The 111,614-nt window shown below is 63.6% G+C and carries 112 protein-coding genes and 3 pseudogenes (1 of these 115 cut by a window edge); 60 read left to right on the top strand and 55 right to left on the bottom strand.

Features of this window, described 5'->3' with window-relative positions; translation table 11 throughout:
• The first annotated feature begins 148 nt into the window (after nt 1–148).
• The 4 genes from HNP00_RS23085 to HNP00_RS00825 all read left to right on the top strand — a co-directional run bounded on the left by HNP00_RS23085 (nt 149) and on the right by HNP00_RS00825 (nt 2,864).
• Nucleotides 149–421 carry a PfkB family carbohydrate kinase gene (locus tag HNP00_RS23085; protein WP_260404703.1) on the top strand — a complete coding sequence of 91 codons (273 nt, stop codon included), beginning with the start codon at nt 149–151 and terminating at the stop codon, nt 419–421.
• Between the two features lie 102 nt (nt 422–523).
• Nucleotides 524–1,102 carry a carbohydrate kinase family protein gene (locus HNP00_RS23080; RefSeq protein WP_260404702.1) on the top strand — a complete coding sequence of 193 codons (579 nt, stop codon included), beginning with the start codon at nt 524–526 and terminating at the stop codon, nt 1,100–1,102.
• 424 nt (nt 1,103–1,526) lie between these two features.
• Nucleotides 1,527–1,721: a hypothetical protein gene (locus HNP00_RS00830; RefSeq protein WP_184734920.1), complete on the top strand. Its 195-nt coding sequence runs from the start codon at nt 1,527–1,529 to the stop codon at nt 1,719–1,721.
• A gap of 9 nt (nt 1,722–1,730) precedes the next feature.
• Entirely contained in the window at nt 1,731–2,864 is a 1,134-nt protein-coding gene (locus HNP00_RS00825; RefSeq protein ID WP_184734918.1) for a glutamate--cysteine ligase, read from the top strand.
• 891 nt (nt 2,865–3,755) lie between these two features.
• Here HNP00_RS00825 and HNP00_RS00820 read toward each other — a convergent pair.
• The 5 genes from HNP00_RS00820 to HNP00_RS00800 form a co-directional block, all read right to left on the bottom strand.
• The gene (locus tag HNP00_RS00820) at nt 3,756–4,142 is read right to left on the bottom strand and encodes a low affinity iron permease family protein (protein ID WP_184734916.1); all 387 of its coding nucleotides are present in this window, start codon (nt 4,140–4,142) and stop codon (nt 3,756–3,758) included.
• 288 nt (nt 4,143–4,430) lie between these two features.
• Entirely contained in the window at nt 4,431–4,697 is a 267-nt protein-coding gene (locus HNP00_RS00815) for a Rho termination factor N-terminal domain-containing protein (protein WP_184734914.1), read from the bottom strand.
• 51 nt (nt 4,698–4,748) lie between these two features.
• A complete protein-coding gene (locus HNP00_RS00810) occupies nt 4,749–4,997 on the bottom strand; it encodes a hypothetical protein (protein WP_184734912.1) in 249 nt (82 codons plus the stop codon).
• A gap of 289 nt (nt 4,998–5,286) precedes the next feature.
• Nucleotides 5,287–5,559, bottom strand: coding sequence for a hypothetical protein (locus tag HNP00_RS00805; protein ID WP_184734910.1), 273 nt, complete (start codon nt 5,557–5,559; stop codon nt 5,287–5,289).
• A gap of 424 nt (nt 5,560–5,983) precedes the next feature.
• Entirely contained in the window at nt 5,984–6,679 is a 696-nt protein-coding gene (locus HNP00_RS00800; RefSeq protein WP_184735610.1) for a TetR/AcrR family transcriptional regulator C-terminal domain-containing protein, read from the bottom strand.
• Nucleotides 6,680–7,001: 322 nt separating this feature from the next.
• Here HNP00_RS00800 and HNP00_RS00795 point away from each other — a divergent pair, with 322 nt between their 5' ends.
• The 4 genes from HNP00_RS00795 (at nt 7,002) to HNP00_RS00780 (ending at nt 10,437) form a co-directional block, all read left to right on the top strand.
• Nucleotides 7,002–7,259, top strand: a complete 258-nt coding sequence (locus HNP00_RS00795; RefSeq protein WP_184734908.1) for a hypothetical protein — start codon at nt 7,002–7,004, stop codon at nt 7,257–7,259.
• Nucleotides 7,260–7,579: 320 nt separating this feature from the next.
• The gene (locus tag HNP00_RS00790; RefSeq protein ID WP_184734906.1) at nt 7,580–8,017 is read left to right on the top strand and encodes a hypothetical protein; all 438 of its coding nucleotides are present in this window, start codon (nt 7,580–7,582) and stop codon (nt 8,015–8,017) included.
• A 161-nt stretch (nt 8,018–8,178) separates the two neighbouring features.
• On the top strand, nt 8,179–8,514 hold the full coding sequence (locus tag HNP00_RS00785; RefSeq protein ID WP_184734904.1) for a hypothetical protein: 336 nt from the start codon (nt 8,179–8,181) through the stop codon (nt 8,512–8,514).
• Nucleotides 8,515–9,831: 1,317 nt separating this feature from the next.
• Nucleotides 9,832–10,437 (top strand): dihydrofolate reductase family protein, encoded by a 606-nt coding sequence (locus tag HNP00_RS00780; protein WP_184734901.1) that lies wholly within the window; start codon nt 9,832–9,834, stop codon nt 10,435–10,437.
• A gap of 498 nt (nt 10,438–10,935) precedes the next feature.
• Here HNP00_RS00780 and HNP00_RS23070 read toward each other — a convergent pair whose 3' ends face one another.
• Entirely contained in the window at nt 10,936–11,442 is a 507-nt protein-coding gene (locus HNP00_RS23070; protein WP_260404700.1) for a hypothetical protein, read from the bottom strand.
• On the opposite strand from HNP00_RS23070, the gene HNP00_RS00770 reads away from it, so the two are divergent.
• Nucleotides 11,426–12,115, top strand: coding sequence for a TetR/AcrR family transcriptional regulator (locus tag HNP00_RS00770; RefSeq protein WP_184734899.1), 690 nt, complete (start codon nt 11,426–11,428; stop codon nt 12,113–12,115). The genes HNP00_RS23070 and HNP00_RS00770 overlap by 17 nt on opposite strands.
• A 115-nt stretch (nt 12,116–12,230) precedes the next feature.
• Here HNP00_RS00770 and HNP00_RS00765 read toward each other — a convergent pair whose 3' ends face one another.
• Both HNP00_RS00765 and HNP00_RS00760 read right to left on the bottom strand, forming a co-directional pair.
• Entirely contained in the window at nt 12,231–12,407 is a 177-nt protein-coding gene (locus HNP00_RS00765) for a hypothetical protein (protein ID WP_184734897.1), read from the bottom strand.
• Nucleotides 12,408–12,416: 9 nt separating this feature from the next.
• A complete protein-coding gene (locus tag HNP00_RS00760) occupies nt 12,417–12,575 on the bottom strand; it encodes a hypothetical protein (RefSeq protein ID WP_184734895.1) in 159 nt (52 codons plus the stop codon).
• A 202-nt stretch (nt 12,576–12,777) separates the two neighbouring features.
• On the opposite strand from HNP00_RS00760, the pseudogene HNP00_RS00755 reads away from it, so the two are divergent.
• The 3 genes and pseudogenes from HNP00_RS00755 to HNP00_RS00745 all read left to right on the top strand — a co-directional run.
• Nucleotides 12,778–13,152, top strand: a pseudogene (locus HNP00_RS00755) (recombinase family protein); the annotation flags it as partial.
• 28 nt (nt 13,153–13,180) lie between these two features.
• Complete coding sequence (locus HNP00_RS00750; RefSeq protein WP_311770459.1) at nt 13,181–13,645, top strand: DUF4862 family protein; 465 nt, start codon at nt 13,181–13,183, stop codon at nt 13,643–13,645.
• Between the two features lie 163 nt (nt 13,646–13,808).
• Nucleotides 13,809–15,107, top strand: a complete 1,299-nt coding sequence (locus HNP00_RS00745; RefSeq protein WP_311770458.1) for a serine/threonine-protein kinase — start codon at nt 13,809–13,811, stop codon at nt 15,105–15,107.
• Between the two features lie 25 nt (nt 15,108–15,132).
• On the opposite strand, the gene HNP00_RS00740 is transcribed toward HNP00_RS00745, so the two are convergent.
• Together HNP00_RS00740 and HNP00_RS00735 are read right to left on the bottom strand one after the other, a co-directional pair.
• Entirely contained in the window at nt 15,133–15,471 is a 339-nt protein-coding gene (locus HNP00_RS00740) for a YciI family protein (protein ID WP_184734891.1), read from the bottom strand.
• A 9-nt stretch (nt 15,472–15,480) separates the two neighbouring features.
• Nucleotides 15,481–15,738 carry a DUF6458 family protein gene (locus tag HNP00_RS00735; RefSeq protein WP_184734890.1) on the bottom strand — a complete coding sequence of 86 codons (258 nt, stop codon included), beginning with the start codon at nt 15,736–15,738 and terminating at the stop codon, nt 15,481–15,483.
• 219 nt (nt 15,739–15,957) lie between these two features.
• Here HNP00_RS00735 and HNP00_RS23605 point away from each other — a divergent pair, with 219 nt between their 5' ends.
• Complete coding sequence (locus tag HNP00_RS23605) at nt 15,958–16,269, top strand: YegP family protein (protein ID WP_184734888.1); 312 nt, start codon at nt 15,958–15,960, stop codon at nt 16,267–16,269.
• Nucleotides 16,270–16,357: 88 nt separating this feature from the next.
• Here HNP00_RS23605 and HNP00_RS00725 read toward each other — a convergent pair whose 3' ends face one another.
• Together HNP00_RS00725 and HNP00_RS00720 are read right to left on the bottom strand one after the other, a co-directional pair.
• Nucleotides 16,358–16,819 carry a hypothetical protein gene (locus tag HNP00_RS00725; RefSeq protein WP_221451037.1) on the bottom strand — a complete coding sequence of 154 codons (462 nt, stop codon included), beginning with the start codon at nt 16,817–16,819 and terminating at the stop codon, nt 16,358–16,360.
• Nucleotides 16,820–16,870: 51 nt separating this feature from the next.
• On the bottom strand, nt 16,871–17,395 hold the full coding sequence (locus HNP00_RS00720; protein WP_260404738.1) for a hypothetical protein: 525 nt from the start codon (nt 17,393–17,395) through the stop codon (nt 16,871–16,873).
• A 35-nt stretch (nt 17,396–17,430) separates the two neighbouring features.
• Here HNP00_RS00720 and fdxA point away from each other — a divergent pair.
• A pseudogene (gene fdxA, locus HNP00_RS00715) lies at nt 17,431–17,733 on the top strand (ferredoxin); the annotation flags it as partial.
• On the opposite strand, the gene HNP00_RS00710 reads toward fdxA, so the two are convergent.
• The 5 genes from HNP00_RS00710 to HNP00_RS00690 all read right to left on the bottom strand — a co-directional run bounded on the left by HNP00_RS00710 (nt 17,719) and on the right by HNP00_RS00690 (nt 22,652).
• Nucleotides 17,719–18,372 (bottom strand): bifunctional 4-hydroxy-2-oxoglutarate aldolase/2-dehydro-3-deoxy-phosphogluconate aldolase, encoded by a 654-nt coding sequence (locus HNP00_RS00710; RefSeq protein WP_184734884.1) that lies wholly within the window; start codon nt 18,370–18,372, stop codon nt 17,719–17,721. The pseudogene fdxA and the gene HNP00_RS00710 overlap by 15 nt on opposite strands.
• A 49-nt stretch (nt 18,373–18,421) precedes the next feature.
• Nucleotides 18,422–19,384 (bottom strand): sugar kinase, encoded by a 963-nt coding sequence (locus HNP00_RS00705; RefSeq protein WP_184734882.1) that lies wholly within the window; start codon nt 19,382–19,384, stop codon nt 18,422–18,424.
• Nucleotides 19,381–20,283, bottom strand: coding sequence for a carbohydrate ABC transporter permease (locus HNP00_RS00700; RefSeq protein WP_184734880.1), 903 nt, complete (start codon nt 20,281–20,283; stop codon nt 19,381–19,383). The genes HNP00_RS00705 and HNP00_RS00700 overlap by 4 nt, the downstream gene beginning before the upstream one ends.
• 2 nt (nt 20,284–20,285) lie before the next feature.
• A complete protein-coding gene (locus HNP00_RS00695; RefSeq protein ID WP_184734878.1) occupies nt 20,286–21,284 on the bottom strand; it encodes a carbohydrate ABC transporter permease in 999 nt (332 codons plus the stop codon).
• A gap of 75 nt (nt 21,285–21,359) precedes the next feature.
• Nucleotides 21,360–22,652, bottom strand: coding sequence for an ABC transporter substrate-binding protein (locus HNP00_RS00690; RefSeq protein ID WP_184734876.1), 1,293 nt, complete (start codon nt 22,650–22,652; stop codon nt 21,360–21,362).
• Between the two features lie 271 nt (nt 22,653–22,923).
• Here HNP00_RS00690 and HNP00_RS00685 point away from each other — a divergent pair, with 271 nt between their 5' ends.
• The 12 genes from HNP00_RS00685 (at nt 22,924) to HNP00_RS00630 (ending at nt 38,077) form a co-directional block, all read left to right on the top strand.
• On the top strand, nt 22,924–23,943 hold the full coding sequence (locus tag HNP00_RS00685; protein WP_184734874.1) for a LacI family DNA-binding transcriptional regulator: 1,020 nt from the start codon (nt 22,924–22,926) through the stop codon (nt 23,941–23,943).
• Between the two features lie 9 nt (nt 23,944–23,952).
• On the top strand, nt 23,953–24,963 hold the full coding sequence (locus tag HNP00_RS00680; RefSeq protein WP_184734872.1) for a Gfo/Idh/MocA family protein: 1,011 nt from the start codon (nt 23,953–23,955) through the stop codon (nt 24,961–24,963).
• A gap of 17 nt (nt 24,964–24,980) precedes the next feature.
• Nucleotides 24,981–26,615, top strand: a complete 1,635-nt coding sequence (locus HNP00_RS00675; RefSeq protein ID WP_184734870.1) for an acyl CoA:acetate/3-ketoacid CoA transferase — start codon at nt 24,981–24,983, stop codon at nt 26,613–26,615.
• A 32-nt stretch (nt 26,616–26,647) separates the two neighbouring features.
• Complete coding sequence (locus HNP00_RS00670) at nt 26,648–28,915, top strand: GMC family oxidoreductase (RefSeq protein WP_184734868.1); 2,268 nt, start codon at nt 26,648–26,650, stop codon at nt 28,913–28,915.
• Complete coding sequence (locus HNP00_RS00665; protein ID WP_184734866.1) at nt 28,912–29,724, top strand: enoyl-CoA hydratase/isomerase family protein; 813 nt, start codon at nt 28,912–28,914, stop codon at nt 29,722–29,724. The genes HNP00_RS00670 and HNP00_RS00665 overlap by 4 nt, the downstream gene beginning before the upstream one ends.
• Before the next feature lie 46 nt (nt 29,725–29,770).
• Nucleotides 29,771–31,288: an aldehyde dehydrogenase family protein gene (locus HNP00_RS00660; RefSeq protein WP_184734864.1), complete on the top strand. Its 1,518-nt coding sequence runs from the start codon at nt 29,771–29,773 to the stop codon at nt 31,286–31,288.
• Between the two features lie 27 nt (nt 31,289–31,315).
• The gene (locus tag HNP00_RS00655; RefSeq protein ID WP_184734862.1) at nt 31,316–32,521 is read left to right on the top strand and encodes a glycoside hydrolase family 88 protein; all 1,206 of its coding nucleotides are present in this window, start codon (nt 31,316–31,318) and stop codon (nt 32,519–32,521) included.
• Between the two features lie 5 nt (nt 32,522–32,526).
• Complete coding sequence (locus tag HNP00_RS00650) at nt 32,527–34,185, top strand: GMC oxidoreductase (protein WP_184734860.1); 1,659 nt, start codon at nt 32,527–32,529, stop codon at nt 34,183–34,185.
• Between the two features lie 61 nt (nt 34,186–34,246).
• Nucleotides 34,247–35,269: a LacI family DNA-binding transcriptional regulator gene (locus HNP00_RS00645; RefSeq protein ID WP_184734858.1), complete on the top strand. Its 1,023-nt coding sequence runs from the start codon at nt 34,247–34,249 to the stop codon at nt 35,267–35,269.
• Nucleotides 35,270–35,341: 72 nt separating this feature from the next.
• The gene (locus tag HNP00_RS00640) at nt 35,342–35,890 is read left to right on the top strand and encodes a heme-degrading domain-containing protein (protein WP_184734856.1); all 549 of its coding nucleotides are present in this window, start codon (nt 35,342–35,344) and stop codon (nt 35,888–35,890) included.
• 100 nt (nt 35,891–35,990) lie between these two features.
• Nucleotides 35,991–37,061 carry a LacI family DNA-binding transcriptional regulator gene (locus tag HNP00_RS00635; RefSeq protein ID WP_184734854.1) on the top strand — a complete coding sequence of 357 codons (1,071 nt, stop codon included), beginning with the start codon at nt 35,991–35,993 and terminating at the stop codon, nt 37,059–37,061.
• A 17-nt stretch (nt 37,062–37,078) separates the two neighbouring features.
• Entirely contained in the window at nt 37,079–38,077 is a 999-nt protein-coding gene (locus HNP00_RS00630; protein ID WP_184734852.1) for an aldo/keto reductase family protein, read from the top strand.
• A gap of 56 nt (nt 38,078–38,133) precedes the next feature.
• Here HNP00_RS00630 and HNP00_RS00625 read toward each other — a convergent pair whose 3' ends face one another.
• From HNP00_RS00625 to HNP00_RS00605, 5 genes are all read right to left on the bottom strand, one after another.
• Complete coding sequence (locus tag HNP00_RS00625) at nt 38,134–38,445, bottom strand: hypothetical protein (protein WP_184734850.1); 312 nt, start codon at nt 38,443–38,445, stop codon at nt 38,134–38,136.
• Between the two features lie 42 nt (nt 38,446–38,487).
• Nucleotides 38,488–39,501, bottom strand: coding sequence for an isopenicillin N synthase family oxygenase (locus HNP00_RS00620; RefSeq protein ID WP_184734848.1), 1,014 nt, complete (start codon nt 39,499–39,501; stop codon nt 38,488–38,490).
• A gap of 45 nt (nt 39,502–39,546) precedes the next feature.
• Entirely contained in the window at nt 39,547–39,894 is a 348-nt protein-coding gene (locus tag HNP00_RS00615; protein WP_184734846.1) for a VOC family protein, read from the bottom strand.
• Between the two features lie 75 nt (nt 39,895–39,969).
• Nucleotides 39,970–40,266 carry a hypothetical protein gene (locus HNP00_RS00610; RefSeq protein ID WP_184734844.1) on the bottom strand — a complete coding sequence of 99 codons (297 nt, stop codon included), beginning with the start codon at nt 40,264–40,266 and terminating at the stop codon, nt 39,970–39,972.
• 101 nt (nt 40,267–40,367) lie between these two features.
• Nucleotides 40,368–40,760, bottom strand: a complete 393-nt coding sequence (locus HNP00_RS00605; RefSeq protein WP_184734842.1) for a nuclear transport factor 2 family protein — start codon at nt 40,758–40,760, stop codon at nt 40,368–40,370.
• A gap of 167 nt (nt 40,761–40,927) precedes the next feature.
• Between HNP00_RS00605 and HNP00_RS00600 the strand changes: the two genes are divergently transcribed.
• Together HNP00_RS00600 and HNP00_RS00595 are read left to right on the top strand one after the other, a co-directional pair.
• The gene (locus HNP00_RS00600; protein ID WP_260404698.1) at nt 40,928–41,779 is read left to right on the top strand and encodes an alpha/beta hydrolase; all 852 of its coding nucleotides are present in this window, start codon (nt 40,928–40,930) and stop codon (nt 41,777–41,779) included.
• Between the two features lie 190 nt (nt 41,780–41,969).
• Complete coding sequence (locus tag HNP00_RS00595) at nt 41,970–42,653, top strand: hypothetical protein (RefSeq protein ID WP_184734838.1); 684 nt, start codon at nt 41,970–41,972, stop codon at nt 42,651–42,653.
• Nucleotides 42,654–42,667: 14 nt separating this feature from the next.
• Here HNP00_RS00595 and HNP00_RS00590 read toward each other — a convergent pair whose 3' ends face one another.
• On the bottom strand, nt 42,668–43,420 hold the full coding sequence (locus HNP00_RS00590; RefSeq protein WP_311770457.1) for a hypothetical protein: 753 nt from the start codon (nt 43,418–43,420) through the stop codon (nt 42,668–42,670).
• A gap of 571 nt (nt 43,421–43,991) precedes the next feature.
• Between HNP00_RS00590 and HNP00_RS00585 the strand changes: the two genes are divergently transcribed.
• Entirely contained in the window at nt 43,992–44,468 is a 477-nt protein-coding gene (locus HNP00_RS00585; protein ID WP_184734833.1) for an Hsp20/alpha crystallin family protein, read from the top strand.
• A 10-nt stretch (nt 44,469–44,478) separates the two neighbouring features.
• Here the strand turns inward: HNP00_RS00585 and HNP00_RS00580 are convergent, their stop codons facing one another.
• Complete coding sequence (locus tag HNP00_RS00580; RefSeq protein WP_184734831.1) at nt 44,479–45,963, bottom strand: MFS transporter; 1,485 nt, start codon at nt 45,961–45,963, stop codon at nt 44,479–44,481.
• 300 nt (nt 45,964–46,263) lie between these two features.
• Between HNP00_RS00580 and HNP00_RS00575 the strand changes: the two genes are divergently transcribed.
• On the top strand, nt 46,264–46,491 hold the full coding sequence (locus HNP00_RS00575; protein WP_260404697.1) for a hypothetical protein: 228 nt from the start codon (nt 46,264–46,266) through the stop codon (nt 46,489–46,491).
• A gap of 8 nt (nt 46,492–46,499) precedes the next feature.
• On the opposite strand, the gene HNP00_RS00570 is transcribed toward HNP00_RS00575, so the two are convergent.
• From HNP00_RS00570 to HNP00_RS00550, 5 genes are all read right to left on the bottom strand, one after another.
• A complete protein-coding gene (locus HNP00_RS00570) occupies nt 46,500–46,913 on the bottom strand; it encodes a hypothetical protein (RefSeq protein ID WP_184734829.1) in 414 nt (137 codons plus the stop codon).
• A gap of 108 nt (nt 46,914–47,021) precedes the next feature.
• Nucleotides 47,022–49,508 (bottom strand): glycoside hydrolase family 3 C-terminal domain-containing protein, encoded by a 2,487-nt coding sequence (locus tag HNP00_RS00565; RefSeq protein WP_184734827.1) that lies wholly within the window; start codon nt 49,506–49,508, stop codon nt 47,022–47,024.
• A gap of 44 nt (nt 49,509–49,552) precedes the next feature.
• Nucleotides 49,553–50,899, bottom strand: a complete 1,347-nt coding sequence (locus tag HNP00_RS00560) for an MFS transporter (RefSeq protein WP_184734825.1) — start codon at nt 50,897–50,899, stop codon at nt 49,553–49,555.
• A gap of 36 nt (nt 50,900–50,935) precedes the next feature.
• The gene (locus HNP00_RS00555; protein ID WP_184734823.1) at nt 50,936–52,708 is read right to left on the bottom strand and encodes a sulfatase; all 1,773 of its coding nucleotides are present in this window, start codon (nt 52,706–52,708) and stop codon (nt 50,936–50,938) included.
• A 41-nt stretch (nt 52,709–52,749) separates the two neighbouring features.
• Nucleotides 52,750–53,367, bottom strand: a complete 618-nt coding sequence (locus HNP00_RS00550) for a PadR family transcriptional regulator (protein ID WP_184734821.1) — start codon at nt 53,365–53,367, stop codon at nt 52,750–52,752.
• A 225-nt stretch (nt 53,368–53,592) separates the two neighbouring features.
• Here HNP00_RS00550 and HNP00_RS00545 point away from each other — a divergent pair, with 225 nt between their 5' ends.
• Nucleotides 53,593–54,552 (top strand): formylglycine-generating enzyme family protein, encoded by a 960-nt coding sequence (locus HNP00_RS00545; protein WP_184734819.1) that lies wholly within the window; start codon nt 53,593–53,595, stop codon nt 54,550–54,552.
• 18 nt (nt 54,553–54,570) lie between these two features.
• Here HNP00_RS00545 and HNP00_RS00540 read toward each other — a convergent pair whose 3' ends face one another.
• Nucleotides 54,571–55,233, bottom strand: coding sequence for a TetR/AcrR family transcriptional regulator (locus HNP00_RS00540; RefSeq protein WP_184734817.1), 663 nt, complete (start codon nt 55,231–55,233; stop codon nt 54,571–54,573).
• 101 nt (nt 55,234–55,334) lie between these two features.
• Here HNP00_RS00540 and HNP00_RS00535 point away from each other — a divergent pair, with 101 nt between their 5' ends.
• The 4 genes from HNP00_RS00535 (at nt 55,335) to HNP00_RS00520 (ending at nt 60,924) form a co-directional block, all read left to right on the top strand.
• Nucleotides 55,335–57,278, top strand: a complete 1,944-nt coding sequence (locus tag HNP00_RS00535) for a primary-amine oxidase (RefSeq protein ID WP_184734815.1) — start codon at nt 55,335–55,337, stop codon at nt 57,276–57,278.
• Nucleotides 57,275–58,789 (top strand): APC family permease, encoded by a 1,515-nt coding sequence (locus HNP00_RS00530; RefSeq protein ID WP_184734813.1) that lies wholly within the window; start codon nt 57,275–57,277, stop codon nt 58,787–58,789. The genes HNP00_RS00535 and HNP00_RS00530 overlap by 4 nt, the downstream gene beginning before the upstream one ends.
• Before the next feature lie 26 nt (nt 58,790–58,815).
• On the top strand, nt 58,816–59,346 hold the full coding sequence (locus HNP00_RS00525) for a hypothetical protein (protein WP_184734811.1): 531 nt from the start codon (nt 58,816–58,818) through the stop codon (nt 59,344–59,346).
• A 168-nt stretch (nt 59,347–59,514) separates the two neighbouring features.
• A complete protein-coding gene (locus HNP00_RS00520; RefSeq protein ID WP_184734809.1) occupies nt 59,515–60,924 on the top strand; it encodes an aldehyde dehydrogenase family protein in 1,410 nt (469 codons plus the stop codon).
• On the opposite strand, the gene HNP00_RS00515 is transcribed toward HNP00_RS00520, so the two are convergent.
• A complete protein-coding gene (locus HNP00_RS00515; RefSeq protein WP_184734807.1) occupies nt 60,914–62,125 on the bottom strand; it encodes a low temperature requirement protein A in 1,212 nt (403 codons plus the stop codon). The genes HNP00_RS00520 and HNP00_RS00515 overlap by 11 nt on opposite strands.
• 212 nt (nt 62,126–62,337) lie before the next feature.
• On the opposite strand from HNP00_RS00515, the gene HNP00_RS00510 reads away from it, so the two are divergent.
• The 3 genes from HNP00_RS00510 to HNP00_RS00500 all read left to right on the top strand — a co-directional run bounded on the left by HNP00_RS00510 (nt 62,338) and on the right by HNP00_RS00500 (nt 64,875).
• A complete protein-coding gene (locus HNP00_RS00510; protein WP_184734805.1) occupies nt 62,338–62,556 on the top strand; it encodes a hypothetical protein in 219 nt (72 codons plus the stop codon).
• A 150-nt stretch (nt 62,557–62,706) separates the two neighbouring features.
• Nucleotides 62,707–63,762: a zinc-dependent alcohol dehydrogenase family protein gene (locus HNP00_RS00505; protein WP_184734803.1), complete on the top strand. Its 1,056-nt coding sequence runs from the start codon at nt 62,707–62,709 to the stop codon at nt 63,760–63,762.
• A 114-nt stretch (nt 63,763–63,876) separates the two neighbouring features.
• Nucleotides 63,877–64,875 carry a zinc-dependent alcohol dehydrogenase family protein gene (locus HNP00_RS00500; RefSeq protein ID WP_184734801.1) on the top strand — a complete coding sequence of 333 codons (999 nt, stop codon included), beginning with the start codon at nt 63,877–63,879 and terminating at the stop codon, nt 64,873–64,875.
• A gap of 123 nt (nt 64,876–64,998) precedes the next feature.
• On the opposite strand, the gene HNP00_RS00495 is transcribed toward HNP00_RS00500, so the two are convergent.
• Complete coding sequence (locus HNP00_RS00495; RefSeq protein WP_184734800.1) at nt 64,999–65,361, bottom strand: SPW repeat protein; 363 nt, start codon at nt 65,359–65,361, stop codon at nt 64,999–65,001.
• Nucleotides 65,362–65,377: 16 nt separating this feature from the next.
• Between HNP00_RS00495 and HNP00_RS00490 the strand changes: the two genes are divergently transcribed.
• From HNP00_RS00490 to HNP00_RS00470, 5 genes are all read left to right on the top strand, one after another.
• The gene (locus HNP00_RS00490; RefSeq protein ID WP_184734798.1) at nt 65,378–65,536 is read left to right on the top strand and encodes a hypothetical protein; all 159 of its coding nucleotides are present in this window, start codon (nt 65,378–65,380) and stop codon (nt 65,534–65,536) included.
• Nucleotides 65,537–65,941: 405 nt separating this feature from the next.
• Nucleotides 65,942–67,162 (top strand): sugar ABC transporter substrate-binding protein, encoded by a 1,221-nt coding sequence (locus HNP00_RS00485; protein ID WP_184734796.1) that lies wholly within the window; start codon nt 65,942–65,944, stop codon nt 67,160–67,162.
• Nucleotides 67,163–67,170: 8 nt separating this feature from the next.
• Complete coding sequence (locus HNP00_RS00480) at nt 67,171–69,288, top strand: ABC transporter permease subunit (RefSeq protein ID WP_184734794.1); 2,118 nt, start codon at nt 67,171–67,173, stop codon at nt 69,286–69,288.
• Between the two features lie 159 nt (nt 69,289–69,447).
• The gene (locus HNP00_RS00475; protein WP_184734791.1) at nt 69,448–69,900 is read left to right on the top strand and encodes an SRPBCC family protein; all 453 of its coding nucleotides are present in this window, start codon (nt 69,448–69,450) and stop codon (nt 69,898–69,900) included.
• Nucleotides 69,901–70,764, top strand: coding sequence for an SDR family oxidoreductase (locus HNP00_RS00470; RefSeq protein ID WP_184734789.1), 864 nt, complete (start codon nt 69,901–69,903; stop codon nt 70,762–70,764).
• A gap of 37 nt (nt 70,765–70,801) precedes the next feature.
• Here HNP00_RS00470 and HNP00_RS00465 read toward each other — a convergent pair whose 3' ends face one another.
• Nucleotides 70,802–73,309, bottom strand: a complete 2,508-nt coding sequence (locus HNP00_RS00465) for an ATP-dependent Clp protease ATP-binding subunit (protein ID WP_184734787.1) — start codon at nt 73,307–73,309, stop codon at nt 70,802–70,804.
• A gap of 134 nt (nt 73,310–73,443) precedes the next feature.
• Between HNP00_RS00465 and HNP00_RS00460 the strand changes: the two genes are divergently transcribed.
• The 3 genes from HNP00_RS00460 (at nt 73,444) to HNP00_RS00450 (ending at nt 75,381) form a co-directional block, all read left to right on the top strand.
• Entirely contained in the window at nt 73,444–73,908 is a 465-nt protein-coding gene (locus HNP00_RS00460) for a GatB/YqeY domain-containing protein (protein WP_184734785.1), read from the top strand.
• A 40-nt stretch (nt 73,909–73,948) separates the two neighbouring features.
• The gene (locus tag HNP00_RS00455; protein ID WP_184734783.1) at nt 73,949–74,812 is read left to right on the top strand and encodes an HNH endonuclease; all 864 of its coding nucleotides are present in this window, start codon (nt 73,949–73,951) and stop codon (nt 74,810–74,812) included.
• A gap of 197 nt (nt 74,813–75,009) precedes the next feature.
• Entirely contained in the window at nt 75,010–75,381 is a 372-nt protein-coding gene (locus HNP00_RS00450; RefSeq protein ID WP_184734781.1) for a DUF1508 domain-containing protein, read from the top strand.
• A gap of 30 nt (nt 75,382–75,411) precedes the next feature.
• Here the strand turns inward: HNP00_RS00450 and moaA are convergent, their stop codons facing one another.
• The 5 genes from moaA to HNP00_RS00425 form a co-directional block, all read right to left on the bottom strand.
• Nucleotides 75,412–76,452 (bottom strand): GTP 3',8-cyclase MoaA, encoded by a 1,041-nt coding sequence (gene moaA, locus HNP00_RS00445; protein WP_184734779.1) that lies wholly within the window; start codon nt 76,450–76,452, stop codon nt 75,412–75,414.
• 663 nt (nt 76,453–77,115) lie between these two features.
• Nucleotides 77,116–79,272 (bottom strand): glycosyltransferase, encoded by a 2,157-nt coding sequence (locus tag HNP00_RS00440; RefSeq protein WP_311770456.1) that lies wholly within the window; start codon nt 79,270–79,272, stop codon nt 77,116–77,118.
• Nucleotides 79,269–79,775 carry a hypothetical protein gene (locus tag HNP00_RS00435; RefSeq protein WP_184734777.1) on the bottom strand — a complete coding sequence of 169 codons (507 nt, stop codon included), beginning with the start codon at nt 79,773–79,775 and terminating at the stop codon, nt 79,269–79,271. Before HNP00_RS00435 ends, HNP00_RS00440 begins: the two co-directional genes overlap by 4 nt.
• A gap of 66 nt (nt 79,776–79,841) precedes the next feature.
• The gene (locus HNP00_RS00430; RefSeq protein WP_184734775.1) at nt 79,842–80,033 is read right to left on the bottom strand and encodes a hypothetical protein; all 192 of its coding nucleotides are present in this window, start codon (nt 80,031–80,033) and stop codon (nt 79,842–79,844) included.
• Nucleotides 80,034–80,369: 336 nt separating this feature from the next.
• Complete coding sequence (locus HNP00_RS00425) at nt 80,370–82,028, bottom strand: phosphodiester glycosidase family protein (protein WP_184734773.1); 1,659 nt, start codon at nt 82,026–82,028, stop codon at nt 80,370–80,372.
• 143 nt (nt 82,029–82,171) lie between these two features.
• Between HNP00_RS00425 and HNP00_RS00420 the strand changes: the two genes are divergently transcribed.
• The gene (locus tag HNP00_RS00420) at nt 82,172–82,756 is read left to right on the top strand and encodes a histidine phosphatase family protein (protein WP_184734771.1); all 585 of its coding nucleotides are present in this window, start codon (nt 82,172–82,174) and stop codon (nt 82,754–82,756) included.
• A 66-nt stretch (nt 82,757–82,822) separates the two neighbouring features.
• Here HNP00_RS00420 and HNP00_RS00415 read toward each other — a convergent pair whose 3' ends face one another.
• The gene (locus HNP00_RS00415; RefSeq protein ID WP_184734769.1) at nt 82,823–85,513 is read right to left on the bottom strand and encodes a PEP/pyruvate-binding domain-containing protein; all 2,691 of its coding nucleotides are present in this window, start codon (nt 85,511–85,513) and stop codon (nt 82,823–82,825) included.
• Between the two features lie 273 nt (nt 85,514–85,786).
• Between HNP00_RS00415 and HNP00_RS00410 the strand changes: the two genes are divergently transcribed.
• Entirely contained in the window at nt 85,787–87,376 is a 1,590-nt protein-coding gene (locus HNP00_RS00410; protein ID WP_184734767.1) for an AMP-binding protein, read from the top strand.
• Nucleotides 87,377–87,385: 9 nt separating this feature from the next.
• On the opposite strand, the gene HNP00_RS00405 is transcribed toward HNP00_RS00410, so the two are convergent.
• On the bottom strand, nt 87,386–88,324 hold the full coding sequence (locus HNP00_RS00405; protein ID WP_311770455.1) for a glycosyltransferase: 939 nt from the start codon (nt 88,322–88,324) through the stop codon (nt 87,386–87,388).
• Nucleotides 88,325–88,606: 282 nt separating this feature from the next.
• On the opposite strand from HNP00_RS00405, the gene HNP00_RS00400 reads away from it, so the two are divergent.
• The 5 genes from HNP00_RS00400 (at nt 88,607) to HNP00_RS00380 (ending at nt 91,552) form a co-directional block, all read left to right on the top strand.
• Nucleotides 88,607–88,936 carry a PadR family transcriptional regulator gene (locus tag HNP00_RS00400; RefSeq protein ID WP_184734763.1) on the top strand — a complete coding sequence of 110 codons (330 nt, stop codon included), beginning with the start codon at nt 88,607–88,609 and terminating at the stop codon, nt 88,934–88,936.
• 1 nt (nt 88,937) lies between these two features.
• A complete protein-coding gene (locus tag HNP00_RS00395) occupies nt 88,938–89,318 on the top strand; it encodes a DUF1048 domain-containing protein (RefSeq protein WP_184734761.1) in 381 nt (126 codons plus the stop codon).
• Nucleotides 89,315–90,115: an ABC transporter ATP-binding protein gene (locus HNP00_RS00390; protein WP_184734759.1), complete on the top strand. Its 801-nt coding sequence runs from the start codon at nt 89,315–89,317 to the stop codon at nt 90,113–90,115. Before HNP00_RS00395 ends, HNP00_RS00390 begins: the two co-directional genes overlap by 4 nt.
• The gene (locus HNP00_RS00385; protein WP_184734757.1) at nt 90,112–90,873 is read left to right on the top strand and encodes an ABC transporter permease; all 762 of its coding nucleotides are present in this window, start codon (nt 90,112–90,114) and stop codon (nt 90,871–90,873) included. The genes HNP00_RS00390 and HNP00_RS00385 overlap by 4 nt, the downstream gene beginning before the upstream one ends.
• Before the next feature lie 94 nt (nt 90,874–90,967).
• On the top strand, nt 90,968–91,552 hold the full coding sequence (locus HNP00_RS00380; protein WP_184734755.1) for an HhH-GPD-type base excision DNA repair protein: 585 nt from the start codon (nt 90,968–90,970) through the stop codon (nt 91,550–91,552).
• Nucleotides 91,553–91,605: 53 nt separating this feature from the next.
• On the opposite strand, the gene HNP00_RS00375 is transcribed toward HNP00_RS00380, so the two are convergent.
• The 4 genes from HNP00_RS00375 to HNP00_RS00360 form a co-directional block, all read right to left on the bottom strand.
• The gene (locus HNP00_RS00375; protein ID WP_184734753.1) at nt 91,606–92,406 is read right to left on the bottom strand and encodes an SDR family oxidoreductase; all 801 of its coding nucleotides are present in this window, start codon (nt 92,404–92,406) and stop codon (nt 91,606–91,608) included.
• Between the two features lie 51 nt (nt 92,407–92,457).
• Nucleotides 92,458–92,829: a hypothetical protein gene (locus HNP00_RS00370; protein ID WP_184734751.1), complete on the bottom strand. Its 372-nt coding sequence runs from the start codon at nt 92,827–92,829 to the stop codon at nt 92,458–92,460.
• 12 nt (nt 92,830–92,841) lie between these two features.
• Entirely contained in the window at nt 92,842–93,231 is a 390-nt protein-coding gene (locus HNP00_RS00365; RefSeq protein WP_184735602.1) for a heavy metal-responsive transcriptional regulator, read from the bottom strand.
• A 72-nt stretch (nt 93,232–93,303) separates the two neighbouring features.
• On the bottom strand, nt 93,304–93,627 hold the full coding sequence (locus HNP00_RS00360; RefSeq protein WP_184734750.1) for a co-chaperone YbbN: 324 nt from the start codon (nt 93,625–93,627) through the stop codon (nt 93,304–93,306).
• A gap of 510 nt (nt 93,628–94,137) precedes the next feature.
• On the opposite strand from HNP00_RS00360, the gene HNP00_RS00355 reads away from it, so the two are divergent.
• Nucleotides 94,138–94,533 (top strand): hypothetical protein, encoded by a 396-nt coding sequence (locus HNP00_RS00355; RefSeq protein ID WP_184734748.1) that lies wholly within the window; start codon nt 94,138–94,140, stop codon nt 94,531–94,533.
• Nucleotides 94,534–94,586: 53 nt separating this feature from the next.
• Nucleotides 94,587–95,009: an alternative ribosome rescue aminoacyl-tRNA hydrolase ArfB gene (arfB, locus tag HNP00_RS00350; protein ID WP_184734746.1), complete on the top strand. Its 423-nt coding sequence runs from the start codon at nt 94,587–94,589 to the stop codon at nt 95,007–95,009.
• Between the two features lie 93 nt (nt 95,010–95,102).
• Here arfB and HNP00_RS00345 read toward each other — a convergent pair whose 3' ends face one another.
• Together HNP00_RS00345 and HNP00_RS00340 are read right to left on the bottom strand one after the other, a co-directional pair.
• Nucleotides 95,103–96,134 (bottom strand): aldo/keto reductase, encoded by a 1,032-nt coding sequence (locus tag HNP00_RS00345; protein ID WP_184734744.1) that lies wholly within the window; start codon nt 96,132–96,134, stop codon nt 95,103–95,105.
• Between the two features lie 8 nt (nt 96,135–96,142).
• A complete protein-coding gene (locus HNP00_RS00340; protein WP_184734742.1) occupies nt 96,143–97,015 on the bottom strand; it encodes an NAD(P)-dependent oxidoreductase in 873 nt (290 codons plus the stop codon).
• A 348-nt stretch (nt 97,016–97,363) separates the two neighbouring features.
• On the opposite strand from HNP00_RS00340, the gene HNP00_RS00335 reads away from it, so the two are divergent.
• Nucleotides 97,364–97,780 carry a hypothetical protein gene (locus HNP00_RS00335; protein WP_184734741.1) on the top strand — a complete coding sequence of 139 codons (417 nt, stop codon included), beginning with the start codon at nt 97,364–97,366 and terminating at the stop codon, nt 97,778–97,780.
• A 113-nt stretch (nt 97,781–97,893) separates the two neighbouring features.
• On the opposite strand, the gene HNP00_RS00330 is transcribed toward HNP00_RS00335, so the two are convergent.
• Complete coding sequence (locus HNP00_RS00330) at nt 97,894–98,529, bottom strand: dihydrofolate reductase family protein (RefSeq protein ID WP_184734739.1); 636 nt, start codon at nt 98,527–98,529, stop codon at nt 97,894–97,896.
• A 220-nt stretch (nt 98,530–98,749) separates the two neighbouring features.
• Between HNP00_RS00330 and HNP00_RS00325 the strand changes: the two genes are divergently transcribed.
• Nucleotides 98,750–100,378, top strand: coding sequence for a metallophosphoesterase (locus tag HNP00_RS00325; RefSeq protein WP_184734736.1), 1,629 nt, complete (start codon nt 98,750–98,752; stop codon nt 100,376–100,378).
• Between the two features lie 33 nt (nt 100,379–100,411).
• Here the strand turns inward: HNP00_RS00325 and HNP00_RS00320 are convergent, their stop codons facing one another.
• From HNP00_RS00320 to HNP00_RS00290, 7 genes are all read right to left on the bottom strand, one after another.
• Nucleotides 100,412–101,500 carry a carbohydrate kinase gene (locus tag HNP00_RS00320; RefSeq protein WP_184734734.1) on the bottom strand — a complete coding sequence of 363 codons (1,089 nt, stop codon included), beginning with the start codon at nt 101,498–101,500 and terminating at the stop codon, nt 100,412–100,414.
• A gap of 27 nt (nt 101,501–101,527) precedes the next feature.
• Nucleotides 101,528–103,036, bottom strand: a complete 1,509-nt coding sequence (locus HNP00_RS00315) for a glycoside hydrolase family 32 protein (protein WP_184734732.1) — start codon at nt 103,034–103,036, stop codon at nt 101,528–101,530.
• Between the two features lie 199 nt (nt 103,037–103,235).
• The gene (locus tag HNP00_RS00310; protein ID WP_184734730.1) at nt 103,236–104,165 is read right to left on the bottom strand and encodes a carbohydrate ABC transporter permease; all 930 of its coding nucleotides are present in this window, start codon (nt 104,163–104,165) and stop codon (nt 103,236–103,238) included.
• Nucleotide 104,166: 1 nt separating this feature from the next.
• Nucleotides 104,167–105,132 carry a carbohydrate ABC transporter permease gene (locus HNP00_RS00305; RefSeq protein ID WP_184734728.1) on the bottom strand — a complete coding sequence of 322 codons (966 nt, stop codon included), beginning with the start codon at nt 105,130–105,132 and terminating at the stop codon, nt 104,167–104,169.
• A 72-nt stretch (nt 105,133–105,204) separates the two neighbouring features.
• A complete protein-coding gene (locus tag HNP00_RS00300) occupies nt 105,205–106,497 on the bottom strand; it encodes a sugar ABC transporter substrate-binding protein (protein WP_184734726.1) in 1,293 nt (430 codons plus the stop codon).
• A gap of 124 nt (nt 106,498–106,621) precedes the next feature.
• Entirely contained in the window at nt 106,622–107,638 is a 1,017-nt protein-coding gene (locus HNP00_RS00295; protein WP_311770480.1) for a LacI family DNA-binding transcriptional regulator, read from the bottom strand.
• Between the two features lie 387 nt (nt 107,639–108,025).
• Nucleotides 108,026–108,907 carry a helix-turn-helix transcriptional regulator gene (locus tag HNP00_RS00290; RefSeq protein WP_184734722.1) on the bottom strand — a complete coding sequence of 294 codons (882 nt, stop codon included), beginning with the start codon at nt 108,905–108,907 and terminating at the stop codon, nt 108,026–108,028.
• 225 nt (nt 108,908–109,132) lie between these two features.
• On the opposite strand from HNP00_RS00290, the gene HNP00_RS00285 reads away from it, so the two are divergent.
• Both HNP00_RS00285 and HNP00_RS00280 read left to right on the top strand, forming a co-directional pair.
• Nucleotides 109,133–110,017: an aldo/keto reductase gene (locus HNP00_RS00285; RefSeq protein ID WP_184734720.1), complete on the top strand. Its 885-nt coding sequence runs from the start codon at nt 109,133–109,135 to the stop codon at nt 110,015–110,017.
• Nucleotides 110,018–110,051: 34 nt separating this feature from the next.
• Nucleotides 110,052–110,675: pseudogene (locus HNP00_RS00280) on the top strand (aldo/keto reductase); the annotation flags it as partial.
• A gap of 171 nt (nt 110,676–110,846) precedes the next feature.
• Here the strand turns inward: HNP00_RS00280 and HNP00_RS00275 are convergent.
• Complete coding sequence (locus tag HNP00_RS00275; protein WP_184734718.1) at nt 110,847–111,212, bottom strand: MerR family transcriptional regulator; 366 nt, start codon at nt 111,210–111,212, stop codon at nt 110,847–110,849.
• Between the two features lie 135 nt (nt 111,213–111,347).
• On the opposite strand from HNP00_RS00275, the gene HNP00_RS00270 reads away from it, so the two are divergent.
• Nucleotides 111,348–111,614: the 5' portion of an Hsp20/alpha crystallin family protein gene (locus tag HNP00_RS00270; protein WP_184734716.1), read on the top strand. Its footprint extends 159 nt past the window's final position; only the first 267 of its 426 coding nucleotides appear in the window; the start codon lies at nt 111,348–111,350; its stop codon lies beyond the right edge, outside the window.

Below are 111,614 nucleotides of genomic sequence, written 5' to 3'. Positions count from 1 at the left end.
CCACGACGGCGGCCTGTGCCGCCGTCGGGAGGCCCCGTCAGCCTCGGAGGACCGCTCCTCGACGACGCGTTCAAAGGCGGGAGCAAGACCGAACTGACCGCACGGGCTCGGCAGGTCCGTGCCCTCGTCGACCAGGCACTGACGAGCGATGACCACCAAGCCTTACGTCGTTACCCTCGGCGAAACCATGGCGCTCATGGCTGCGGACAAAGCTGGCCCGCTGGCCCATGCGTTCGTCATGAGCCTCGGCATCGGAGGGTCTGAGTCCAACGTCGCCATCGGCCTCCAACGCCTCGGCGTCCAGACAGCCTGGTGCGGCCGCATCGGAGCGGACTCCCTCGGCCAACTCGTGGAATGGGAGATCCGCGCTGAGGGCGTCGATGTCCGGGTCACCGTGACGACAATGCGCCGACTGGGCTGATGATCAAGGAACGCCGCACCCCAACCTCTCAGAAGGTGGCCTACTACCGGTCCGGCAGTGCCGGCTCACGGATGACGTCCGACGACGTCGACGCACGGCTGATTGAGCGGGCCGCGCTGCTGCACGTCAGCGGCATCACTCCGGCGCTCTCCCCACAAGCCGCTGCCACCCTTCATTTTCGCCGTCGCCACGGCCCGCGCGGCGGGCGTTCCCGTTTACTTCGACCTGAACTACCGCAGCAAGCTCTGGGACGCTGAGACCGCCGGACGTGCCTACAGGGAGATCATCCCTCGCGTGGACATCGTCTTCGCCGGCCTTGAGGAGGCCGAACTCGCCGTCGGAACAGTGCGCGACGCCGAAGAGGCCGCCAGAAGCATCGCTGCCATGGGCCCCAGCCAAGTGGTCATCAAGTTGGGCGCTGTCGGCGCCTTGGCATTCGTCGACGGCCAGGTTTTCAGGCAAGAAGCATTGGCCATCGAAGCCCTCGATACCGTAGGCGCCGGAGACGCGTTCGTCGCCGGCTACCTGGCCGAATTCGTGGAGGGCCCGGGGCCCCGGGAGCGTCTTCAAACAGCGGTCAGCACGGGCGCGTTTGTGTGCCTCGTACCCGGCGACTGGGAGGGGCTCCCCCGGCGCGATGAACTGCGACTCCTTGGCAACCATGAACCGGTCAGCCGATGAGCAAATTCTTTGTAGGGGCCTATGCGGCTGCACCAAGCTTGAACGGATGGGATCCGTTGACTGAAGGCAGGTTTCTCAAATCTGTCCTGGAACTGGACGGCGTGCCGGCCTCGAAGTCCCCATCACGGGGAAACTGCCCAAAGAGGGGTGGCTTGTAAAAAGTGAAATATCCGACTAACGTTCCGCCGTGCATGGCCCCCGCCAAAGCATCGTGTCGCGACCTCGCCTCGTGGTTCGGCCTCACTGGCATCTCCGCTGACGGTGGGCCCGTAACACGGAAGCTGATCACCGCGCGCTGGGACTGGCTCCTTTCTGGGCAAGGACCCCCGGCGGGACGATGGCTTAATGCTGCCTGTGGCCCGGTTTGTTCACCAGCACGCGGTTATGCCTTCTGTCCGGGAGGGTGCGGTGGGATGATGCAGGCATGAGCGAAAACAAGGAGCCGCAGGTCCCGGCGCAGCCCAGCCATCGGGTGACACGGCCGCCGGTCACGCTGATGGAGGATGCCGGTAGCCCGGCCACACATCAAATGCGCATCATCGCACGCCGCCGCAACGACGCGGAGGCCAAACTCGAACAACAGCTCCACCGGTCCCCGGAGGGAGAAGGGACCACGTAGGAGACGCAGGTGCGCACGATCGGGGTTGAGGAAGAGTTCCTCATTGTCGCGGAGGGAAACGGACTGCCCTTGCCGCTGGCCGGAAACATTCTGGATGCCGTCGGGCCAATGGGTTCCGGGCCCGTCTTGACAACGGAATTCAAGCAGGAGCAGATCGAAGTCAACACCAGGCCATGCCGGACCGTGGAGGGGCTTCTGGCCGAAATCCTCGCCGGGCGGGCCTTGGCGGATGGGGCGGCCCGCGGGCTGGGGGCCCGAATTGCCGCGACCGCCACTCCGCCCGTGTTCTCCTCGACCTTTACCCTGGGGAACCGGCGGTATGCGGTCATGGCCGAGCGCTTCGGAGTGGTTGCGCGGGAGCAGATCACGTGCGGGTTCCACGTCCACGTTTCCATTGACTCCCGCGAGGAAGGTATCGGAGTGCTGGACAGGATCAGGCCCTGGCTCCCGGTGCTCCTGGCGCTGAGTGCCAACTCGCCGTTCTGGAAGGCCGAGAACACCGGTTTCGCCAGCTACCGGACGCAAATGTGGAGTAAATGGCCCACCGCCGGCCCGACCGAGGTCTTCGGTTCCGCCGCCCGCTACGATCGCGCGATAGCGGGGCTTATTGAGACGGGGGTGCTCCTTGACGAGGGCATGGTCTACTTCGACGCCAGGCTCTCGAAAAACAACCCCACTGTGGAGATCAGAGTCGCCGACATCTGCCTGTACGCCGAGGACGCCGCCGTCCTCGCCGCGGTGATCAGGGCCTTGGTGGAAACCTCCGCCCGGGAATGGCTGCTCGGGACCGCTCCCCCCGCCGTGGACACCGGCACGCTCAGGCTCGCCAACTGGCAGGCGAGCCGCTATGGAGTCAACGAATCCTTGATCGGACCCCTCGACGGACGGCCCTGCCCAGCGGCCCGGGCCGTCGACGCGTTGAGCAGCCATGTCCGCCACGCCCTGGAGCAATCCGGAGACCTCATGCTGGCCCGTGCCGGTCTGGCCGACATTCTCTCGCGTGGAACCGGCGAGCGGCTGCAGCGCCAGGCCTTCGGGCGAGGGAACACCGCCGATGTTGTCGCGGCCATTGTCTCCGCCACCCACGGAGGCGGGCGCCCGGACGGCAAGACAGAAGCAGTCCCGGAAAGAGAATCGATATGAGAGCCGTCATCGACCACCGTTCACGACGGATGCGGACGTTCCGGCCGCGGCGTTCCGCCGCTTCCTGCCCACGCAACCGATGTGGCCGCCGAGACTGAGCCCGGGGCCCGCACATGAGGTTTCTCCGTCGCCGGTTCCCCGTGAAGCGCCCCCCGCGTCAACATAGCGCTCCCCCGCTGCTACCGGTCATACCAGCGGTAGCTTGGCGACCGGATCCGCACCAAACACCACCGGATCAAGGCTGGCACGCTCCAACACCATTGCGGATGGACGGACGATCATAGCAGAGCGAAGCTGCCGGCGGAACGTGTCGCCCGCGTCCCTGTCTCCCCGACACGGCGGCGCAGGCTTTCCAGTTCGCGGAGATGCCCAGAGAGGGGGCCGGCGACGTCTGGGGGTCGAGAGCTCAGGCGCCGGGCTCTGGAAGCTCTCTTCGTCACCGGCCCGTCCATTAACCGGCCCGCACGGCTAGCCGGTTGGCTCGCAGACACATTTGACTCTGATTCAAGTCCACACCCTGCCCGGTGACATTGCACGAGTACGGTGTGCTTGATTTCTACCCGTACCCGCGAGGGTCCGGTCTAGGAACCCGGTATGGAGAACTGGATTCGTTTCCGCGTCACATTGCCGATCCAGGCCTGCGGCACCTTTCGATTCCGCTGCTCAAACAAATGGAAACCGGGGCTCATTCCCGGAGCCGGGGGAGGCGATCCCGGAGACCCCGAACGCCGGTATTTCCGGGGAGGTGCCGAACGGCGCGGCACCCAGAGTACGACCGACGACGGTGGCGCCCCCCGGGAGACTCTGCATTTCGGTGCCATGGACAGAGCCGGGTCTGCTGCCAGGATTGGCGGTGATTTCAGTAGAGTCCATCGGTGCTGATTCACCGGATCAGTCGGCCCCGGCCTCGGCCTGTTCCTCCATGTGCCGACGCTGCTCGTCGAGTTCCTTCTCGCCTTCCTCTTCTGCTTCATAGAGTTTGGCGTTGGTGATCCGAAGCTCACGCATGACAGCATCAAGCTTCAGGTGCAGGGCCGCGCTGTCCCGGTTCTGGGTGTTCTGGATGATGAAGACCATCAGAAACGTCACTATCGTGGTGCCCGTGTTGATGACCAGCTGCCAGGTATCGGAGAAGCCCAGCAACGGGCCGGTGAATGCCCAGACGATCAGCACAACGACGGCTGCAGTGAACACCCAGGCGTGGCCGAGAACTTTGGCGACCTTGGTGGTGAACCTGGTGAAAAAATCCTGATGGGTTTCTCGCCCGTTGCTGGTCATGCAGCCATCATCTCCGATTTCCTCGGGCCTCGAAAGCGATCAAATGCCGGGTTGCCTGAGTAGCTGGGCGGAGGCAGAGCAGCGTGAAAGGAGGTGCCAAGGCACCGGAGAGCCTGTCACCCTGTGGAGGCCGGAAAGTTGCGGCGCTGGCCCTCGTCCTGAGCGTCATATCGCGTCTGTTGCGGCCAGGTCCGGTCTGCGCTGCTGGTAAGGCCAAGTCGTCCTGCAGGCTGGCCTTGGAACTAAGACAGTCCACCGGCGAATCGCGGGTTCGGCTGACCGAGGGTCTCAGTGGTTGCGAAGGGCTTCAATGAGTTCGGTTTTGTTCTTTCTGGAATAACCGTGCAGGCCAAGTTCCTTGGCCCGGGCCTTGAGTTCCGAGACGGTGCGTTCGTCGTAGTCTTCCGCGTTGGCTCCGCGGCTGCCGACAATCCCACGTCCTTCATTGGCTGCCGCGTTCGAAATGCGGGCAGCCTTCTCTTTGGATGCACCGTCTTTCCTGAGTTCTTCGTACAGCTCCGGGTCTTTCAGGCTCGGGTTCTTCTTGTTCGGCACGCTTTCTCACTCCTTCGGGAAGACGTCCGTCAACGGCTGGTCGCGCCCGGTTCACCCCACCCGGGCCAAGGGCGGCAGCTCAGGATCGGCATCCGGATCCGGGACGGGCGGGGTGGGAACCGGTACAGGATCCGGTGATGGAAATGGACCCGGGAGTCCGGGACCCGGGACAGGAGGCAACGGCCCTGGGAGCGGTGCCGGTTCGGGCTCCTGGGCGGGGTCCAGAGTTGGGTCCTGGGTTGGGTCCTGGGTTGGGTCCTGGGTTGGGTCCTGGGTTGGGTTCTGAGGAAACTCGTTCATGTGTGCTCCTTGGAATCAAGTGAGTCAGGTGCCCCGTTGGGGGCCGCATCGGTTCCGCCGTTCAAGTCTAGGTCCGGGTCGGCGGCGTCGAAAGCCCCAGACTTACGAGGCCGAAGGAACGACGGGCAAGATCAGGGAAATGGCCGGGAACGCCACCCAAAACGTGCGACTGGAAGCCGAGGGCAAAGCCCCACAGCTGCAGCACACGTCGAATCGACCGGCAACCCAGGCTGGCGGGCCCCGGCGTACCTCGCAGCTCAACTTCCCGCTGCTCAGTGGCCAGGGCCGGTCAGCGTCCTGACGCCTTCCTGGCACCGTCGTCCACGCCGTGCCGCGGGGACGCGGTGCGGCGTCTCCCGTAAGTGGTCAGTTCGTCGTGCCCGTGCCTGCGGTCCCTGACTATGGCTGTCCCTGCGATTTCCCTGATGTTGGCAATGCCCTTCGCTGCGGCACTCCCGTCGGGGAAGGTCACCGACATTGCCACCAGGTAATCCTCGGAATCCACCAACGCCACCCTGTACCCGCCCTCGGGGGCATCCATCAGATCAAAATAGCCGGCCATGACATTTGCCTCCCACCCGGCACAGACGCGTGTGAAAAAGGACAAACTAAGTCTACTGAGCATCACCGCTCCAGGCGCCCCCACGGACGGGAGGACCCCTGGGACGCGCCGACCCGACACAACCGGCCTGGAGACAGGTCCTTCCGGCTCGGTCGTACCATTCCCGGGGGCGCTTCGGAAAACGGAAGAATTACCACGTTAAGGGCTGCGTCACCGAAACCGTAGTCGCGGAGGTTCTGTAGCACCGTCTGGTAGGTTGACGGTGTTCCAGAGCACGACGGCTGCGGTGAGGAGATTGAGGGCTACTGGGGCCGCGACGTTGCCGTCAGGTCTAATCTTCGGCTGCTGCCCGCGGATTCACCATGTGCAAGGCAACCCTGACCGGGGCACCGGCGGCCACCGGCGCCCCGGCCAGGCCCAGGTTTTAGGGTGCTGCGCGGCGGGTATGGTGTTGGGCGAGTCCGGCGAGGAGGATGGTGATTCCTTGGTCCAGTTCTTTGGCGCCGTCGTAGTCGAGGAGTTCGGGGGCGAGGCTGCGCAGGTGCGGGAAGTCGCGCAGGGGCAGGCGCTGGAGTCCGAGGCGGAGCAGGGCTTCGTTTTCTTCGGGGTCTGCGATGAGTTCCTGCAGTTCGCCCAGGATGTGTCCGTAGAGGAAGCCGTAGAAGGCCCGGGAGACGTGCAGGGCGTCGGCGGGGACGAATCCGGCGCGGATCAGGATCGCCAAGATCTTCTCCAGCGGCCGCAGGGTTCCGGGCGGTCGCAGTCCCAGCGGGGTCGAGAGGGGGCCGGTGACCAGCAGCGGCACGGCGTTGGGGTGGCGCAGGCACACGCGCCGCAGTTCATGGGCCATCCGGCGCAGCTGCCCCTGCCAGTCCGGGTCCTCGGGGATGGCGTCGACCTCGTCCAGGACCAGTTCGGCGACACCGGCGAGCATTTCCCTCCGGTTCTCCGCGTGCCGGTACACGGCCATCGGGTCACGGCCCAGGACGTGCGCGAGCCGCCGCATGCTGAACGCCTCCAGCCCGTGCTTATCGACTAGGTCCAGGGCAGCCCGCAGCACGATGGCGCGGTTCAGCCGCCCGGGACCGGGTGCCGGTGCGGTGTCGGTGTGTTCCATCATCATCTCCGAAGTCCGGGACCACGAGGGGTACCGGGAACCGGCGCCCGGCGCATGCTCTTGTGTTTCCGCAAGACTACGCCTAATGTCTACACTATAGACATTAGGCGTAGAGCGCCATCCCCCCACTTTTCACGGGGCCCGCGAGGGTTCCTGCACCATATGGCCCGTGCCACCAGTCGCCCGGCACGAAAAACAGCGCCGTCCCCTTTGCACATTTCCGCACGTGCGCTCGGTCCGTTGCGGCTGTCTCGGGCCGACCGGCCGGGAGCCTGCTGTATCAGAACACAGCCTGCTGTACCAGAACACAAGGGAAAGACCGATCATGGCCCTTTCACACTTTGAACGTTTCCTCGCCGAAGCCACCACCCCGGACCCGGACGCCACGCACATCCTCGGGCAAGACCAGCTCTACGGCCTCTACCTGAGCTGGTGCCTCCTGGGCAACAGCGCCCCGGCCTCTGAGTCCGAGTTCCGGGCCGCCTTGAAAGAGCACCGCATCCGTGTTCCGGCCCCTGGGCTGCGCGGGACCGGGCCGGCGGCCACGGACTACATCCTCGCAACCTACCCGGCCCTGCCCTGACCCGGAGAAGACCTCATGACCAGGCCGGCCGAGGTCTCCCGGTCCTACGGTCCGAACGGTACCGCTTACATCGTCCAGTGCGGAGATCCGGCACAGGGCCGGCGCTTCCGCGACCTTAAGCCCGCCCTGCGCTACGCCCAAAAACACAACAACAAGCACCACCACGGCGCCACCCCCGCGTCCATGAATGGAACAAAGACCGGACCTTTCTGCCTCCTGGCAAAAGCCAGCGCAAAAGCCCTTGACCCCGGAAACCCGGCACGCTCCGGCTGGCCGGCGTCTCTTTCTAGATTCCCCAGGCCCCTTCGAAGGAGCGGATCATGTACGGAAGTTCCGATCCGAGACGTCCCGAAAGGGCAGCCGCGGCACCGGCCGGCCTGCCCCTGTGGTGCGCCACCTGCCGGTCAGGTGAGCACCTGATGCTGCATTCCATCGATTCCCTGCCAGCCCATACGGGCGAGTTGCTGGTGCACGTCCTCTACGCCTGCACCGCGTGCGGGTCGTTCCAGGGGCACGCCGCACCCTTCCGGCAGGTCGCGGCACTGCTGAATGAAAGCGCCACCGTGCCCGGGGTGCTGTGCTTCGGGGACATGTACCTGCACTGCGGAAAACCCATGACCGTCGCCGGCACCGCCGACCGCAGCATCCAGGCACCCCTGCACACGCAGGAAACCCCGGACCCCGGACTGCCCGACGTCGTCCTCACCACCAAGACCCTGCAATGCACCTGCGGCTTCAGGATCGAACTCCCCGACTGACACGACACCCGGCCTTCGCGCCCAACCCGAAGGAGCCGCCGCCGAGAGTCCCCATGGGTCCCGCGTACCCGGGCGGCATAAGGCCCCATTTATCCGCTTGACGCCCGGGGCCATCCGGACGGAAATCCACTATCAGGAAAGGCCAGACAAGAAGGGCGGTATTGGCAAGCATGAGACTCAAGGATGACTGGGACCGGCTCGATTCCGGCACCCGGACATGGCTGTTGGAAAATCCGGCATGCCCGGTCCTGCCCCCCGCCATGTCGGCCAAGTTCAGCAAGGCCGCACACGGGGACCTGGCGTGCGACCCGCACGGGCAGGTCATACTCTCGCGGGAGGACCGCGATTTCATCCGGGACAAAGCAGAAGCCGCCGGAACAATAACCCGCCTTCCCACAAGGGAATACCGCTTCTTCGACACACCACCCTTGCCTGTTATCAGCAAAGCCCCACCGCCCGGAAGCCGAGCCGCGGCATCACCGGGTGAGGCGCAGTAGGACCGGCTTACCGAAGGCGCCGCGTCGGGCCGACGAATGGTTCGAACTGAGTGACGCCGACGTCGCAGGGGTCAAGCGACGCGGGTGCTCGCGTATACGTCGAGATTCAACATTAAGCTTGCGCCACGTCCGTTAACGATCGTTCGCAAGACATTTGAAATAGTGTTCCGCAAACTGCGGAATCGCAGGCCGAATTTTGTAATACTTCGCGTGTATGCGCCATGTAACGACTACAAGGGTTAGTGATACATTCGGTCAAGCGAGTCGGTTATGCCCCATAGTTCGGCATGAGACGTGTCCAGCGGATGTGTGTCTCACTGTGAACCGCCGCGCTATGTGGCCCTGTTCTAGCAGAGGTATGTGGCACGCCGCCCCCTAGAGGATCGGCTTACGGACGCTCCACTCAAGGCGGCGCTTGGACACAAGCACAAGGCAGTACCGAGGGGTGCTCCCGGGACTTCCAGCTGCCGGTCAGTCTCGTTCTCACCAATAGATCGCGGCGATCGTCCGTCTGTACGCGAGCATGACCAGATAGCCCAGTCCGCATGTAAAGGCGTAGGGCCACTTGGTTCTTTCCTGCTCGGCCAACGGGTTGGCGCGTTTCCCGCCTGCATGCGATTCTGACGCGAAGGCCGAGCGGCTTCAACCGATACAGGAACAGTGAGGTGACGATAAGTGCCGCAGCAAGGTAGGAGAAGATAGGCGCCCCGACGAAGGGCGTGAGTTCAGGCAGTACCAAGGCAATAGCGACAGCCGCTCCGTGGAAAGCCACATTGATGCGTCGGACGACTGATGCTAGCTGCGGACCAGAGTTTGCACATGCCCTTGCGGCACCAGACTTCCACGCCCTGTGACCAGGACTTGGAGGGATGGTCAGGACGATGCCCCTGGAGCCGTAGTGGTTGTACAGGTTGGGCAGCTTGCGCCCGCGGCAGACGTTGGCCGCGTCGTCCAGGACGCCGATCATCGCCATTGCGGCCGCCGGCCAAATGCCGACGGACTCAACCGTGGCGACAGTGCCGTCACCAGCCCAAGCCTCCGTTATTCCGCATGGCTCATTCCGTTGGTTGGAGCAGGCCACAGTGCCATGGCAGTGTCCCGATGGAAGGATCGGCTAACGGACGTCTACATCGCCCTCCTTGCGCCCGATGAAGGCTGCACAGACGCGCCCATGTGGCCCGTCATCGATATGCCCCTTGTTAGGGCAGAACCAGTGTGCTCTTCTGTAGAAAGTGACGCGGATCCATGACGGATGGATCCGCGGCCGTCGTTCGACGCCGCCCAAGCGTGGCGTCCCAAGGAATGGGAACCGCGATCATGAAATTGACGACCAACACGCAAGTCTCTGTCGACGGCGTGATGCAGGGAAACGGGGGTCGGCACCCAGATCTCGACCCCGGATTCGAGCGTGGCGGATGGGCCAGGCCGCTGTTCGACGACGAGGCCATGACATTCGTCAACGAGTTTTACCAGCGCGCAGACGCGTTCCTGTTCGGCCGACGGACCTACGAGCTCTTCGCCGGATACTGGGGCGTGAGGGAAGATCTGGAGAACCCCATCGTCGGGGCCTTGAACACAAGGCCCAAGTACGTCGCATCGAACACGCTCACCGACCCGAAGTGGGCGAACACGACCGTCCTCTCCGGAGACGTCGCGGCCGCCATCCGCGAGCTGAAAGCCAAGCCGGGAGGCGAACTGCAGGTGCACGGCAGCGGCAACCTGGTCCGTTGGCTCCTCGAGAACCAGCTCGTCGACGAGATCACCCTGCTCGTCTGTCCTGTGGTCGTCGGCCAGGGCACGCGCCTATTTCCCGACAGTGGCCCGGACACAGCGCTTGACCTGATCGAATCACGATCCTTCCCGAAGGGCATAACGCTCCAGGTCTACCGGCCGGCTGGACCCCCGCAGTACGCAACCGACTGAAGCAGCCCGCAGCGGTCATAGCACCTCGAACGTCGCCGCCACGCCGTCATCGCCTGGACCCGCCATTTGAGAGACACGCTACGCCCTTCTCACACCTAGCACGCACGTATCGGGATCCTCAACCGGACGATCGTGAGAAGCTGATCGAATGATTCTGGAGCATGCGATCCTCCCCGTCCCGGCAGCGAGTGCGATTTCGAAGAGGTGTTCCAGACCTTCGGCAGGCAACCGGGGATCTGCAATCTTTCGATTTCACACTCGATCGGGTCCTCGAACCTCTACCTTCTCCTCGTTGAGTGATTCAGTCAAAGCTCATACCGAGGGCTAGCTAGCACAACCATGGTTGTCATGAGGGATGCCGGTTGCGGTGGTCGCGGCCGGACGGACACAGCGCGACGGTTCCTGCGAGGGCCGCGCCGCTGGAAGGCGCCCGGGATCCTGCGCAGAGCCTGCAACATGTGGACGTGTGGAAGGAAGCAGGGCGCTGCCCTCAACGGATCACTCTGTTGTCCCGGGCTCTGTGTCCTCGAGATACGGTTTTCCTTCTTCATCCGTGCGCCTTGTGAAGGTCTCCATTGCCTCGTCCTCATCCGAAGAGGCAATGGTGCGAGGGTCTCCGGGCGGTTCATCGATTGCGGACCTGTCGGCATCTCCGAGAACGGCGCCCAGCCCTTTGGCGTCCTCGGTGATTTCTCCTGGCGGGATGTCTTCCCCGAAGCCCCGGGCGACCTCGGGACTTCCTGTAACAGAGGTCCCGGCTGTTGGGAGATCCGTGGCGTCGGCGTTGGCGGCAGCTTGGCCTGCGCCGGGATCCCAGCTGACGGAGACAGCCACGGAGCCATTCGTGCCCCGGTCGATGTGCGTGACAATGTCTTCTGGCGCCGCACCCATGGCCCTGATCTTTTCCCGGTAGGAGGCGGTCAGAGCCGCCAGGCTCGCTTCAGTCCATTCCCCTGGGCGGAAACGGGTCGATATCTCCACCGGTTCCATGTTCTCTGCAGCCATCTGCCCTCTCTCCTTTTACGGCGGCGGGTCCTTACCCCTGAGAGGGTTCTCCGTTTTTCATGGCTGGCAAGGTTGCCGGCACGCCTGCAGCCCGCGTGAACGGATCCTCGACGCCGCCGCGACCGTGATGCGCGAGAAGGGCCTGGCGAAGACCACGACCAAATTGATCGCAGCCGCCGCCGGCTACTCCGAGGCCATGCTCTACAAGCACTTCGCCGACAAACAAGAGCTATTCCTTCTGGTCTTGAAGGAGCGGACCCCCGCTGTACAGCTTCAGCTCCAGACCCCCGGGAGCGGAGACCTTGCCGAGAACCTCACCCGAATTGTCCAGCAGCTCATGGAATTCTTCGTGCAGACCTTTCCCATGGCAGCATCCATCTTCGGATCCCCGGAACTTCTCGCCCAACACCGCACGGGAGTAACGAACCGCGGATACGGGCCAGCCGGACCGGTTCGCAGCCTCAAGGCTTACCTGAACGCAGAACGAGACGCCGGACGCGTCGCCGCGGCGAGCAACACCGCCTCAGTGTCCCAGCTCCTCATCGGAGTTGCTTTCCATCAAGGATTCCTCGCCGCGTTCGAAGGTCGCGACGACGTGCCCAATGCCCGGACCAAAGCCGAAGAAGCCGTCGCCGCCATCCTCCCCGCTCTCACGCAGGAGCCCTTGCGATAAGGACGAACGTCATCGCTTCCGTGTGACTGTCTGTAGAGATTGGTGACTTTTTCACAGCCCGGTTTGGCGGGTTTTGACATCCGTTCGAGGATCGGCTGCCGCACAGTTGGCGGGCCTATTCCCCGGAGTCGTCGTCCTGATGATCTTCCGAGCGTCGGTGGAAGAGAAGATCGCCCGCGGCCTCCAGGACGGCCTGAACAACGGCGCCCTGTTCATCGACAACGGCAAGCAACCCCGTCACGGGCCCCGTATGGGCATCCTGGCGCTTCGCGAGTTCGCGCGGCCAGCGCACGCGCGCGTGCTAGTACCAGTATCGGCGCCCGCCCATGACGGGGCGGTTGAGCGCGCCGAGAATAAGCAGGATGACGCCGATGGCCAGCAAAATCCAGCCGATGGTGCTGAGGATGCCGATGTTGAGTAGCCAGCCGGCGATCAGCAGAACGACTCCGAGGATGATCATTTCATTCCTTTCGCGTTGTCGCGGAAAAGCGTCCCCACCTGACTCTGCCGTCATGGGTGATCAAAGCCTATCGCCGCCGACCCTTCTGCGCCCGAGTAGCGAATACTCGATTCCTGCTGCGGACGGAATGTAGACCACTTGGTCAGCCCGGGTCTCGACAAACGACCAGGACCTTACCGCTCAACGCAATGCCCTCCTTGCTCTGGGTGTAGAGGAGGCCCAGATCTTCGTTGATCACGGACTTACCGGAGCGAATCGGGTGCGCCCTGGGCTCCGTGAAGCGATGGCGGCGTGCCGAAGCGGTGATACGCTCGTGGTGACCAAGCTCGACCGGCTGACGCGCTCCCTCTCTGATGCTAGGGACATTGCCGACGAGCTGACGGGCAAAGGGGTAGTGCTTAGTCTCGGGGGCAAGACCGACGACCCCACCGACCCGGTAGGCCGGCTGCTGTTCAACGTCCTGGGAATGGTGGCCGAGTTCGAGGCGGACCTGATCCGGATGCGCACCCGTGAGGGCATGGCGGTCGCAAAAGCGAAGGGGCGGCTGAAAGGCAAGCAGCCCGGGATTTCTCCCGCTCCAGGTTGAAGCGGAGACAATGCATCAGGTGAACGAGTCAAGTGGCCGGTCCATCGGCATTGCCGTCAATTGGGGCCGTTCAGTCGTTGAGCAACGCAGACCGGACGCCGCTCTGGAGCACATCAACTTCCTGCGCGGGGGTGACCTCCTCGGAGGGTTTGTGCTGTCAGGCTGCGCAAGGGTTGACACCCGTTACGGTGCGGCCTGGGCCGATGTATGTTCCTCCCGCACCCGTACGGGGAGGCACGCCGGTCCGTACGTCGAATCCGTCGCGGGCCTGGATGCCCTTGAGACTTCGTCCCTCCTGACGGTGGACCGCATGGAGGAATGCTTGCGCGCCGCAGGTCTGGCGAGCGGCAAGAATTTTCGGGGAATCAAGGTTGCTGCCCCTCCGCACGCAATGGTGGAGCAGCGCGTGGCCGTCATTTCGAAAACCCTTGAGCTGGCCCGCCGTGGGGAGAGGCAGGACGCGCGGAGCGGGACAAGCAACTAGCGGGAGGGCCCTGCACGCGGCCGACGCTTCTGCGGTGGTGCAGGACGAAACGTAACCTTTCGACCGGGCCGGACGATTACTTCAGCGGGGATGTATGTCAACGGCTAGCACGTATGCCTAGACTGTACGGGCTCCGTCAGTTCGAGGAAAGCGAGGTGTGGGCGTGCTGGATGGTCCTATCACGGGACAACCAGGGACCTTGGTCGCCGAGCGATACAGGCTGGGGACCCTCATCGGCCGCGGCGCGACGGCGTCGGTGTACCGGGCGCAGGATGAGAGGCTGGGCCGCGACGTGGCGCTGAAGCTCTTTGCTCCCGTGCTGGGAAGGCCGGACGAGCTTGCCCGGCATGAAAACGAGATGCGCCTCCTGGCGACATTCAACCATCCGTCACTCGTCACTCTCTTCGACGCCGGTACCGACCATCGAGACCCTGAGCAACCCCGGACATTCCTCGCCATGGAACTGATTCACGGTCCAGACCTGTATGCCAGATTGCGGGAGCGACCGCTGGCAGCCCAGGACGTAGCCCACATCGGAGCAGATCTGGCTTCGGCGCTGGAATACGTCCATGGGCGTGGGATCATCCACCGCGACATCAAACCTGCCAATGTCCTCATGGCCGATGCCCCCGTAGGATCCCCCATCCGGTCCAAGCTCACCGACTTCGGAATCGCCCGCATCATCGAGGGAACGCGCCTGACAGCGACGGGCACCACTGTGGGAACCGCCGCATACCTGAGTCCGGAACAGGCAACCGGCTCTGCACTCGGCCCGGCAAGCGACATCTATTCCCTCGGACTTCTCCTCCTCGAATGCCTGACCGGAAAGCTCGAGTACCCGGGGACGAGTGTCGAGTCGGCCGTTGCGAGGCTCCACCGCCCGCCCCGTGTCCCGGAGGCCCTTGGGACACAGTGGGTTGACCTCCTCACCGCCATGACATCGACCCCGCCTTCTGAACGGCCAGGCGCACTAGAGGTTGAGCAAGCACTCCGGAGCGCCTTCGGTTCCGGCGTCCCCGCAGCGACGCCCGCTGGCGCCAACGGAGCCACGCAGACCCTTCCCCGTATGCCCGACCGCCCGCCCCGCACGGCCAAAGCAGACGTCCAGACGCGCGTTCAGCCTGTGGCAACGGCGGGCGAAAGCGGGGGCGACAGTACCGTCGTCGTGCCGCCCGTACGAAGCAGGCGCCAATGGCGGGGGAAACCCCTAAGCCGCGCGCGCAGATCGGCGTGGGCCGTCGGCGCTGCACTTCTTACCAGCGCCCTGGTGATCGTTGGTGTGAGCGCCTTCCAGCCACCCCCTCCCTCCGCCCCGGAGCCGTCCGTCACGGCAACACCCGCCCCGAGCACTTCAACGCCGACGCCCTCACCGAGCGTTGAGACATCGACGCCGGTTGCGCCGGTTCCTGTGGCACCGGCCCCAGGGCGCCACAAGGGCAACGGCAAGGGTAACGGCGGCTAAGAACCAGCGCCGGAGCTGACGAAAGCTAGCTTTGCGGGTCGTACATGAACTCTCGGAGCTCCTGCGAGCAACGGCAGGCCACCGCGATCTTCCTCGCCCACTCGACCGCGTCCGCGCGCGTCGGCAGCTCCAGAACGGTGAACCCACCCTTGAGTTCGGAGCCCGGATAGATCCCGGTGCTCACCGAGCCGTCGGCGGAAACCAGCACGGGATCGACTTCTTCATCGATCCCGCCGCCGAATACGTAGACGCCGGCAGCCTTCGCCTCCTCGATCACAGCGTGGGCTTCGGCAGAGACGATCGGAAACTCATCGTCGGTGAGCACCAGGGCTTCGCTCGGGAAGGAGATGAGGTATTTGGTCATGCCTCGATGCTATAGCCCGCCGTCGCGGGTGTCCCTGGTGACGATTCGTTCTCCTGTGGCCGGGTCTACTGTGGCGCGGCTTTCGCTGATTCGACGGGTCCGGCGTGGGCCGAACACGAAGAGGGAAACGATCAAGCCGATGACCCCGACGACCATGAGGATGTAGCCAACCATATGGAGGTCGATGAATGACACGACATCTCCTGGGATCGCGAAAGCCAGAATGGCACCTATGGCGATAAGGAAGATGGATGATCCGATACCCACTGCTGTACCTCCTACTGAACCGCGAACCCGGCGGTGGCGGGTAATACTAAGCCTACTTGGCATCGCCAAAGTTACACGCCAGCAGGCCATCCGGCAACCGCAAGCCCAGGACCGAGCCGTGTGGCGCATCAGGGCGACGCTAAGGGTGCTTTGCTTTTTCGCGACTCCCCGGTACGGTCCCATAGAGGACTATCGTCCTCGACTTGGGGGAGGTCAGCGATGGCAGGCAAGTTTGAATTGTTTGTCGATGCTCACGAACTGTACAGGTTCCGATTGAAGGCCGCCGACGGGACCGTGATGGCCGTCTCGCGGGAGTTTGAAACCAAGCCTGCGGCGGTGGCGGGTATCCGCGAGGTGCGGGCCTGCGCAGGGATGGGACTGATCACGGATCTATGTCCTCGCCAGCCGGACGCACCCGGATCAGCCGGCGAAAGCTCATCGCCGTCCACCGCGGATACAGGTCCGCCTTCGGTCCGGAAATCGTTGCGACGCACTTTGCTCACTCGCAATCGCAGCTTCAAAGCCGATTAGTCCACGTGATGGCTGGGTTCAGTCGACCGTCCTGAAGGCTGGACGTTTTTTGCCGAATTCCAGCAACCTTAGTGCGTTTTCACCGCGGCTAACGGGCCGGGTCGCGAGTCCCGATCCCTGGCGAACGGGTGGTCCATTCGGTTTCCGTGGCCCGCATCCAGGGATAAGGCAGAAGATCCTCAAGGCTGACAGTTCCGCCGTCTCCCCCGGCATCAACCAGGACACGTGCCTCGGGCCCGTAGTTTCGAAGCAGCTCCCGGCAAACGCCGCAAGGCTTGGTAACCTGGGGCTCTCCGCGTTCGTCCATACTGACGGCGACCACCGAGTGGATCGATGGTTCCTGCGCCATCCGGGCATTGGCCAGGGCGCTGGATTCGGCGCATACGTTGATTCGCTTTGAACCTAGGTGAAGGCCCAGGTAAATGGCCCCTGAGGCCCCCCGCATGGCAGCGGCCACACGATGGTTCTCACTGTGATGAGCCGAGAGGAGCAGCTGACGGGCCGCGCTGTAGAGCTCCACATCGAATTCGCCGAGTTCAAAAGAGATCACAAGCACCCCCAGAACCATAACGGCCTAGGTGAAGAGCATTCACGCGCGCTCCTAGCTTCCAATGAAGATGCCGCTCTTCCGCCGCGCGAGCACGTAGAACACTATGCTCAACACGGACAGGACGGCGACGTAAACCGGGAAGATCCACGATGCATTCAGTGACTGGAGCCAGACCAGAAGGTAAGACGCCGTGCCGCCGAAGAGGGCCACGCCAATTCCGTACCCGAGGGCAGTTCCGGCGCCACGGCAGGATTTCGGCATCAGGGAACTGGTGACGACGTTGTACAGGGTCATGTTCAGGACCAGGACAACCGAGCCGCCCAGGAGGACCGCGGCGAACCCTTCGCGCCCCACGGGAACCAGTTCCACGGCGTGCGCGGTGGAAAGGGGCGCTTCAACGGCGGTGGAGATGCCCTGCACGATGCGGCAGGCCAGGAGGATGACGCCGGCGGCACCGCCGATCTGCTGGTACGTGGGACACAAAGCGACGATCAACCACGTACCGTTCGGCGGCGTGAAAGACTCCTCCACCAACACCTTCCGCGAGCAGGGCAGGTCCGCACCGGACTTCTTCACCTGGGGCAAGACCGTTTACACCTGTGTGGCGCGCCATGACCTACGTGATCGCCCAGCCCTGGGTGGACGTCAAGGACAAAGCCTGCATCGACGAATGCCCGGTGGACTGCATCTACGAAGGCGAACGCTCGCTGTACATCCACCCGTCTGAATGCGTGGACTGCGGAGCCTGCGATCCAGTGTGCCCGGTCGAGGCGATTTACTACTCGGACGACGTTCCGGATGAGTGGGCCGACTATGTCAGGGCCAACGTGGACTTCTTCGAGGAACTCGGATCACCGCAAGGAGCATCCGGCCTGGGGAACCTCGGTCAGGACCACCCCTTAGTGGCTGGACTTGGTAGCTTGAAAGCCGCTGGTAGTGAACCTCGCCAAAAGGTCGCGAACCGCATCGGCTCCGTCATCGGAAGAGAAGTCGGAGCTTAGTCCGACGACGCTGAGTCCGGCGGACAGGTAGTCACGGGCCGTAACCGCTTTCATGCCTCCGGTGCCTACAAACTGGACGTTGGGGAAGGGCCCTTTCATGGCTTTGATCCATTCGGGTCCGAGCAGGGAAGCGGGGAAGGCCTTGAGCCAGGTCAATCCAAGGGCTTTGGCCCGGAGTATTTCGCTTGGGGTGGCCACACCGGGGAGGTGCGGGATGCCGCGGAGGATACTTCCCCGGAGGACGCCTTCATCCAGGCCGGGCGAGACGGTGAACGATGCGTTTGCAGATGCTGCCACGTCCAGTTGTTCGATATGGATGATGGTTCCGGCACCGACGGCGGCACCTCTCTCGGCTGCTGCGCTGGCCACGACGGCAAGGGTCGGCACGGCTTCGGGTGTTTCGATAGTGACTTCGACGTGCTCGACGCCGGCGTCCCAGGCCCGTGTGGCGGACTTGACGGCTTCGGCGGGGGTGAGTCCGCGGAGCACTGCGATGACCGGGACCTTGAAGAAGTCATCGGCGAACCAGTTGTCGGGGTGATTGTTAACCAAGGTGTTTTCTCTCGGGGTGGTGGCGGGGGTGAGCTTCCGGTGGGGAGTGTCAGGTGGCAGCCGCGTGAATGTGCTTGGACCCGAAAGTGCGGGGCTTGGTTCCGTGGCCGGGCCTGAAGTCTGCGAGCGAGCCCAGGGTCCACGCTGCAAAGGAATGGCCCAAGGCCAGCCTGTCCACCGGAGGGTCCCCGCGCAGCATCCCGGCGAGGTAACCGGCGGCAAACGCGTCACCGGCACCGACAGGTTCGACCACGTCGACCCTGTGTGCGGGGAACCGGAAGACCTGCACTTCCTTGCCTGGTTCCCGGACGAATTCCACCGCTTCCGTGGCCGAGTCCTTGACGACGACGTGCCGTGGCCCGGGAAGAAGCGACGAGACGTCATCCGCGGTAGCGCAGCCCCACAAGGTTTCGGCTTCGTCAAGGCCGACGAACACCACGGCAGCCCTGGAAGCCAGCTCGAGGAGTCGTGGACCTGCGACGTCAACGCTCCACAATGCAGGCCGGTAGTTGACGTCAAAGGACGCCTTGTACCCCACAGTGGGGGCCTGGGTGAGCAGTTGCTCGGTGAGTTCCGAGCAACTGCGCGAAAGGGCGGCATTGATTCCGCTGGTATGGATCCAGCCTGTCTGCTCCAGGGACCATGTGCGGGAATCCTCCGGCGACATGCGGGACGCCGCAGAACCTGCGCGGTAGTAGAGGGTGCGCGCTCCGCGACCCAGGTCCGGGTCTTTGAAGTACACGCCGGTACTGGACGTCTGATCCCTCATCACCCTGCTGAGATCCACTCCGCGGGCGGCCAGGCCCCCGGCGATGCGATCCCCGAAGGGGTCCATTCCGAGGCGGCTGGCCCAACCGGCGCGGTATCCGAATTCAGCCAAGTGTGCGGCAACATTGGATTCCGCTCCCCCGAAGCCCAGCAGGCATTCTTCAGCCTTGCTGAGTGGTTCGGCATTCGCGGGGGTGATGACAGCCATGGTCTCGCCAACACACAGGACATCAAGCACTGTCATTTCACGGCTCCAGCGGTGAGACCACTGACGAAGAACCTGCCCAGGACGAGGTAAAGCAGGACGGTGGGGGCGGCAACCAGCACGGCGCCCGCCATCAGCTCGGAGTAGTTGACGGTTGTGGTGCCGATGAGGTTGTTCAGGGTCACGGTGGCGGGCCACGATGCCGGAGAGGCAAGAATGAAGCCGAAGAGGAAGTCGTTCCAGATGTTGGTGCATTGGAAGATTCCGGCCACGACGAACCCAGGAACCGAGAGGGGCAGCATGACGCGCGTGTACGTCCTCCAGATCCCGGCACCGTCGATGGCCGCCGCCTCGATGATGGCGCTGGGGATACCTTCGTAGTAGTTCCGGAAGATCAGCGTGGTGATCGGGATGCCGTAGATGATGTGGACGACGATCAGGCCAAGAATGCTGCCTTGGAGGTGCAGCATGTTCAGGAACTGGAAAACCGGGATGATCACGGCCTGGAACGGGATGAACATGCCCACCAACAGGACCGTGAAAAGGGCGCTGGACCCCTTGAAAGGAAACTTGGATAGCAAGTACCCGTTGATCGAGCCCAGCAGGCACGAAATCACAGCAGCGGGAATGGTGATCTGGAGTGAATTGGCCAGCGAACCATGAAGTTTCGTCCAGGCGCCCTTGAACGCTTCGAGGCTTGGCGCGTCAGGGAAGGCGAGGAAGAAGTTCGGCGCTCCATGGCCTCCGGAGAGTGCGGTTGCGACGATGACGTAGACGGGCACCAGCATGCCAAGGGTGGCGATCGTGCAGATGGCAAGAACCACCCATCCGCCCGGAGTTTTGGGCAGTTTCCAGGACTTGGGCTTGCGGTTTTTGGTCCCAGGCCGCCGGCGCTGCTGGTTGGTGGTGGGGGTCGGTTGTAGGGTTTCGACGGCCATTTCTATGCCTTTCGCTCTCGACGGTATCCGCGAATCAGGTAGGGGACGATCACCGCGAGCGTCAGCAGGAGCAAGATGATCGCCATTGCCGAGGCCTTGTCGTAGCGGCTGGAGAGGTAGTTATAGATGTAGATGCCGGGCACGTCGGTGACGAAGCCGGGTCCGCTGCCGGACATGGCGACCACGAGATCGAAGATCTTGAGGGCCACGTGAAGGAGCAAGACAAAACACGTAATAGTGGAGGGCCACAGTTGCGGCAGGACGATGTGACGCAGGCGCTGCCACGTGTTGGCGCCATCGACGCTCGCCGCTTCGAGGTGCTCTTCCGGAATGGAGGCAAGGCCTGCCAGGTACATCGCCATCGCGAAACCCACCAATTGCCAGCCTGCCGCAAAGATGATCGGCAGCAATGCCACCGGGATACCGAACTGGACCTTCAGGAAGTCCGTGCCTGTCGGGTCGTTCAAGGCGCCCAGGACGGTGGTATCGGTGGTCCAGCCTGGCGGGTTTTCGATCCCGAGGTTTCGCAGGATTTGATTCACCCCGGTGGACGGAGAGAAGATCCAACGCCAAGCCACGCCAGTGACGATGAAGGACAAGGCATAAGGCAGGAGGAAGACTGTCCGGAACAGCCCTTTGCCGACGGCCACGTGGTGTATGAAAAGGGCCGCCACCAGTCCGCCGAGGATGGCCAGAACCAGGAAGATGACCGTGAAGATCACGACGTTGCGGATATCAGCCTGGAAGCGTTGTTCCTGGATGATCTCGCCGTAGGTGCCGCCGAACGGCTCCCTGAGGGAAAGGTTTGGGCTCGTCCCGATCTTCCAATTCGACAAGGAGATGTAGACGGTGACGCCAATGAAGACGTAGACGAAGACGAAACTGACCAGGAGGCTCGGGGCAAAAATCCAGGCGGCGCGTCGGGAGGTCTTGACGTTGTGGGGTACTTGTTTCTTAGGGCGGAGGCCGGCTGATGCGGGCGGCCTGAAAGAGGTTCTCATGAGGGGTGATCCTGTCCGTGTGGGTGGCTGCAGGCCTGCAGCCACCCACCTCTGGCGGCGTGGTTGGCTTGCCGGCTACTTCAGCTGGGTCTTTTGGGCCTGCGTCATGCTGGCCACGAATGCGCTGACGTTTCCGCTGCCGTTGAGGGTGGAAACCGCGTCGGCATAGGTCTGCGCGAATTCCGCGGTGGAGGCCTGCGCGTGGGCCAGGGATGAAACCACCGAGGCTTTCGCAAAGCTCTTCGCAGCTTCTTGCTGGTATGGGGAGAGCTTGGAAATGTCAGCGGTTGTCAAGGCCGGAATGGAGCCCTTCTTTGCCGCGAATTCGGTCTGGATCTTTGGGTCCATGAGGGTCTTCAACCACGCATTGGCCGCATCGGCGTGTGGAATGTTCTTTGCGGGAATGGAGAACCCGTCGCCCACGTAGTCGAAGACGTCTTCCTTGCCGGGGAAGGTCACCCAGGAGAAGTCCGTTCCCGGCTTCTTACCGGCGTTGAGAAGTTCGCCGTAGGCCCAGTCGCCCATGAGGTTCACGGCGCATGAGCCGTTTGCCATCTTCTTTGCGGCCTCGTCCCACGTGATGGCCGAGTGGTCCTTGTTGGAGAGGGACAGGATGGTCTTGTAGTCCTCCAGGGCCTGCTTCACCTCGGGTGAGTCAAAGGAATATCCGCCGGTGAAGAGCTTCTTCCAGTTATCGGCGCCCGTCCGGGACATGATGATCGATTCCAGCAGCTCCGCAGAGGCGAAGATGTCCTTGTCGCCCAAGCACACCGGCGTTACGTCCGCTGCCTGGACCTGCTTGAGGCTACCGATCAAGCCGTCGACGCCGGTGGCCGAGTCAATCGTGACGTTCGCCTTGGAGAGCACGGCCGGATTGGTCCACAGCACGTTTCCGCGGTGGACACCGATCGGAACGGTGTAGTACTTCCCGCCGACCTGCTGGGCTTCGGCCACGTCCTTGGGCATCTGAGCGGCCCAGTTGTTCTGTGTCCACAGATCCGTCAGGTCGGCAACCTGGCCGCCGTCGACGTAGCTCTTAAGCTGGCCCGCCGGATGCAGCTGCCATGAATCCGGAGGGCTTCCGGCCTGGAGACGCGCAGCGAGGGCCTGCCGCGCGTTGGCGCCGCCGCCGCCGGAGACGGCGGCATTGTCCACCGACAGCCCTGATGACGACTTCTTCACCCCGTCAATCAGCACGTTGAGCGCATCCGCCTCCGAACCGGAGGTCCACCAGGACGTGATTTCCAGTTTGTCAGTGCCACCACCGGCACTCCCGGCGGGCTGGTTGGCGGCACATCCGGTCACGGCAATGAGGCTTGCCACCGCTGTCGCGGCGAGCGAAACCTTGAGTTTGTTGGAAGAACGCATGACTACTCTCCTTTGGGTTGTCAGACGCCGGACAAAGCCGGCTTCAGCCTGCGTTGTGGTTCAGGTTACATATGTAAGTAGATCGATGCAATAGATTTCTCTAGAACCACTACCGACGAGACGTTGATGATGCACAGGATCGGCCATTCATCTCTAAAACGCGCAACTATTGGCCAATATCGCACTGGAAGATCTTTGTAGATCGCTCTACCAACTCCCGTGGAAACGTGGTAGAAATATTCAACCGATATCAAATGGGAGGTGAGATTCGATGGGAAGGGCGACCCTTGAGGACGTAAGCAAGGCCGCTGGAGTGTCTCGATCTACAGCGTCACTCGTCTTACGCGGAAGTGCCCGGATTACCGAGGCGACGTCAGACAGGGTAAGGCTCGCCATGACCGAGCTCGGGTACGTCTACAACCGGCACGCCGCCAGCATGCGCCGCAGCCGCTCCATGACCCTCGGCTTGATCGTGACGGACATCCGCAATCCGTATTTCGCGGGTCTGACGATGACCATCGAGGAGGCCGCCCACCAAGCCGGCTACACGCTCCTGGTCGGCTACAGCCGGGACGATGCGGAGCGGCAATACCTTCAGCTCGAGACCATGGTCCAGCAGCAAGTAGACGGCATCTTCCTCTTGCCAGCCATAGGCTCGGAGTTGAAATCCATCTGCGGAGTCATTGACCGCTCCTCCGTCCCAGTCCTGCAGTTGGCCCGCTATTTCTCCGAAAAGTTGGACTATGTCGGCCCGGACAACATCGCAGCCGGACAACAACTGGCCCGGCACCTGTCTTCCCTCGGAGCATCCTCAGCCGTGCTGATTGGTGGCCCGGAGCAATCCTCGGCCCGTGCCGAGCGGGTCAAGGGCCTCGAAACAGGATTCGCCGGAAGCGGCGTCACCTTCGATCCCTCCTTGACCGCAGCAACCACGAACAACGCCATGGGCGGCGCAGAAGGCGTTGCATCGGTGCTGGACCGGGGAAGCTGGCCCGACTGCATCATCGCCTACAGCGACGCCGTGGCATTGGGAATCTATGCCGAACTGCGGCGCAGAAACCTTGAGCCCGGCCGGGATGTCTCCGTGGCCAGCTTCGATGACATCGCCATGGCCGAACTGCTGCTGCCGCCCCTGACTTCGGTTTCCACGTACCCGGAACTCATCGCCCGCAAGGCAGCGGAGATGCTGTTGAACCGCATACGAGACTCCTCGCTGGATCCCCAGCGATCCGTCATCGAACCGGCGCTGAAGATCCGCGCTTCCTCCGCCCAATGGCGACCCAGAACCTAGGAGAATCCAATGCCAGCACTGAAATGGGGCCTCATCGGCGCCAGCGACATCGCTTCGACGCGCGTGATCGGCGCCATCCGCGCGAGCGGGGGCGACGTCGTCGGCGTTTGCAGCGGATCTGGGGCCCGCGCCCGTGAGCTCGCCACCAGCCACGGGCTGCCCCACGCCACCACCGACCTTGACGAACTGCTCGGCTGGGACATCGACGCGGTCTATGTCTCCTCAACGAATGCCTTGCACTTCGAGCAAGCATGCCGGGCCCTGAAAGCCGGCAAGCACGTCCTATGCGAGAAGCCGCTGGCCTTGAGCGTCGACGACGCGACGGCCATGGTGGATCTCGCAGGGCAACAGGGCCTGGTCCTGGCCGCCAACCACCACCTGCCTGGCAGCCCGCTGCACGCGAAAGTCCGCGAACTCGTCAACGCTGGAACCATCGGCACAGTCCTTTCCGCCAAGATCGCACACGCCGTGCTCTTGCCGGAACGGCTGCGCGGCTGGCGGCTCGGGCAAAGCACCCCCGGAAGCGGGGTGATCTTGGACATCACGTGCCACGACGCCTCGGTCCTCAACCCGCTGCTCGGCACGCCGAGGGCCGTCAGCGCCGTCGCTGTCCAGCAAGCCGACTGGAACGCCGGCGGGCAGGAAGACTCCGCGATGACCGTCATCGAGTACCAGCGGCCCGGTCAGCGGCCCGTCCTGGCGCAGACCCACGATTCCTTCACGGTCGGTTACGCCAAGACGTCCCTGGAAGTCCACGGCACCGAAGGCACCATCCAAGTCGTCGATGCGATGACGCAGGAGACCGAAGGCCAACTCGTCCTGACAACCGCGTCAGGAAGCCAAACGATCGACGTCGACTGCTCCGAGGATCTCTACGTCATCGGACTGCGCGCGTTCGTGTCCGCCGTCGAGGGCACTGGGGTCCCGGCAGCGAGCGGCCGTGACGGTCTGATGGCGCTCAAAGTCGCCCTTGCAGCGCAAGAATCCGCACACTCCGGACGCACCGTCCACATCAACTAACAGCCAGAAAGAACGCCATGCAGAAGGTACAGATCCTCACGGCCCGCGAGGCAGCAGAGCTCATCAACGACGACGACGTCATCACGGTCAGTTCCTCAAGCGCCCTCGGGTGCCCGGACAGCGTCCTCGCCGGAATCGGTCAGCGCTTCGAGGAAACCTCCCACCCGGCCAACCTGACGTCGGTACACCCGATCGCCGCTGGCGACATGTACGGAGTCAAGGGCATTGACCACATCGCCCGGCCGGGGCTGCTGCGCAAGGTGATTGCGGGTTCCTACCCCTCGGGACCATCCAGCGCGGAGCCGCCGCGGATATGGCAGATGATCGAGCGGGAGGAAGTGGAGGCATACAACTTCCCCTCGGGCGTCATCTACCAGATGCACCGCACCGCGGCGGCGAAGCAACCGGGCGTCTTCACCCAGGTCGGGCTGGACACCTTCATCGACCCGCGCCTCCAGGGCGGCCGGATGAACAAGTCCACACCCTCAATCCACGTGGAAACCGCAACACTGGCCGGCCAGGAATGGCTGTTCTTTCCCTCGGTCGTTCCCAACGTGGCCATCATTCGTGCCACCACGGCTGATGAGTACGGAAACCTGACGTTCGAGGACGAAGGATCGCCCCTTGGGGCACTCGACTTGGCCTACGCAGCCCACAACAACGGAGGCATCGTCATCGCGCAGGTCAAGCGCCTTGCGGAAGCCGGCAGCTTGCACCCGCAGCAGGTCAAGGTCCCGGGAATCCTCGTCAACGCGGTGGTGATCGCAGAGGATCAGTTGCAAACCACCCTGACCGCGAACGACCCCGCCATCTCCGGGCAACTGCGCAGGCCCTTGAGCTCCCTCCCCCACGTCGCCTTCTCCATCGAGAAGATCACGGCACGCCGCGCCGCCCAAGAGCTCAAAGCAGGCGAGATCGTCAACCTCGGCTTCGGCGTCTCGGCGCTGGTTCCCCACGTCCTCGTCGAAGAAGACCAGGGACGGGAAGTCAGCTGGGTCATCGAACAAGGCGCAGTCGGCGGCATCCCCCTGCTCGACTTCGCGTTCGGATGCGCCCAGAACCCTGACGCGATCATGCCCAGCATCGACCAGTTCACGCTGCTGCAAGGTGGGGGCTTCCACCGCTCCCTGCTCTCCTTCCTCGAAATCGACCGGCACGGCAACGTCAACGTCCACCACTTGCCCACAAAGCGCCACGTCACCGCCGGCGTGGGTGGATTCGCGGACATCACCTCCTCCGCGCCCGAAATCGTGTTCATGGGTGCCTTCACCGCCGGCCGCCGCGACATAGTGGCCGGCGAGAACGGCTTGGACATCCGCGCCGACGGTCCGTTCACCAAGCTGGTCAACGACGTTTCAGCGGTCACGTTCTCGGGGCCCCGGGCCTTGGCGCGCGGTCAGAAGGTCAAATACATCACTGAACGCGCGGTTCTGGAGCTCACCAGCAAGGGACTCGTCGTCACGGAAATCGCGCCCGGAGTCAACCTCCAGAAGGACGTCCTTGACCGCAGCGAGTTCCCGCTGATCGTCTCGGAGGAACTGCGGACCATGGACCTCGCGCTGTTCGCCGACGCCCCGGTCGGACTCCACCTTCCCGCGTTGCCGCTGCACGAGCGGATCGAACAGCGCGCACAGTCCCTGGCCGTTCGCTGACGCCGGCCGATACGCCCGAAAGGAACTCCGCCATGAGTAGCCACCGCATTCTTACCCCGTACGAAACCGAACTCGCCGACGCATTGTTCGAGACGATGTTCCCGTCCGACGGCGACAGCCCCGGCGTCCGCGAAGCGGGTGTCACCGACTACCTCGACCTGACGCTTGAAGGCTACGGGCGGAAGGACCTGCCGCGGTACCAGTGGCTCTTCGGTGCCTTGGACCGCCATTCCGAAGTCAAGTACGGCCGCAACTTCGCGTCCTTGACTATAGAGGAGCGCTCCGACGTGCTGGTCTTGCTTGAGCAGGGCGAATTGAGTGACCGGCTTCCTGCGAAGGAACAACAGGATCTCTTCGGCTTGGTCGTCGCGCACTTGCAGGAAGGTCTCTTCGCCGATCCTGTCCATGGCGGCAACAAGGACGCCGTCGGATGGAAGTTCCTCAAGCACCCCGGCGTCTGGCTGGAAAACTCCGCCGAGGAAAACCTCAGCACCGAGCACGTCACCAAGGGCGGAGTCATCAAGACCCTCGCGGACGCGATGCAGGAAATCCCCCGCGACACTGAAGGACACCGGCTCAAGCAGCTTGGCTACGAGAATGCCGTCAACCCGCAGATGACCGAGGAAGTGGACGTCCTCCTCATCGGCGTCGGCGCCATGGGCGGCCTGAGCGCCCAGGTCTTCGCGGAGGCCGGCTTGAGCGTGGTAGGCCTCGAGGCGGGCCCATTCCGTCCCCTCGACGAATTCCTCCCCGACGAGCTGGAGCACGCGTACTACACACGCGGCGGTCTGGGCCCCAAGTTCCAGCAGGAAACCCCCCGGTGGCGCGAAACCGCGGATGAAGAGGACAGCCGCCAGGCCACCTTCTCCCTGGGCCGGATGGTCAACGGCGTCGGCGGCTCCGCTGGACATTACGGCTCCTGGCTGCGCCGCTTCCACCCGTGGCAGTTCGCCCCCAAGAGTCACTACGACGGCCTCTACGGACCGGACTCGCTGCCCGAGGACTGCACCCTGGCCGATTGGCCGGTCAGTTACGACGACCTGGAGCCCTTCTACACTAAGCTCGAACACCTGATCGGCATCGCCGGCGACGAATCCAATCCGTTCGTCAAGCGCAGCAAACCCCTGCCGTTGCCGCCGACCCGCCCCTTCATCCTGGGCAACAAGTTCAGCAAGACCACCAAGGCGGCCGGGCTGCACCCGCACCCTGTTCCGGCCGGGTTCACTACCGAGTCATACGGCGGCCGGGCTGCCACCGGTTACAGCGCCTGGAACAATGGCCTCGGTTCCTTCCGCGGCGACCGCTGGCACCCGGGCCTGGGTCCCGTGCCTGCTGCCATCGCCACTGGCAACTTCGAACTGCGTACCCACGCCCGCGTCACCCGCATCATCATGGACGAGTCCGGTGCTGCCCGCGGCGTCGAGTGGGTTGATCCGCTCGGCCGGGTCCGGCGCCAGTACGCGCGTGCCGTCATCCTCTCGGCCTACACCTACGAAAACCTGCGCCTTATGTACCTTTCGGCAGATTCCCGGCACGAAAACGGCCTGGGCAACAACACTGGCCAACTGGGCCTGCACTACATGACCAAGATGTTCGGCCACGTGGACGCGCTCTTCCCCGGGACCGAATTCAACCGGCACACCGGCCCGGCCGCGCAGGGTGTCGTCCTGGACGACTACCTCGCCGCCGATTTCAGGTCCCTGGACCACGGCTTCATCGGCGGCGCCACGCTCGGCGCCGAACAGCAGGCCCTGCCCCTGCAGATCGCCCGCGAGACCCTTCCCGAGGACGTCCGCCGCTGGGGCGCCTCGTATCGTGACCATCTGAAACTGTGGTCCCAGCAGGGGGTCATCCGGATTCAACCCGACGCCCTGCCCTACGCATCCCACAGACTGGAAATCGACCCGCGGCACCGGGACTCCTCCGGACTGGGCATGCCGCTGGTCCGGGTGACCTACAGGCTGCGCGAAAACGAACGCCGGCTGGCCTCCTGGATGGCAGACCGTGCCACCGGGCTGCTGAAAGACATGGGTGCCACCAAGACGTGGCAGGGCCCGTACTTCACCGGGGTCGGCTCAAGCCACGACCTCGGAGGTGCCCGCTTCGGCCACGACCCAAAGGCAACCGTCCTCGACCAGCACCTTGCGGTCCACGACACCCCCAACCTGTACATGTACTCGGGTGCTGCGTTCCCCAGCTGCCCGGGCATCAACCCCACCCTGACCATCTGGGCCATCGTCTTGCGGGCCGCAGAACACTTGGCCGGCGAATTTGGCGGCCAGCGAAAGGAGCAGCCATGAGCACGCAGACCGCCCCGGTCACCAAGGAAGTCACAGAACAGGTCACCGTGGAGTACTCCGCCGACGGGCACACCGCGACGATCCTGATCGACCGCTCCGCGAAGCTCAACGCACTCACCCTGGGACTGCTGGAAGATCTCGCCGCGGCAGCGCGCGAAGTCGCCGCCTCCTCAGCGCGGCTCGCCATCGTGCGCACCGGCGGCCAGAAGGTCTTCTGCGTCGGCGCGGACATCAACCACTTCGCCGATCTCTCCGCCGCCGGCATGTGGAGGGACTGGATCGCCACCGGTCACCGGGCCTTCGATGCCCTCGCAGGACTCCGCCAGCCCAGCATCGCCGTCGTCGACGGACTGGCCTTCGGCGGCGGGCTGGAGCTTGCCCTGGCTTGCGACTTCCGCGTCATCGCCGCAGAGGCGCGCGTTGCCCTGCCTGAGACCGGCCTCGGCACCGTCCCCGGCTGGGGTGGCACTGAACGCGCCACGGAGCTGGTGGGCCGGGCACGGGCCAAGGAGCTCGTCCTCACCCGCAGGCAACTCTCGGGTGACGAAGCTGTCGGCTGGGGCCTGGCCACTGCCGTCGCGCCCCAATCGGAGCTCGAAGAGGCCGTTGCAAAACTCAGCAATGACCTGCTGGCCGGAGCTCCCCTGGCCGTGCAGCTGGGCAAGCAACTCATCGACGCCGCTGCCGACGGTGCTCCGTCCCGCGTGCTCGAGGCTCTGGCCGGCGGCCTCGCGGCCGCCACCGACGACCTCGCCGAGGGCGTTGCAGCCTTCCGGGAAAAGCGCGCGGCGCACTTCACGGACAACTGACACACCGCCAGCTGGACCCACACAACATTTTCTAAGGACACCCGAAATGGAAACCAGGAATTACACGCTCGACGACGTCGAGCCCACCTACCGGCCGATGATCATCGACGGTGAAGACGTCCAGGCCCGCAGCGGCGAGACCTTCACGCGGCTGAGCCCGGCACACGAAGTCGAGGTGACTTCCTTCCCCCAAGGCGGGAAGGACGACGTCGACCGGGCCGTTGCCGCTGCACGCAGGGCCTTGGAGGGCGGCTGGCGGAAGTCCAGCGGATCCCAGCGCTCCAAGTTGCTGCTGAAGGTCGCCGAGATTGTCCGCCGCGATGCGGAAGAACTGGCCTTGGCTGAAACGCTCGAAACGGGCAAGCCCATCACGCAGTCCCGCAACGAAGTCGCGGGCACCGCAGAGTTGTGGGAGTACGCGGCCAGCCTGGCCCGGAACACCCAAGGCGATGCCCACAACGCCCTGGGGCCCGACACCCTGGCGCTCGTGGTCCACGAACCGATCGGCGTCGTCGGCATGATCACGCCGTGGAACTTCCCGCTGCTGATCATCAGCCAGAAGCTCCCGTTCGCCCTCGCCGCCGGAAACACCGCCGTGATCAAGCCGAGCGAAAGCACCTCCGCCACCACGGTGATGCTGGGACGGCTCATCCGTGAGGCCGGGTTCCCCGCAGGCGTCGTGAACATCGTCACCGGCGACCGCGTAGTCGGCTCCGCCATCGCGGAGCACCCTGGCATCGACATGGTCAGCTTCACCGGATCAACGGGTGTCGGCAAGAGCATCGCCGCGACCGCCGGCCGGGACTTGAAGAAGGTCGAACTCGAACTCGGCGGCAAGAACCCGCAGCTCATCACGCCCAACGCCGATTTCACCGCCGCGGTGGACGCCGGCGTGTTCGGCGGCTACTTCAACGTGGGACAGTGCTGCAACTCCGGCAGCCGCCTGATAGTGCACCGTTCCATCGCCGACGAATTCGCCGCCGCCGTCGTCGAACGCGCACAACACATGCGTGTGGGCGATCCGCTCAAGTCCGACACTTTGGTGGGTTCCCTCGTCAACGACGCACAGCTCGCCGTCGTCGAACGCTACGTGGCCGAAGGCCGCGACGCCGGCGCCCACCTGCTCACGGGCGGCGGCCGCCTGGATACCGGCCTGGACGGCCGCTTCTACCAGCCCACCGTTTTCACGGACGTCACCGCGCAGATGTCCATCGCGACCGATGAGATCTTCGGGCCCGTCCTCTCCGTGCTGCCGTACGACACGCTCGAGGAAGCGATCAGCATCGCGAACTCCACCTCGTTCGGGCTGTCCGCCGGGATCTGGAGCAACGACATCAACGAGGCCCTCACTGCCGCCCGCGACCTGCGGGCCGGCACCGTCTGGGTCAACCGCTGGATGGACGGCTACCCCGAAGTACCGTTCGGCGGCTACGGCCAGAGCGGAATCGGGCGCGAACTCGGCCGCCAGGCCCTGGCCGAATTCAGCGAACTGAAGACGATCCAGCTGCAGGTCGGCCCCCGCGAAAGCCGGTGGGTGGACGCCCCCGACGCCCCGCGCCGCTGACCCAAGTACCACCCAAAGGAAACCACCATGACTGCCACAGCAACTACTACCACCGCCGCTACGGTCCTGCCCGCCATCCTGCCCCTCACACTTCCCACCGGTTACGAGGTTCCCTCGGCGTTCCGGGAAGCGGCTTCGAAGGCCTGGAGGACCGCTTCCGCAAAGCTCTCGCGGCTCACCACCCAGCACCCGGATCGATTCCCGCTCTACACCGAAGAAGGCAAATGGGTGGTGGACGGCGAAGCGTGGACCAACTGGTGCGAAGGCTTCCTTGGCGGCCAGCTCTGGATGCTCTCCCGCCGCGCCGGCTCGGCCGAGCAGGCACGCTTCCTCAGCGCTGCCGAGCACTACTCGGAACTCATTGAGCACCGCAAGACGGACGACACGGTCCACGACCTGGGCTTCCTCTTCTGGTCCACGTACCGTCGCTGGTTCGAAGCAACCGGCGACACCACCAAACGCGACGTCGTCGTTGAGGCTGGCCGCACCACCGCGAGCCGCTACCGCGAAGCCGGAAAGTACATGCCCAGCTTTCGCCGGCCGGACAGCCTGTTCATCGACATCATGATGAACATCCACATGGCCCTCTACGCCGCGCAGCAGACCGGCGACCAGGACATGGCGCGCAAGGCCGTGGACCACTGCCTCACCACCCGGCGCTTCCTCATGCGCGGAGACGGTTCCGCCTCCCACGAAGGAATGTTCGACGTCGAGACCGGCGCCTTCCTGAAGCAGACTACTCAGCAGGGCTATTCCGACGACGGCTCCTGGGCACGCGGGCAGGCGTGGGCCCTCTACGGCTTCGGAACGGTCTACCGCTTCACCGGAGACCGCCGCTTCCTGGAAACCGCCATCGCCGCTGCCGACTTCTATATCGAAAAGACCGGCGAGCGTCTGGTGCCGCCGAACGATTGGGAAGAACCAGCGCCAGTCCGCCGCTATGAAACGTCGGCAGCGGCGGCTGCAGCAGGCGGTTTCTGGCAGCTCGCCGGCCTGGTGCAGGACCGCACGAAGGCCCGGATCTACGCCGACTACGCGGTGAACATCCTCACCCGCCTGACCGGGGACGATTTCCTGGCCACCCGGGACGAAGACTGGGAAGGCGTGTTGAAGCACGGCAGCTACCACGAAGGCAAAGACCTCGGCGTTGACGAATCCGTCATGTGGGGCGACTACTGGTTCCTGGACACAGTGGACCAAGTGCAGCAGTTCGACGAAGCCCAAGGAGGCTAACCGACATGCCGTACAAGAACATCGATGATGTGCCGCTGCCGCCGAATCCGGCAGCGGCGCCCCCGCCGGATGAGGTGATCCAGACCGACGTCGCCATCATCGGATCCGGCATGGGCGGCGGCGCCATGGCCTACGCCCTGAAGGACTCCGGTGCCAAGGTCTTGGTGATCGAACGCGGCCACCGATTGCCCGCTGAGCCGCAGAACTCGGACCTGGACGAGGTCTATCTCAAGGGCCGCTACAAGAACGCGGACACCTGGTTCAATGGGCGCACCGGTGAATCCTTCAAACCTGGCGTCTACTACTGGGTAGGGGGCAACACGAAGGTCTACGGCGCCTGCCTGCCAAGGTTCCGGGCCAGCGACTTCGAGGAAACCCGGCATGCAGAGGGGATATCCCCGGCGTGGCCTTTCAGCTACGCGGACCTTGAACCGTATTACACGCGCGCCGAAAAGCTCTTCAAGGTCCGGGGCCAGATCGGCGAAGATCCCACCGAACCCTCACACTCCGAGGCATACCCCTATCCTGCGCTCGACCACGAACCTGCGATCCAAGCCCTGGCGGATTCGCTGAGGAGCCAGGGGCTCCACCCCTTCAGGATGGCCAACGGGCTCGACGCCGACACCCCGGAGAAGCGGGCGTTGTGCGCCACGAGCGACGGCGCACCGAATGAAGCGGGACTGAAGTCCGACGCCGAGAAGGTCGCCATCGATCCGGCGCTGGAGGCCGGCGTCGCACTCATGACCGGTGCGAAGGTCACGCGGCTGGTTCTGGGGGCCGACGGACGTACCGTTGTTGCCGCTTTGGCTGAGCGCGGCGGCAAACTCATCAGGATCGAGGCTGCCACGTTCATCCTCGCCGCCGGAGCGGTCAACTCCGCCGCCCTGCTGCTGCGCTCCGCCACCGGGGAGCATCCCCGTGGCCTTGCCAACTCCTCCGGGCTTGTGGGCAGGAACTACATGGTCCACAACAGCACCTTCTTCATCGGGATCAACCCGTTCAAGCTCAACCGGACGCTATGGCAGAAAACCCTGGGTCTCAACGATTGGTATGAAGCGGGTCCCAGCAATCCGTATCCGCTCGGAAACCTGCAGATGCTCGGGAAGCTGCGGGCAAGCATGCTCAAGATGGCCCGAGCCTGGGTGCCCAACCCGATCCTGAAAGCGATGTCGGATCGCAGCATCGACATCTACCTCACCACCGAAGACCTGCCGCGACGCAGCAACGGCGTCAGCGTCGTCGACGGCAAGATCCACATCTGGTGGGAGCCGAACAACCTCGAGCCACATGCAGAATTGGTGCGGCGTGTCAGACGGGCCGTCCGCAAAGCCGGATACCCGGTGATCTTCACCGAGCGCATGGGCATCGAGACAAACTCCCATCAGTGCGGCACGGCTGTGGCTGGACGCGATCCCCGCACGAGCGTCCTCAACCCGGACTGCCGGGCGCACGATCTGGACAACCTCTGGGTAGTGGACAGTTCCTACTTTCCTTCCTCGGCAGCCCTCAACCCCGCGTTGACCATCGCAGCCAACGCCCTGCGCGTCGCGGACACCATCCTCGCTGCCGGTAAGGACGCCGTCGAGGTTTCCACTCACGGGAAGCAATCCGCGAAAAGCTCGCCTGACCGCGAGAATCTCCCGGATCCGCGGCATGCGGATTGATAAGGTCGATAGGCGGGAAGCGCCGCTTCTTCGCCTATCGACCGACCGGCAGGAACACAGCATGGCCCCGCGCATCACCCTCGAAGAAGTGAGCAAGGCCGCCGGCGTCTCACGCTCCACCGCTTCGCTCGTCGTTCGCGGCAGCTCCCGGATCCCCGAGTCGACGGCGCAACGAGTGCGGGAAGCCATGGCACAACTCGGATACGTCTATAACCGGCAAGCTGCCAACCTCCGGGAAAGCCGATCCATGACAATCGGCCTCATCGTCACGGAAATCGTCAATCCCTACTTTGCCGAAGTGGCCATGGCCGTCGACGAGATCACGCACGAAGCGGGCTACACCATTTTCATCGGGTACAGCCGCGATCTTGCCGACCGCCAGCATGAAATCATCGCGTCCATGATTGAACGCCAAGTGGACGGGCTGCTCCTGCTCCCGGCGCCGGACACCGACCCCGTAAGGCTCGCTAAGCAAGTCGATGCAGCCAACGTGCCGGTGGTGCTGCTCGCACGCCGCTTCGCAGGCTTCGACTATGTCGGCAGCGAGAACGTCAAGGGCGCGGGAATGCTCGGAGACCACCTCGCCGCCCTGGGCTGCAAGAGCGTCGCGTTGCTCGGCGGCCGTCCGGCACCGTCGCTCATCGAAAGGGAGGAAGGCCTCAGCGTTTCCTTGGAGAAGGCCGGATGTGAACTGTGGAGCGCCGACGAGTTCCGCAGTGCCATCACCCCCGAAGGCGGCGCATCCGCCGTCGGGCACCTTTTCGACCTGGGCCGGCTTCCCGATGCGGTGGTGGCGTACAACGACATCGTTGCGCAAGGTGTGTACGACGAAATGCGCCGCCGGGGCCTCGAACCGGGCCGCGACATCGCAGTTGCTTCCTTTGACGACACACGGATCGCCGCGAGCCAGGTTCCTCCCATGACGTCGGTGGCTGGATTCCCGCAGGAGATCGGCATTAAAGGCACCGAAATGCTGATGAAGCGACTCGCCGCCGGGAATGAGGACATCACGACCCAATTGAGCCTCGTCCAGCCGCAGCTCAGAATCCGATCATCGACGGCGATTTGGCGCCCCCGGACCTGACGTCGGGCACAGCCGCCCAGGTGCTTGGACACACCGGCAGGCAGACACGAGCAACGAAGGGAACCACGCAGAATGCAAGAGCAAGCCAACCCAAGCCACACGCCGGACATGGAATTCGATCCCGATTTCACAGGAGAGCAGCCGGAATCGGCGCTCCAAGCCCTGATCGAGCGCATCGAAACGGAAGTCCGGACGCTGCAATTCGACAGTTTCAGCCAGGCGGACGCCCTCTCCCTCGGCCTTCTGCTTGTTGAGCTCGGCAAGGAGCGCAATCTTCCCATCGCCATCGACATCCGCAGAAGCGGGCACGTGTTGTTCCACGTCTCCCTGCCCGGAGCCACGCCTGACAACGAAATTTGGGTGGAGAGGAAGAGCCGGACTGCGGCACGCTACGCCGAACCTTCGCTTCTGGTAGGCCTGCGTGGCCGGCTCGGTGGAGGCAGGCTGGAGGACAACGCTTGGTTCGACCAGAACCGCTTTGCCACACACGGAGGTTCCTTCCCCATCTACGCCAGGGGAACGGGGCCGGTGGCAACCGTCACGGTGTCCGGACTGCCACAGAAAGCCGACCATGAGCTGGTGGTCGAGGCCTTGGCCAGGTTCCGACGCAACAAGGTCTAGGTGTTATGCGGGCAGCCGCGCAGTCACCAACTCCGAGTGATGGAATAGGGGTTTCGCAAGCGCTTGCGATAGGAACCGTTACTGGGATATCTTGATGGGCATGACATCTTCGGTGGACACGGTTGCCGAACTTGCAGGGGTCTCAGTTTCAACGGTTTCCCGAGCTCTTCGAAACGTTCCTGGCATATCCGAGGAAACCCGCAAGCGCGTGCAAAGAATAGCGCGGGAACTCGGGTACGTACCCTCCATTGCCGGGTCCCGACTTGCCACGGGGAAGACACGCACGGTTGCGATCGTCACCCCCAGCCTGTCCAAGTGGTTTTTCGGCCAGGTCCTGGCGGCGGCCGGCAGCGTCATGCGTGAAGCCGGCTACGACGTGCTGCTGTACGAACTTGCGGATGAGGCCACACGCGGCAGGTTTTTCGACGGGCCTGCATTGCCGGGCCGAGCCGACGGCGTCCTCATCCTGGCCCTGCAACCAACACCTGCAGAGCTGGAGGCCCTCACGGAGCAGGGCCTTCCCCTGGCCGTCCTGGGCTCCGAACAACCAGGCGTACCGTGTGTACGGGTGGAGGACAGGGATGCGGGTCGCTCCGCCGTGCGCCACCTGCTGAACCTGGGGCATGAGCGGATCGCCTTCATCGGCATCGAGCAAGCAGCCGGAAACACCCTGGGAGGCGTCCCCCCTGCGCAGCGATTACTTGGCTACCGCGACGCTCTCAGCGAAGCGGCGCTCGACCATCGCCCTGAGTATGAGGTCTTCGAAGAAAACACGACGGCAGGCGGATCATCAGCGATGGCCCGGTTATTGTGCGCCGAGATCCCGCCGACAGCTGTTTTCGTCGCCTCCGATGAGATGGCATTCGGCGTGCTCGGGACCCTCCGCGGTGCCGGGATCAGCGTCCCCGGAGACATGTCCGTCGTCGGCTTCGACAACCATGAGCTTTCCGGGCTCCTCGACCTGACAACCATGGACCACTCGGTGACCCGACAAGGGGCGGAAGCGGCACGTCTCCTGGTCTCCGCCTTACAAGCATCTGAAACGAGCGAAACCACGTTGATGGTTCCGGCAACGTTGGTGGTCAGGGGCAGTACCGCACCCCCACGCCCACTGCGCACGAGAACTTACTCCCCCACGAAAACGCATAACCACCTGACAGAGACCGCCTGACAAGGAAGAAGCACGCCATGGAATACCGCAAGCTCGGCTCATCCGGCATGTACATCAGTGAACTGGCCTACGGGAACTGGGTCACCCACGGTGAGCAGATCGATCAGGACACCGCAAACGCATGCGTCCGCCAGGCCCTCGACCTGGGTATCACCACTTTTGACACCGCCGACGCCTATGCCGGCACCCGCGCCGAGACGGCCCTCGGCGAAGCACTCAAAGGCGTGCGGCGCGAAGGCCTGGAGATCTTCACCAAGGTCTACTTCCCCACCGGTGAAGGTAAGAACGACCGAGGCCTGTCTCGCAAACACGTGATGGAGTCCGTCAACGGTTCCCTGCGTCGCCTCGGCACGGACTACGTCGACCTCTACCAGGCCCATCGCTTCGACTACGAAACCCCGCTCGAAGAGACCATGCAGGCATTCGCGGACATCGTCCGGGCAGGCAAAGCGCTTTACGTCGGCGTCTCCGAGTGGACTGTCGATGAAATCCGGGCGGGCGCCGCACTCGCCAAAGAACTGGGAATACAGCTCATTTCGAATCAGCCGCAATACTCCATGCTGTGGCGCGTCATCGAGGAGGAAGTCGTCCCCGCCAGCCAGGAACTCGGCTTGGGCCAGATCTGCTGGTCACCCCTTGCCCAAGGGGTTCTCACCGGCAAATACATCCCAGGCCAGAACGCGCCCTCGGCCTACCGTTTCGCGACGGAAGAAGGCGAACTGAAGGCCGAGCACAAGTTCATGCGTCCCGAGGTACTCGAACGGGTCCAGGCGTTGAAACCCATCGCGGAAGAAGCCGGCCTGTCCATGGCCGCCCTCGCCCTAGCCTGGGTCCTGCAGAACAGCAACGTCTCGGCTGCCATCGTGGGGGCATCGGGACCCGAACAGCTCGTGGACAACGCCACCGCCGTCGGAATCACCCTGGATCCGGAGCTGCTGGCTCGGATCGACACGGTCCTCGACCCTGTCATTGAACGCGACCCCAGTAAGGTCGAATCCTTCACCACGCGCCCCTGACGGGCCTGACGGTGAGAGGTCCTGCCCGGGAAACCGGGCCGGACCTCTCACCCACGCTACGCCGCCAGCCGCGACTGGATGGCTTGCCGAAGAGCTTCCAAGCTGGGCAAGCCCGAGAGGCCCCCGCCGGTGCGGTAGACACGGCATGCCATAGCAGGCTCGGCCTCCGAGTCGAAGAGGTCAGTTCCGTCGATGGTGAATGTCGGGGATCCATGGAATCCGGACGCCGCGGCTTCCTCGTCCGACATGATCTCCGTGACCGAAATCAAGGCCGAATCGTTTCCTTCCAATTCCAAAGCCCGGGAAAACAGCTCACGGGCCGCAGACCCGTGGGGACAGTCTTGGATGGTGAGCAATTCGAAGTCCATGCGCTCATTATCCTCCCGGCGCCGTCAGTCCCTCCGGCGCCGTCAGCCTGTCAGCAGGTCCTCGTGATGCTCCGCGACGACGTTCGGGTGCGCCCGAAGCCGATAGCGGAGGGCGTTGTCACCGTAGGTTTCAAGAATCGGACTGTTCGTCGGGTCAACCGACAAGCCGCGGGCCTTCGCTTGAAACTCCGGGCTCACCGCCAACTGCGGCATCCTCGCGTCCAGCGCAGGATTGTAGAAAAAGGGCAGGGATATCCGGTCAGTGCCTCGAAGAGGCGAGATCACGCGGTGCAGGGTTGCCTTGAGGTAGCCGTTCGTGGCCAGTTCCAGCATTTCGCCGATGTTGACCACAAAGGTTCCCGGCACTTGGGGCGCGTCGATCCACTTCCCTTGGTACTCGACCTGGAGGCCGCCCTTCCCGGGCTCCACGAGGAGCAGCGTCAGCACGCCTCCATCGCGGTGGGACCCGACGCCCTGTTTGGGTTCCGGGTTGGACTCCCCCGGATATCGGACAATCTTGAGCACCGGGAAAGCCCGTGCGGCGAATGCAGCATCAAAAGTGTCCTCGGGCGCGCCGAGCGAAACTGCCAGGGCCCTCAGCAGGGTAAGGGAAATGGCACTCAACCATTCGGTCCATTCTGAGACGATCCCCTGCATTTCCGGGAGCGCCGCTGGCCACAGATTAGGCCCTTCCAGGCGCCAATAGTCCGCAACGCCCGGACCCGGCTCCACGGCGTCACGTTCGACGCCGATGTCGATCTGCTCGCGCCAATCAACCCCACCGTCAGTTAGCTCACCGCCGACCCGGGTGTAGCCGCGAAACTGGGGACTATGGATATTCTCGATCGCAAGCTTTTCCTCTTCGGGCAGATCGAAGAAGCGGCGCGACACGTCGAGAATGGCATCCGTCAGCTCCTGGGGGATGCCGTGGCCGGCCAGGTAGAGAAAACCAACTTCATGCATGGCATCGCGCAGTTCGTCACGGAACCGGGCAGCCTCTTCCGGTCCGGCATTCAAACGTGAGAAATCGAGTACGGGCAATGTATCGAGTGTCACTGCGCTTCGTCCTTTTCATCGATGCTGGAAGGTGTCTGTTCCCCGTCACCCAGGTTGTTTTGGACGCCACACACCGAAACGGTTGCCGTGTGGGTCCAGGAGGTGCGCGAACTCGATGGCGCCGTTGTCGACGAACGGGAGGGCCACTCTCGCACCGAGCGACTCGGCCCGGGCGATCGCGGCCTTCACGTCGTCGACTTGCACATAGAAGATCGCCCAGGATGTCCCGTCCAGCGAGGAGGTGTTCCATAGCCCACCCTTGTCGCCATTCACCATCTGGTAGCCGACGGGCGAAGACTCACCAAAAGTCCAGTTGAAAAGTGGGCCGTAGAAGCTCCGCGCGGCATCCGGGTCCGGCGAACCGACTTCAAAGTAGTTCACTGTGGCGGCCATGACTCTTTCCTTTCCACTTCCGCCGGGATTAGACGGAGACCGCCCGCCAGACCTGGGGGCGGCCTCCTGGATAGGTCAGGGCATGACCTTGTAGAGATCGACGACGGTCTCTTCCGGGGGCGACTCGAATCCGCCCTCGATGCCCGCCTGCATGCGGGGCATGAGAATGCCGTCGCGGAATCTTTCCCAACTTTCCTTCGACTCATGGACGGCCATGATCGTCCAACCACCAGCTGACGGGCCTGCGGCATGGAAAGTCTGACCGTCGGGCAGGCGGCCTTCTCCTGGGTGAACAACGGCGATTGAGGCCTCGTATTGGTCCTTGGTGCCTCCTGGGAAGAAGTGCACGACTCCGTATGGTGCGGCTTCCATATCTGCTCCTTGAATGGTCTGGACGGGTGGACATGCCAAGCAATAGACCTCACCACCCGGGATGTCAAGGAGTTTTCATAGGCGAGATCCACATTCGATATTCAGGTCCAGAACTCGTCTGCCTGGGCCGTGTCCTCGAAGAACTCCCGGCCCTCGACGACCTTTCCATCGCGGAGCACGAAGGAGATGACGGTTGCGATGTCCAGGGTCTTCCCGTTGTTTTCGGCGCGGGTTTGCTGAATCGCTAATGTATGGTTTTCTCCGCCGACAATGTCCTGGACTGCCGCTTGGAAGGAACCTTGCGATCGCGCCCCCAGCTCGCCGAAGTAGGCGAGGATGGCGTCGCGTCCTTGCTTCGTTCCGGACAGCACGCCGCTTCCAGCTGCGTACCAGACTGCGTCCTCCGCGAACAGTTCGCTGAGTGTCGCCAGATCTCCTGCGTTAAATGCCTCGTAGCCCTGCCGGACTAATTCAGCGTTTTCTGTGGCTCCCATATCGGATACCCCTCCGTCATCCTCGTCGGTCAAATGGGACGGCTTAAGGCTATTCCTGGCCCGGGCGACTGTCGATGGAGTTCGGCAAGCCCAGGCCTCGTCCGACGCCTGCAAGCGATGGTTCAGTGGCAAACTTAATCACCATGAACCCACAAGGAGGGCAAGCCGTGATTGACTCTGCTGGGGCCGTTCTTCACGACGGCACGACGATCCCCATAACCATCCAGGGGAACGGGCGTGCGCTGATGGTCCCAGTGCGCCTCACTCCCTATCTGCCCGAGGAAGCCGACACAATGCGCCGGTGGGGCGCTGATCCAGACCTGGGACCCAACTTGGTCAAAGGACTCGCACGATCACACCGGGTCATCGTTGCCGATTACGAGGGCCATCGGATGGCGCACCCCGCACCGGACACCCTTTCCCCCTTGAATGTCACGGCTGATCTGCTTGCCATCGCCGATGCCGCTGATGCTGAGGCCTTCGCCTACTACGGCTACTCCTGGCTGGCGCTCTGCGGGTTGCAACTGGCAATCCGCACCGACCGCCTCTGGGCATTGGCCATGGGCGGATACCCGCCCCTCGATGGACCCTACGAGAGCATGCTGGCGGTCACCCGGGCAGCACACTCGATGGCCGCACAATCTGCCAATCAGGTTCCTTCACCGGCCTCTGACGTTGAGCCTGGAGACTGGGATTCGATTCCCGTTCAAACGAACGAGGCACAAACGCGCCAATTCGTCACTCTCTACGAGGCTCTCCAGGACTTCGACGATTCCTCTGCATTGGTCCCTCGCGATTTGCCGAGGCTAGCCTTCGCCGGCGCGGAGGACCGAATCGAATACGGACCAGAATGGGGCAGTGTCCACGTCAAGATCGGTGAGCCCCTGGCGTTACACAAGCAATCCCTCATTGAGGCTGGATGGGATGTCCAAGTACTTCCCGGCCACGACCACATCAGCGCGATGCACAGCTCCGTCGTCCTGCCTCTCCTGACGGACTGGCTCCAGGGGATCCGCTAGTTTTCTGAGTCCGTCCCTTCGATGAGCGGCTTCGCAGACCGTCTCCATACCACGACGACGGCACGCCGCAACCCCAAATTCTACGGGCGAGAGCGCCTGTTCACCCCGGAAACTCCACCCACCGCCAAGCGCGCCGCCTTCCTGGCTTTGGCCCCTTGAGACAGGTCCGGGCCGGTGGGACGATGAAGCGGTGAACCCCTTCTTCGATTTCCTCAGCCACTACTGGTGGCTAGTCTTTCCCCTGAGCGGCTTGGCTGGCGGATGGGCGCGGTCCTGGTCCAGGGCCAGCGAACAGCGGCATCGCCGTCGGGTGGAACTCTACCGGCTCCAGACCGAGGCGACGCAGGCCGAGCAGGCCAGCCAAACGGAAGTCCTCCGGCTGCAAGAGGCTCATGACGCGGTGAACCGGCGATGGCTGGACTACGAGCTTGACGTCGGGAAACTCATTGATTTTCCTGCTATGTCAGATGTGCGCGAACCGCTCACCGTGGCCTTCCTTCGGGCCAAACGGGAGGCAGACGGTTTGCGCCCTGCGGCACCGGGAGATATGACGACGGCGGCCCGGCTGGCGGAATACCGCGCCGCCGTGCGCAGCTTTGAATTGGCGTTTGATGTAGCCGAGCGGGAAGCCAAACGCGTCAAGGACAGCAATTTTTCCGGGCCCGAGCGTCAGCGGCTCGCCACCGCCAGGAAGCTGCTCAGAATCGCTTCGGACAGCGCGGCGACGCCGGCAGAGCGGCAGACAGCCTACAAGCGTGCCCGGCGCGAATTGGATGGCCTGATTGTCCTTCCCGAAGCGACCATCGCAGCTCTGGAAGAGAAAGTCGCCGGAATGCTCGACGCTCCGAAGGCCGCGGACTTCCATCAGAGCTGACACGCGTTGGTGGGTCAGACGCAGGAAGTGTCGTAGTCGAAACCGCCCGAGACGTATTGGGTGAGGGTGACCTTGCCACCGCCGGTCAGGGGTGCGTTGGAACATTTGCGTTTCGCCAAGGCCAGCGAACTCGCCCCCGGCAGCCAGCTGCCCAAGGTGTAGAGGCTGCTCGATGACGGAACCGTCCCGACGATCTGGTTCCACTGGGCTGCGGTGGAGTAGAGACCCGCGGAGGTCCCAATGCTCGCGAAGTAGGCCACCATGCCCTCCAGGTCCGCCCTGTTCGCCGTCTGGTCCGTAGACCAGCTATTGCCCGTCTCGACATCTAGCCACCAAGTGTAAGAGCCGGGGTTGCTCACTCCACGGCTGTTCGCGTCGTCATACGCCTTGGCGTACCCGTACATGTAGGAGCAGGCGGCATCAACGCTTCCGCTCGTGCATTGTCCGTACGGATTGCTCACTGCGGTCCCGCCATAGGTGTTACTCGTGGGCCACCACGACCCGGCCGCGCCGGGATTGGCGGTATTCGCATAAAGGGCAACCAGCGGCTGAGCCGTCCCGCCCTTCGATGTACGTGCCCAGGTCAGCTCTGCAGCCAGGCACGGGTTCGTGGTGTTGGCCAAGCCATTGTTCACGCCCACGATGGCGAACGTCTGGCCTTTTGGCAGGGTCTTGCCGCATTGGGGCCAGGACACGTCGTTGCCGCTTCCTGGGGTGGCTGCCTCCGCCGGTACCGCAACCAGCAACAGGACGGCAGCTATCACCACCGAGCAAACCAGCCGAATGCGTAAAGTTAGGGATGCAGAGCCGGGAGAGAACATCGTCGGCCTTCCTGAAAGAGCAAAGCGAACAGGCACCAGCATGCTCGCGTTGGGTCCATCCGGTCAAGGCATCTCGAGTTCCATCAGACAGGCCGGACCTCCGGCACCAAAGCGCTGAGAAGGTCCTTGGAGCCCTTCTCAGTGTTTGACGCGATGAATGATCACGTACTTGTGATGCTTCCTGTGCCGAGTCTTCGAACGAACTGGAGTCAGTCCTAGTGGGGGCAACCCAAGAGCTCTCCGCCTGGCCGCCAACCGAATATTTGCGTAAATCAGGAAGAGGATGAAGCCTAGTGATGGGATAATTAGCACGAGTATCCACGGTAAATTGCCCACGGCGCGCCTCCTATGCTCAGTTTCCGACTGAGCACACCGGACGTCAAGATTGGGCAGTTGATCCATGGGCGCCGACTCCGAAAGAGCCCGGGGCTATCCACGCGAGCACGCTAGGCGTAGCTTTTTTCTCATCCCAGCAAGCCCGTATTGGCTGGCAATGGGCACCTATCAGGAGGTCATCATGGACAACTTTCTCCGACGCAGCGGACTCGAAGTCCCGGAGCCCGTCCGACGCTTCCTCCAAGGCGAAGCTGACCCTTCGCTTCGCATCGAGCAATACCAAGAGGGGGACACACTTGTTGTCAGAATCGATCTGCCGGGAATCGACCCCGAGACGGACGTCGACATCAGCGTCGACGACGACACCCTGCACATTCAGGCGCGGCGCGAGGAGAACGCCGAACATGTAGTCAAGAAGGGTTACCGCAGCGAGCTCCGCTACGGTGAACGCTCCCGTAGCATCACTCTCCCCCGTGGGGTGAGCGGGGACGGCATTCTTGCCACTTATGAGGACGGCGTCCTCGAAATCCGCGTTCAGCTCCCCGAACAGTCAGAGTCCCGCACCACGAAAATCCGTGTGGTCCGTACGGGTGGCCACGAAGCAGGTGGCCACGAAGAAAATCAGTCTCCAGAGGAGCCGGAGAACTACGTCACCTGAGGAGGCAAAGCTAAGGGCCGCCTTCTTGCACGTTTGGTGGCCGCACTTTTTGGAGCTGCGACCCTGTGGCCTTGCCCTGAGGAGCTGTAGCATCAAGGACCGTGGAGGGCATTGCGAGGACAGCGACGATGGTGAGCGCGGCGCTTACCAACACGGCGAGGAATACTGCCGCAGAGGCCGATACGATCGCCTGCGAATTCTTCCCGCCGCCGGGACTGCCTGCGTAGATTGCATTTGCCACGGCCCCGTAGACGGCGACACCGAGAGAACTGCCGATGGACCTGGCGAAGAGATTGGTGCCAGTCACCACTCCGCGCTCGTTCCAATCGACACTTGACTGGGCAGCGATCAGGCTCGGAGTCGCGAGGAGCCCAAGTCCGAGCCCGGCGACAAAACAGCTGGCGGCAACCAGCACAACGTTCGGCGTGTAGGCCGTGACGGCGAGGACCAACGAGCCGATGAGCGTGACCGTGATACCGATCAAGGCTGTTGCCCTGAATCCGATTCGAAGGTAGAAACGTCCCGACTGTGATGCGCTGATCGGCCAACCGATTGTCAGGGCCGCCAAGGAAAGGCCCGCAAGAACCGGCGAGACTGAAAGCGCTCCTTGGAGGAAAGTGGGAACGTACGAGGTAAGGCCAAGCACTATGGCTCCGGCGCCGAAAGAGATCAATGCCGTGGTGATGAGAAGGCGCCTCGAGACGACCCATCGCGGCAGGACAGGTTCGGCTGCTCGCCTTTCGACCAGGACGAAAGCAATGAACAAAATTGAACCAACTGCGAACACTGCGATGCTGATCGGGGAGCCCCACGCCCACGCCTGGCCGCCCTCCAAAGCTCCGAGGATTACGAGGGTCAAACTGACCGTGAGAAGAGCTGCCCCCAGATAGTCGACCCGGTGCTTGATCCGGTTGATGTTCTCGTGGAACCTTTGAACCAACATCCACGCAGCCACGAGGCACAGAGGGATGTTGACGAGGAAGATTCCACGCCAAAGCCCAAGCGAAGAGAACACCCCGCCGAGGGTCGGGCCCACCACAGACGAGGCAGCCCACACGCTGGCGAGGTAGCCTTGCACCTTCGCGCGCTCTGCTAACGAATAGATATCTCCGGCGATGGTGATGGCAACGGGCAGGACCGCGCCGGCACCCAAGCCCTGCACGACGCGGAACGCGATGAGCGTAGGCATGCTCCACGCCAAACCACAGAGGATCGAGCCGAGCAGGAAGAGCCCAATGCCAGTCAGAATGATCGGCTTCCGACCTGCCATGTCGGAGAGTTTCGCGTAAACCGGAACCGACACCGCCTGCGCAAGGAGGTATGCCGAGAAGAGCCAAGGGAACGAAGCGAACCCGCCGATTTCGCGCACAATCGAAGGCACCGCGGTCGCCACGATGGTGGCGTCGATTGCGACGAGGCCGCTCGACAGCATCAGGGCTATGAGTACCGGGCCCCGTTTGGAACGGAAGCCGACGCCTTCGCTTGGAGTTGTCATCTCATCGTCCGTTTAGAGCGCTAACTATTTTGCTTGGAAATTCAACACTTCAGGCCACGGGGCTAACCGTCCACGACTCTCCTTGTCTGATCACGCTAGGCGCATCCGCAGTTGGACGCAATTACTGGCTTGCGGATTCGCCCATAACCCGCAAGCCGCCGCGGACTTGCCCTCACGGGCACAAATGCGCGGCTTCGGAAAGGCCTGTCATTCCCCTCTACCCCGGCGTATCCTAATTACGCTTCCGGCACCGGCCTCGGCCGGCATCTTTCTCTGTACCCACTCAGTTAGGCGTCATCCATGGAGATGAACATCAGGGACCACTGGGACAGGCTCACCCCCGAAACGCAGCGGTGGCTCACCGACAACCCCGGATGCGTGGTCCTGCCGCGCACCATTGCGGAAATAATCCACCAGGAAACCGGCATCACTCCGGACTCCGACCAGCACAGCCAGGTCAGCCTCTCCTCCGAGGATCTCAGCTTCATCCGCGCCAAGGCTGAAGTCGCCCCGGCCGGCCCTGCGTAACTCGCCCGTCAGGCGTCGCCTTCTTCGGGTGGCGCTGGTTCATCGGGTGGCGCTGGTCGATCGGCTGATTTGCGTACTGGACCCACCGTTCCGTCCGCGCCGTAATCCCCCTCGGCGTACTGGCCGATTTCCGACGCCGCAGTGCGCCCCGGAACGGTTCCCGCGTCGCCAAGGTCTGCCTTTGCATAGCGCCCAGACTCTCTGGCTTTCCTACCGAGAGGCTCGGGCAGACCCCCTTGGCTTCCGGCGGTGCCGTAGTCGCCTTCGCTATATTGGCCTTCTTCGTCTTCCGAGTGCCGCCCGGGCTGCGTTCCCGTCTTCCCGTAGTTGCCCTCGACGTACCGGCCCCGGAGCTCCGACTCCTCGGAAACTCCGCGTTCCTCGTCTTCAGTGGGGTCTTCGACGCCGCTGCTGTCGGTCATGATCTTGCCTTTCCCGCAACCAACTTTGCGTCCCTTGGCGCCTCTTAAGTCTATCGACGGCGTTTGCGGCAGAACAGGGCGGACAGGGTGGGGCGGCAAGAACGGTTGCTAGGCGTTGAGCCTCAAGTCCACGGCAAGCGGAAGCTCGCTGACTGAGGTGCCGATGTGGAGGCGGTAGTCCCCGGGTTCGTATTGCCAGCCGTTGTCCCAGTAGGCGAGCATCCGGGTGGGCACGTTCAGGGTGGCGGTGACGGTTTCGCCGGATTCGGCCCACACTGGTGCGGAGGCGACGAGCCAGCGAACGGGACGATCGACAGCAGAGCCGGGCCGTTCGGCGTAGACCTGGACAACTTGCTTGCCGGGCCGGGTGCCGGTGTTGGACAGGGTCATGTGGAGGGCTACGACGGCACCGGGCGCCGCAGTAACGGGAGCGCCAACGGAGTCAAGGGTCCAGTTGGTGTAACCGAGTCCGTGCCCGAACTCGTAGGCCGGCTTCACTCCTGCCTTCAGCCAAGCCCGGTAGCCGATGTGGACACCTTCCTCGTACACCAACTTTCCCTCGACGTCGGGTGTGGTGTTGAGGACAGGCACGTCTTCCTGCGTGGCGGGCCAGGTGGTGGGGAGCCGCCCGCCGGGTTCGGCGGCGCCGGTGAGGATGTCGGCGAGGGCAGTGCCGAATTCCTGGCCACCGAAGTACCCGATGAGGATCGCGCCCACTTCGTCCCGCCAAGGCAGCAGCACCGGGGCCCCGGAGTTCACCACCACCACGGTGCGCGGGTTGGCCGCGGCGACGGCACGGACCAGCCGGTCCTGGAGGCCCGGAAGCCCCAGGGTGGTTCGGTCGTAGCCTTCGGATTCCACCCTCGAGTTCGTGCCGACCACGACGACGGCGACCTCGGCCGCCCGGGCCGCCGCAACGGCGTCCTTGATCAGGGCCTCGGGGTCTGTATCGTCCGCTTCGAGCCCGATGGTCACGGCCAGGGCGTTGGACAGGGACCCGGTGCGGCCGGCGAGGTCCAGTTCCACCGTCACTTCCAAAGGCACACCAGCAGAAGCACGGATCGGGACGGAGGCCGAGGGCGGGGCGAGGAACGCCGCGCCCAGGTCCGTGCCCGTGGCCTCGATGGTTGCCTCGCGGGCCAGGACCCCGTCCACGAAAATCCGGCCATGCCCCACCGTGGAGAACCCCAGGTGGATCATGCCGGTCTCCTCGGGGGTGTACAGGGTGTGGAACTGGACCATGGAGGACTCCGCGATCGGAGCGTCCCCGCCGAACCAGACCAACGCGGTAGAGCGGCGGTCCTCGGCGAGGAGTTCGGTTCCGGTGGATGCAAAGAAGCGCACCCGCAGCCCCGGCCCGCCAGTCACCGGATTCCTCAATTGCTCCAGGGGTAGTTCGGCAATGCCTTCCTGGACTACCGCACCCACGCTGTAGCTGACCTTATCCGGGCCGAACGCAGCACGGACCCCGTTCAACGGCGTGACGATCTTCTCCGGAACCACGGTCGCGGAACCGCCACCCTGAGTCCGGGCATGGCGGGCATTGTGTCCGATCACCGCAACCCTGGCAACCGACGCCGGAGCCAGCGGCAGCACGCCGTCGTTCTTCACCATCACTGTCCCGGCCACGGACGCCTCCCGGGCGAACACGACCGGGTCCTCCTGGTCCACCGGTTCAGCGGCCACGGGCTCAAAACCTTCCAAGGCACCCACCCGTCCGGCGAGCTGCAGGATCCGCAGCACCTTCCGGTCGATCGCGGCCTCGGGAACCGTCCCGCATTTCACCGCCAGCACGAGCTCCGAACCCCACGGCCCCTCCGGGCCGGGCATGGCCAGATCTTGGGAGTGCTTGGCGCTTTCCACGCTGCGCACGGCGGTCCAGTCGCTGATCACCACGCCGTCGAAGTCCCATTCGCTGTTCAGCGGGGACTCCAGCAACTCGTTCTCCGTGGCCGTGGCGCCGTTGATCGAGTTATAGGCGCTCATCACCAGCCACGCCTTCGATTCGACAATGGCCTTCTCAAACGCCAGCAAATACAGCTCACGCAGGGCGCGGTCCCCCACCCTGACATCCACGGTGAACCGGTCCGTCTCCGAATCATTGGCAACATAATGCTTGGGGGTGGCACCCACCCCGTTGCGCTGCACGCCGGCCACATACGCCGCCGCGAGTTCCGCGGTCAGGACCGGATCCTCGCTGAACGACTCGAAATGCCGGCCGCCCAACGGGGAACGGTGCAGGTTGATGGTCGGGCCGAGCACGACGTCGACGCCCTTGCGGCGCGCTTCCACCGCCGACGCCGCCCCCAGACGGTCCGCGATCGCCGGATCCCAGGACGAACTGATGGCGGTCGCTGACGGGAAGTTCATGGAGGGCCGCCGCTCATCCCACACCTCGCCACGCACCCCCGACGGCCCGTCCGAGAACAGCATCCGCCGCAGCCCGATCTTCTCTACCGGCCACGTCGTCCAAAAATCCCGGCCCGTCAGCAACCTGACCTTCTCCTCAAGGCTCAACTGGTCCAGGAGTGATTCGAGGCGCTGGTCGGCAATCTGATCTACTGAACGGCGTTCCGGGGAGAGCATTTCCATCATGGGTTCCTATCTAGAAGGTAATTTTGCTGTTGGCCGGCGGCGCGTCAGCCTTCGCGCAGGGCTTCCTGGCGCCGTTTCTCGAGGGTGTCCCGGACCCGGGCGACATCCTGCGGATAGCAAAAGTAAAGGCCGGTCAGGACAGCGGCGTTGACGAGCATGAGGATGACCAGGGTCCAGAGGAACACCGCCTGGATCCCGAGGGTCGAGGCCAGGGCCCCGGCACCGAGGGAGAAGACGGCCCAGCCCATGGTCTCGAACACGGTGAGGAAGATCGCGAAGGCTTGGTTACGTAGTTCGGGCAAAATGACGGCGGCGACGATGGGCCGGTTTGCGGGCGGGTTCGCGCCTTGGGCGAAGCCCAGGATGGCCCAGAAGATGCCGTAGATGAAGATGCCCTCATAGTGGAACTGGGTAGCGAAGAAGGCAACCACAGCGAAGAGCACCTGCGCGCCCTGGAGGTAGGCGATCCGGCCTTTGTCAGGCAGGAGACGGTCCAAGAGTGCCACGAACCAGCCGCCGCCCGCGGTGCCGGCAAAGTACCCGATGCCGAACGGGACAAGGACGACTGCGGCGACGGCATTCGTGAACCCGCGTTCGGCAACCAGGAATTGGATACCGAAGATGGCGATCAGCAGGTGCCCGGACAACAGCCGCGAGAGCATCATCAGGGAGAAAGAGGGGATCTTGAAGAGTGAAATCACTGACCGCACGGTGACCTTGGGAATCACGCGGTCGCGGCTGGAGAGGTCCGCTAGCTGCTTTTCGGACGCTCCCACACCGGGGTCGCGGAGCAGTACGGCGACGGCGAGGCCAGCGACAACGCAGATGCCGCCGATGGTCCACATGCCGTAACGCCAGCCGTCCGACAGGCCCGTGAACAGGGCGATAACCGGGGCGATGAAAGAGCTGATCAGGCTCATGAAGCCGTAGAAGTAGCCGGCCGCTTTCCCCCGTTGGGAGTCGTCGAATGAGTCGGCGATGATGGCATTGGCGATGGGGCTGCCTCCGATAATGGACGCCGACATCAGGGTATTGAAGATCAGCAGCTGGGCGAAGTCATGGGAGAAACCGGCAGCGATGCCGAACCCTCCCCCGGTCAGGGTTGTCGCAATGAGCGCATTGCGACGGCCGATCCGGCCAGCGAGCCATGCCCAGGCCGGCCCGGCCGGGACGGCGATGAGCTTTCCAAGGGCAGCGAGAAGGCCGAGGTGGCTGCTTTGCAGCTTCATTGCCGCGGCGATCGTGGGGAACAGGGTGGCGCTGAGTCCTGCTTCGGTGTTGTCGACGACGGTGACGCCCGTGAGGGTGGCCAGGTTCCGCCAGCGGTGCGGAACGTGATGGGCCTGAGTCGAGCCTTCGGATGCAGTTGATTTAGCGGTTTGGGTTGCCATGAGGTGTCCTGTCTACATTGGCAGGCGGAAGGGGGGTCATGCTGTGGGGACTGTGGCGAGTTCCTCGGCCAGTTGGACCAGCAGGGTGACCGGGATAGGGCTGACCTTTGCCAGTTGGTGGAGCGTGAGCTGAGCGGGGATGTTGATCAGTTCGGTGGAAACAAGCTGCGGGAGGTGCCGTTCAAGGCTGTCTCGATAGCGCGGATCCTGCATGAGCTCAAGGATCGGGGTATTCAAGGCTGCACCGTCGTCGGGGAACTCCCCTAGCGGCGGGAGGGGCTCCAGGGCGGCCGTGGAACGCGCCGCTTGCCGACGGACTTGAAGATGTTCCTTCCCGGGGACGCTGTGGAACGGAATGCCGAGCCGTTCGAATTGGCTGCGGGGGGCGTCGCTTGCGTGCATGAGTTCGGCGAGCAGCTGCAACATTCGCAGTTCGGTGTCGTCGTCGGTGAGGGGGGTGTTCTGTTCCGGATCGGTCTTGAGATCGAACAGCAAGGTTCCGTGCGCCCAAGAGTTCATGAACGAGGTGGCCGGCATTTTCATGGTGCGCAGGCCCTTCGTGAAAGAGAAAGGGTCCGCGGGCTGCCAATCGGAGAGATCCGGGACAGCAAACCGGGAGCGCATGTGGGTAGGCATGAGGGTGTAGTCCTCGAGCGGAGCGTTCGAAGCGTCAGCTGCCGCTCTCATGTAGACGTAGCGGCCATCGGTGGCATTGACGTGACCGCCGTGGATTCCGAAGAGCGCGGCTTCACGCACTTGGGTGTCGTCTTCGAGGACGACGGCGAGATCCCGGCCCTGCATGTCCGCCGTCGGCTCGAGCCCGAAGTAGCGGAGCATCGTGGGGGCGATGTCGATCGTCTGGGCGAGGGCGCCGCGGCGGGTGTCGCGACCAGCGGTTCGCGGGTCCCACAGGAACATCGGCAGGTGAACCAGCTCGTTGAACCACGGTTGGACCGATTTCGCCCACCATCCGTGCTCACCGAGCAGGAAGCCGTGGTCGGTGTTGACCAGCAGCAGGGTGTCCTTCCACATGTCGTACTGGTCCATCGCATCCAGGACCCTGCCCAGGGATTTGTCGCACATGGAGACGAGGGCTGCGTATTCGTAGCGGGCGTGGTCCACTTGGGACTGAGGTTCGGTGACTTTCTGGTAGCCGGGCCAGTCGAACCCTGGGCCGTCGTAGTTGTGCGGATACATTGCTTTGAACGCCGGGTGGGTGAAGAAGGGCTCGTGCGGGTCGAAGAGCTCGATCTGGAGCATCCACTGGTCGGCGGCCTGGTTGGTGTCGATGAAGTGCAGACCGGCGTCGACCGTGCGGGTCTGGGAGTGCTCCGCCTCGGTGGGCATGTAGCTGCGGTTGATGACGTCCTGGCGCTTCATGCCCGAGCGCCAGTCGCTGGCACCGCCGTCGTCCGCTGACTGGGCGACAACGCCCTTCCAGGGGTCACCCTCCTGGCCGCGGAAGAACTCCCACGTCGTGTAACGGGGGTGGTACGTGGCACCGCCGTCCTCCCAGTAGTGGGGGTGATCGGATGCTAGGTGTGTGTGCACACCGGCTTTGCCGAGCATCTCGGGCATGGAGTCGTCGAACGGCTCCAACGGGCCCCAGCTACGGTGCAGGAAGTTGTAGCGGCCAGTGTGCATCTCGCGGCGCGCGGGCATGCACGGCATCGATCCGGCGTAGAAATTCTCGAAGGTGACCGACTTCGCGGCGAGACGGACGAAGTTCGGCGCTTCGACGATGGTGTCGGCATACGGGGAAAGCATGTGCCTGTTCAGGCTGTCGAACATGAGGATGATGGCCCTCATCATGGTCCTTTCAGGAGCTGGGACGACGTCGTCCCGCTCGGTCAGCGGGCGACGTCGGCGGGGGTGGCATCGCCGGGAAGTGCGGTGAGGGAACGCGACGATAATTTCCCATCGAGGAGGTCTTTGCGGAGCTCGATCATGGCAGCGACGTGCGCGTCGATCGCCGCGGCGCCGAGGCGGTGGAGCCTCTCGCCGAGCGAATCGGCGAATTCGGAATCGAACGGGATGGTCGGCGCCCAGTCCTCACGGCGGTCCCGGTAGCGGTACCTGGCGATTTCCTCCTGCCGGGTATGGATCTCAATATCCAGGAGGCGCAACAACTGTTCTGCGCTCATGAACCCGGCAAAGCTCAGGCGCGCGCCGAACTCTGGGTCTTGGAATCGAGATGGCGGCTGGTAGGGGCCGGTCAGCCAGTCGAGGAAGACGGTGGCCCCCTCCCCGGTCACGCGGTAGGTCTTGGCATCCTGGGCCCCGGGACGGGGCTCCACCGTGTGCGTCACCCAGCCCTGCTTCTCCATCCCGGCGAGCGATCGGTAGACCTGGCTCATCTGCGTGTTCGAGCGGAGAAACCGGCCGTGCACGTCGAGGTATTTTTTCAGGTCATAACCCGTGCCAGGGTGTTCCAGCAGCACCCCTAAAAGGATGTTTTCAAGCTTCATTGGTTCTCTCCGATGACGATCCAACTATCGTGACGTGGCTCACGTCCTAAAAGAAGAATGACACAAGTGGAATGCTTCGTCAATGACACAAGTGGAATGCGTGGTCAATGGAACAAGTGGAGTGCTTTTGCTAGGCTAAATACACGCGCGCGGCGGGCTTCGGCCGGCCCGGCCTCCGGGCCCATCCCTCAGGCGATCAGCCGTAGTTCCTCGTAAAGGAAACGCATGGAATCAACGGATTCACCCCTTGGTGCGGGCTGCTGCTCCCCGTCGCGGGCCTCGGCTCCGCTAGCCGCCGTCAACCGCGGCACTCCCCAGGAAGCCTCGCCCGCCCAACACGCGGACGTGCTGATTCCGGGCGGTGCGTTTGCCATGGGAGACGCCTTTGGCGAGGGATACCCCGCCGACGGCGAGGGCCCAGTGCACGACGTGCACCTCGACGCCTTCCGTATTGATGCGACCGCGGTCACCAACCGGATGTTCGCCACCTTCGCCCAGGACACCGGCTACCGGACAGAAGCGGAGGAGTACGGGACCTCGGCGGTGTTCCATCTGCTCGTCAAGGCACCCGAGAGCGAGATCCTCGGCGCCGCTGCCGGGGCGCCGTGGTGGTTGAACGTCCGAGGCGCCGATTGGGCACACCCCGCAGGACCCGATTCGCACTGGAGCACGACGCCGGAGCACCCGGTAGTGCATGTCTCCCACCACGACGCTTTGGCCTACTGCGCTTGGGCCGGGCGCCGCCTGCCCACTGAAGCCGAATGGGAGTACTCCGCCCGGGGCGGGCTCGCCGGAAAACGCTACGCCTGGGGCGATGACCTCACGCCGGAGGGCGAACACCGCTGCAACATCTGGCAAGGCACCTTCCCCACCCTGAACACGGAAGAGGACGGCCATTTGGGCGCCGCCGCCGTGAAATCATTCCCGCCCAACGGCTACGGACTCTACGAAGTGGCCGGGAACGTGTGGGAATGGTGCGCGGACTGGTTCCTGCCCAAGTACTACCGCAACTCCCGCGCCCACAACCCCCAAGGCCCCACGATCGGCGCTGGCCGGGTCATGCGCGGCGGGTCCTACCTCTGCCACGATTCCTACTGCAACCGCTATCGCGTCGCCGCCAGGACTTCCAATACCCCCGATTCCTCAAGCGGTAACTGCGGGTTCCGCACGGTGGCGTCCGCGTAACGTCCGTTCTGCGCCCACTTAACAGCCGCTGAGGAACCGTCCGCCCTCATGGGAGCTCGCCGATCCGGCAGTCGGGACGAGTGCGCTCCTTTCGGCTGAAATGAGCGAAAGATAGGCCTCCAGTTGGGACCGCAACTGATCCGGCGAGTGGTGCTCGGGGGTGAGGGTTGCTGTGATCTGCGCACCGAGCGCGAACGTCATGATCCCGCCGACGATGTCGTCGTCGTTCAGCCCCTCCTTCAGCTCGCCCAGGTCCCTGGCTTCACGGAGCCTGGCGAAGAGCGACTCACGCCATTGCTCCATCGAGGAATCATGCAACGCCGCCTTCGCGGGGTCCGTGAGTGCGCGCTGCCAGAACGCGATGGCTATTCGCGCCTCGTTGAGCCTCTCGGCATCGAGCGGCAGGATTTCGTGGCAGTAGCTGCGCAGCGCCGACAGTCCGTGCTGGTGCGCAGTTGAGTTGCCCATGCGGGCGTTCGTCTGGTTGAAAACGTGCGCGAAGGCAAAAGTCAGCAGGTCATCTTTCGTCGGAAAATAAGGCTTGAGTGCACCATTGGCAAAGCCCGCTTCCATCGCAATTTCACGCATGGTTGCACCCTCGATCCCCCTCTTCGCGATGATCCGCCAGGTGGCTTCGACGAGCTCCACCCGGCGCTTGTCGTGGTCTACGATCTTCGGCACGCGTTCCCCAAATCTTTTTTCTACAACCGTTGTGACTCAGATTACACGATGCTATTCTCTACACACATAGAAAATAAATCCGACGACCCCGAAGGCCTTCCATGAGCACAACTTCCTCTCCAGAAATCGCCGAAATGGCTGCGTACGCGTTGACTACCGCCGATGACATCACGGCAGTCAAGGGCATTCTCGCCGCCGCCGGACTCTTCGACGAAACCACCCGGGTGGCCTACCTTGGACTGCTCGATCCCCCGCGCGACTCGGGGCGCAATTCGGGAATCGTGGACCGCAGGTTCAGGGCGTTCTTGCATGACGTTTCATCCGGAGCGGCACAGGACGTCGTTGTCTCTGTGACGCAGCAGGAAGTCGTCTCGAAGGTGGCACTCGACACCTCGGTGGCGGGCGAGCTTCCGGTCATCGAAGAAGAATTCGAGGTAGTGGAGGAGGTCCTCTCCCAGGACGAACGCTGGCTGAAGGCCTTGGCTGACCGGAATCTCGACGTCAGCAAAGTGAGGGTCGCTCCCCTGTCGGCCGGCGTTTTCGAATACCCGGAAGAGAAGGGCCGCCGGATCCTGCGTGGCTTGGCTTTCGTTCAGGAATTTCCGGAAGACAGCGCTTGGGCCCACCCTGTGGACGGACTGGTTGCCTACGTCGACGTCGTCAGCAAGACCGTGGACAAGGTTCTGGATTTCGGAGCGGTCCCGGTCCCGGAGGAGCGCGGCAACTTCACGGACCCGGAGCTGACCGGCCCGATGCGCACTACTCAAAAGCCGATCCACATCACCCAGCCGGAAGGCCCGAGCTTCACGGTTCAGGGCGGAAACCACGTCGAGTGGGAAAAGTGGAGCCTCGACATCGGTTTCGATGTCCGCGAAGGCGTGGTCCTGCACAATGTCGCGTTCGACGACGGCGATCGCCGCCGCAGTATCCTCAAGCGGGCTTCGATCGCCGAAATGGTAGTGCCTTACGGCGACCCCTCCCCCGTGCGCTCCTGGCAGAACTACTTCGACACCGGTGAATACCTGGTGGGCCAGTACGCAAACTCCCTGGAACTTGGCTGTGACTGCCTCGGCGAAATCACCTACCTCAGCCCGGTAGTCAGCGATGCGTTCGGCCAGCCGCGCGAAATCCGCAACGGCATCTGCATGCACGAAGAGGACTGGAGCATCCTCGCCAAGCACAGTGATCTGTGGAGCGGAGTGAACTACACGCGTCGGAACCGACGGCTGGTCATCAGCTTCTTTACCACCATTGGCAACTACGACTACGGCTTCTACTGGTACCTCTACCTCGACGGCACCATCGAGTTCGAGGCCAAGGCCACCGGCGTCGTCTTCACCAGCGCCCACCCCGGGAAAGGCTACCCCTATGCCTCCGAACTCGCCCCCGGTCTCGGCGCCCCCTTCCACCAGCACCTCTTCAGCGCCCGCCTGGACTTTGCCGTCGACGGACTCACCAACCGCGTCGAGGAAGAGGACGCTGTCCGGGTGCCAATGGGCGCAGGCAACGAACGCGGCAACGCCTTCACCCGCCGTCGTACTGTCCTTAAGCGCGAATCGGAAGGTGTGCGGGAGTCCGACATGGCGGCGGGACGGGCCTGGGTGATCTCGAATCCCGAATCCCTCAACCGCCTCGGCGAACCCGTGGCGTACAAACTCCATGGCCAAGGGCATCCCATGCTCCTGGCCGACCCCCAATCATCAATCGCCCAGCGTGCCGCATTCGCCACCAAGGACCTGTGGGTGACCCGCCACGACGAGGCCGAGCACTACCCCAGCGGCGATTTCGTCAACCAACACTCCGGAGGAGCCGGGCTGCCGGCCTACGTTGCCCGTGACAGGGACATCGACGGACAGGACATCGTGGTGTGGCACACCTTCGGACTGACCCATTTCCCCCGACCGGAGGACTGGCCCATCATGCCGGTAGACACGGTGGGCTTCAAACTCCGCCCCGAAGGCTTCTTCGACCGAAGCCCCGTGCTCGATGTCCCGGCGTCGAAGCCCGCTGAAGGCGGCCACTGCCATATGGAGGCACAAAAATGAGCGTGACAACAGGAAAAGAGCCCACCGAAGTGGCCCACCCGCATCATCAACGACGCCGCCTTGGCGTCCCTGCGGTGACCTTCATGATCATCGCAGCCTCGGCACCGCTTACCGTCCTCGCCGGCGGCGTGACGACGACGTTCGCCGTCACCGGGGTCACCGGCGTACCGCTGTCCTTCTTGCTGCTTGGCGGAACTCTCGCTGTTTTCGCGGTCGGTTACGCGGCGATGAGCAGGTACGTCGTCAACGCCGGCGCCTTCTATTCCTACGTCGCGCAGGGCATCTCCCGGCCCGTTGGCGTCGGGGTTTCCATGGTGGCGCTGATGGCCTACAACCTGATGCAAGTCGGCATCTACGGCCTCTTCGGATTCACCGTTTCAAGCCTGATCAACGAACGCTTCGGCGCCACAGTCCCCTGGTGGATCCCGGTGCTGGTCTGCATCGCCGTCGTCGCGTTTCTTGGTGTGAACCGGGTGGATCTGTCGGCGAAAGTCCTTGGGGTGCTCGTCGGCCTGGAGTTCCTTGTGGTGATCGTTTACGACGTCGTCTCCTTTGCTGTGGCACCGGAAGGCGTCAGCGGAGCGCCCCTTAGCCCGGAAAGCCTCTTCGTGCCAGGCGTCGGAGCGGTCCTCTCCTTCGGCATCGCCGCGTTCATGGGATTTGAGTCGGCTGCGATCTACGGCGAGGAAAGCAAGGACCCCAAGCACACGGTCGCCCGGGCAACGTACACCGCGGTAGCCATCATCGCCCTGTTCTACGCTGTTTCTTCCTGGGCCATGGCGATCGGAACAGGACCGTCCGCGGTGGTCGATGCGTCCGCAAAACAAGGACCGGACCTGATGTTCGGCTTCCTGGGCGACCACACGGGCGTCCTTCTCGCAGACCTGGCCCGACTGCTCTTCGTCACCAGCCTCTTCGCAGCCCTCGTCAGCTTCCACAACGCGGCCGCCCGCTACTTCTTCTCCCTTGGCCGCGAACAGGTCCTTCCCCGAAAGCTTGGGGCCGTGCGTCGGCACAGCGGCGCCCCGTACGCCGGGTCGATCGCCCAGACGGTCATCGCCGTCGTAGTCACGGTAGCCTTCGCCATCGCGGGAACCGGATCGACGCTCGGCGATCTCTACCCAGTCCTGACCATGTTCACGTGGCTGACCAATGACGGCGCCATGGGACTTGTCCTCCTGATGACCGTTGTTTCGCTGGCAGTCATTGGATTCTTCCGCAAAAACAGGCATGACGCTGGAATCTGGACCCGTGTGATCGCACCTGCCCTGGGGTTCGTGCTCCTCGCCGTGATCTTCGTTCTGATCGTGGTCAACTTCAACGTATTGCTAGGCCAGAACGACACCAATGCTTTGACGTTCATCCTGCCGGCCACCATCATCGTGCCCGGATTGGTGGGGATCGCCTGGGCGTTCCGCCTCCGCCGTAGCCGGCCGGCCGTCTATCGGCGGATCGGGCACGGCGAAGAAGGCCCAGCCGCCGTCCACCTCGGTGACGAAGAAGACTTGTAGCACCGGGACTGACGATCGGCAAACCAATGCACACCATCCTTTCGATAGTCATGCTGGCCTGCTGTGCCCTCGGAATCTGGAGCCCGCTGCGCGAAGGTCTGGTCAGAAACCTCAGCCAATGGGGCCCGATGGCACTCATGCTCGTGGCGATGGCGGACACAACCGTTGGGCCAGGCATCTTTCCGGGCGTTGTTTGGGGCCTGATTTTGCTCCTCACCTCTCCACTTCCGCTGGTGCTCCTCCCCAAGGATCGCCGTGGTGGCATGGAAGTACACCGCTCAATGTCAATCCTGACCATGTTCGCAATCCTCGTCACAACCCTCTCCCCAGGCTCGTCGGGTGCAATCCACCAAGCCCACGCGCACTCGGGACTTGGAGGAGTGAACCCCGTCCTGGCGGTAGCCCTCGCGATTGCAGTGATCGCCTACTCAATCATGGTGGCGGCCCGGTCGGTCCGGCCGAGCGGCCGGACAGGACACCGTCGTCACGCGTTTGAACCTGTCGAGGCCCTTTCTTCGGCAGGTGCGTTGGGAGCGATGATCCTGATGGCCCTGTGATGGCCTCGCCGCCCTCCTGAAACAGCATTCCCTCATCGAAGCCGTTCACCCAACGTCAACGGCCCTTCCCAGATACACAAGACGCCTTCCCGTCGGGCAGGCAGAGTCAACACCAGCCTCACGGCCACGCCGGCCGGTGAGCAGTACCAACTCAGAGTGGAGTAACCCTTGGAAACCTACGACGCACTTCTGGCTTCAATCACCCCGTCCTCCGGCGAATCCCGCACGATTTTCAACCCCGCAACCGGCACCGCCGTCGGGCAAGCCCCGGTGCACACCGTCGAAGACCTTGAACGCGCTGTCGCCGCCGCGCAAGCTGCCCAGCCCGCGTGGGCTGCGCTGGGCCACGACGCCCGCTCAGCTGCGCTGCTCAAGGCCGCCGACGCCGTCGAACGCTCCGCCGAAGAACTCGCCCACCTGCTCTCCCGGGAGCAGGGCAAACCGCTCAACGGCCCCAACGCCCGCTTCGAAGTCGGCGCCTGCGCCGCCTGGTTGCGTGCCGCTGCCGGAACGCCGCTGGAACCGGAAACCGTCGTGGACGACGGCGAGACCCGCGCCGAATTGCACTACCGGCCCATCGGCGTCGTCGGCGCGATCGGCCCCTGGAACTGGCCCATGATGATCACCATCTGGCAGATCGCCCCCGCCCTGCGCATGGGCAACGCCGTGGTGGTCAAGCCCTCCGAATACACCCCGCTCAGTGTGCTGGCCCTGGCCAAGGTCCTCAACGAGGAACTCCCCGACGGCCTCCTCACCGTGGTCTCCGGAGGCCGCGACGTCGGCGCCCGCCTCGCCGAACACCCCGCGATCGGCAAGGTCATGTTCACCGGCTCCACCGCCACCGGCAAAGCGATCATCAAATCCTCCGCGGACACCGTCAAACGCCTCACCCTGGAGCTCGGCGGCAACGACGCCGGAATCGTCCTACCCGACGCCGATCCCGCAGCGATCGCCGAAGGCCTCTTCTGGGGTGCCTTCATCAACACCGGCCAGACCTGCGCCGCGCTCAAGCGCCTCTACGTCCACGAGGACATCTACGAGGCCGTCTGCTCCGAGCTTGCCGCTGTCGCAGCAGCGATGCCGATGGGCAACGGCCTGGACGAGAACAACGTCCTGGGTCCGCTGCAGAACCGCGCGCAGTACGACATCGTCGCCGAGCTCGTGGACGCAGCCCGCGACTCCGGCGCCCGCATCCTGCTCGGCGGCAACCCGAACCCCGAGCAGCCCGGCAACTTCTACCCCACCACCCTCGTGGCCGACATCGACAACGGCAATCCGCTGGTCGCCGAGGAACAGTTCGGCCCTGCCTTGCCGATCATCCGCTACAGCACGGTTGATGAGGCGGTCGCTCAGGCGAACGCGCTCGACGTCGGACTCGGCGCCTCGGTGTGGTCATCGAACCTGGACGAGGCAAGGAAGGTAGCCGCGCGCATTCAGGCCGGAACGGTCTGGATCAACAAGCACGGCGCCGTGGATCCCCGCATCCCCTTCGGCGGAGCAAAGCAGTCCGGCTACGGCCTCGAATTCGGCGTCGAAGGCCTCAAAGCCCTCGGCGTGCCACAGATCATCAACGGCTAAGCGGTGACGGAGGCGCGGCTGCAGGGGCGGGTCTCCTGCGCCGCCGCCTGTGGATCTCCACGTAGGCCGTGACAAGGAGCAAGACAATCACGGCAAGGCCCAAAATAACGGCGCCGGGAACCAGAGTGCTCACCGGTATGAGCAGGACTGCGATCACCACCGTGGGCACGGCCCATGGCAGCACTACCCGCGGTGGCTGACCATAGCGAAGGGTCACGATCGCATTGCACGCATAGAAAAGAGCCAGACCGCCGCCGAGCGAGATCCCTGAACCGATCGGCAGGTGCTCGTATGGTGCTGGAATGGCAGTCGCGATCGCCCCGGCGATTGCTGTCACTCCCAGCACGAGGAGAAACGGCAGGAACAACGTGGTCTGGAGTATCCCCGCGAAGTCCGAGCGGGCCTGCAGGCGCTCTAGCCCCGCAGTGATGGTCCCGGTGCCGTACTGGAAGAACGCCCATCCAAGGAAGGAAACAATGAGGAGTCCGAGCGCGCCGACCAGCCCGGCGCCCGGACCCCAATCATCGGATACCTCAGTGACGATCGTGAAGATGGATTCGCCGAGGACAATGATGACGAACAATCCAAGCCGCTCGGAAGCGTGTTCGATATTGATACCGCCGATGCCACGATCAGGCCAAAGGCGCGCACTGATCGCCACCATGCCAACCTCGACGACGATAGCCGTCGCCCACAGGGCAACCGCAACAGCGAGCGGCAAGAAGGCCGCGGCAAACCAGAGGGCAGCCGTTCCGCCGTTGTAGATCCAAATGCGCCACGGGGTCCCGGCTGACTTCTCGCGGTGTTGATACAACCATAAGACCAGCAGGACCACGCGTATGGCGGCATTCGCCAGCGAAAAGGCCCAAGCCCGTTCGCCAAAAGCGCCCGGCGCAGCCGCGGCCATGACGCTCGCCGCTGCCATGGCCGCGAGCATGGCGATACCCAGGGCCCGGGACGACAGTCCGGGCAAGAGGTTGACCACGGACACGATGTTCACCCATGCCCACCAAGCCGGGAAGAAGAGCAGGACGAAGGTACCGAACTCTGCCCACCCAGGATTGCCGTGAATACCACGGGCAAGCTGCCCGACGAAAGCCACGAAGACGAGGTCGAAGAACAGTTCCATCCAATGCACACGGCGGGGATCCCGGGCCACCTCGTGGGTCAACGCGCCATCAGCCGACGACTTATGCATCATTGACCAATGCTATTGGTTGGGGAGCCCAGTCTGTCCTGGGGGTCCTTTCGAACGGCGTGACGGGGTGCGGCACTCAAAGATCGGGCAGCACGAAGGAACTGCAGCAGTGCAACCCACGGGGGCAAGATAGTAGCGTATGAAATGCAACAATAACCTTGAAGGCTAGGGCATTTTTGGGCATTGAACCGGCGGGACGAGTAAAGGCCTTGGAGATGGAATCGCTACCGCCGGAGGTTAATCCGCGGTTCAGCAACACCAGGAAACAGAATAGGGAGCTTGCCATCCAACAGCTCCAGGACGGCGGGTTCACAACCGTTCAGCTGGATGAATTCCTGGAGACGCTGCGCCGCATGGAGGCCGACGATTCGATACTTGCACCCCTGACAAATGCCCTGCTTGCCATGAACGTCACTGTCCAGTGGCTGATGTAGGGACGATTCCGCGCCAGGATTCTGACCACCTACGTTGCCGTTTCACACGAACGCTGCTCCGGTGACCTCGGACTCAACCTCCCCCGCCGAGACCAAAAGCCTCGGCGATAGACTCGATCCAAGCCCATCAACCACCATTTGAGGAGCACCATGCGCGCCACCATCATCCACGGCCCCGGCGACATCCGTGTTGAAGACCGTAACTACCCTACGGTCCAGCTGCCCACCGACGTCATCGTGAAGGTCATCGCTTCCTGCGTCTGCGGATCGGACCTTTGGCCTTACCGTGGTGTCAAGCCCACCCGCAAGCCATCCGCGATCGGGCATGAATTCATCGGCACCGTGGAGAGCGTTGGCGACGATGTCGGCACCCTGACGGTCGGCGATTTCGTGATCGCCCCGTTCGTCGTCAGCTGCGGCGCGTGCCCGCAATGCTTGGAAGGCGTCACGGTGGCCTGCGACCATTTGGCTGGCTGGGGAGGCAAGGACGATAGCGGGTACGCGATCGACGGCGGCCAGGGCCAGGCGGTCCGGGTACCGCTCGCAGACTCCACCCTCGTCAAGGTTCCCGGCGTCACGGTGCCGGACGACGCGCTACGCGCCAGCCTGCTGACGCTGTCCGATGTCATGGCTACCGGCCACCACGCCGCCCTGGCAGCTAAGGTCCGGCCCGGTAGGACCGTCGTCGTTGTCGGCGACGGCGCGGTGGGTCTCTGTGGCGTGCTCGCGGCGAAGCGGCTCGGAGCCGAGCGAATCATCGCTATGTCCCGGCACGCCGACCGCCAGGCCATTGCCCGCGAGTTCGGAGCCACGGACATCGTGGCTGAACGTGGCGAAGAGGGCGTCGCCAAGGTCCGCGAGTTGTTGGGAGGCGTACTGGCGGACTCTGTGCTGGAGTGCGTCGGGACCAAGGAATCCATGGAACAGGCACTGCACAGCGTCCGCCCGGGCGGCGCGCTCGGCTTTGTGGGTGTCCCGACAGGCGGGGCCGAGGCTCCACTACGCTACCTGTTCGACACCAACATCTCGATTGCGGGCGGAATGGCCCCGGCCCGGACGTACATCCCGGAACTGCTCGCGGACGTACTCGACGGCACGATCAATCCGGGCCGGGTCTTCGACGCCGTGATGCCGCTCGAGGAAGCCCCTGAGGCGTACCGCGCCATGGACGAACGGCGCGCCATCAAGGTCCTTCTGACTCCCTGACCGGTATGGGGTGAACCGCAGGCTCCTGGGGAATGACGGAGCTGTGGCGTATGCCACGGAACAGCGGGAGAATCCATAGAGAAGGCGCCAGATCAAGCTTCGAGGCAAGGAACGATGCGTGCGTGGTGGGTGCATGAACCCGGTCCGATAACGTCAGCGCCACTTGTTTGGGGCGAGAGGCCCGATCCGCAACCGGGGTACAAAGAGCTGCTGGTCCGTATCCGGACCTGTGGTGTCTGCCGGACGGATCTGCATCTGGCCGAGGGCGACCTTGCGCCGCGGGTGCCGGATGTAGTGCCCGGTCATGAAGTGGTGGGGGTGGTCAGCGGCATGGGCGATGGTTGTGTGAGATTCCAACGTGGCGACAGGGTCGGGGTGGCCTGGCTTGGAGGAACCTGTGGGACGTGCCGGTATTGCCGGCGCGCCGAAGAGAATCTTTGCCTCTCCCCTGTCTTCACCGGATGGGACAGGGACGGCGGCTACGCCGAACAGCTGACAGTCTCCGAGGATTTCGCCTATGCCATTCCGGATCAATTTTCAGACGAGCACGCAGCACCCCTACTGTGCTCGGGCATCATCGGCTACCGCGCACTCAAACGCGCCGCCGTTCCGCGCGGTGGCCGGCTGGGCCTCTACGGATTCGGGGGTTCAGCCCATCTCACGGCGCAAATGGCACGCTATCAAGGGGCCGAGGTCTACGTGATGACCCGTTCGGAGCAGGCCCGGTCACTGGCACGTGATCTGGGCGCCGTCTTTGTCGGCGACGCCTTCGACTCCCCGCCAGACATGCTCGACTCAGCAATACTTTTTGCCCCTGTCGGGGACCTCGTCCCTGTGGCGCTCAGGGCATTGGACCGGGGCGGGACGCTCGCCATTGCAGGCATCCACCTGAGCGGCATACCACCCTTGAACTATTCCACCGAGCTCTTCCATGAGCGGCAACTCCGCAGTGTTACCGCCAACACCCGGGCAGACGGCGAGGAGTTCTGGTCCCTGGCAGCAGAAATTCCCCTGGCCCCGACCACCACGGCATATCCGTTGGCTGAAGCCGATCAGGCGCTACGGGACCTGGCCGCCGGCCGAGTAACCGGGGCTGCGGTCCTGCAAGCGTGACCTGAGGGTCTACCCGGGATTCTGCGTGCGGATACAAGAGCAAGCGACCGGCGGTTCCGATTAAGCCCCGCCGGTCGCTGTTCACTGTTTGGGGTCAACTCTGTTTTTCAGGGTCAACTCTGTTCAGTGCGAAGGGCTGACCATGTGATGCCGGTGTTCCTCGGTGCTGGGCTTGATCGCGGTCGCTGTGACCACGAGCGCCACCAGCCCGGTAATCCAAGATGTCCAGGCGACGCCGGTTTGCATGGCGTAGGAACCCATCCACGGAGAGAGGAAGAGCAAGGCGCCCAAGCCTGCCTGGACCCACTCCATGACCGGCGTTCCGGGCATGGCCAGATTGATGACGCCGCTGATGATCAGCAAAGCGCCGAACACGACCATCAAGGCAGCCGACCCACCGGCCGCCGTGGTCCAGATGACCGATAGGGCAGCATAGAGTCCGGCAACAACCGTGACCCAATCCTGCCATCGCGTCCATTTCTTCATTGAAACCACCCCTGTGATGTGGACTGCACCCCGGGACGCCTTGGAGGGCACCCCAGGGCTTCTCTTGTTGACGGTGACTTCTTACGAAGTACCGCCATCGGGCGCCGCGGTGACAGTCCTGGCGCCCAACGGGCCGCACGGTTCCGCTGCCATCGCCGCTCCGGTATTGATGTAACAAAATCCGTACGCAGCTGCTTCCCGACCGGTGCCCGCGCGGATTGGCCCCTAGGCCCTCGACGACGGCGACGCTCGGCTCCTGTGCCCCGGGAACCCCGGCATCGCCGTCGTCGAATCCTGCCGCGCACGAAGCCTTGCTAAGAGCCGACTTCCGGTCTAGAACGTAGTCATAGAGCAACATTGACGAACATGCCCGCCATCGCCGGCATGTTCGTCCAGAGAGGACCCCGTGATATCGAGTCGCTGGTCATAAAAGTCGCCAGTCAGCTCTGTGCTGACTTTTCGACGTCCGTTGGTGAAAACCGCCGTGGCCTCCGGCGTGGACCTACGTCCGGCGACAACGCCCAGGTTCCGGCCCGACCCCGCCAGGTCGCTTGAAGTCGCAACCAATGGAAGGAAAGAAATGTTAAACATGAAGGTCCCGGCACGAGGCGCCGGAACCGCCTTCATTGCAACCCTCGCTATCACGGCGCTCGCTGCCTGCTCAAGCCCGAGTGCACCGACTTCGCCAAGCACCACGAGTTCCGGAGGAGCCGTACCCCAGATCTCGGCGGATGCGTTCACGGCCGATTTCTCAGCGATGAAACAGCTCACGTCGCTCGCTTCGCAAGGCAAGGGCATGGTCGGCGTACTTCTACCGGACACCACGACTTCCGCGCGGTACGTCACCTTCGATGCCCCGTACCTGAAGAAGGCATTCGAAACCGCGGGACTCGACGCCAGCAAGTTCAAGATTGACAACGCGCAGGGCAGCGCAAGCACGATGCAAACACAGGCCGAGGCTGACATCACGGCCGGGGCGTCCGTGCTGCTGGTCGATGCCCTCGACTCGGGTTCAGGCGCTGCCATCGAGGCGGCCGCGACCTCGCGGGGCGTCAAGGTGATCGACTATGACCGGCTCGTCAAAGGCGGGGCGAAGGATCGAACCTACGTCAGTTTCGACAACGTCAAGGTCGGTCAACTGATCGGCCAGGGCGAAATCAGTTGCCTCGCAGACTGGAAAGTCACCAAGCCGAACGTCCTGATCATGGATGGCGACCCGACCGACAATAACGCGAAGCTATTCGCCCAAGGCTACAACGGCGTACTGAAGCCGCACTTTGACAACGGCGAGTACGTGAACGCAGGCGAGCCCGCCGGTACCTGGACTCCTTCAGTGGCACAGACGACGTTCGCCCAGCAGTACACTGCCCACCCGAACATCAACGCGGTGGTCACGCCCAACGATGACAACGCCAACGCGGTGATCGCCTACCTGCAGAGCAAGCAAATCCCTGCCAAAACCTTCCCCACCACAGGGCAGGATGCGTCATTGTCCGGTTTGCAGAACATCCTGAAGGGCTACCAGTGCGGAACGGTGTACAAGCCGATCTACTTTGAGGCCCAGGCTGCCGCGGCGGCGGCACTCTATCTGCGGGCAGGCACGAGCATTCCCTCAACCCTGGTGAATGGCAAGACCACTGACGACACCGCGAAGACCGACGTCGCATCGGTCCTGCTGACCCCGCTGTGGGTGACAACGAAGAACATGGCCGACACCGTCGTCAAGGACGGCGCTGCAACGGTCTCTTCGCTGTGCATCTCGCAGGTGAAGGACGCTTGCACCGCGGCAGGAATCCAGTAGTTGGAACAATGAGTGAGTTGGAAACCCCGGCCCTTCCTGCCGCCGGACCGCTGCTTCGGCTGGTAGGGATCGACAAGAATTTCGGGCCCGTGCAGGCACTGGTCGACATCACCCTCGAGGTACCTACCGGGAAGGTGACCGCCCTGGCGGGCGACAACGGCGCGGGCAAGTCGGTATTGATCAAATGCGTCGCCGGCATTCACACCCCCGACGGCGGCCAGCTGTTCTGGGAAAGCAAGCCCGTACGGTTGAACTCACCACACGAAGCCGCCGCGCTCGGCATCGAGACCGTGTATCAGGACCTGGCACTGTGCGACAACCTCGACATCGTCCAGAACCTGTTCCTCGGCCGCGAGCGGCTGCGCCATCTTCTCCTCGATGAAGAGAGCATGGAGATCACGGCCAGGGAAACGCTGGCGAGCCTGGCCGTGACCAGCGTGCGTTCGATCCGGCAGCCTGTCGCCTCGCTATCAGGTGGGCAACGCCAGTCGGTATCGATCGCGAAATCCGTGCTGTGGAACTCGAAGCTCGTCATCATGGACGAGCCGACGGCGGCACTCGGCGTCGCCCAGACAGAGGTCGTCCTCAACCTGATCCGGCAGCTCGCGGACCGCGGCCTTGCCGTCGTCGTCGTCTCGCACAACATGAACGACGTTTTCCAAGTGGCAGACCGCATCGCCGTCCTCAGGCTTGGGCGGCTCGTGGACGTTAGGCCTACCGAAGAACTGGACACGCAAATCGTGGTCGACTTGATGACCACGGGCAACTCGGACCGGATTAGGCCCGAACTTGCACAGCCAACGCCACCGAAACGCCTGATTTCCGCGGCGAAGGGACCGCTCCCGCCCGCCATAGCCCCGCTCCAGGACGAGCCGACCACCGAAGCTGCCGCGCGCGATGCCGCATTGGCGCTGAATCCCGACATTACCGCCACGTCGCTGGCCGATTACTTCCGTGCAGCGCTGGCACGGGTTCGTGGCGGCGAGAGCGGAGTGCTGCCAGTGCTCGCGGGCTTGCTCCTGATCTCTGTCCTGTTCCAATCGCTGAACCCGAATTTCCTGACCCCAGGCAACATGGTGAACCTGCTTATTCAGGGTTCAGTCTTCATGCTGCTGGCGATGGGCCAGATTTTCGTGCTCCTGCTTGGCGAGATCGACTTGTCAATCGGGTACGTCGGGGGCGTGGGCGGCGTCATCATGGCCGAACTCGTCCAGGAGGCGACCGGCTGGCCTTGGTGGGCGGGGATCGTCGTCGGGCTAGCAACGTGCGCCGGGATCGGGATCCTGCACGGCACGATCATTACCCGCCTCGGTCTACCTTCGTTCGTCGTCACACTCGGAGGCCAGCTCGGCTGGCTCGGCGTGATGCTGATTATCCTCGGCAGCGGCGGAGTAGTGCCCATCAACGACCCCGTCATCAACAACATCGCCAGCGGTAATCTCACTCCAATCACCAGCTGGAGCCTCATGGTGGTCGTCGCGGGAGTGTTCGGCACCTGGACGTGGGTACGGGACGCCCGACGACGGAACTCGGGACTCGTCGCCCCGCCGCCGAGCGTGAGCGCCCTGAAAATCGCAGCGGTGGTTGCGGCCGGCGTGGCCACGGTCTGGCTATGCAACACAAATCGCGGCACCTTGGTCGAAATCAGCGGCGTGCCGTGGGTCCTGCTCGTGGTGCTCGGCGTCCTCGCCACCTGGACGTTGCTGCTCGGCCGAACCCGGTTCGGCCGCTACGTCTACGCTATTGGCGGCAACGCCGAGGCCTCGCGGCGGGGAGGCGTGAACCTTGCGCGCATCCGCACGATCGCTTTTATGCTCGCCTCCTTCACAGCAGGAATCGCCGGAATCGTCTACGCCTCCCGGCTCCGCTCGGTCTCGACGTCGTACGACGGCGGCACACTGGTGCTTTACGCCGTGGCGGCCGCGGTGATCGGCGGTACAAGCTTGTTCGGAGGGCGAGGCAAGGTGCTGCACGGGGTCCTCGGCGGGCTGGTGATCGCGACGATCGATAACGGCATGGGGCTTCAGGGCTACAGCGCACCGGCGAAGTACGTCGTCACTGCACTTGTTCTGGTCGCAGCCGTGACGATCGACGCGGTCGCGCGCCAGGGGCGCGCCCGGACGTAACCGGGTTGTTGGATGGCCGGGCACGGACGCTGCACCTGGCCGGGCTGGACTTGGATAAACAGCAGGCTTAACGTTCAAGTGTGACTGGCTTCACTCAGGGGACGCCTCCACAGGCCATCCCTGCGGCCAGTCCCATACAAGTTCCAGGGAGGAGGAAAAATGCAAAAGGTTGAAGAGGCGATTGACGTGGCTGTCCCTGTTCACACGGCTTACAACCAGTGGACACAGTTCGAATCGTTTCCTGAATTCATGCCAGGGGTGGAGTCCGTTACCCAGCTGACCGACACGACCAATCATTGGGTCACCAAGGTCGGAGGCGTGGAACGGGAATTCGATACTGAAATAGTCGACCAGGAACCCGACGACCGGATCGCTTGGCGCAGCATTGATGGCAAGTCGCACGCAGGCATCATCAGGTTTTCGCCGCTGGACGCCAATCACACGCACGTCAAGGTCCATTTCGAATGGGCGCCAGAAACATTCATGGAGAAGGCGGGAGCCGCGCTCAAAGTTGACGATGTGCAGGTGAAGGCAGACCTGAAGAAGTTCAAGGAATTCATAGAGTCGCGTGGAAGTGAAACCGGAGGGTGGCGCGGCGAGGTGGAGGAGTAGATGACCGAGCTTGGACCAGTGCTTGTGGTCGGCGGCACCGGCATGCTGGGCGCCCAGGTGGTGTCCGAGTTGCTGACGCGGGGAAAGCAAGTCCACGCCTTGGTGCGCCCCGGATCGGATGCGACGCGATTGGAAGCTTCGGGGGTCACGATCGCCCGAGGCGACATGATGGATCCAGACTCGCTTCTGCGGGCCATGGACGGCATTGACACCGTGATCACCTCAGCGGCGGGATACACCCGACACCGGGAAGGCGATAGCCCGGTCATCGACACAGTGGGCAACATCAACCTCGTCGACGCGGCCAGCCGTTCCGGCATCCGCAAGTTCGTCCTGACGAGCATCCTCACTTGCGATCAAACCCCGGACGTTCCGCACTTCTGGCACAAGAAACTGACCGAGGATCGCCTCGAAGAACTCGCAGTTCCGTTCGTGGCGCTGCGTCCGGGAGCATTCCTTGACACCCTCGCCCGTTTCGGCGGCGACCCTTTCAGCAAAGGGCAACTCACCTGGTTCGGGTCCCCGAGCATCCCCTTGACTTTCGTTCTCACCGCCGATCTCGCTGGCTATCTTGCCGCAGCAGTCGACGCAACCGGAGTAGACGGGCAGCGAATCGATATCGGCTGGGACCGGCCGGTAAGCATGCGGGAAATCGCAGATATCGCTGCCCGCCTGCTGCGTACGCCGGTCACGGTCCTCGGACCAACCACCCCGATGGCGGGGGATCTGGGGGCCATGATGGACTGGTTCCAGACCGGACGCTACGTCGCAGACACCACCCGGCAGCGCGAGGTCTTCGGCCCGCTCCCAACCGCGGAGGACGCCGTCGCCCGCTTGCTCACGAGCCTCGGCCACGTAGTCTGACGGAGGGAGCCCGACGGCGGCCGGGCTTGGTCTCCGTCTAACTCGCGGCGGGCAGCGCGTCAGGGACGCGCGGTTTCGCGTTGCCGGCGAAGGTGAACTTGGCGTCGTCGCCTTCGCCGTCCACGTCGACCACCACGATGTCGCCCGGGTGCAGTTCACCGAAGAGAATCTTCTCGGAGAGCTGGTCCTCGATCTCGCGCTGGATGGTGCGGCGCAGCGGCCGGGCACCCATGGCCGGGTTGTAGCCACGGGTAGCCAGGAGCACCTTGGCGGCCGTGGTGAGCTCGATGCCCATGTTCTTGTCCGCCAGATGCTGCTCCAGACGGCCGATCATCAGGTCCACGATCTCGATGATCTCGTCCTGGCTTAACTGGGGGAAGACGATGATGTCGTCAACGCGGTTGAGGAACTCGGGGCGGAATTGCTGCTTGAGCTCTTCGGTGACCCGTGCCCGCATCCGGTTGTAGCCGGTGGTGGTGTCCGTGCCGGACTGGAAGCCGGTCGCCACGCTCTTGGAGATATCGCGGGTTCCCAGGTTGGTGGTCATGATGATCACCGTGTTCTTGAAGTCCACCGCCCGGCCATGGCTATCCGTCAGCCGGCCGTCCTCCAGGATCTGCAGCAGCGAGTTGAAGAGGTCGGAGTGTGCCTTCTCCACTTCATCGAACAACACCACGGAGAACGGACGGCGGCGGACCTTTTCGGTCAGCTGCCCGCCCTCGTCGTAACCGACGTATCCCGGAGGGGCACCGAACAACCTGGAAACCGAGTGCTTCTCCGAGTACTCGGACATGTCCAGCGTAATGAGGGCCTCTTCGTCGGCGAAGAGGAACTCGGCCAGCGCCTTGGCGAGTTCGGTCTTGCCGACGCCGGTAGGGCCGGCAAAAATGAACGAACCGCCCGGACGCTTGGGGTCCTTGAGGCCTGCACGGGTGCGGCGGATGGCCCGCGACACCGAACTAATCGCCTCATTCTGGCCAATAACCCGCTTGTGCAGCTCGTCTTCCATCTTGAGCAGCCGGCTGGATTCTTCCTCGGTCAGCTTGAAGACAGGGATGCCAGTGGAGTTCGCGAGAACCTCGGCAATCAGTTCCTCGTTGACCTCGGCATTGCCGTCCATGCCGCCGGACTTCCAGTTGCGTTCCTTCTCTTTGCGCTCAGCGACGAGCTTCTGCTCCTTGGCACGCAGCGATGCAGCGCCTTCGAAGTCCTGGGCGTCGATGGCGGATTCCTTCTCCATCTTGACCTCGGCGATGCGCCCATCCATGGCCTTCAATTCCGGTGGAGGGGTCATGCGGCGGATGCGCAGGCGAGCACCGGCTTCGTCGATCAGGTCGATCGCCTTGTCCGGCAGGAAGCGGTCGGAAACGTAACGCTCCGAGAGGTTCGCTGCGGCGACCAGCGCGCCGTCGGTGATGGAAACCCGGTGGTGCGCCTCGTAACGGTCACGCAGGCCCTTCAAGATCTCAACAGTGAGGGCCACTGAGGGTTCCTGGACCTGGATCGGCTGGAAACGGCGTTCCAGAGCTGCGTCCTTCTCGATGTGCTTGCGGTACTCATCCAGGGTGGTGGCACCAATGGTCTGGAGTTCACCACGGGCCAGCAACGGCTTCAGGATGGACGCGGCATCGATGGCACCTTCGGCCGCACCGGCACCCACGAGGGTGTGAATCTCGTCAATGAACAAGAGGATGTCGCCGCGGGTGCGGATTTCCTTGAGAACCTTCTTCAGGCGCTCTTCAAAGTCACCGCGGTACCGGGAGCCCGCCACCACGGACCCCAAGTCAAGAGTGTAAAGCTGCTTGTCCTTGAGGGTTCCCGGGACGTCCCCGCGGACGATCGCCTGGGCAAGGCCTTCGACGACGGCGGTCTTGCCGACGCCGGGCTCACCGATCAGGACGGGGTTGTTCTTGGTGCGCCGAGAGAGGACCTGCATGACGCGTTCCATCTCCAGCTCACGGCCGATCACAGGATCAAGCTTGTTTTCGCGCGCAGCCTGGGTGAGGTTGCGGCCAAACTGGTCCAGCACCACCGAACCGGCCGGAACCGCCTCAGCCTGAGCCGGTCCGGCACCTGCGCTGGCGCTGGCGCCGCCAGGTTCGTTGCCCTGGTAGCCGGAGAGCAGCTGGATGACCTGCTGGCGGACACGGCTAAGATCGGCCCCAAGCTTGACAAGCACCTGCGCGGCAACGCCTTCACCCTCACGGATGAGGCCCAGCAGGATGTGCTCGGTACCGATGTAGTTGTGGCCGAGCTGCAGGGCTTCCCGGAGTGCGAGTTCAAGTACCTTCTTCGCACGCGGGGTGAAGGGGATGTGACCAGACGGAGCCTGCCGGCCCTGGCCGATGATCTCCTGTACCTGCTCGCGGACGCCATCGAGCGAAATGCTCAAGGACTCAAGTGCCTTGGCCGCAACGCCCTCTCCCTCCTGGATCAGACCCAAGAGGATGTGCTCGGTACCGATGTAGTTGTGGTTGAGCATGCGTGCCTCTTCTTGGGCAAGCACGACGACGCGACGGGCACGGTCCGTAAATCTCTCAAACATTTCGCCACACTCCTGGCTGCTGCCTACCTTGATGCTACGTCGCTGCAGGCCTTCTTGGGGCATTTGGCGGAGGCAGAATATTAGAGAGCCAGAATCGTGAAGAATTAGACCAACAACCAAGGAGAGGGGATGCCATGAGCACCCTGAAACAACGCCTGCATGCAGACGTCGTCGTCCATATGAAGGACCACAACAAGACCGCGCTCACCACCGTCCGCAACGTCCTGGGCGAGATCGAGACGCGCGAGAAGTCCGGCAAGACGCCCGTCGATCTGGACGACACCCAAGTGACGGCCCTGTTGCAGAAGGAAGCAGCCAAGCGCCGGGACACTGCCCGCATCTACACGGAAGCCGGCGAGGCCGGGCGCGCGGCCGCGGAGATCGCCGAAGCAGAAGTCATCGAGGCCTACCTGCCCAGGATGTTGACCCAAGCGGAGGTTGAAGCCATCGTCGACGAAGCCGTCGCTGCCCTGAAGGCCGACGGCCAGGAGCTCTCGATCAGGCAGATGGGTGCCGTGATGAAACCCGTCACGGCCAAGGTCGCTGGCCGTTTCGACGGCAAGGCCGTCAGTGAGATCGTCCGGACCCGGCTCTTATAGACCAGAATCTGTTCCGGCGAGCGTGTAGGAAGGAGTAGCCATGGCAGCCATCATCCTGGCGTGGAATCCAGGGCTTTGGAACGGCTGGAACTATGATGCCGTGATCGAGCAGGTCGCCGAAACAGGTCAATTCCTGGGTCGGTGGAGCGTCGGGCGACACCGGAGTATCGAGCCCGGCACGCAGGCCTGGCTTCTCCTGCAGGGCCGGGGGGAACACGGACGCGGACTCATCGGACACGGCGTCGTCATGTCCGAAAGCTATGAGGCGCCAAAATACTCCGAGCCGAGCAATACCATGCGGTACGTGAGCGTCGTCTTCGATGCCTTGCTCCCCCTAGGCGACCAGATACCGTCGATCGTCCTCGCCAGCGAAGTGCCGGGCGTGGCCTGGAAAAGCCTCCGCGCCTCCGGACGGACCATCCCTTCAGAGTCAGAACCCGACCTTCAGCGCTTGTGGCGCGAGCAAGGACCAGCAGTCTCCGATCCATGCCAGACCGTTCCCGGAAGCTACCCGGACGGAGCCGTCAGCCGGGTCGAAATGAACCGCTACGAGCGAAGCCCTGAAGCCCGCCGGATCTGCCTGGCTTTCCACGGAACGTCCTGTGCAGCATGCAGCTTCTCCTTCGAAATCACGTACGGGGACATCGGCAAAGACTTCATGCACGTCCACCATGTAGTTCCGGCCTCACAGCTTGGCGACGGCTACCGGCTCGATCCCGTAGCGGACCTCGTGCCGCTGTGCCCCAACTGCCACGCAATGGCACACCAGGGCGTGAGCACGCCGCGCACCGTGGCGGAGCTGCGGAGGGCTATCGCGACTGCCGGACACTTGCCCGGGCAGATAGTTGACGACAGGGCATTGGCTGCCCAAGACGCCGCGCACCGGATCCTTGAGCAGCGATGACCAGGGTGAGGCCTTGGTGCACTAGCCAGTCAAGGATCTTCCCCGTATTTTAGTTAACTACACCGCGTGGCGAGCATCACACGCTGTGAGTCAGATGATCCATTTGCCGGACTTAAAGTACTGGGCGCACCGCCGCGCCCCGGACCCGGCGAGACCTACCGGGCGTCGCGAGTCGTCCGCTGTTCAGGAGGATACGCATGACCGGGATGTTTGAACTCTTCATCGACGAGGACACGAGCTTCAGGTTCAGGCTCAAAGCACCGGATGGAACCGTGGTGGCAATCTCCAGGTCCTTTCCCGACAAGCCCGCCGCGGTCTGCGGCATCAGTGATGTTCGCGAGTATGCCGGAATGGGCCTGATCACTGATCTTTGCCCGGAAGTCCCGGTCCGCGCACCTTCGCCCGCGACTCCGGTTCCCACTGTGCGGCAACCCAGTCATTCCGAAATGCCGCAGCTTCCCGTCCCGCCGCGGCGCCATAATGCGCTCCCGCCGAGAGAGCGAACTGCCCGCCCATGGCACGCCGGTGCCGTGGTGGACGCGCCCTGTGCGGGATTAGTTGAGGCGTAAGCCTAAGGGTTACACCAGTACGGCACTCGGCTATCCGCCGATGTACGACATCTCGATCTTGTGTGCCGCGGCAAGGTCCAAGGGCGTGTTCGCGCCCCGCAGTTCCGAATAGCGGTCCGAGCGGCCGCCCCAGAGGGCGGACAACGCCGTCGAAAGCTCGACGTCGGACGCGCCGCCTCGCAAGAGGGCCCTCAGGTCCGTGCCGGCCGTGGCAAACAGGCAGGTGAACAGCTTCCCGTCGGCGGAGAGCCGGGCGCGGGTGCAGCCGCGGCAAAAAGCCTGGGTCACGCTGGAGATGACTCCGATTTCGCCACTGCCATCCGCGTAGCGCCAGCGATCTGAGGTTTCACCGGGGTAGTTAGGCTCCACCGGCTCCAGCGGGAACGCTGCGCTGATACGGGCCAGGACCTCGGCGGAGGGCACCACCTCATCCATTTTCCAGCCGTTGGACGCGCCCACGTCCATGTACTCGATGAACCGCAGTATAGACCCGGAACCCTTGAAATGGCTCGCCATGGGAAGGATGTCCTGGTCGTTCGTTCCGCGCTTGACCACCATATTGATCTTCACCGGCCCCAGCCCTGCAGCCTGGGCGACGTCCGCCGCGTGCAGGACCTTGGCCACGGGATAGCCGACGTCGTTCATGGCCTGGAAGGTCTCCTCCCGGAACGAATCCAGGGACACCGTCACGCGGTCCAGCCCGGCCTCCTTGAGGACCTTCGCCTTCTGAGCCAGAACCGAACCGTTCGTGGTCAGGGCCAGGTCCGGCGCCAGCCCGTCAGGAGTGCGCAAGCGAGCGAGCATCCGGACCAATTCCTCTATGTCCTTCCGCAACAGCGGTTCCCCGCCGGTCAACCGAATCTTCCGCACGCCATGTGCGACGGCGATCGAGGCCAGCCGGGTGATTTCCTCAAATGTCAGCAGCTGGTCCCGGGGCATGAAAACGAAATCCCTGCCGAAAATCTCCTTGGGCATGCAGTAGACGCAACGGAAATTGCACCTGTCCGTGACGGAAATCCGCAGGTCCCGCAGGGGCCGGTGGAAGGTGTCGGTGATGGAATTGGCGTCCATGCAGCGCCCCCTCAAGGCTGTAAGTGCCAGCCGTTCGTACCTCTCAGCGTATGCCCGGTCCCGAGCGCCCACAATGGCCATCCCGGTGGGCTCCGCAAGCAGGATCTCTTGTGCCAATCCCACGATCTGTCCCCGGCTCAGGACTTCCCATCGTCCTGAACGTCAGGAATACCACTGCCACTCAGGCGGCGCCCAGCCTGAGGGGACTTGGTGGTTGTCGGCCGTACCGCATCTTGAGCAGCTATAGCTGACCGACGCCGGCCGCAGTCCACTGCCGTCGACAGCGTAGACCGGTGGAACGTACTCATGGAATATCAGGGAAAACCCCGGACCGCACCGCCCACAGGCTGGCACCCTTGGCGCCGGGGCGGGAACACAGGGAAGATATGCGGCCAAACGATGTCCACCACGAGCAAGCGCCATGTGTTTCTCCCTCACGTTTTCAATTGTCGGGAATCGGTGTTGGCCGGATCCCATGCCCAAATCCAGGCTGAACGCTCACGTCGTGCGTGTAAACCGAAGCGAGTCGCTAGCGGGTATTGGCTAAGACCCTATGCCACGATCCCCGGAAGAGCCATGGGTCAGCCAAAATTGATGGTCCACGATCGGTTAACGAGTTCCTATTTCGGCGGGAGTTGCGCGCGAGCCTCGCGACAGTCGGCGCTACGCGGCGGGCGGGACGCGCAGGCTGCCGTACCTCTCCATTCGGTGCCAGCGCAGGTGCACGCCGGCCAAAGCCGTGACCACGGATTGGATGACGACGAGATACATGAGCTGCCGGTAGACGAACTGCTGAAGCGGAAGTGTCCATAGCGGGCGAAGCCGTTCATTGTCGAGCCGGAAAGCATAGGCAGCCATGAGGAATTGAACGAGGAGGAAGACCAGCCAGAGCGCCGCGATCCGGACGGGATCAAGGAAGACCAAGCCGTAGATGGCGAAGACATCCACTACCGGGGCGAACAGTGGCAGCAGCACCTGCAGCACAAGCAGGTAGCCGAGACCACGCCGGCCGAGCTTTCCGGCCGCTCCTCCCTGCAGGACCGCGCCGCGGTGCTTCCACATGGCCTGGAGCGTGCCGTAACACCAACGGTACCGCTGCTTCCACAGCGCCCCGAGGCTCGCCGGAGCCTCGGTCCATGCCCTTGCGTCGTCCTGGTACACCACCCGCCAGCCGTCACGGCACAGTGACATGGTCAGGTCGGTGTCCTCAGCGAGCGTATCGTCGCTGACTCCGCCAACCCGGAGGAGGGCATCGCGGCGGAAGGCACCAATGGCCCCGGGGACGGTCGGCATGCATTCCGCGACGTCGAACAGCCTGCGGTCCAGATTGAAGCCAACAACGTACTCGATGTGCTGCCACGCGCCGAGGATCCCTCCGCGGTTGGCAACCTTGGTGTTCCCCGAAATTGCGCCCACTCGAGGGTCGGCGAAGGGCTGGATGAGGGCGTGAACCGTTTCCGGTTCGAAGACTGTGTCGCCGTCGACCATCACCACGAGATCGTGGCTTGCTTCGCGGAGCCCGGCATTCAGGGCGGACGGCTTGCCACCGTTCTCCTTCCGGATCAAGGTGACGCCCGGCGGGCAGAGCGCTTCAACGATGTCAGCGGTACCGTCGGTCGACCCGTCGTCGACCACGATGATCTCGACCGGATGGGTCGAAGCGGCGATGGATCGGACCGCGGCTTCGATGCCGGCCGATTCGTTGTACGCAGGGACAATGACACTGACCGGCTCGGTGATTTCGGGCCGCACCGGCACATCCACCCGGCGTCGGCTGCTACCGACCCCCCGGGAGCGGCGCGCCGCGCGACTGTGGCGCGCCGCGAACCCGACAACGAGGACGGCCCTGATGACCGTCACGAGGCCGGCCGCAACGAGAGCCCACGAGATGGCGGTGATGACGAAGTCACTGACCCGGATTCCCCACACGAACGCGGTACCGCTGATTTGCTCCCCCGCTGACGCCTCCCGCATGCTGGCAATGCCGACGGCGTCGCCCACCGTCGTGACACGGAAGCCTTGGTTCTCGAACTTCGTGAGGGATGAGTCAAGCGCGGCGACCGTCTGCGCCCTGTCGCCGCCGCCGTCGTGCATCAAGAGGATCAGGCCCTGCGGGCCGGACGGCGCGAGGTTCCGCTCGATCGCGGCGACGCCGGGCCGCTGCCAGTCCTCACTGTCCTTCGTGGTAAGCACGGTGAGATAGCCTTGGGCCGCCGCGGCGCGCATCGCCGTCCACGTGCCGTCCCTCACGGCGTCATTCTCAGAGCTGTACGGCGGACGCAGGAGCGTCGCCGCGTGGCCCGTCATGCCGGTGATCGTTTGCTGGCCTCCCTGCACCTCGAGTTGCTGGCGCCAGGCCGGGGCGCTTCCAAGGTCCGCGTGGGTGAGCGTGTGCACGCCGATCTCGTCGCCATCAGCGACGATGCGGCGCATGAGGTCGGGATTGTCTATGGCAGCCGTACCCACGACGAAAAACGTGGCGTGGACATGGTGTTTCCGGAGGACGTCGAGGATTTGAGGTGTCCAGACAGGGTCCGGGCCGTCGTCGAACGTCAGGGCCAGCGTGTGGTCGGCAGGGCCGACCGTGCGCACTGACCCGCCCCGGGCGTCCACCACCGGGCTGCCGTGGGACACCGCGGCGGGGACCGTGCCGGCGGAGCCGCTCCCGGGTACCGAGTCATCGGCGATCCCGGCGAGGTGATGCATGTAGCCCTGCACGGCAAGCGCCACGCCCAGCGCAAACAAGACGGCAAGGAGGATGAACCAGTGTGCCTTGACACTGACTGGAGCAGTGCGCTTGCTCAGGCGGCGGGCACTCACGGGTGCGTAGGCGTGGACCGTCGCGTGGTCTGCCCTGGAGCCGTCCCGCTCTTGCCCGGGCTTGTCGGCGACGCGCTCGGCGTCGGAGCGGCAATAGCCGCGCCATGCTGCACGGCGGCACCATTGATCGCTTGCGTTGCGGGAACGGGCGAAAGCGGAGCCGCAGCAGTCTCGAAAGCTGCCGGGGCCAAGGGCACGGGCAATCGAGAGTCGCTTGACGGGAGCCCGGCCGCGTTGGAGGGGGGTGACGGAACTTCACCGACCTCCGGGGCCACAGGAGCGGCGGCCTTCGGGGCGGCAGGCAAAGGCAGGAAGGGTGCGGCCACGTTGGGCCCACCGAACAAAGCAACCAGCAGAAGGACGACGTACCCAGCCACGAGCCCCAAGGCCCCGAGTCCTACAAGCTTGACCCGCCGCAGGCGCCGGCCTGACGCATCCACGAATACAGGCCCGTGCGCAGGCGCGGGCTGTGGCTGATCGGTTGTCTCTTCAAAAGCTGCCATCGGGCATCAACCTTAGGTGATTTTAAGTCTGGATCACAAAAGCATCACGATCTCAAGAATCGACGGCTAGCGCCGGGCGAGGGTTCGCAGGAGTTTCAGGGCCACGGAGATCGATGCGAGGTCTACCTGTCCAGGCTTGGTGACTTCCACGAAGGTGTCCTTGATTCTTCCCAGCTGCTCCTGACGTCCACGCTCCCACTCCACAATACGTTCCACGGCAGAAGCGCCGGAGGCGTCGCTCCTTTGCGTCGTCCGCATGACGGAAATTGTTATGTCGACAACCGCCGAGTAAGTGTCAGCGAAAAGCTTTCCAACAAATCGGAGGCGCGCCGGCCCAGCTCCCCAGGCGTCCCGACGTCGTCCCAGTGCGCCAGCCGCTGCTTGGCGCGGTCAAGATCCGAGCCGCGCAGAAACTCCGAGGTCCGGCAGAACGTGCCCTTCTTCGGTTTCCAGAACGATTACGGTCTGTGGCTATCGAGTGCACTCATGGCCGGCGGTTCATTATTCCTGTACCTGGCGTTCAAGAAGCGGGACTGGATCTAGCCCTGGGGCCCAGCCCAGGGCCCCAGCGCTCCTGGGCCCTGTCCTCTTGGGCTACCGCTCATCCTTGCGGGCCGGAAGCACGAGCAGGGCGTCCCCGACGGGACGTTCCGATCCGCCCGACGGGTTGTTCTGGACCTTCCCTTCGGCAACGGCCGTTGTCGAGCCGCCACCGTCCAGGTTCATGGCCTGAACCATCCCAAGTGACGCAGCGACGTCGGCCTCTTCCTTCAAGCTCAGTCCCAGTGAGGCGGTTGAGCGTCCGTCTGCGGTGACAAGCATGGTTCTACCCTGGGCGTCGGTCCCGGCGAAGGTCCGGGGGTTCCGCTTGTGGACCCAGCCGTAATAGAAGCTGTTTCCGTCGTTGGGATGGACCATGCCGTCTTGTTTGACTGTGACATCTTCACTACCGTCCTTGACCAGCAGCGGCCCACCGTTCACGACGCTGGTGGCCTCGTTCGCGTGAAAGGCTTTACCATCCTGGCCACGCAAGCCGGCGTCGATCTTCAGCTTCGCGCCCACCGGTGCGAGTGCGCGTAGCCGTGCGACGTCGGTTCCGGTTGCCTGGATGGTGTGTCCGCCCACAGGAATCGCCGCGCCGCGGGTTTCGGCGATGGAAGTAACGGTGTCGTGGCTGTCCACTGTCACCTCAAGGCCCGCACCGGCGGGGGTGGACGGGCCGAACTCCGGGGTGAAGGTGACGAGCTCGTTCGGGTTGGTGCAGGTGACGTCCTGGAGTGGGCGCGGGGTGGGAACGTCGTTGGCGCCGCCGCAGTTTCGGATCAGGCCGGGGACCCGGTCTATGCCGTCCAAAGCCGCTTCCCCGGAAGCCGAGGAGATTTTGCCGGCCCAGGTCAGTCGTTGGACGCTGGTGGCGTTCTTCTTGCCATCAATGACAAGGGCCGGGCGGTCGGCGACAGGTTCGCTAAGGGTCTTGCCCGCGTACACGCCAACACCGGCGGGGTCTCCTTCGGCACCGGCCTTCGGGTCGAAGACAAAGAAGCCAGCGTTGACTGCGGCGATGGCGTGCGAGTCGGAAGCCAGTTGGCTCGTCGTCTCCCGTTTCTCCAGATCCGGGCCGAACGACGCTGCGAGCTGGCCTTGGTACTTTTTTGGGTCGATCGTGATGACTTCAAGGTTCCATGATCCGCGGGTCTTCGTGCTGGTCCCGGCGTCGCCGTCCCAGCCTGAGTAGATCACTGACGAGGCAAAGCCGGCGGCTTTGATCTTCGCGACGAGAGGGGCTCCGTCGGCCTGCGCGGCAAGGTGGCCGGCGCGAACCCGGTATCCGAGGTCGCCTCCGGCGTCGGCAAGCAGCGGCGACTGGACATGTTCAACGCGGGCATCGACGCCGGCGGCTGTGAGCTTATCGGCCGTGCGTTGCGCGGTGGCCTGGCTTGAGAGGGCGGAGGCTGGTGCGTCAGGATCCGGTGAGTCTGAGGGGATGGCAACTTCGGCTGTCCAGAAAAGCGAAGAGTCTGCGCCCCCGCGGCTGATCTTGGTCAGGGTGACGCCCGGGGCGAGGGCCATCACGGTTCGGGTCTCGGGCAGGTCAGCGGCACCAAGGTTGAGGTGGGCGCTTCGATCCTTGCCGTTTTCGCTGCTCTGGCCACCATCCGCGTGGGCTTGGCCCAAGGGGCTGAGGATCGCTGAGCAGACGGCGAGGACCAGGCCGCCAGTCAGCGCACTGCGGGACTTCAGGGGGAATTTCATGCGTCCACCGTATAGAGACTCGACGGAGGATCCGGGCCCATGTGGCGGTTTGGGGCGCCTATTGACCCAACCTTCACCCCACGTTCACTTACGCAACTGCCAGGATGCGGGGGGCCGAATAGACGCAGGGCAGAATGGAAGGCATGCCCCAAACTATCTTCGCCCTCGTCCGCCATGGCCAGACAGACTGGAATGCGCAGCGCCGGCTGCAAGGATCCACCGACATTCCACTGAACGACGTCGGCCGCGGCCAAGCGCGCGACGCCGTCGCCGTCCTGTCCGCCTACGAATGGGACGCGATCGTATCCTCGCCGCTGAGCCGGGCCGCGGAAACCGCCGACCTGATCGCAGCAGGGCTGGGCCTCAGCGTGGACCGGCGCGTGCCCGAGCTCGCCGAGCGTCACTTCGGGCGGGCCGAGGGCCTGCAGGCCGGCCCGGAACTGGACGCACTGCTCAACTCTGGCAGCCTCCACGGCGCCGAAAGCGAGGACGAGGCAGCCTCCCGCGGATTGACCGTGCTGGAAGCACTCGCCGAAGAGTTCCGCGGCCGCCGCGTCCTGGTTGTCGCCCACGGCACACTCCTCCGCGTGAGCCTCAACCGCGCCATCGGCCGCACCCTGCAAAGCATCGAAAACGCCGCGCTCAACTTGGCCCACCACCACCCCCTTGACGGCTGGCATCTCGAATACTTCAACGGCGAACGGGTTATGGCGGCCGTCCAGAGCTGACCGTTCCGACCCCGCTTCGGCACCCGCTCCACGCTGCACGACCGCAGAGAGACATATCGGCCACCGTTACTTCCCTGAAGGCCGTCCCTCAATCGTGACGGTGCCAGCGTCGCCGTCGACGCGGATCTGTTGGCCGCTAGCAATCCGCTGGGTGGCCACTCCGGTGCCGAGCACCGCCGGGATCCCATACTCCCGGGCCACGATCGAGCTGTGGCTCAACGGGCCGCCGACGTCGGTGACCACGGCCGAGGCCATCGCGAACAGCGAGGTCCATGCAGGCGTGGTGATGCGCGCCACCAGGACGTCTCCGGGCATCATCTGTGCAAAGTCCTGGGGGCCGTTGAGGACCCGGGCAGGAGCAGTGACCCGGCCCGAGCTGGCGCCTACCCCTTTGATGACGTCGCCCTGCTGTTGCTGCGAACGCGCCGGCATCATCCCCCCGAAGCTCCGTTCCATCCAGCGGCTCTCCGGCAGCAATTGTGGAGCCGCGGCCTTGGCCTGGCCGCGCCAGAGCATCTTGCGTTCCTCGATAGCCTCGGCTCGAACGGGCCTTTCAGCTCCCGTAATCGTCCCCTCCCCCGCAAGGCCGAACTCGACGGCGGTCAGCAGCTCCTGCTCGCGTAACCAGAACACGTCGGCAGACTGGGCGATGACCCCGGAGCCGGCCAGCCTTTGACCAAGCTCGAACAGCATCTGCCGCATCAGCGGCCAGGCCAGCCCGACGTCGGCCAGTGCATCCTCACGGATCGGAGCGGATTTCTGCGCCCACCGAAGCAGACGGAGGAACAAGGCCCGGCGGCTGCTCCCGATCCGGGTCCCCCCGAGCCGGGCGAGCATTCGGCTGGTTTGGTCTTCCCTGCGGGCAGCCGAGAGCCGCTGGCGCTCGTGCGGGTCATGTCCCTGTCCCCGCAGGTAAAACTTCACCGCGTCGAGCAGCGCCGAGGGTTCGTCGGCCGGCACCGGACTGAGGAAGTCTAGATTGTAGACCGCATGGCCGAACCGGTCGAGGTGGGCCTGGAAGCGTTGATGCCATTGCTGCCAGAGTGCTTGGTCCACGCCGGCAGGCGGGAACCCGGTGCGCTGCGACTCGGCCAGTGCCGCCGTCGGTTCATTGAGGATCGCCGAGGCCAGACCCTGAACCTCCCGCGCCCATGCTGCGAGGTCGTACAACGATTTCTCTGCCCGGATGGGTTCGCTGTCGTAGCCGAGGAGGAAGGTCTCGGCCGGAGGATCTCCATCGCGTCGGACGAGTTTGTCGTAATACGCGCGGAATGAAATCTCGCTTGTGGCAGCGATCGGGATGACTGACTCCACGGCGGTGTAATACACAGTTCCTGCGTCGAGCAACGTCTGGACGCCCTCAAGCAGTTCGTCTCCCGAAAGCTCGCCCACAGGCTTTGCCGACCAGTCCTTGACCACTTGCTGATAGCGGGGGTGGGAGAATTCCCGCCATCCGGCCACGCCCATGTGGGCCTTGCCGCTAGCCAGGGCGCGTACCGCGGTCACCACCTTTCCCATCACCCGCCACATTGCTGAGGTGCGGTAGTAATAGTAGGCGTAGCCATTGATGGTGGGCAGTCCGACGTCGCCGTTCCGTACGACGACGCTGCCGACGGCCTCGTTCATCAGGGTCTTGAGCGAGCGGGTCACCGAGCCGTCAATGAGATCGGCGAACAACGGCGAGAGCGGGTCGGGCAATTGCTCCACGATGCTCGCCCGGAAGTAAAGCCCCTTGGGATAGGGCACCGGCCAGGTATCCGGGGTGTCGGCGGTGGGTTCGGGTAGTGCCGTGATGGGCCGGGATTGCAGCATGAAAAAATCGCCGCCTGCTCGTGCCCACTCGATGTCCTGCGGAGCCCCGAAATGTTCGGCAATCCGTGTTCCATAGCGGGCCAGTGCGCCCGCGGCCTGGTCGTCCAGTACTGGCTGGTTCCGGCGAGCCGCCGGAACCGGCTGCTCCCTAATTCCCTGACCGGCAGTTCCTTGGCCCTCGGCGGCGCCGTCCGCGTAGACAGTCATCGTTTCCTTGTTTGCCGTCCGACGCGACAGCACCCGCTCGGTCCCGGCATCGATGACGACGTCGTCCGTGGTGACCGTTCCGCTGACCACGGACTCGCCCAGGCCCCATGCTGCGCTGATCACGATCTGGTCCCGGCGCCCATTGGCCGGATTGGCCGTGAACATGACCCCAGCCGCCTCGGCCTCGACCATCCGCTGGACCACGACTGCCAGGCGCACCGTTTCCGGTCCGATGCCTTCACGGGCCCGGTAGGCCATGGCACGTGCCGTCCATAGCGAAGCCCAGCAATCTGTGACCGCGACGGCCAAGGCTCCCGTACCACGGATATTGAGATACGTTTCTTGCTGTCCGGCGAAGCTGGCCGAAGCGAGGTCCTCGGCCGTGGCAGAGGAGCGGACCGCTACGGCCTCGTCCCCGTCGCCGAGGCTTCGATAGGCGGCGCCAAGCTCGTCGGCAATCCCGGCCGGCATGGTGCCTCCGGTGAACAAGGCGCGGATCCGCTCCGAGGCCTCCTCATAGTCCTGCGGCGCGGCTTTCGGCGACAGGGTAGCCAGCTCTTGGATGGCCGCGTCGAGGTGATTTGCATCCACAAAAGCGGCATAGGCCGCAGTGTTCAATACAAACCCCGGAGGGACTGGCACCCCGGCCTGGACCAGGCCGCCCAAGCCAACACCCTTGCCACCGACCACGGCGACATCGCCGTTTCCCACATCGCGCAAGTCGTTGATGTACGTCACGACCGCGTGTCCATTCTGTCCGCAGCCGGGCCGGATTGAATCGCCCCTGATTCCCAACATACTGGCACGCCCACGGGCAAGAGGCCATGGCTCACGGTGTGTGGGGCGACGGCCGGACCGCCCTGGCGCCACACGATGCGATGCGTCATCAACGCTGTCAACCATGCCGGAAGATAAGCGCCCTGAGACGGGCGACCCTTGTCGCTGCCCCCTCCACCGGGTGTAATGGACGCACGACGGCGACTCCCGCCGTCGTGCGTCGAAGGAGCCGCCATGTTCGCCAGCCCGTACCCGGACGTCGAGATCCCCAAGGCCACGCTCTACGAGTACCTCTTCGGCGGGCTGGATGCCATGGACCTGGACCGGATCGCCGTCGTGGACGGCATGACCGGCGCCGAGACAAGCTACCGCGAGCTTGTCACGCGCATCGACGCGCTCGCCGGCTGGCTCGCGAGTCACGAGGCCGGGCCGGGGACCACCGCGGGCCTGTTCTGCCCCAACATTCCGGCGTTCGCCGTCGTCTTCCACGGGATCCTCCGCGCGGGCGTCGCCGTGACCACCGTCAACTCGCTCTACACGGCCGAGGAAGTCGGCCGCCAGCTCACCGACGCGGGCGCCTCCTGGCTTTTCACCATCTCGCCGTTCCTTGAACGGGCCGAGGCCGCGGCGCAAGCGGCCGGGATCCCGGCCGAGCGGCTCGTGGTGCTCGACGGCGGAGACTTGGCTACCGCCGCCGGACATCCTTCGCTCGCTGAAGCGCTCGGCGCGGGCCTCCCTGCTCCTGACCTGCGCATCGACCCGCACTCCCCCGCCGTCATTCCCTATTCCTCGGGCACGAGCGGCACCCCGAAAGGCGTCATGCTCAGCCAGTACAACCTCGTGGCGAACGTGGCCCAGAACAGCGGCTTCGGGTTGACTCCCGACGATGTGCTCCTCGCCGTCCTCCCGTTCTTCCATATCTACGGTCTGACTGTCCTGCTGAACCTCGCCTTTGCCGAGCGTGCGCGGCTCGTGACGATGCCGAAGTTCGACTTCCCCGAGTTCCTGCGCATCACCCAGGACTACCGCTGCACCTACCTATTCATCGCCCCGCCAATCGCGGTCGCGCTCGCGAAGCACCCGCTCGTCGACCAGTACGACCTCTCGTCGGTCCGGGTCGTGGTCTCGGGGGCGGCGCCGCTCGATGGCGAACTGGGCGCCGCCGTCGTGCGTCGTCTCGGCTGCGTCATGCTCCAGGGATACGGCATGACCGAACTCAGCCCCGTCTCCCATTCAATTCCCCTTCGGGACGCAGGCACTGTTCCCCTTGATTCCGTTGGGTACGCCATCCCCAACACGCAGTGCAAACTGCTCGACATTGCCACCGACGAAGAGATCCCGCTCCCCGCCGACGGGGAGACCGGGCGGGGTCAACTCCTGGTCCGGGGCCCGCAAGTCATGCTCGGCTACCTCAACCAGCCGGACGCGACCGCGGCGACGATCGACCCGGATGGCTTCCTCCGCACAGGTGACATCGCTACGGTCTCGGCCGGCGGCGTCGTGACCATTGTGGACCGGCTCAAAGAGCTCATCAAGTACAAGGGCTATCAGATCGCGCCCGCCGAGCTCGAGGCGCTCCTGCTCACCCACCCCCAGATCGCGGACGCCGCGGTCATCGGCGTCCACGCGGACGACGGCGAAGAGGTGCCGAAGGCGTTCGTCGTCCGGCAGGCTGGGGCCGAGGTCGGGGACGAAGACGTCATGGAGTTCGTTGCCATGCACGCCGCGCCGTTCAAGCGGGTCCGGTTCGTCGAGTTCGTCGACGCGATTCCCAAGTCGGCGTCGGGGAAAATCCTTCGGCGCGAACTGCGAGCGCGGGGATAACGTCTGGCCTCATTGGCTCCCCGATTCTGACGAGAGGACCCGCAGGACCTGCCGTGCGGTTTCATCCCATCGCGGCAACACCCGGCTGGCTGCCGCAGCCGCATCCCACCACTTCTGCCGCAGGACGGAATTGCTGAGCCACTTCTCAAGGACTTCCGCCAAGGATCCGGTTCCCGAGGCTAGATCAATGGCTTCGCCGGCCCCGTGGGCTCCGAGCGCTTCGACGGCTCCGGTTCCGCTGCGGATCACCACCGGTATGGCGTGTGCCAGAGACTCCTGGACCACCAAGCCGAAGGATTCCGAGTGCGAGATCAGCAAACTGAGATCTGCGCGGAGCCACTGTTCCTCCAAGTCCTCGCCTGAGAGTTCACCTCTCAGCTCCACCCGGCTTTCGAGCCCATGTTGGATAATGCGCTCCCGCACGGCCGCTGCGTAGGACGGGTCGGACGCGGTGGAACCCACCAGCGCCGCTGTCCACGCCAAATCCCGGATCCGTGCCAGGGCCTCGACAAAGAAGATCTGGTCCTTATTGGGCAGTAGTGCGCCAACCATGATGAAGTGGAATGCCTGCGATGCCCCGGGCGGCCTTGCTTTTCCCCTCGGGCGATCTACCCTCGGGCGATCCACACCGGGGGTCGCCAGGTGAACGTTTGGCATCCCCCACCGCTTGACTTCTTCGGCAGTCCCGGAGCCGGTGCACAGAACGCCTGTCGCTGCGCGGAGTGCGCTCCTCCCAAGCGGCTGTTCTGCAGACGGGGTCATGTGAAGCAACACCCAGACACGGTGCCCGGCAGTGGTTGCGTGCTCGATTTCGGCGGGTGCGCCTACTGCGATCAAGCCATCCACAATGCAGATGGGCAAATCATCCCCGGCGAGCGCCGCCGCTAGCTGGTTCTTGTCTCTGGCGGTTCCGGAAGGCCAGTCGCCGGCGAGGCTCCGAACCGCCACTTCCGCGCCTTGGGCACGCAGGGATTCAGCCAGCCTCTCGTTGTAAACGTTTCCACCTGAACGATGGCGCACATTTGCGGGCACAAGCATACGGACCTTGATCAAAGGCTTTCCCTCCATTCACGCCGGGGAACTACTTGCTCGGCTCACGCAACGGGACGGTAGCTCGGTCACGCCGCAACTATAGCTGGCGGAAGACGTCGTCCAGGGGCTTGCAGTTCCGGTACTTAGCGATACTATGTATCAGTAGCTAGTAACACTGAGTAGTTGAGGAGGCGTCCGATGGGCAAGCAGATGACGGAGATGCTCAAAGGGACACTCGAGGGCATCGTCCTTGCGCTCCTGACCGGGAACCCGGCGTACGGGTACGAAATCACCACGCTGCTCCGGGCGAAGGGCTTCTCCGATATCGCAGAGGGCACCGTGTACGCACTGCTCGTCAGGATCGAACAGAAAGGCCTCGTAGACGTCGAGAAGCGTCCGTCCGAAAAGGGCCCCCCGCGCAAGGTGTACTCGCTCAACGAGCAAGGCAAAAAGGAACTGGACGAATTCTGGAACACGTGGAGGTTCCTGTCCGAGCGACTGGAACAGCTCCGAGAAGGAGGAAATTAACATGGCCGCAGGGTGGATCGAGCAGCTCACCGGATCGCTCGAACAGAAGAAGCAATACCGGCAATACAAGACACGCGTGGAGCAGCTTCCCGCCGACTATCGCGCGGCAGCGATGGCACTGGAGAGGTACCTGATGTACTTCGGGTCCATCACGAAGGGCGATGTGCTGTTGTCGATGCTCGGCGACCTCGCCGATCTCTTCGAACAGAGCGTCGCGGACGGAACGGCGATCCGCGGAATCGTCGGTGACGACCCCGTGGAGTTCGCAGAGACGTTCATGCGCAACTACACGGTTGGCCAATGGATCAACAAGGAGCGCGAGCGCCTGACCAAGGCGATCGACGCCGCTGCTGGAGACAGCGCGAAGGAGACGGACTCATGAGCTACGCAAGCACCACCCGCGAACCTGCAATCAGCGTGCAGGGCATGGAAAAGTCCTACAAGGAGCTGCACGTACTTCGCGGAGTGGACTTCGACGTGGAACCGGGCTCCATCTTCGCCCTTCTCGGCTCTAACGGAGCAGGAAAGACCACGATGGTGAGAATCCTGTCCACGCTGCTGAGCCCAGACGCCGGCACAGCCATAGTGAACGGATTCGACGTCGCAGCGGACCCTCTCCGCGTTCGGGAGTCCATCAGCCTGACCGGACAGTTCGCCGCGGTCGACGAGATCCTCTCCGGTCGGGAGAACCTGGTGTTGGTGGCCAAGCTGCGGCATCTGAAAGACCCAGGCGGGGTGGCGGATGATCTCCTCGCACGCTTCAACCTCGCCGATGCGGCAACGCGAAAGGTGTCGACGTATTCAGGAGGCATGCGACGTCGCCTTGACATCGCCATGAGCCTGATCGGGCAGCCGGAGGTCATCTTCCTCGATGAGCCGACCACGGGACTAGATCCCGAAGCACGCATCGACGTATGGCAGATCGTCAAACAGCTCGCCACGCAGGGCACCACCGTTCTGCTCACCACGCAGTATCTGGACGAGGCCGAGCAACTTGCGGATCGGATCGCCATTCTTCATGAGGGGCGGATCATCGCCAACGGCACTCTCGCCGAACTGAAACAACTGCTCCCGCCAGCGAAAGTCGAGTACGTCGAAAAACAGCCGACTTTGGAGGATATCTTCCTCGCACTTGTGGGAAACAACGGCAAGGTCGAGTCAAGTAAGGAAAGGTCATGAGCAAACACTTCTTCGGAGACACGGCCGTCCTGCTGGGCCGCTCCATGCGCCACATCTTCCGCAGCGTGGACACCATCATCACCACCGCGATCACTCCGATCGCCCTCATGCTGCTGTTCGTCTACGTGTTTGGCGGTGCGATCAGGACAGACGCGGGCGACTACGTCAATTACCTGCTGCCCGGAATCATGCTGATCGCGATCGCGTCGGGCATCGCGTACACCGCAGTTCGTTTGTTTTACGACATGCAGAGCGGCATTTTCGAGCGGCTCCAGTCCATGCCGATCGCGCGATCGTCCGTACTTTGGGCACATGTTCTGACCTCGCTGGTGGCCAACGGGCTCTCCCTGGTGATCATCGTGCTGGTGGCCCTTGCCATGGGATTCCGCACTTCGGCAAGCCCCCTGGCATGGCTCGCTGTCGCCGGAATCCTGGCGCTCTTCACCCTGGCACTCACCTGGCTCGCGATCATAGCGGGACTAACAGCGAAGTCCGTGGACGGTGCCGGAGGATTCTCCTACCCGCTCATTTTCCTGCCGTTCATCAGCTCGGCTTTCGTGCCCACGGCCACCATGCCGGGTCCCGTGCGCGCCTTCGCTGAGAACCAGCCGGTCACGTCGATCGTCAATACAATCCAGGACCTGTTCGCGCAGCGCCCGGTCGGCAGCAACATCTGGATCGCTCTCGCTTGGTGCGTCGGCACACTCGTTCTCGCCTACGTCCTCGCCATGGCCGCCTATCGGCGCAAGATCGCCTGAGGAGTATCGGGAGCCACAGGGTCCCAGTGCCTCGTCTTCAAATTCAGAGCCCCGCTGCAGCGGCAGATCAAGAGGCAGGTGGGAGGATGGGCGAATGGAATTGCACATCACTGGCGACCCCGCCGCCGACCAACTACTCAGCGATGACGCGTTCGCACTTCTCATCGGCATGCTGCTTGACCAACAGGTGACCATGGAGTCAGCGTTTGCCGGACCCGAAAAGATCCGGACGCGCATCGGGTCCGTATCCCCTACCGCAATCGCCGAATATGATCCCGCAGGCTTCGTTGAGATCTTCAAGGAGCGTCCGTCCGTCCACCGCTTTCCTGGCTCCATGGCCAGCCGCGTCCAGGACCTCGCGGCCATGGTACAGCGTGATTGGAATGGGGACGCAACTGCCATCTGGACCAAAGACGACCCCGACGGCCAGGAAGTGCTCCGCAGGTTGAAGGGCTTGCCCGGTTTCGGAGAGCAGAAGGCAAAGATCTTCCTGGCCCTACTCGGCAAGCAGTGCGGACTCCAAGCACAAGGCTGGCGTGAGGCTGCCGACCCCTACGGCAAGGAGAGCGCATTCCTTTCCGTCGCCGACATCGTGGACCCGGAGTCGCTAAGAAAAGTGCGTGCCAGCAAGCAGGCCGCCAAAGCCGCCATCAAGGCCGCGAAGGCTTCCGAGCGCTAACGCGTAGAACGTGGATCCGGGCCGTTCATGCCCTGTTCGCCCGTGAACGGACATTACGCTCGCGCCTCACCGGGCACGCGCTCGCTGAGGAACTCCTCCCAGGTCCTCCGTCCGACGGCCCGGTCCTCGGACAGGTTGGCGCCCTCCCGGATAGCCTTTGCCGCCCTCCCGGGCATAGGTACGGGGACGAGGACGCGCCGCTGGCCGGCCGCGGCGAGATATGAGCGGATGAGGTCATCCAGCGGGTAGGAGACGGGCCCCGCGAGATCGGGCACGGGGCCCGCGGGATCGCCCAGAGCGAGCTCGACGAGCCGGTCCGCGACCTCGCCGGCGTCGACGGGTTGGAACCGGAAGCCCCTTGGCACTGGAATGACCGGGAGCTTGGCCATGGTCCGCGCAGTCAGCAGCGTCAATTCAAAAAATTGGGTTGCCCGGAGGGTGCTGAACGGGATCCCGGAGCCGGCCACGACCAGTTCCGCGTCCCGCTTGGACGCGAAGTAGCCGAAAGCCGCACGGTCGAAGCCGCTCACCACCGGGATCGTGTCCGCCCCCACGACGGAGATGAACACGAGGTGCGTGACACCCGAGCGGGATGCCGCGGCGACGAGGCGGCGGGCCTTCTCGCCGTCGCCCTTCTGCGCGCCCGCGCAATGCACCACCGTGCGGACGCCTTCCAAAGCGGCCTCGACTCCGTCGCCCGTGTCAAGGTCACACGTCGCGAACTCGACCCCCTGCTCCGGCGGAGGAGCGTGACGGCCGACCACACGCACGGCGCGTCCCGCGTCCACCAGGCGAGAGGCCACGAGCCGTCCGAGCGTGCCGGTTCCGCCTGTCACGAGGATCGTGGAGTTCATGGCCTTTCTCCTCTCCAGGACCGGTTGACCGGCCCTTGTCGGTGTCGCGCCTCAGGAGCACGTTCTCAGGTAGCTTGTGGCGCCCGGTCGTTCATGGAAGGTCACGATGTGGCCGCGGTCGTCATGGAAGACCGCCTTTTCGTCCTGCACAGTGATGGTGCCCGACTGGTAGGGATTGTCCCATCCTGCAAGGGGATTGCCGTTGCCGTCGTCCAGCAGCTGGTCGGCGACGAAGAATGTGTCCTGCACCCTCGCTTCATAGATGCCACAGTGCGTTAAGAGGGCGAAGGGGGCAGTGATGGCAGCGGTTGTCGTCGGACGTGCCGAAACGTTGCCTTGCGGAGCTACCGGTGCCGCGCAACCACCCAGCATCCCGACGACTGCTGCCGTGGCGGCGATGCCTCGAACGTATCGGATTGCCATGGGCCAGGCCTTTCAGAGATAGCTGCAGATACGGCCGGCGTCGCACGCATCCGGGTCCGCGGCGGCCGCGACGGCGTGGTACTCCGCGACCGTGGCGCGCAGCGCGAGCAGTTCGGCGATCTGCTCGTCGAGACCCGCCAGCTGATCGGAAAGCAGGTCCCGTACATGAGTGCAGGGGCCGCGGCCTGTGTCGCGCAAGAACAGGATTTCGCGGATCTGCGCCAGCGACAGCCCTGCAGCGCGCCCGCGGCGAATGAAATCGAGCCTGTTGATGGTTTCGCTCGTGTAATCGCGATATCCGTTCGCGGTGCGCTTCGCAGCCGGCAGCAGACCGTGCTCTTCATAGAATCTCAGGGCCTTGCTCGTCATGCCCGCCGCCCGGGCGGCTTCGCCGATTCGCACCATGCACCTCAACTTCCTACCCCCATTGACCTCCCACTGTAGGGGAAAGGTGTTCATGGAGTGAAGTACGTGCTAGCGGAGGTAGTCAGCGAATCCCCTTTCGAAATACTGCTTCGCCCCGGCGCCGATCACGGAGATTCTCCGTTCGCCGTCCTTGAAAAGGAACACGGACGGGACAGAGCTAATTCCGAAGGCACCCGCGGTTTCGGGATTTTCATCGACGTTCACTTTGACAACTTCGATTTTGTTGGCATATTCCACCCCGAGTTGTTCAAGCACCGAGGACAGCCTGGTGCAAGGTCCAGCCCAATCCGCCCAGAATTCGACGACGACCGGTTTGGCTGACTTCAGCACGTCGGCGTCGAAGGATGCGTCCGTAACGTCTTTTCTTAGCATGACTCCCCCTTTTCTTGAACGGCCTTTCACCCTGCGCGCACCCACTTTTGCACCTTCCCCTAGGGGAAAGGTCAAGGGGGAAGACCGCAGACGCAGTCCGACCGACCGCTTGATGAAGGGCTACGGTCGTCGGACTGGAGACTTGCGGGAAAAGCCATCAAGCTAGGTAGGGGGCTATTGGGGAGCGAAACGCACACCGCCGCACAGGAAGGCTCCGCAATTCCTAGACCACAACAGCCACTCAGTCCGTGGATCCGCAGGTACTTCAAGGCGAGCCACATAGCCCGGGCACATGCCAACGGCCTCAAGCCCGTAGAGCCAGCCGCCTGGCGGGAGGGAGTCCCCCTTCTTGGCGAAGACCAGGTTTATGTGATGAAGAACGGGAGGGAGTACCACCCTGCATGGTGCCATTTTGTGGCCGACAAATGGGGTTACGCACCTAGAGGACTACTTGTGACCCTTTTGGCCGACGTCGGAACGCGCACCAGGTGCCAAGCATGCGACCGGTGCTTGACGACAGCAACGGAATCCTTTGCGCAGGAAGACGAATTACACCCGGCACCCACCCTGCAGCCCGACGCGGTAATCCCGCTGCGAGTCGTTGGGGTCGCCCACGGAATCCTCTTCTTGGCGGCAGGGCCGAAATATCGGGAACTCCTCAAGCAGACGGCAGTCGAGCCCGCGACCCCGCTGCTCGTTGACGGCCGGCGGCACGGCATGCTGATACGGATGGACGCATCCCGCGACGAACCGCTCCTGGTTCTCCAGATGGACCCCCGCGCCACATTCCGGAACGGCGCTTATCAGGCGCGCCTGCGTCTACCAATGCAGCGTTCGGCGACCAAACCCTATGCCGTGGACTCCGTTGAACCGGCCCCGCGGGCCAGGCACGCCGCCCCGCACTAACTATCCAATCGCTACGACTGTTCCTCCCTCCCGTATCGTGCAACGCTAGTTGGATGGATCTTGAGGTGTCGCCCGCGCTCACGATTCCCGACTCGGAACTCGCCTGGCGGTTCTCGCGTTCCTCCGGCCCAGGCGGTCAACATGTCAACACCTCGGACAGCCGCGTCGAACTCTCGTGGGATGTCGCCGACTCCGCGGCGCTTTCTGACAACCAACGGTCGATGTTGGTCACCCGTCTTGGACGGCGTCTCATCGCCGGGGTGATCACGGTGACTGCCTCCGAGCGGCGTTCCCAACTGCGCAATCGCGAGATCGCCCTCGCCAAGCTCTCGAACCTCGTGGCGGAGGGTCTTGCTCCCGAAGCTGCCGCGCGCCGGGCGACCAAACCCACCCGGTCCTCGAACCGTCGACGCCTCGCCGCGAAGGAACAGCGGGCGGCGACGAAACGGCAACGAAAGCGGCCGTCCGTCGAGTAGCGCGTCCCGTCGACAACGCCGACCACACGGAGAAGTGTCTGCCAGCTCGCTGGGCCTCAGACGCTAAGCGCGGCTGAGGCCCGGCACCCGGCGTTACCGGCCGCCTTCGATCTTCCGGCTGCGCTGTTCGTGGGCCATTGGACCGTATGGATAGACGCCCACGCGCGGTTGGCTGGCCTCGGTGAGCCGCAGGGTTTCCTCGGGGCTGAGTTCCAGGTCTGCCGCGGCAAGGTTGTCCGCCAGTTGCTCGGTGGTGCGGGCACCGAGGATCACGGACGTCACGGCAGGCCGGTCCGCCAACCATGCCAGCGCCACCTGGGAGGCGCTGACGCCATGATCCGCTGCGATCTTTTCCACTGTTCCGATGACCTCCCAGGTGCGGGGGTCATCGTTGCGGGCCTGCCATGCCTCCATGCCGCGCTTCGGGTTTTCACCCAGGCGGGTGGAACCGACGGGCGGCTCGTCGCGCTTGTACTTACCGGAGAGCCATCCGCCACCCAACGGCGACCACGGCAGCAGCCCGATGCCCGCATCCAGCGAAGCCGGAACAATCTCCGATTCGATCTCACGGACCAACAGGCTGTATTGCGGCTGCAGGGTCACCGGTGCGCTCCAGCCAAAGGCCTTAGCCACGTGGACGGCCTTGGTCAATTGCCACCCCAGGAAGTTGGAAAAACCGTAGTAGGCGATCTTGCCGCTGCTGACGGATTCGTGCAGGAAACGAAGCGTCTCCTCCAAAGGCGTAATGGGGTCCCACGCGTGCATTTGGTACAGGTCGATTTGCTCCACGCCCAAACGGCGCAGCGAATCGTCCAACGCCCGCGTGAGGTGGCGTCGGGAAGTGCCGACGTCGTTCGGCGCCGTCCCCATGGGGAAGCGACCCTTGGTGGCCAGCACCACGCGGTCCCGCGCATCGGGCCGTTCGGCCAGCCACCGACCGATGATCTCCTCCGATACACCGGCGCTGTAAACATCGGCGGTGTCAATGAAGTTGCCACCGGCTGCAACGTAGCTGTCCAAGATGGCGCGGGACGTTTCTTCGGTGGCCTCAGCCCCGAACGTCATGGTTCCCAGCGCGTAGTTCGAAACCACGGCGCCGCTGTTGCCCAAAGTACGGTACTGCATGATGATCCTCAATCCTCAATCGGGGTAGTGCGGTTCGGATGGTAGGCGCGCCAGGTATGTTCGGGCTCGAACCCGAGTAGCCGCGTGGCCTTATCGATGGAGAGCATGGTCTCGTGCCCGCCCAGTTCCTTGATCACCTTCACGTCGGGGAACACCTCCGCGGCCAGGCTGGCGCTGGACCGGCTCATGACCGTGTCCGCGTTGGCGATGATGAACGCCTCGAATCCCGGTTTGCCGTTCTCAAGGGCCCGCGCCACGGCCTGGGCACCGTCGCGGCCGTCGATGTACCCCCACAGGTTCCATTTACGCAGCATCGGGTCCGCGTCGAAGGACGGAAACCGTTCATAATCTTCCACATCCATGACATTGGAGAACCGCAGCCCGATAATGCTCAGCTCGGGGTCCCAGCGCGTCAACTCGATGGCCATCTGTTCCTCCAGATGCTTCACCAGCGAATACGTGCTTTCCGGCCGGGCCGGGTATTCCTCGTCCACCGGAATATAGGGAGGGTCGACGTCGAACGGCAGGCCCAGCACCGTCTCACTTGAGGCGTAGACAATCTTCTTGACGCCGGCCCGGCGGGCCGCCTGAAACACGTTGTACGTAGCGAGCATGTTGTTCTCAAACGTCGCGGAATCCGGGACGATGCCGGGTGCCGGAATGGCACCCAGATGCACCACGGCATCGAAGCCGCTGTGCCTGTCATCCAGCCCCAAAAACACGTCCAACACTTGACCGTAGTCACGCAAATCCACGATCGCCAGGCCGGGGTTCCTCTCCCCCGCACGGTCCAGGTTCAATACCTGGTGCCCGTCCTCCCTGAGCCGGCGCACCACGTGCCGGCCAAGCTTTCCGCTTCCACCCGTCACTGCAATTCTCATCGGTACTCCTCAATAGCTCGGCGATTCCCACCGGGCGCCTCGGTCAAGCCCACCCCTCGGTCAAACCTCTTTTGGCAAGCCCGATCCGTGCCGGCGGTGTCGATTCGACCTTAGGACAGAGACCGGCTCTGGCGCGTGGCCCTCCTGGTCCTAGGACAGTCAGACACCCGTTCCCAGATGAAGCCAGACGGACTGTAAGTCCAGCCCTCGATCGAACCAGGTGAAGCCTGGACGCCTCTGGGCAGCCAATTGCACGTGGGAATCATGCGGGGGTTCTGTCCGTTCTCTCACATGATGGCCTGCCTCATCGGCGGGGACCAGAAACAATAGGAAGTTTGGGGACTGACCATGACGTTGAACGAAACAATTGCCCGCCTACGCGCCGGACATCTCATGGTCCGCGACGCCCAGGAGTGGGACGAGCTCTCCACGAATCTGGGGCGCGCTTACGACAGCAAAGACGAGGAACTCGTTGAAGAACTGCGGCCATCTTTCCTCCAGTCGTGGAGGACAGTCACAAGATACGTCCTCCGCGACACACTCGACGCAGCAGGCATCGCAGTCACCGACCCCCGTCACCCTTGGGGAATCGCAACGCTCACCGCGAACGGAACCAGTTGCGAACCACTCCTCTGCCACGCCGGCGAAGCAGACAGGGAAAGGGCGGAGGCGGCCATCTACGGCGGCCTCCACCTGCTCACTTTCGCGGCCATACTGACCAACTATGCCGATTGCTTGACTCGCCTATTCGACGAGCAGGACTGAGTCAGCGATTTCCAACAACAGCGGCGCGCGATTGCCGCCGTCGTCCTCGAGGCATGTCGCGATTGGACGGGGCGGGCGCTGAAGTGTTGCTCGCCCACCGAAGTCGGATTGGCTCAGGTCGGAGCGCTACCCGGCGGATCGCTGAGCACGGTCGGGACATACTCGAGCAACTGGAGCCGCCCGTCGAAGGTCCTGCTGTCCACCATCTCGAGCGAGACGTCCGGATAGCCGTCGTAGATCCGCTCCCGCCCGGTGCGGCCGGTGATCACCGGAAAGACGACCACCCGGAACCTGTCCACGAGACCAGCGGCCAGAAGCGAGCGGCAGAGGCTGAGGCTGCCGAGAGTGCGCAAGGGTCCGGTCGCGGTCCGTTTCATCTCGGCCACCGCCTTGAGCACGTCCCCGGTGACCAGCTCCGAGTTCGGCCAACTCAGGGGTGGCTGCAACGTGGAGGAGAAGACCACCTTAGGCACGGCGGCAAGCCCGGTCAGGCTGGCTCCCTCATCCTCGGAGAATCCCGAGCTCTCGGCCGCGGCCGCCTCTGACATGCTGGACATCAGCCGATATGTATTCGCACCGAGAAGGACGGTGTAGTCCTTTTCCCCCTCCTGCGCAAGCCAAGCCAGGTATTCCGGCCCTTCGAGCCCCCACCAGCCGGGCCATCCCTCGGCGGAGGCATACCCGTCCAACGAAATGATCAGATCGACCATCAGGTCCCCTGACGACGCCTCTGACCGTGCCTCGCCCATCTCCGTCTCCTCGATTTGATCGACGTCCGTGCCGGCAATGCTATCCCTGGAGCGATCAGCGGTCCAAGGGCCTGCGGTGACCCATCGGCCGCGGTTCTTCCGCTTTTGCTTGCCGAGGGCAGCAGATTGGCAGAGAAGGTCACCAAGAATTAATTTGTCAGTGGCTCGCCGCTTGGACGGTTTTCACTGTTTCGCCTCGACGCCGCACCAAGCTGTCTCCATGACTGATGACAAGGAAATCTTTAGTACCGGATTCTCGCGCCGCGGCTTCTTCACGGCTGCCGGAGCCGCCAGTGCCGCCGCCGTTTTGGCGGGCGCAACCCCGGCATCAGCTGGTGGCAACAAGACGACCCTGCCCTCCGCCGTCGGCGACCCGCTGACCACCCCGGTTGTGAACGGCCTGCATCTGCAGTTCGGTAACGATGCATCCAGCGAAGTCGTGGTGTCGTGGCACACCTTGCAGCCCGTCAAGCATGCGCGGGCGATGCTCGGCGAAATCGACGGAAGCTATGGACGGAGCCAGGACGCGGTAGAAACCAGCTACGTCGACGCCAAATCCGGCCAGAAGGTGTACGCGTACCACGCGAAACTCAGCGAGCTCGTTCCATCCCATGACTACGTCTACGCAGCCATCCACGACGGCGCGCAGCCAGAGTTTGGCTCTTTCCGTACGGGGCCGCGCGGGCGCGGAAAATTCACCTTCACCAGCTTCGGTGACCAAGGCACCCCCACGCTCGGAAAGAAGTCTGGCTCCACTTCGGGTAGCCCGCAGTGGGTCAACGACAACCTCGGTTCCCCTGCTGCCGGTGACATGCCGGCCGGCGTCGAACGCGTGCAGCCGCTTTTCCACCTGTTCAATGGCGATCTTTGCTACGCCAATATCTCGGAGAACCGGGTGCGGACCTGGACTGACTTCTGGGACAACAACTCACGCAGCGCCCGTCACCGCCCATGGATGCCAGCGGCGGGAAACCACGAGAACGAACTGGGCAACGGTCCGATCGGATATGCCGCCTACCAGACGTACTTCTCCGTTCCGCCCCAGCCGGGGCAGACCGACCTCACCCGCGGTCTCTGGTACTCCTTCACCGCGGGTTCAGTCCGGGTCATCAGCCTCGCCAACGACGACGTCTGCTACCAAGACGGCGGCAACAGCTACGTCAGGGGCTACTCGAAGGGCGCCCAGAAAGCCTGGCTCGAAAATGAACTCAGCGCGGCAAGGTCGGATAGGAACATCGACTGGGTGGTCGTCTGCATGCACCAGGTTGTCATCAGCACGGCAGGATCCTTCAACGGTGCCGACCTGGGCGTCCGGCAGGAATGGGTGCCGCTGTTCGACAAGTACGGCGTGGACCTGGTTGTTTGCGGGCACGAGCACCACTACGAACGCTCCCACCCGATCCGCGGTCAACAAGCCAACGCAACGCTGACCCCGATTCCGGCAGACACCCGCACCGACGTCATCGATACCACCAAAGGGACGGTGCACATGGTCTTGGGCGGGGGCGGAACGTCCGTGCCGTCGAATCAGTTGTTCTACAACCCTCCTTCATGCCGCGTCATCACGAACGTTGGCGCACCCGACCCCACAACGCATAAGGGGCCACCGGTCTACGTCCAGGAAGACGCACCTTGGTCGGCTCAACGGGATGCCGCGAACTCCTATGGTTTCGCGGCCTTCAGCGTCGACCCCGGCACCGAGCCCGGAGGACCGACGAAGATGGAGGTCTCGTACTACAACGTCACCGGTCCCCAGGGACAGCTCGCATCCTTCGAATCCTTCACGCTCCAGCGGCCACGCTCCGATTCAGGCCAACAAGGCGGCAAAGGGAACAAGGACCGAGGCTAAGCAGCCCCGCGGCAGGCCGTGATCAATGGTCAGTCAGTGGACATCTGCGCAGCGCGGGCAGAGTCCTCGGCACCCAGGACGTCGTGGTTCGACGCATGGCTGGCATCGCTTGGCCCGTGGACGGACTGGAGGTCGTCGCGCATCCCGACCTCGTCGCCAACGCCAGGTTCCCTCACTATCAGAGGGCATTCCCCCCTGCTCCAGAGCGTCGCGCAGCTCCGCCTCGGTGGGGGGATTAGCGCCTGCACGCCCCACGGTGATCGCGGCCGCCATGGATGCGGTCTTCCCCAGGCGTTCCAGTGCCGCCGGGGTGAAGCTCCCGGTTCCGCTGCTGAGGAGTCCAAAGATCAGGGCTGCCATGTACGAATCACCAGCCCCGATCGTGTCAGCCACCTCGGATTTCACCGCGGGGATGGCCAGCTGCGTCGTGGGCGTGGTGAGCAGCGAACCCTCGGAACCTTTGGTGATGACCGCCAAGTCCGTGCCGAGACCCAGGATGTGTGAGGCTGTGTCGTCCAGGCTCATTCGTGGGTAGAGCCACTTCGCGTCTTCATCGCTGAGTTTGACGACGTCGGTCAGCTGAGCCAGGTCTTCGAAAATCGCCTTCGCCTCGGTGTGGCTGCCGAGCAGAGACGGCCTGATGTTGGGATCGTAGGTGACCATACATCCGCGGTGGGACTGCTGCAGGAGCTTCTTGACGGCGTCGGCACCGGGTGTGAGAAAGGTGGCGATCGAACCGGTGTGGAGCACCTTGGGGAGGTCGGCGGGAGCGACCGGATCCAAGTCCCAGTCGACATCGAACTCGTAGGTCGCGGAGCCATCCGGTGCCACATTGGCCGTTGCGACGGCGGTTCTGTCCAGGGAGTATGAGCCCGGCAAAAGCGTTACACCGGCGCCGCTCAGGTGCGCTTCGATGGCAGCACCGCGTTCGTCGTCGCCGAGCGCGGTCAACAGCCCGGTGGGGACTCCCAGCCGGCCCAGCCCGTAGGCCACGTTTGCCGGCGACCCTCCGGGGTGCTCGCGAATGCCCTCGGGCGAGATGACGACGTCGATGAGGGCCTCACCGACAACAACGACGTCGAGGAACTTCCGGTCCGGGAATATGGCGTCTGGGTTTTGCATTTACAGGTCTCTCTTCGCGTTCTGCGGTCATGCCAAGTGAGTGATCTTGAGGCTGTTAATCGTTGCCGTGCCGCCTGATGCGTAGACGGAAAAGTCGGTGCTGGTGCAGGTCGGGAAGATCAGCTCGGACAGGGTGACCCGGCCTCCCTGGGCGAAAACCTCGACGGAGCAACGGTCCACGTAGATGGTGACATCATAAGAATTGCCGCTTGGCTGGACGGGGGCCGAGTCGATCGAAGCGAACGATTCGTGGAAGTCTGTTTGACCGGATTCCCGGCGGTCGACAACGATGCGGCCTTCAGCGGGCCGAATCCCGATACGGGTCCCCCGAGTTCCGTTTCCGCGGACGATGACCCCGAACTCTTCGGCTGTTCCAGGCGCGAGGTTTGCCTCGATCCGCTGGACGCTCCCGGCGGCACCGTCCATGATGTGTTCGCCTTCGGCTATTTCACAGGCACCGACCGTGAACGTGGGATCTCCGGAACCGAGCGACGTCAGCTCCCGTGCAACGTGCTGCACGAGTCGAGGCGCTCCGTCCACGCCCTGCAGGGACACTTCGCGGACGAGGGACATGGGGCTGCGCCACGGTGAGGTGGGAATCTCGTTGGCGTACTCCCAGTTGTTCATCCACGCAATCATGAGCCGGCGCCCGTCGGGAACGTCGCTGAATGAGACCGCCGCGTAGTAGTCGCGCCCCCAATCGAGCCATTGGTACTCCCCTAGTCTGGCCGGGTCGTGCGCGCCTTCGGTGACCGTCGAAGAGGAGGTGAACGTCACGCCGTCGAAATCTCCCACGAAGTACTGCCCGGCGGAACCGCTGTTGGGTCCGCCGGGATTGAGGTTTACTGTCAGGACCCATTTCACGTTGTCCGGATCACCATCAACCAGCAGTGGAAAGAGATCGGGGCATTCCCATACGCCGCCGGTAGCATTCGCCGGGCCGAAGCTGCTCAGAAACTCCCAGTTTTTGAGGTCGGGGGAACTGTAGAAGACGACTTTGAAGTCCAGTGCTTCAACAGCAACCATCACCCAGTAGCTTGTGGTCCCCGATTCGTAGCGAAAGACCTTCGGGTCGCGGAATTCGGCGGAACCGCGGTTCAACACCGGGTTGCCGGCGTATTTGGTCCAGGTGTAGCCGCCGTCCTGGCTGTATGCGAGGGACTGGGCCTGTACGCCATTGTGCTCCGACGCAGGTTTGAAGGCGCTGGTGTAGATGGCCACGAGAGCGGGCCTTGACTCAGTGCCGAATCCGCTGGTGTTGTACCGGTCGAACACGATGCTGCCGGAATAGATGTCTTCCTGCTCGTCGCAAGGAATCGCTACCGGTTGCTCCGTCCATGTCACAAGGTCCGCCGATGTGGCGTGGCCCCAAGACATGTTTCCCCACACGTTGTCTTCGGGGTTGTTCTGGTAGTAGAGGTGGTAAAGGCCCTCATGGAAAATTAGGCCGTTGGGGTCGTTCAGCCAGGTGCTGCGGGCGGCGTAGTGCAGCGCAGGCCGGAAAGCATCGGGGGTCGTGGCGGTCACGGCGGTCATGGGGTTTGAATCTCGCTTCTGTATTGTGTTCGGGATGCCGACTTGTCTTCGGGGTGCCGACGGCGGGAGGCTGGCTGGCCTGGGTGCTGAGAATTTCAAGGCGCAGCGGAGGTGACCGGGCGCAACTGCCAGTCTCAGGGGCCCGTTGAGACCCTTGAGACTGGCAGGAGCAGCGCTCCTCGCCTTGAGGATTTCTTGCTTAGCCTTTGACGCCGCTTGAGGCGATGCTGTTTACGAAAGAGCGCTGGAACGCGATGAACAAGGCGACTACCGGCAGGGTGATCATTGACGAGTAGGCCATGACCTGGCCCCAGGAGACGTTGAGCTGGAAGAAGTACTGGACGCCGATCATGACGGGGCGCAGTTCTTCGCTTTGGACGACCATGAGGGGCCACAGGTAGGAGTTCCACGCCGGGAGGAAAGTCAAGATGGAGACCGTGGCGATGGCCGGCCCGGAGAGCGGCATGACAATCTTGCGGTAGATCTTGAACCAGCTGGCCCCGTCCACGCGGGCTGCCTCGTCTAGTTCCTTGGGAATCGAGTCGAAGTACTGGTGGAAGAGGTAGATGGAGAACGCGTTGGCCACGAACGGGATGATCTGCACCTGGTAGGTGTCCAGCCATCCGGTGGTCAGTGACAGGTTGAAGCCGTCGAGCTCGAGCGTGGGCAGCTGGTTGACCCACCAGACCAGGGGAAGCGCCAGTGTTTCGAACGGCACGATGAGTGTGGCGATGATGAGCGTCAGGATGATTCCTTTGCCTCGGACCCTCATGCGCGACAGGGCGAATGCCGCGAGGCTGTTGATCAAGACCCCCAGAATGACGGTCACGGCGGAGATGCCGATGGAGTTGATCAGGAACCTGGCGGCGGGCACCCGGTCAAACACTGCCCCGTAGTTGTCAAACGAGAGATTGCCCACCGGCAGGAAGGCGGCAATCGAGGATAGATCCCCGAAAATCTGCTGGTCCGGCTTCAGCGAAGATACGAACATGAACAGCAAAGGGAAGGCAAAGACGATGCCTAGGAGGATCCGGCCAATCCAGCCGCCGATGCCGCGCAGCCGCCGGGGGTTCGGTGAAGTTGAACGGGCCCCGGCCCGCCGGCTGGTGCGCTCTAGAGTGGTGGCCATGTTAGGACTTCTCTCGGGTGAGGTAGCGCTGTACTCCGGAGATGATGAGGACGAGCGCGAAGAAAACTAGGGAAATCGCGGAGGCGTAGGAGGTTTCCTGCTGTTTGAATCCGGCACGGACAGCCTGGTAGACGATCGTCGTCGTCGAATCCAGCGGCCCGCCTTGAGTCATCACGTTGATTTGTGTGAACAGGCTGAGCGCCTGGATCGTGATGGTGATCAGGATCAGGCTCCGGGTGGAAGACAGGCCTGGCCAGGTGATGTACCGGAACCGCTGCCACCGGCCAACGCCGTCAATGTCGGCGGCTTCGTAGAGCTCGGCTGAAATGGTCTGGAGCCCTGAAAGCCAGATGATCATGTGGAACCCTGCGCCCTGCCACACCGACATCAGGATGATGGCCGGCATTGCCGTGGCGGTGTTGTTCAACCAGTCCGGGCCATGAACTGCTCCGAAGGTCAGCTTGGTGATGATTTCGTTGAGCAGGCCGTCCTGACGGTAGATGAACAGCCACAAGAGCGATACGACCACCATGGAGGTGACTACGGGTAGGAAATACACGGTGCGGAAGAAGTTGACTCCGCGGACCTTTGCATTGACCAGCAGTGCCATGATCAGCGCAACACCGGCCTGCAGCGGCACCACGATGACTGCGAAGTACGCCACGTTCAGGAGGGACCGGTAGAACCCTTCATCTGCGAAGAGGCGGACGAAGTTATCCAATCCGGCGAATGTCGGCGGGTTCGGTGAAATCAGACGTGCATTGGTGAAGGCCAGGCCAAAGGCGAGCATTGCTGGTACGAAGACGAAAAGTAGCAACAGGAGCAGCGCCGGGCCGAGCATGGCCCATCCGGCGCGTTGTTCGCGCCGATGGTATTTTCTGAGCTGGCGTGGCTTCTGGGCCGAGGGCTTTGAAGGGACGGCAGGGGTGGTTGCCGGCAAGGCTGCCGGAGCTGAAGAGGAGTTCATCGTGAGTGGTCCTGAGTGGTCCGGTCCGGGGTGCCGCGCTGCTAGCTAGCAACGCGGCACCCCGGAGGCTGGCTAGCTCTTGTAGCCGTTGTTGGACTTGATATTTGAATCGATGTTCTTGACGGCTTTGTCAAGGACCTGCTTCGGGTCGGCACCGGAAATGATGTCTTGGGCGGCCTTGCCGAACTCGGTAGCAATGAACGGATAGGCAGGCGTTTCGGGTCGTAGCACCGCAGACTTCTTGGAGAAGTCAAGGAAGACTCGGTTCTTGCCCGTCGGCTCGTAACCTGGTACCAGGGCCGCGGCGGCATCGGTAGCGGGAATCGTGCCGGTGGCCTTGGCAACCTTGGCGATGTTCTCCGGCTTGAGGGAGAAGGAGAGGTAGTCCATCGCTGCGTCCGGGTTCTTGCAGCCTGTGGTCACACCCCACTGCCAGGATCCGCCGCCGATCTTCGGTCCGTTGCCCAGGTCGACTGAGGGCATGACGACCAGGTCGTCGCCCAGCGCCGTACGGGCCTTATCGGCGGCCCAGCTGCCTGTGTAGACGATAGCGCTCTTGTTGTTCAGGAAATCTGCCGTGGAATCCTTGCCGCTCTTCTGCGCGGCGTAGCCCTTGGCGATGAGGCCATGGAACCAGTTTGCCCACTCGACTGCCTTGTCACCGTTAAGCGCGCCGTCTGCGCTCTGGAAGTCCTTACGGTTGATCAGGTCCCCGCCGAAGGACTGCAGGAAAGGTGAGTAGGCATAGGGGAGCCATTCACCTGTGCCTGACGTCCCGAGGTCCAGCGGGTTGTCCCATTTGCCCAGCCTCTTCAGCGCAGCCAGGGCGGATTCAAATTCGTCTTTGGTCCAAGGCTTGTCCACGGTAGCCACACGGATGCCGGCAGCTTTCAGGTCCGATGCGCGGGCCAGCATGGCCAAAGCGACGTCGTAGTATCCGAACGAGTACGTCTGGCCGTTCCATTTACCCAAGGTGCTGGGCAAATTCTGGGACAGATCTGCCGAGAGTTTCAGTGGGGTAAGGTATTTCGACCATGCCCAGTTGGGGACGTTCGGTCCGTCAATGTCGACGATGCAGGGCAGTTTGTTCGCGGAGGCAGCAGCGACGACAGAGTCGTTGTAGGAGTCCTGCGGGAAAGCCTGAACCTTGACCTTCACCTTGCTCTGGCTCTGGTTGTAGGCGTCTACAACCGACTGGATGGATGCCAGTTCGTCCGGGTTTCCGGCGTTGTGGGTCCAGAGAGTGAGTTCGCCATTGGCCCCGTCCTTTGAGTTTCCACCGCCTGTGCCGCAGGCTGCCATGCTGCCAACAAGGGCGGCCGCGGTTAGACTTGCGGTCAGGAACCGCTTGAAATGAGTGTTCATTACCCGTGAATCTTTCTGTTGGATTCGTGCGTTGATGGTTTGGTTCCGCCCAGGGAGCGTGGCCGTTGCAGCGGCCATGCTCCCCTTTTCGTGCGGAGGGAGGTTACTTGCGTGTGCCGCTGCTTCAGATCTGCAGTGGCGGTGCGACTGACCCGCGCTGGACCAGCGGGCAGTCGAACATCATCTGGACAGGTTCGACGTCGTCCGGCTTTTCGATCTCGTTCAGGAGCTGTTTCACGGCCCAGCGCCCCATGTCATAGTGAGGCAGTGCCATGGTTGTTAGGCCAGGCCACAGGGCTGCAGCGATTAATTCGAGATTGTCAATTCCAATGACTGATAGATCCCGAGGGATCTCCAGGCCCAGGGAACCTGCGGCTTGGTATGCGCCCATGGCCATCTGGTCATTGAAGCAAAACAAGGCCGTGGGCCTCGAAGGCCCGGACAGGACGTCCATTGCGGCCGCCCTGCCCCCGTTGGTCTCGGGCACTCCAGCGACAACCAGTGCCGGATCAAATTCGATCCCGCTCTCTTTCAAAGCCTCTTGGTAGCCCAGGAGGCGGCCGTGGGTGGCAGGAATGTCATCGAGATTGTTGATGAACCCGATGTGCCGGTGCCCGGCGGCAACCAGGGAACGTACGGCGAGTCGCGCGGCTTCCACTTCATCCGGAATCACCGAGGACACCTTCTCGTCCGCTGAAACGGCGTCGAGGAGGACGGTCGGCACGCCGGCCAGTTCAACCGGGAGCCCGATCCGCTGGTGGTACATCCTCGCGTAGACGATGCCATCAACCTGATGTTGGAGCAGCGTGCTGACCTGGCGCTTTTCCAGCTCGCCGTCGCCACCGGCGTCAAGCATCATGAGCAGGCACCCCCGCTCATAGGCGGCATCCTGGGCCCCCAGAATCATGTCGCCTGCAAAAGGAGTCGTCGCAATCTCGTCACTGACCAACCCGATCAAGTAGGAGCGGTTGTTCCGCAGCCCGCTCGCCAGCCGGTTCGGCGCGTACCCAAGGTCTTCGGCGACCGCGCGAACGTGTTCCTTTGTCGCGGCGCTGATGCGAGAGCCTCGCCGGTCATTGAGAGCGTGCGACACAGTCGTTACTGAAACCTGTGCGGCTTTCGCTACGTCGCGGATGCCCACTCTTCCCACGGCCCTGCCCCTTTGCAAAACGTTTTTTCACTTTGTTGTGCAAGTCACATTAGCTAAAACGGTTTTTCATGTCAACTACCCGACGAGGTCCAACATCGTTTGGTCAGTCCGAGCGATTCCAGTAGACGGGCGGATTAAGAGGTCGAGGTGCTCTTGAATCACTTCGGCAACAATGCCGCGCTCGGGTCGACCGTTTTGGAATTCTTGTCCGCACGTCAGGGGACAAATGGGCCCCTCGACTCCCTCGGAAGGAGGCGGGCGTCGCGAGCCTGGTCGCGCACGAGCGCACGGGCTAACCCTGGCTTAACGCCTCTGCCACGGCATGGCGGCCGATGCTGCCTATGGCGCCGACGATCAGGACAGTGGAGGGACGGTTGTTCATTTTTTCTCCTTGACTGCGGCCGCTGTGATTTCGAGTTGGGTGGCGGCCCAGCTGGCGAGTACTTTCAGGGCGTCCTCGGAGGGGGTCCCGGGCTCGGCGGTGTACACGTTGATCCGCAGCCCCGAATCAGCCGGGAGCTCGAGCGCTTCGAAGCTAAGATCCAGGTCCCCGACGATCGGGTGGTGGAGCCGTTTGCGGCCGGTGCGGTGGTACTTCACGTCGTGCCTGGCCCACCGGCTGCGGAACTCCTCGCTTCGGGTTGAGAGTTCGCCGATCAGGTCCGTGAGGTCCTTGTCGTAGGGGTTTTTCCCGGCTGTGGACCTCAGAACAGCGACGATATCGTCCGCGCTGCGTTCCCAATCGGCGAAAAATTCCCGCGCTTTGGGGTTCAGGAAGGTAAACCGTGCGCTGTTCGGTGGAGTGGGGCCCTCTGCCATCATGTCCAGATAAAGTGCGCGGCCCAGTTCGTTGGCGGCGAGGACGTCCCCTCGGTCGTTGCGGACCCAGGCCGGTGCGGCCGCGATCGCATCGATGACGCGTTGCACGCTCGGCCGCACCGTTTGGGGGCTGCGCTTGCGCCGCACTCGGGGGGAGGCGGTGGCGGCGCGGGCCAGGTCAAACAGGTGGGCCGTCTCGGCGTCGTCGAGCTTCAATGCCCGCCCGAGTGCTTCAAGGACGCTGTCCGAGGCGCCGGAGAGGTTTCCCCGCTCCAGGCGTATGTAGTAGTCGATGCTCATCCCGGCGAGCATCGCGACTTCCTCGCGGCGCAGCCCGCTAACCCGCCGGTTGCCGCCGTAGACCGGCAGCCCGGCCTCATCGGGGGTGATCCTAGCTCGGCGGGAGGTCAGGAACTTCCGCACGTCGTCGCTGTGTGTCATGGCATCCACGCTACGCGCGGTCGATGGGACGAGGGAGGCACTGGCGTTACCCGGAAAGCCCCTGACTCCCGGCCCCTAAGGAATCACGGTTGCGTTGACGCATGAAACCTGAACCTGCGCCGCATGTCCAAGAAGTCCGCTGAACCAGCAACGCTTCCACGTCAAGGGGGTACTGACGTGCCCTCCCAGAACCCCGAACATCTGAATACCGTGAAAGGCATGGACATGGAACTTACTCTCAATAACGGCGTCACAATGCCCGCCCTTGGCCTGGGCGTCTTCCAAAGTGCCCCGGAGCAGACGACGGCGGCCGTCGAGGCCGCGCTGACGACCGGCTATCGGCACATCGACACCGCCGCCGCGTACGGCAACGAGCGGGAAGTCGGCGACGGCATCCGCAGCTCGAGCCTGGACCGTTCCGAGGTGTTCATCGAGACCAAGGTCTGGGTCAGCGACTACGGCTACGACCACACCCTGCACGCCTGGGACAAGGCGACGGGCAAGCTCCGCGTCGACTACCTTGACCTGCTCATCCTGCACCAGCCCGCACCCGACCGCTTCGAGAAAACCATTGCCGCATACAAGGCGCTGGAAACCCTGCTCGCCGACGGGCGCGTGCGGGCGATCGGCGTCAGCAACTTCATGCCCCACCACCTCGAGCGGCTGCTGGCCTCGACCAACATCGTGCCGGCCGTGAACCAGATCGAACTGCACCCCTACTTCACCCAGCCGGACGTCCAGGCCACCGACGCCGGGCACGGGATCCTCACCCAGGCCTGGTCACCGATCGGAGGGATCACTTTCTACCCCGGGTGGGGCGGCGAGGACCGCCGGAACGTCATGGAAGACCAGACCATCACCGCCATCGCACGGACCCATAGCAAGAGCCCAGCCCAGGTCATGCTCCGCTGGCACCTGCAGCAGGGCCGCTCGGCCATCCCGAAATCGACGAACCCGGCACGCATCGCCGAGAACTTCGACGTCTTCGATTTCGAACTCGGTGCCGCTGAACTAGCCGCCATCGACGCGCTCGACACCGGCAACCGCAACGGTCCGGACCCGGACCAAGCCCGGCCGGAGCGCTTCGCCATGGTCATCCCTGAAGCCTAAAACCCCAAGACCTAAGACAGAGAGAAGGAACACCATGGAATACCGTCCCCTCGGCCGCACCGGCGTGGAAGTCAGCCCCTTATGCCTGGGCGCGATGATGTTCGGTCCCTGGGGCAACAGCGACACCGCCGACTCCACCCGCATCATCCACCGCGCCCTCGACGCCGGTATCAACTTCATCGACACCGCCGACGTCTACTCCGGCGGCGTATCCGAGGAAATCGTCGGGCAGGCACTGGACGGGCGGCGTGACGAGTTGTTCCTTGCCACGAAGTTCTTCATGCCCATGAGCGAGGACCCCAACCAGCGCGGCGGCTCCCGCCGCTGGATCATCCGCGAAGTCGAGAACTCCCTCCGCCGCCTCAACACCGACTACATCGACCTCTACCAGGTGCACCGGCCCAGCCCCGACACCGACGTCGAGGAGACCCTCGGCGCCCTCACCGACCTCGTCCGCCAAGGCAAGGTCCGCTACATCGGTTCCTCGTCCTACTCCGGATCCCAGATCGTGGAAGCCCAATGGGCATCCCGGGAACGGAACCTGGAACGGTTCGTCACCGAGCAGCCGCCGTATTCGATCCTGGTCCGCGGCATCGAAGAAACCCGGACGACAACAGCTACGGAGCCCACGAACTCACGGCGCAGGCACGGCGGCGGAAACAGGCGTGACCGCGACGGACCTGGTACGAACCCCACGGAACATCAACTCTTTCAGGAGCCCGTTCGCGGTCGCCGGTGAGAAGGAGTTCGAGCTCGGGTTGGCCGCTCTGACCGCCGGCTTCGCAGTCAACCCCGGCGGGTGACCCCCGCCCCGCGATTGGAGATCTCCTCATGAGGCCGGTTGCGGCGGCGTTGGCCATCTCATCGGAATCCCCGAGTGTTCGGGCTCGTCGCCCCAGATCGGGGTCGTGGACCGGGCCTCCGTGAGATCCTTCTCTAGGCGCCGGTTATCGGCTTCCAGAACCAGGACCATCCGTATACCTGCCAGGTTCAAGCCCAGATCCAGCAGCTCACCGATCCGCCGCAATGTCACGAGATCGTCCTCGCTGTACTGGCGGGTCCCCCCCAGGGTCCGGCCCGGTTCCAGCAAGCCTTTGCGTTCGTAGAGACGCAGATTCTGCTGCCCCATGCCCACCAACTCGGCCGCGACGGAAATCGCGTAGACACCCCGCCCCCGATCCTCGGCCAGCCCCATCGGGTACCTCCAAAATCTACGCCAATTTCCGCTTGCCCTGCTTCGTGCCCAGTGCTATAAAAAATATACATCAGCCGATATAGATCGGCTGGGTTTACAAGGAAGTAAGCTGCGATCTGCAAGGAGTGACACACCATGCTGATGCGAACGGATCCGTTCCGCGAATTCGACCGACTGGCCCAGCAGGTACTCGGCACCACGGCACGGCCCGCGGTAATGCCGATGGACGCCTGGCGGGAAGGGGACGACTTCGTGGTCGCCTTCGACCTTCCCGGGGTCACCGTTGACTCGGTGGACATCGACGTCGAACAAAACGTGCTGACCGTCAAAGCCGAACGCCCGGACCCCGTCGGCGAGGATACGGAACTTATCGCCTCCGAACGCCCCCGCGGCGTCTTCAGC

It is taken from the genome of Arthrobacter sp. AZCC_0090, assembly GCF_014207375.1.
Taxonomy (GTDB): Bacteria; Actinomycetota; Actinomycetes; order Actinomycetales; family Micrococcaceae; genus Arthrobacter.
This window is presented reverse-complemented; position numbering and strand designations above follow the sequence as displayed.

Excerpts from the sequence above, each read along its gene's own strand:
- HNP00_RS00795 (WP_184734908.1), top strand. The coding sequence starts at position 7,002 with ATGGCCCTTTCACACTTTGAACGTTTCCTCGCCGAAGCCACCACCCCG.
- HNP00_RS00345 (WP_184734744.1), bottom strand. The coding sequence starts at position 96,134 with ATGCAGTACCGTACTTTGGGCAACAGCGGCGCCGTGGTTTCGAACTAC.
- HNP00_RS00310 (WP_184734730.1), bottom strand. The coding sequence starts at position 104,165 with ATGGCCACCACTCTAGAGCGCACCAGCCGGCGGGCCGGGGCCCGTTCA.
- HNP00_RS00360 (WP_184734750.1), bottom strand. The coding sequence starts at position 93,627 with ATGCTAAGAAAAGACGTTACGGACGCATCCTTCGACGCCGACGTGCTG.
- HNP00_RS00325 (WP_184734736.1), top strand. The coding sequence starts at position 98,750 with ATGACTGATGACAAGGAAATCTTTAGTACCGGATTCTCGCGCCGCGGC.
- HNP00_RS00470 (WP_184734789.1), top strand. The coding sequence starts at position 69,901 with ATGACCGAGCTTGGACCAGTGCTTGTGGTCGGCGGCACCGGCATGCTG.
- arfB (WP_184734746.1), top strand. The coding sequence starts at position 94,587 with ATGGATCTTGAGGTGTCGCCCGCGCTCACGATTCCCGACTCGGAACTC.
- HNP00_RS00430 (WP_184734775.1), bottom strand. The coding sequence starts at position 80,033 with ATGCGGACGACGCAAAGGAGCGACGCCTCCGGCGCTTCTGCCGTGGAA.
- HNP00_RS00805 (WP_184734910.1), bottom strand. The coding sequence starts at position 5,559 with ATGGCCGGCTATTTTGATCTGATGGATGCCCCCGAGGGCGGGTACAGG.
- HNP00_RS00395 (WP_184734761.1), top strand. The coding sequence starts at position 88,938 with ATGGCCGCAGGGTGGATCGAGCAGCTCACCGGATCGCTCGAACAGAAG.
- HNP00_RS00285 (WP_184734720.1), top strand. The coding sequence starts at position 109,133 with ATGGAACTTACTCTCAATAACGGCGTCACAATGCCCGCCCTTGGCCTG.
- HNP00_RS00320 (WP_184734734.1), bottom strand. The coding sequence starts at position 101,500 with ATGCAAAACCCAGACGCCATATTCCCGGACCGGAAGTTCCTCGACGTC.
- HNP00_RS00690 (WP_184734876.1), bottom strand. The coding sequence starts at position 22,652 with ATGCGTTCTTCCAACAAACTCAAGGTTTCGCTCGCCGCGACAGCGGTG.
- HNP00_RS00695 (WP_184734878.1), bottom strand. The coding sequence starts at position 21,284 with ATGAGAACCTCTTTCAGGCCGCCCGCATCAGCCGGCCTCCGCCCTAAG.
- HNP00_RS00505 (WP_184734803.1), top strand. The coding sequence starts at position 62,707 with ATGCGCGCCACCATCATCCACGGCCCCGGCGACATCCGTGTTGAAGAC.
- HNP00_RS00330 (WP_184734739.1), bottom strand. The coding sequence starts at position 98,529 with ATGGGCGAGGCACGGTCAGAGGCGTCGTCAGGGGACCTGATGGTCGAT.
- HNP00_RS00530 (WP_184734813.1), top strand. The coding sequence starts at position 57,275 with ATGAGCGTGACAACAGGAAAAGAGCCCACCGAAGTGGCCCACCCGCAT.
- HNP00_RS00390 (WP_184734759.1), top strand. The coding sequence starts at position 89,315 with ATGAGCTACGCAAGCACCACCCGCGAACCTGCAATCAGCGTGCAGGGC.
- HNP00_RS00545 (WP_184734819.1), top strand. The coding sequence starts at position 53,593 with ATGGAATCAACGGATTCACCCCTTGGTGCGGGCTGCTGCTCCCCGTCG.
- HNP00_RS00485 (WP_184734796.1), top strand. The coding sequence starts at position 65,942 with ATGTTAAACATGAAGGTCCCGGCACGAGGCGCCGGAACCGCCTTCATT.
- HNP00_RS00800 (WP_184735610.1), bottom strand. The coding sequence starts at position 6,679 with ATGATGGAACACACCGACACCGCACCGGCACCCGGTCCCGGGCGGCTG.
- HNP00_RS00480 (WP_184734794.1), top strand. The coding sequence starts at position 67,171 with ATGAGTGAGTTGGAAACCCCGGCCCTTCCTGCCGCCGGACCGCTGCTT.
- HNP00_RS00315 (WP_184734732.1), bottom strand. The coding sequence starts at position 103,036 with ATGACCGCCGTGACCGCCACGACCCCCGATGCTTTCCGGCCTGCGCTG.
- HNP00_RS00340 (WP_184734742.1), bottom strand. The coding sequence starts at position 97,015 with ATGAGAATTGCAGTGACGGGTGGAAGCGGAAAGCTTGGCCGGCACGTG.
- HNP00_RS00670 (WP_184734868.1), top strand. The coding sequence starts at position 26,648 with ATGAGTAGCCACCGCATTCTTACCCCGTACGAAACCGAACTCGCCGAC.
- HNP00_RS00525 (WP_184734811.1), top strand. The coding sequence starts at position 58,816 with ATGCACACCATCCTTTCGATAGTCATGCTGGCCTGCTGTGCCCTCGGA.
- HNP00_RS00565 (WP_184734827.1), bottom strand. The coding sequence starts at position 49,508 with ATGATGGAAATGCTCTCCCCGGAACGCCGTTCAGTAGATCAGATTGCC.
- HNP00_RS00475 (WP_184734791.1), top strand. The coding sequence starts at position 69,448 with ATGCAAAAGGTTGAAGAGGCGATTGACGTGGCTGTCCCTGTTCACACG.
- HNP00_RS00635 (WP_184734854.1), top strand. The coding sequence starts at position 35,991 with ATGACATCTTCGGTGGACACGGTTGCCGAACTTGCAGGGGTCTCAGTT.
- HNP00_RS00515 (WP_184734807.1), bottom strand. The coding sequence starts at position 62,125 with ATGATGCATAAGTCGTCGGCTGATGGCGCGTTGACCCACGAGGTGGCC.
- HNP00_RS00665 (WP_184734866.1), top strand. The coding sequence starts at position 28,912 with ATGAGCACGCAGACCGCCCCGGTCACCAAGGAAGTCACAGAACAGGTC.
- HNP00_RS00810 (WP_184734912.1), bottom strand. The coding sequence starts at position 4,997 with ATGAACGAGTTTCCTCAGAACCCAACCCAGGACCCAACCCAGGACCCA.
- HNP00_RS00740 (WP_184734891.1), bottom strand. The coding sequence starts at position 15,471 with ATGACCAAATACCTCATCTCCTTCCCGAGCGAAGCCCTGGTGCTCACC.
- HNP00_RS00650 (WP_184734860.1), top strand. The coding sequence starts at position 32,527 with ATGCCGTACAAGAACATCGATGATGTGCCGCTGCCGCCGAATCCGGCA.
- HNP00_RS00450 (WP_184734781.1), top strand. The coding sequence starts at position 75,010 with ATGACCGGGATGTTTGAACTCTTCATCGACGAGGACACGAGCTTCAGG.
- HNP00_RS00675 (WP_184734870.1), top strand. The coding sequence starts at position 24,981 with ATGCAGAAGGTACAGATCCTCACGGCCCGCGAGGCAGCAGAGCTCATC.
- HNP00_RS00605 (WP_184734842.1), bottom strand. The coding sequence starts at position 40,760 with ATGGGAGCCACAGAAAACGCTGAATTAGTCCGGCAGGGCTACGAGGCA.
- HNP00_RS00555 (WP_184734823.1), bottom strand. The coding sequence starts at position 52,708 with ATGAGGGCCATCATCCTCATGTTCGACAGCCTGAACAGGCACATGCTT.
- HNP00_RS00680 (WP_184734872.1), top strand. The coding sequence starts at position 23,953 with ATGCCAGCACTGAAATGGGGCCTCATCGGCGCCAGCGACATCGCTTCG.
- HNP00_RS00335 (WP_184734741.1), top strand. The coding sequence starts at position 97,364 with ATGACGTTGAACGAAACAATTGCCCGCCTACGCGCCGGACATCTCATG.
- HNP00_RS00410 (WP_184734767.1), top strand. The coding sequence starts at position 85,787 with ATGTTCGCCAGCCCGTACCCGGACGTCGAGATCCCCAAGGCCACGCTC.
- HNP00_RS00490 (WP_184734798.1), top strand. The coding sequence starts at position 65,378 with ATGTGGACTGCACCCCGGGACGCCTTGGAGGGCACCCCAGGGCTTCTC.
- HNP00_RS23605 (WP_184734888.1), top strand. The coding sequence starts at position 15,958 with ATGGCAGGCAAGTTTGAATTGTTTGTCGATGCTCACGAACTGTACAGG.
- HNP00_RS00655 (WP_184734862.1), top strand. The coding sequence starts at position 31,316 with ATGACTGCCACAGCAACTACTACCACCGCCGCTACGGTCCTGCCCGCC.
- HNP00_RS00770 (WP_184734899.1), top strand. The coding sequence starts at position 11,426 with ATGTTCTCTGCAGCCATCTGCCCTCTCTCCTTTTACGGCGGCGGGTCC.
- HNP00_RS00290 (WP_184734722.1), bottom strand. The coding sequence starts at position 108,907 with ATGACACACAGCGACGACGTGCGGAAGTTCCTGACCTCCCGCCGAGCT.
- HNP00_RS00385 (WP_184734757.1), top strand. The coding sequence starts at position 90,112 with ATGAGCAAACACTTCTTCGGAGACACGGCCGTCCTGCTGGGCCGCTCC.
- HNP00_RS00495 (WP_184734800.1), bottom strand. The coding sequence starts at position 65,361 with ATGAAGAAATGGACGCGATGGCAGGATTGGGTCACGGTTGTTGCCGGA.
- HNP00_RS00570 (WP_184734829.1), bottom strand. The coding sequence starts at position 46,913 with ATGACCGACAGCAGCGGCGTCGAAGACCCCACTGAAGACGAGGAACGC.
- HNP00_RS00780 (WP_184734901.1), top strand. The coding sequence starts at position 9,832 with ATGAAATTGACGACCAACACGCAAGTCTCTGTCGACGGCGTGATGCAG.
- HNP00_RS00380 (WP_184734755.1), top strand. The coding sequence starts at position 90,968 with ATGGAATTGCACATCACTGGCGACCCCGCCGCCGACCAACTACTCAGC.
- HNP00_RS00370 (WP_184734751.1), bottom strand. The coding sequence starts at position 92,829 with ATGGCAATCCGATACGTTCGAGGCATCGCCGCCACGGCAGCAGTCGTC.
- HNP00_RS00705 (WP_184734882.1), bottom strand. The coding sequence starts at position 19,384 with ATGACAGTGCTTGATGTCCTGTGTGTTGGCGAGACCATGGCTGTCATC.
- HNP00_RS00625 (WP_184734850.1), bottom strand. The coding sequence starts at position 38,445 with ATGGACTTCGAATTGCTCACCATCCAAGACTGTCCCCACGGGTCTGCG.
- HNP00_RS00550 (WP_184734821.1), bottom strand. The coding sequence starts at position 53,367 with ATGAAGCTTGAAAACATCCTTTTAGGGGTGCTGCTGGAACACCCTGGC.
- HNP00_RS00760 (WP_184734895.1), bottom strand. The coding sequence starts at position 12,575 with ATGATCATCCTCGGAGTCGTTCTGCTGATCGCCGGCTGGCTACTCAAC.
- HNP00_RS00790 (WP_184734906.1), top strand. The coding sequence starts at position 7,580 with ATGTACGGAAGTTCCGATCCGAGACGTCCCGAAAGGGCAGCCGCGGCA.
- HNP00_RS00645 (WP_184734858.1), top strand. The coding sequence starts at position 34,247 with ATGGCCCCGCGCATCACCCTCGAAGAAGTGAGCAAGGCCGCCGGCGTC.
- HNP00_RS00375 (WP_184734753.1), bottom strand. The coding sequence starts at position 92,406 with ATGAACTCCACGATCCTCGTGACAGGCGGAACCGGCACGCTCGGACGG.
- HNP00_RS00510 (WP_184734805.1), top strand. The coding sequence starts at position 62,338 with ATGGAATCGCTACCGCCGGAGGTTAATCCGCGGTTCAGCAACACCAGG.
- moaA (WP_184734779.1), bottom strand. The coding sequence starts at position 76,452 with ATGGACGCCAATTCCATCACCGACACCTTCCACCGGCCCCTGCGGGAC.
- HNP00_RS00465 (WP_184734787.1), bottom strand. The coding sequence starts at position 73,309 with ATGTTTGAGAGATTTACGGACCGTGCCCGTCGCGTCGTCGTGCTTGCC.
- HNP00_RS00575 (WP_260404697.1), top strand. The coding sequence starts at position 46,264 with ATGGAGATGAACATCAGGGACCACTGGGACAGGCTCACCCCCGAAACG.
- HNP00_RS00300 (WP_184734726.1), bottom strand. The coding sequence starts at position 106,497 with ATGAACACTCATTTCAAGCGGTTCCTGACCGCAAGTCTAACCGCGGCC.
- HNP00_RS00580 (WP_184734831.1), bottom strand. The coding sequence starts at position 45,963 with ATGACAACTCCAAGCGAAGGCGTCGGCTTCCGTTCCAAACGGGGCCCG.
- HNP00_RS00305 (WP_184734728.1), bottom strand. The coding sequence starts at position 105,132 with ATGAACTCCTCTTCAGCTCCGGCAGCCTTGCCGGCAACCACCCCTGCC.
- HNP00_RS00435 (WP_184734777.1), bottom strand. The coding sequence starts at position 79,775 with ATGGCAGCTTTTGAAGAGACAACCGATCAGCCACAGCCCGCGCCTGCG.
- HNP00_RS00610 (WP_184734844.1), bottom strand. The coding sequence starts at position 40,266 with ATGGAAGCCGCACCATACGGAGTCGTGCACTTCTTCCCAGGAGGCACC.
- HNP00_RS00700 (WP_184734880.1), bottom strand. The coding sequence starts at position 20,283 with ATGGCCGTCGAAACCCTACAACCGACCCCCACCACCAACCAGCAGCGC.
- HNP00_RS00460 (WP_184734785.1), top strand. The coding sequence starts at position 73,444 with ATGAGCACCCTGAAACAACGCCTGCATGCAGACGTCGTCGTCCATATG.
- HNP00_RS00660 (WP_184734864.1), top strand. The coding sequence starts at position 29,771 with ATGGAAACCAGGAATTACACGCTCGACGACGTCGAGCCCACCTACCGG.
- HNP00_RS00685 (WP_184734874.1), top strand. The coding sequence starts at position 22,924 with ATGGGAAGGGCGACCCTTGAGGACGTAAGCAAGGCCGCTGGAGTGTCT.
- HNP00_RS00535 (WP_184734815.1), top strand. The coding sequence starts at position 55,335 with ATGAGCACAACTTCCTCTCCAGAAATCGCCGAAATGGCTGCGTACGCG.
- HNP00_RS00560 (WP_184734825.1), bottom strand. The coding sequence starts at position 50,899 with ATGGCAACCCAAACCGCTAAATCAACTGCATCCGAAGGCTCGACTCAG.
- HNP00_RS00275 (WP_184734718.1), bottom strand. The coding sequence starts at position 111,212 with ATGGGGCTGGCCGAGGATCGGGGGCGGGGTGTCTACGCGATTTCCGTC.
- HNP00_RS00640 (WP_184734856.1), top strand. The coding sequence starts at position 35,342 with ATGCAAGAGCAAGCCAACCCAAGCCACACGCCGGACATGGAATTCGAT.
- HNP00_RS00420 (WP_184734771.1), top strand. The coding sequence starts at position 82,172 with ATGCCCCAAACTATCTTCGCCCTCGTCCGCCATGGCCAGACAGACTGG.
- HNP00_RS00820 (WP_184734916.1), bottom strand. The coding sequence starts at position 4,142 with ATGACCAGCAACGGGCGAGAAACCCATCAGGATTTTTTCACCAGGTTC.
- HNP00_RS23070 (WP_260404700.1), bottom strand. The coding sequence starts at position 11,442 with ATGGCTGCAGAGAACATGGAACCGGTGGAGATATCGACCCGTTTCCGC.
- HNP00_RS23085 (WP_260404703.1), top strand. The coding sequence starts at position 149 with ATGACCACCAAGCCTTACGTCGTTACCCTCGGCGAAACCATGGCGCTC.
- HNP00_RS00830 (WP_184734920.1), top strand. The coding sequence starts at position 1,527 with ATGAGCGAAAACAAGGAGCCGCAGGTCCCGGCGCAGCCCAGCCATCGG.
- HNP00_RS00455 (WP_184734783.1), top strand. The coding sequence starts at position 73,949 with ATGGCAGCCATCATCCTGGCGTGGAATCCAGGGCTTTGGAACGGCTGG.
- HNP00_RS00425 (WP_184734773.1), bottom strand. The coding sequence starts at position 82,028 with ATGAAATTCCCCCTGAAGTCCCGCAGTGCGCTGACTGGCGGCCTGGTC.
- HNP00_RS00630 (WP_184734852.1), top strand. The coding sequence starts at position 37,079 with ATGGAATACCGCAAGCTCGGCTCATCCGGCATGTACATCAGTGAACTG.
- HNP00_RS00400 (WP_184734763.1), top strand. The coding sequence starts at position 88,607 with ATGGGCAAGCAGATGACGGAGATGCTCAAAGGGACACTCGAGGGCATC.
- HNP00_RS00500 (WP_184734801.1), top strand. The coding sequence starts at position 63,877 with ATGCGTGCGTGGTGGGTGCATGAACCCGGTCCGATAACGTCAGCGCCA.
- HNP00_RS00615 (WP_184734846.1), bottom strand. The coding sequence starts at position 39,894 with ATGGCCGCCACAGTGAACTACTTTGAAGTCGGTTCGCCGGACCCGGAT.
- HNP00_RS00585 (WP_184734833.1), top strand. The coding sequence starts at position 43,992 with ATGGACAACTTTCTCCGACGCAGCGGACTCGAAGTCCCGGAGCCCGTC.